At 50.4% G+C, this 114,639-nt stretch carries 112 protein-coding genes, 5 tRNA genes, 1 other RNA gene and 1 pseudogene (1 of these 119 only partly in view); 84 read left to right on the forward strand and 35 right to left on the reverse strand.

The features are described from left to right. Positions 1–105: 105 nt before the first annotated feature. From Q4E64_RS00570 to Q4E64_RS00665, 20 genes are all read left to right on the forward strand, one after another. On the forward strand, positions 106–915 hold the full coding sequence (locus Q4E64_RS00570; protein ID WP_303165715.1) for a CoB--CoM heterodisulfide reductase iron-sulfur subunit B family protein: 810 nt from the start codon (positions 106–108) through the stop codon (positions 913–915). Beyond that, positions 902–1,291: a 4Fe-4S dicluster domain-containing protein gene (locus Q4E64_RS00575; RefSeq protein ID WP_303165716.1), complete on the forward strand. Its 390-nt coding sequence runs from the start codon at positions 902–904 to the stop codon at positions 1,289–1,291. Before Q4E64_RS00570 ends, Q4E64_RS00575 begins: the two co-directional genes overlap by 14 nt. Positions 1,292–1,302: 11 nt before the next feature. Then, the gene (locus Q4E64_RS00580) at positions 1,303–3,291 is read left to right on the forward strand and encodes a CoB--CoM heterodisulfide reductase iron-sulfur subunit A family protein (RefSeq protein WP_303165717.1); all 1,989 of its coding nucleotides are present in this window, start codon (positions 1,303–1,305) and stop codon (positions 3,289–3,291) included. Further along, the gene (locus Q4E64_RS00585) at positions 3,285–3,725 is read left to right on the forward strand and encodes a hydrogenase iron-sulfur subunit (protein WP_303165718.1); all 441 of its coding nucleotides are present in this window, start codon (positions 3,285–3,287) and stop codon (positions 3,723–3,725) included. The genes Q4E64_RS00580 and Q4E64_RS00585 overlap by 7 nt, the downstream gene beginning before the upstream one ends. Then, positions 3,713–4,702: a 4Fe-4S dicluster domain-containing protein gene (locus tag Q4E64_RS00590; protein WP_303165719.1), complete on the forward strand. Its 990-nt coding sequence runs from the start codon at positions 3,713–3,715 to the stop codon at positions 4,700–4,702. Before Q4E64_RS00585 ends, Q4E64_RS00590 begins: the two co-directional genes overlap by 13 nt. Then, positions 4,695–5,732, forward strand: a complete 1,038-nt coding sequence (locus tag Q4E64_RS00595; protein WP_303165720.1) for a 4Fe-4S dicluster domain-containing protein — start codon at positions 4,695–4,697, stop codon at positions 5,730–5,732. The genes Q4E64_RS00590 and Q4E64_RS00595 overlap by 8 nt, the downstream gene beginning before the upstream one ends. After that, positions 5,725–6,558, forward strand: a complete 834-nt coding sequence (locus Q4E64_RS00600; RefSeq protein WP_303165721.1) for an FAD/NAD(P)-binding protein — start codon at positions 5,725–5,727, stop codon at positions 6,556–6,558. Before Q4E64_RS00595 ends, Q4E64_RS00600 begins: the two co-directional genes overlap by 8 nt. A gap of 336 nt (positions 6,559–6,894) precedes the next feature. Next, entirely contained in the window at positions 6,895–7,569 is a 675-nt protein-coding gene (locus Q4E64_RS00605; RefSeq protein WP_303165722.1) for a 4Fe-4S dicluster domain-containing protein, read from the forward strand. Positions 7,570–7,581: 12 nt separating this feature from the next. Further along, on the forward strand, positions 7,582–9,189 hold the full coding sequence (locus Q4E64_RS00610) for an FAD-dependent oxidoreductase (RefSeq protein ID WP_303165723.1): 1,608 nt from the start codon (positions 7,582–7,584) through the stop codon (positions 9,187–9,189). Between the two features lie 193 nt (positions 9,190–9,382). Next, a tRNA-Leu gene (locus tag Q4E64_RS00615) sits at positions 9,383–9,468 on the forward strand. A 160-nt stretch (positions 9,469–9,628) separates the two neighbouring features. Next, complete coding sequence (locus Q4E64_RS00620; RefSeq protein ID WP_303165724.1) at positions 9,629–10,216, forward strand: hypothetical protein; 588 nt, start codon at positions 9,629–9,631, stop codon at positions 10,214–10,216. A gap of 10 nt (positions 10,217–10,226) precedes the next feature. Further along, positions 10,227–10,718, forward strand: coding sequence for a hypothetical protein (locus Q4E64_RS00625; protein WP_303165725.1), 492 nt, complete (start codon positions 10,227–10,229; stop codon positions 10,716–10,718). 206 nt (positions 10,719–10,924) lie between these two features. Then, the gene (locus Q4E64_RS00630) at positions 10,925–12,688 is read left to right on the forward strand and encodes a phosphoethanolamine transferase (RefSeq protein WP_303165726.1); all 1,764 of its coding nucleotides are present in this window, start codon (positions 10,925–10,927) and stop codon (positions 12,686–12,688) included. Then, positions 12,685–13,488 (forward strand): hypothetical protein, encoded by an 804-nt coding sequence (locus Q4E64_RS00635; protein WP_303165727.1) that lies wholly within the window; start codon positions 12,685–12,687, stop codon positions 13,486–13,488. The genes Q4E64_RS00630 and Q4E64_RS00635 overlap by 4 nt, the downstream gene beginning before the upstream one ends. A 207-nt stretch (positions 13,489–13,695) precedes the next feature. Next, on the forward strand, positions 13,696–14,757 hold the full coding sequence (locus Q4E64_RS00640) for a type II secretion system F family protein (protein ID WP_303165728.1): 1,062 nt from the start codon (positions 13,696–13,698) through the stop codon (positions 14,755–14,757). Positions 14,758–14,773: 16 nt separating this feature from the next. Next, a complete protein-coding gene (locus tag Q4E64_RS00645) occupies positions 14,774–15,154 on the forward strand; it encodes a type II secretion system protein (RefSeq protein WP_303165729.1) in 381 nt (126 codons plus the stop codon). Further along, positions 15,138–15,614: a Tfp pilus assembly protein FimT/FimU gene (locus Q4E64_RS00650; RefSeq protein ID WP_303165730.1), complete on the forward strand. Its 477-nt coding sequence runs from the start codon at positions 15,138–15,140 to the stop codon at positions 15,612–15,614. Before Q4E64_RS00645 ends, Q4E64_RS00650 begins: the two co-directional genes overlap by 17 nt. After that, positions 15,601–15,900, forward strand: a complete 300-nt coding sequence (locus tag Q4E64_RS00655; RefSeq protein WP_303165731.1) for a hypothetical protein — start codon at positions 15,601–15,603, stop codon at positions 15,898–15,900. Before Q4E64_RS00650 ends, Q4E64_RS00655 begins: the two co-directional genes overlap by 14 nt. Then, a complete protein-coding gene (locus Q4E64_RS00660) occupies positions 15,848–16,378 on the forward strand; it encodes a type II secretion system protein (protein ID WP_303165732.1) in 531 nt (176 codons plus the stop codon). The genes Q4E64_RS00655 and Q4E64_RS00660 overlap by 53 nt, the downstream gene beginning before the upstream one ends. Next, positions 16,365–17,276, forward strand: a complete 912-nt coding sequence (locus Q4E64_RS00665) for a hypothetical protein (protein WP_303165733.1) — start codon at positions 16,365–16,367, stop codon at positions 17,274–17,276. The genes Q4E64_RS00660 and Q4E64_RS00665 overlap by 14 nt, the downstream gene beginning before the upstream one ends. Before the next feature lie 92 nt (positions 17,277–17,368). Here Q4E64_RS00665 and Q4E64_RS00670 read toward each other — a convergent pair whose 3' ends face one another. Further along, positions 17,369–18,124, reverse strand: a complete 756-nt coding sequence (locus Q4E64_RS00670; RefSeq protein ID WP_303165734.1) for a metallophosphoesterase — start codon at positions 18,122–18,124, stop codon at positions 17,369–17,371. Next, on the reverse strand, positions 18,084–18,752 hold the full coding sequence (locus Q4E64_RS00675; RefSeq protein ID WP_303165735.1) for an HAD hydrolase-like protein: 669 nt from the start codon (positions 18,750–18,752) through the stop codon (positions 18,084–18,086). Before Q4E64_RS00675 ends, Q4E64_RS00670 begins: the two co-directional genes overlap by 41 nt. Before the next feature lie 137 nt (positions 18,753–18,889). On the opposite strand from Q4E64_RS00675, the gene Q4E64_RS00680 reads away from it, so the two are divergent. The 12 genes from Q4E64_RS00680 (at position 18,890) to Q4E64_RS00735 (ending at position 32,786) form a co-directional block, all read left to right on the forward strand. Next, the gene (locus tag Q4E64_RS00680) at positions 18,890–20,095 is read left to right on the forward strand and encodes a DHHA1 domain-containing protein (protein ID WP_303165736.1); all 1,206 of its coding nucleotides are present in this window, start codon (positions 18,890–18,892) and stop codon (positions 20,093–20,095) included. A 123-nt stretch (positions 20,096–20,218) separates the two neighbouring features. Beyond that, on the forward strand, positions 20,219–21,727 hold the full coding sequence (locus tag Q4E64_RS00685; protein WP_303165737.1) for a Na+/H+ antiporter NhaC family protein: 1,509 nt from the start codon (positions 20,219–20,221) through the stop codon (positions 21,725–21,727). Positions 21,728–21,838: 111 nt separating this feature from the next. Continuing rightward, a tRNA-Leu gene (locus Q4E64_RS00690) sits at positions 21,839–21,923 on the forward strand. Positions 21,924–22,296: 373 nt separating this feature from the next. Beyond that, a complete protein-coding gene (gene ilvN / locus Q4E64_RS00695) occupies positions 22,297–22,836 on the forward strand; it encodes an acetolactate synthase small subunit (RefSeq protein WP_303165738.1) in 540 nt (179 codons plus the stop codon). Between the two features lie 39 nt (positions 22,837–22,875). Beyond that, a complete protein-coding gene (gene ilvB, locus Q4E64_RS00700) occupies positions 22,876–24,525 on the forward strand; it encodes a biosynthetic-type acetolactate synthase large subunit (protein WP_368501466.1) in 1,650 nt (549 codons plus the stop codon). Positions 24,526–24,954: 429 nt separating this feature from the next. Further along, complete coding sequence (locus Q4E64_RS00705; protein WP_303165740.1) at positions 24,955–26,403, forward strand: aminotransferase class I/II-fold pyridoxal phosphate-dependent enzyme; 1,449 nt, start codon at positions 24,955–24,957, stop codon at positions 26,401–26,403. 61 nt (positions 26,404–26,464) lie between these two features. Then, positions 26,465–27,319, forward strand: coding sequence for a polyamine aminopropyltransferase (speE, locus tag Q4E64_RS00710; RefSeq protein ID WP_303165741.1), 855 nt, complete (start codon positions 26,465–26,467; stop codon positions 27,317–27,319). Between the two features lie 325 nt (positions 27,320–27,644). Further along, a complete protein-coding gene (locus tag Q4E64_RS00715; protein ID WP_303165742.1) occupies positions 27,645–28,904 on the forward strand; it encodes a saccharopine dehydrogenase family protein in 1,260 nt (419 codons plus the stop codon). A 1-nt stretch (position 28,905) separates the two neighbouring features. Next, on the forward strand, positions 28,906–30,039 hold the full coding sequence (gene nspC, locus Q4E64_RS00720) for a carboxynorspermidine decarboxylase (protein WP_303165743.1): 1,134 nt from the start codon (positions 28,906–28,908) through the stop codon (positions 30,037–30,039). Continuing rightward, the gene (gene aguA / locus Q4E64_RS00725; RefSeq protein ID WP_303165744.1) at positions 30,036–31,166 is read left to right on the forward strand and encodes an agmatine deiminase; all 1,131 of its coding nucleotides are present in this window, start codon (positions 30,036–30,038) and stop codon (positions 31,164–31,166) included. The genes nspC and aguA overlap by 4 nt, the downstream gene beginning before the upstream one ends. Beyond that, positions 31,163–32,038: an N-carbamoylputrescine amidase gene (gene aguB, locus Q4E64_RS00730; RefSeq protein ID WP_303165745.1), complete on the forward strand. Its 876-nt coding sequence runs from the start codon at positions 31,163–31,165 to the stop codon at positions 32,036–32,038. The genes aguA and aguB overlap by 4 nt, the downstream gene beginning before the upstream one ends. 154 nt (positions 32,039–32,192) lie before the next feature. Further along, entirely contained in the window at positions 32,193–32,786 is a 594-nt protein-coding gene (locus Q4E64_RS00735; RefSeq protein WP_303165746.1) for a hypothetical protein, read from the forward strand. A gap of 57 nt (positions 32,787–32,843) precedes the next feature. Here the strand turns inward: Q4E64_RS00735 and Q4E64_RS00740 are convergent, their stop codons facing one another. After that, positions 32,844–33,221 (reverse strand): thioesterase family protein, encoded by a 378-nt coding sequence (locus tag Q4E64_RS00740; protein WP_368501467.1) that lies wholly within the window; start codon positions 33,219–33,221, stop codon positions 32,844–32,846. 283 nt (positions 33,222–33,504) lie between these two features. Between Q4E64_RS00740 and Q4E64_RS00745 the strand changes: the two genes are divergently transcribed. The 11 genes from Q4E64_RS00745 (at position 33,505) to Q4E64_RS00795 (ending at position 40,036) form a co-directional block, all read left to right on the forward strand. Then, positions 33,505–33,954: a DUF190 domain-containing protein gene (locus tag Q4E64_RS00745; protein ID WP_303165748.1), complete on the forward strand. Its 450-nt coding sequence runs from the start codon at positions 33,505–33,507 to the stop codon at positions 33,952–33,954. A gap of 83 nt (positions 33,955–34,037) precedes the next feature. Further along, positions 34,038–34,550 carry a hypothetical protein gene (locus Q4E64_RS00750; protein ID WP_303165749.1) on the forward strand — a complete coding sequence of 171 codons (513 nt, stop codon included), beginning with the start codon at positions 34,038–34,040 and terminating at the stop codon, positions 34,548–34,550. Next, positions 34,540–35,940, forward strand: a complete 1,401-nt coding sequence (locus tag Q4E64_RS00755; protein ID WP_303165750.1) for an NAD(P)/FAD-dependent oxidoreductase — start codon at positions 34,540–34,542, stop codon at positions 35,938–35,940. The genes Q4E64_RS00750 and Q4E64_RS00755 overlap by 11 nt, the downstream gene beginning before the upstream one ends. 41 nt (positions 35,941–35,981) lie before the next feature. Continuing rightward, a complete protein-coding gene (locus Q4E64_RS00760) occupies positions 35,982–36,365 on the forward strand; it encodes a hypothetical protein (RefSeq protein ID WP_303165751.1) in 384 nt (127 codons plus the stop codon). A gap of 107 nt (positions 36,366–36,472) precedes the next feature. Then, positions 36,473–36,910, forward strand: coding sequence for a universal stress protein (locus Q4E64_RS00765; RefSeq protein WP_303165752.1), 438 nt, complete (start codon positions 36,473–36,475; stop codon positions 36,908–36,910). Between the two features lies 1 nt (position 36,911). Then, on the forward strand, positions 36,912–37,328 hold the full coding sequence (locus Q4E64_RS00770) for a universal stress protein (protein WP_303165753.1): 417 nt from the start codon (positions 36,912–36,914) through the stop codon (positions 37,326–37,328). Between the two features lie 124 nt (positions 37,329–37,452). After that, positions 37,453–38,325 carry a DMT family transporter gene (locus Q4E64_RS00775; RefSeq protein WP_303165754.1) on the forward strand — a complete coding sequence of 291 codons (873 nt, stop codon included), beginning with the start codon at positions 37,453–37,455 and terminating at the stop codon, positions 38,323–38,325. 136 nt (positions 38,326–38,461) lie between these two features. Beyond that, a complete protein-coding gene (locus Q4E64_RS00780; RefSeq protein ID WP_303165755.1) occupies positions 38,462–38,671 on the forward strand; it encodes a hypothetical protein in 210 nt (69 codons plus the stop codon). 111 nt (positions 38,672–38,782) lie between these two features. Continuing rightward, positions 38,783–39,205 carry a helix-turn-helix domain-containing protein gene (locus Q4E64_RS00785; RefSeq protein WP_303165756.1) on the forward strand — a complete coding sequence of 141 codons (423 nt, stop codon included), beginning with the start codon at positions 38,783–38,785 and terminating at the stop codon, positions 39,203–39,205. 18 nt (positions 39,206–39,223) lie between these two features. Continuing rightward, positions 39,224–39,299: transfer RNA gene (locus Q4E64_RS00790), tRNA-Thr, on the forward strand. A gap of 125 nt (positions 39,300–39,424) precedes the next feature. Continuing rightward, on the forward strand, positions 39,425–40,036 hold the full coding sequence (locus Q4E64_RS00795) for a hypothetical protein (RefSeq protein ID WP_303165757.1): 612 nt from the start codon (positions 39,425–39,427) through the stop codon (positions 40,034–40,036). Here the strand turns inward: Q4E64_RS00795 and pth are convergent. The 7 genes from pth to ispE form a co-directional block, all read right to left on the reverse strand. Further along, complete coding sequence (pth, locus tag Q4E64_RS00800; protein WP_303165758.1) at positions 39,999–40,631, reverse strand: aminoacyl-tRNA hydrolase; 633 nt, start codon at positions 40,629–40,631, stop codon at positions 39,999–40,001. The two genes, Q4E64_RS00795 and pth, sit on opposite strands and share 38 nt — an antisense overlap. A 245-nt stretch (positions 40,632–40,876) precedes the next feature. Continuing rightward, a complete protein-coding gene (locus tag Q4E64_RS00805; protein ID WP_303165759.1) occupies positions 40,877–41,662 on the reverse strand; it encodes a polysaccharide deacetylase family protein in 786 nt (261 codons plus the stop codon). Positions 41,663–41,725: 63 nt separating this feature from the next. Continuing rightward, the gene (locus Q4E64_RS00810) at positions 41,726–42,685 is read right to left on the reverse strand and encodes a ribose-phosphate pyrophosphokinase (RefSeq protein ID WP_303165760.1); all 960 of its coding nucleotides are present in this window, start codon (positions 42,683–42,685) and stop codon (positions 41,726–41,728) included. A gap of 108 nt (positions 42,686–42,793) precedes the next feature. Next, complete coding sequence (gene glmU, locus Q4E64_RS00815; protein ID WP_303165761.1) at positions 42,794–44,164, reverse strand: bifunctional UDP-N-acetylglucosamine diphosphorylase/glucosamine-1-phosphate N-acetyltransferase GlmU; 1,371 nt, start codon at positions 44,162–44,164, stop codon at positions 42,794–42,796. 27 nt (positions 44,165–44,191) lie between these two features. After that, entirely contained in the window at positions 44,192–44,962 is a 771-nt protein-coding gene (locus Q4E64_RS00820; protein ID WP_303165762.1) for a hypothetical protein, read from the reverse strand. Positions 44,963–44,964: 2 nt separating this feature from the next. Further along, entirely contained in the window at positions 44,965–45,654 is a 690-nt protein-coding gene (locus Q4E64_RS00825; RefSeq protein ID WP_303165763.1) for a GntR family transcriptional regulator, read from the reverse strand. Between the two features lie 2 nt (positions 45,655–45,656). Further along, positions 45,657–46,526 (reverse strand): 4-(cytidine 5'-diphospho)-2-C-methyl-D-erythritol kinase, encoded by an 870-nt coding sequence (gene ispE / locus Q4E64_RS00830; RefSeq protein WP_303165764.1) that lies wholly within the window; start codon positions 46,524–46,526, stop codon positions 45,657–45,659. Positions 46,527–46,752: 226 nt separating this feature from the next. On the opposite strand from ispE, the gene Q4E64_RS00835 reads away from it, so the two are divergent. From Q4E64_RS00835 to Q4E64_RS00880, 10 genes are all read left to right on the forward strand, one after another. Then, positions 46,753–47,670, forward strand: coding sequence for a YitT family protein (locus tag Q4E64_RS00835; RefSeq protein WP_303165765.1), 918 nt, complete (start codon positions 46,753–46,755; stop codon positions 47,668–47,670). Between the two features lie 262 nt (positions 47,671–47,932). Then, positions 47,933–49,342, forward strand: coding sequence for an undecaprenyl-phosphate galactose phosphotransferase WbaP (wbaP, locus tag Q4E64_RS00840; protein WP_303165766.1), 1,410 nt, complete (start codon positions 47,933–47,935; stop codon positions 49,340–49,342). Positions 49,343–49,344: 2 nt separating this feature from the next. Next, positions 49,345–50,160: a glycosyltransferase gene (locus Q4E64_RS00845; RefSeq protein WP_303165767.1), complete on the forward strand. Its 816-nt coding sequence runs from the start codon at positions 49,345–49,347 to the stop codon at positions 50,158–50,160. 7 nt (positions 50,161–50,167) lie between these two features. Further along, on the forward strand, positions 50,168–51,043 hold the full coding sequence (locus Q4E64_RS00850) for a phosphorylcholine transferase LicD (RefSeq protein WP_303165768.1): 876 nt from the start codon (positions 50,168–50,170) through the stop codon (positions 51,041–51,043). Further along, entirely contained in the window at positions 50,991–52,280 is a 1,290-nt protein-coding gene (locus tag Q4E64_RS00855; RefSeq protein ID WP_303165769.1) for a CDP-glycerol glycerophosphotransferase family protein, read from the forward strand. Before Q4E64_RS00850 ends, Q4E64_RS00855 begins: the two co-directional genes overlap by 53 nt. Continuing rightward, entirely contained in the window at positions 52,277–52,996 is a 720-nt protein-coding gene (ispD, locus tag Q4E64_RS00860) for a 2-C-methyl-D-erythritol 4-phosphate cytidylyltransferase (RefSeq protein WP_303165770.1), read from the forward strand. Before Q4E64_RS00855 ends, ispD begins: the two co-directional genes overlap by 4 nt. Positions 52,997–53,001: 5 nt before the next feature. After that, entirely contained in the window at positions 53,002–54,051 is a 1,050-nt protein-coding gene (locus Q4E64_RS00865; protein WP_303165771.1) for an NAD(P)-dependent oxidoreductase, read from the forward strand. Position 54,052: 1 nt separating this feature from the next. Next, entirely contained in the window at positions 54,053–54,946 is an 894-nt protein-coding gene (locus Q4E64_RS00870; RefSeq protein WP_303165772.1) for an acyltransferase, read from the forward strand. Between the two features lie 135 nt (positions 54,947–55,081). Continuing rightward, positions 55,082–56,389: a glycosyltransferase gene (locus tag Q4E64_RS00875; RefSeq protein WP_303165773.1), complete on the forward strand. Its 1,308-nt coding sequence runs from the start codon at positions 55,082–55,084 to the stop codon at positions 56,387–56,389. 22 nt (positions 56,390–56,411) lie between these two features. Further along, positions 56,412–57,188 carry an ABC transporter permease gene (locus Q4E64_RS00880; protein WP_303165774.1) on the forward strand — a complete coding sequence of 259 codons (777 nt, stop codon included), beginning with the start codon at positions 56,412–56,414 and terminating at the stop codon, positions 57,186–57,188. 159 nt (positions 57,189–57,347) lie between these two features. Here Q4E64_RS00880 and Q4E64_RS00885 read toward each other — a convergent pair whose 3' ends face one another. Beyond that, positions 57,348–58,142: a PD-(D/E)XK nuclease family transposase gene (locus Q4E64_RS00885; protein ID WP_303165775.1), complete on the reverse strand. Its 795-nt coding sequence runs from the start codon at positions 58,140–58,142 to the stop codon at positions 57,348–57,350. A gap of 242 nt (positions 58,143–58,384) precedes the next feature. Between Q4E64_RS00885 and Q4E64_RS00890 the strand changes: the two are divergent. Beyond that, positions 58,385–59,122, forward strand: a pseudogene (locus tag Q4E64_RS00890) (ABC transporter ATP-binding protein); the annotation flags it as partial. A 240-nt stretch (positions 59,123–59,362) separates the two neighbouring features. Further along, positions 59,363–60,508 (forward strand): ATP-binding protein, encoded by a 1,146-nt coding sequence (locus Q4E64_RS00895; RefSeq protein WP_303165777.1) that lies wholly within the window; start codon positions 59,363–59,365, stop codon positions 60,506–60,508. Positions 60,509–60,570: 62 nt separating this feature from the next. On the opposite strand, the gene Q4E64_RS00900 is transcribed toward Q4E64_RS00895, so the two are convergent. Then, positions 60,571–61,437 carry a DMT family transporter gene (locus tag Q4E64_RS00900; protein ID WP_303165778.1) on the reverse strand — a complete coding sequence of 289 codons (867 nt, stop codon included), beginning with the start codon at positions 61,435–61,437 and terminating at the stop codon, positions 60,571–60,573. Further along, the gene (locus Q4E64_RS00905; protein ID WP_303165779.1) at positions 61,434–62,243 is read right to left on the reverse strand and encodes a tRNA 2-thiocytidine biosynthesis TtcA family protein; all 810 of its coding nucleotides are present in this window, start codon (positions 62,241–62,243) and stop codon (positions 61,434–61,436) included. The genes Q4E64_RS00900 and Q4E64_RS00905 overlap by 4 nt, the downstream gene beginning before the upstream one ends. Positions 62,244–62,974: 731 nt before the next feature. On the opposite strand from Q4E64_RS00905, the gene pcrA reads away from it, so the two are divergent. From pcrA to Q4E64_RS11410, 14 genes are all read left to right on the forward strand, one after another. Then, positions 62,975–65,197: a DNA helicase PcrA gene (pcrA, locus tag Q4E64_RS00910; RefSeq protein ID WP_303165780.1), complete on the forward strand. Its 2,223-nt coding sequence runs from the start codon at positions 62,975–62,977 to the stop codon at positions 65,195–65,197. Between the two features lie 41 nt (positions 65,198–65,238). Further along, the gene (ligA, locus tag Q4E64_RS00915) at positions 65,239–67,284 is read left to right on the forward strand and encodes an NAD-dependent DNA ligase LigA (protein ID WP_303165781.1); all 2,046 of its coding nucleotides are present in this window, start codon (positions 65,239–65,241) and stop codon (positions 67,282–67,284) included. Positions 67,285–67,354: 70 nt separating this feature from the next. Further along, the gene (locus Q4E64_RS00920; RefSeq protein ID WP_303165782.1) at positions 67,355–68,170 is read left to right on the forward strand and encodes a hypothetical protein; all 816 of its coding nucleotides are present in this window, start codon (positions 67,355–67,357) and stop codon (positions 68,168–68,170) included. 95 nt (positions 68,171–68,265) lie between these two features. Continuing rightward, positions 68,266–69,501 (forward strand): OmpP1/FadL family transporter, encoded by a 1,236-nt coding sequence (locus Q4E64_RS00925; RefSeq protein WP_303165783.1) that lies wholly within the window; start codon positions 68,266–68,268, stop codon positions 69,499–69,501. Positions 69,502–69,683: 182 nt separating this feature from the next. Then, on the forward strand, positions 69,684–70,460 hold the full coding sequence (locus Q4E64_RS00930; RefSeq protein ID WP_303165784.1) for an EFR1 family ferrodoxin: 777 nt from the start codon (positions 69,684–69,686) through the stop codon (positions 70,458–70,460). After that, positions 70,460–71,866 carry an FAD-binding oxidoreductase gene (locus Q4E64_RS00935; RefSeq protein ID WP_303165785.1) on the forward strand — a complete coding sequence of 469 codons (1,407 nt, stop codon included), beginning with the start codon at positions 70,460–70,462 and terminating at the stop codon, positions 71,864–71,866. The genes Q4E64_RS00930 and Q4E64_RS00935 overlap by 1 nt, the downstream gene beginning before the upstream one ends. Positions 71,867–71,924: 58 nt before the next feature. Then, positions 71,925–73,325 carry an FAD-binding oxidoreductase gene (locus tag Q4E64_RS00940; protein ID WP_303165786.1) on the forward strand — a complete coding sequence of 467 codons (1,401 nt, stop codon included), beginning with the start codon at positions 71,925–71,927 and terminating at the stop codon, positions 73,323–73,325. Between the two features lie 85 nt (positions 73,326–73,410). Continuing rightward, positions 73,411–74,808, forward strand: a complete 1,398-nt coding sequence (locus tag Q4E64_RS00945; protein ID WP_303165787.1) for an FAD-binding oxidoreductase — start codon at positions 73,411–73,413, stop codon at positions 74,806–74,808. 271 nt (positions 74,809–75,079) lie between these two features. Then, on the forward strand, positions 75,080–75,385 hold the full coding sequence (locus tag Q4E64_RS00950) for a helix-turn-helix domain-containing protein (protein ID WP_303165788.1): 306 nt from the start codon (positions 75,080–75,082) through the stop codon (positions 75,383–75,385). A gap of 133 nt (positions 75,386–75,518) precedes the next feature. Continuing rightward, positions 75,519–76,364, forward strand: coding sequence for a universal stress protein (locus Q4E64_RS00955; protein WP_303165789.1), 846 nt, complete (start codon positions 75,519–75,521; stop codon positions 76,362–76,364). A gap of 246 nt (positions 76,365–76,610) precedes the next feature. Then, positions 76,611–76,700: transfer RNA gene (locus Q4E64_RS00960), tRNA-Ser, on the forward strand. Positions 76,701–76,752: 52 nt separating this feature from the next. Further along, positions 76,753–76,852, forward strand: an RNA gene (gene ffs / locus Q4E64_RS00965) — signal recognition particle sRNA small type. Between the two features lie 661 nt (positions 76,853–77,513). Then, entirely contained in the window at positions 77,514–78,740 is a 1,227-nt protein-coding gene (locus Q4E64_RS00970; protein ID WP_303165790.1) for an S-layer homology domain-containing protein, read from the forward strand. A gap of 225 nt (positions 78,741–78,965) precedes the next feature. Beyond that, complete coding sequence (locus Q4E64_RS11410) at positions 78,966–79,043, forward strand: putative holin-like toxin (RefSeq protein ID WP_366935991.1); 78 nt, start codon at positions 78,966–78,968, stop codon at positions 79,041–79,043. A gap of 246 nt (positions 79,044–79,289) precedes the next feature. Here the strand turns inward: Q4E64_RS11410 and Q4E64_RS00975 are convergent, their stop codons facing one another. Genes Q4E64_RS00975 through Q4E64_RS00985 form a run of 3 tightly spaced genes read right to left on the reverse strand, consistent with a single transcriptional unit; the run spans position 79,290 to position 81,424 of the window. Continuing rightward, positions 79,290–79,769 carry a DUF523 domain-containing protein gene (locus Q4E64_RS00975; protein ID WP_303165791.1) on the reverse strand — a complete coding sequence of 160 codons (480 nt, stop codon included), beginning with the start codon at positions 79,767–79,769 and terminating at the stop codon, positions 79,290–79,292. Then, entirely contained in the window at positions 79,766–80,515 is a 750-nt protein-coding gene (locus Q4E64_RS00980; RefSeq protein ID WP_303165792.1) for a tRNA threonylcarbamoyladenosine dehydratase, read from the reverse strand. The genes Q4E64_RS00975 and Q4E64_RS00980 overlap by 4 nt, the downstream gene beginning before the upstream one ends. 21 nt (positions 80,516–80,536) lie before the next feature. Beyond that, positions 80,537–81,424 carry an HlyD family secretion protein gene (locus Q4E64_RS00985; RefSeq protein WP_303165793.1) on the reverse strand — a complete coding sequence of 296 codons (888 nt, stop codon included), beginning with the start codon at positions 81,422–81,424 and terminating at the stop codon, positions 80,537–80,539. A gap of 333 nt (positions 81,425–81,757) precedes the next feature. On the opposite strand from Q4E64_RS00985, the gene Q4E64_RS00990 reads away from it, so the two are divergent. The 4 genes from Q4E64_RS00990 (at position 81,758) to Q4E64_RS01005 (ending at position 86,984) form a co-directional block, all read left to right on the forward strand. Next, on the forward strand, positions 81,758–82,657 hold the full coding sequence (locus Q4E64_RS00990; protein WP_303165794.1) for a radical SAM protein: 900 nt from the start codon (positions 81,758–81,760) through the stop codon (positions 82,655–82,657). 23 nt (positions 82,658–82,680) lie between these two features. Next, a complete protein-coding gene (locus Q4E64_RS00995; protein ID WP_303165795.1) occupies positions 82,681–83,394 on the forward strand; it encodes a C40 family peptidase in 714 nt (237 codons plus the stop codon). A gap of 44 nt (positions 83,395–83,438) precedes the next feature. Continuing rightward, positions 83,439–85,319: a sigma-54-dependent Fis family transcriptional regulator gene (locus Q4E64_RS01000; protein ID WP_303165796.1), complete on the forward strand. Its 1,881-nt coding sequence runs from the start codon at positions 83,439–83,441 to the stop codon at positions 85,317–85,319. 240 nt (positions 85,320–85,559) lie between these two features. Beyond that, positions 85,560–86,984 carry a M23 family metallopeptidase gene (locus Q4E64_RS01005; RefSeq protein WP_303165797.1) on the forward strand — a complete coding sequence of 475 codons (1,425 nt, stop codon included), beginning with the start codon at positions 85,560–85,562 and terminating at the stop codon, positions 86,982–86,984. Positions 86,985–87,216: 232 nt separating this feature from the next. On the opposite strand, the gene Q4E64_RS01010 is transcribed toward Q4E64_RS01005, so the two are convergent. From Q4E64_RS01010 to Q4E64_RS01030, 5 genes are all read right to left on the reverse strand, one after another. Further along, complete coding sequence (locus Q4E64_RS01010; RefSeq protein ID WP_303165798.1) at positions 87,217–88,287, reverse strand: ABC transporter ATP-binding protein; 1,071 nt, start codon at positions 88,285–88,287, stop codon at positions 87,217–87,219. Between the two features lie 5 nt (positions 88,288–88,292). Further along, positions 88,293–89,990: an iron ABC transporter permease gene (locus Q4E64_RS01015; RefSeq protein ID WP_303165799.1), complete on the reverse strand. Its 1,698-nt coding sequence runs from the start codon at positions 89,988–89,990 to the stop codon at positions 88,293–88,295. Next, a complete protein-coding gene (locus Q4E64_RS01020) occupies positions 89,990–91,081 on the reverse strand; it encodes an ABC transporter ATP-binding protein (protein ID WP_303165800.1) in 1,092 nt (363 codons plus the stop codon). The genes Q4E64_RS01015 and Q4E64_RS01020 overlap by 1 nt, the downstream gene beginning before the upstream one ends. A gap of 152 nt (positions 91,082–91,233) precedes the next feature. Further along, entirely contained in the window at positions 91,234–92,268 is a 1,035-nt protein-coding gene (locus Q4E64_RS01025; RefSeq protein ID WP_303165801.1) for an ABC transporter substrate-binding protein, read from the reverse strand. 256 nt (positions 92,269–92,524) lie between these two features. Beyond that, on the reverse strand, positions 92,525–92,743 hold the full coding sequence (locus Q4E64_RS01030) for a cold-shock protein (protein ID WP_303165802.1): 219 nt from the start codon (positions 92,741–92,743) through the stop codon (positions 92,525–92,527). Between the two features lie 267 nt (positions 92,744–93,010). Between Q4E64_RS01030 and trmB the strand changes: the two genes are divergently transcribed. From trmB to Q4E64_RS01080, 10 genes are all read left to right on the forward strand, one after another. Then, positions 93,011–93,649: a tRNA (guanosine(46)-N7)-methyltransferase TrmB gene (gene trmB, locus Q4E64_RS01035; RefSeq protein WP_303165803.1), complete on the forward strand. Its 639-nt coding sequence runs from the start codon at positions 93,011–93,013 to the stop codon at positions 93,647–93,649. A 63-nt stretch (positions 93,650–93,712) separates the two neighbouring features. Continuing rightward, complete coding sequence (locus tag Q4E64_RS01040) at positions 93,713–94,864, forward strand: FtsW/RodA/SpoVE family cell cycle protein (RefSeq protein ID WP_303165845.1); 1,152 nt, start codon at positions 93,713–93,715, stop codon at positions 94,862–94,864. Beyond that, positions 94,861–96,891, forward strand: a complete 2,031-nt coding sequence (locus Q4E64_RS01045; RefSeq protein ID WP_303165804.1) for a penicillin-binding transpeptidase domain-containing protein — start codon at positions 94,861–94,863, stop codon at positions 96,889–96,891. The genes Q4E64_RS01040 and Q4E64_RS01045 overlap by 4 nt, the downstream gene beginning before the upstream one ends. Before the next feature lie 156 nt (positions 96,892–97,047). Further along, on the forward strand, positions 97,048–98,718 hold the full coding sequence (locus Q4E64_RS01050) for a formate--tetrahydrofolate ligase (RefSeq protein WP_303165805.1): 1,671 nt from the start codon (positions 97,048–97,050) through the stop codon (positions 98,716–98,718). Positions 98,719–98,742: 24 nt separating this feature from the next. Then, positions 98,743–99,573, forward strand: a complete 831-nt coding sequence (locus Q4E64_RS01055; protein WP_303165806.1) for a bifunctional 5,10-methylenetetrahydrofolate dehydrogenase/5,10-methenyltetrahydrofolate cyclohydrolase — start codon at positions 98,743–98,745, stop codon at positions 99,571–99,573. Between the two features lie 9 nt (positions 99,574–99,582). After that, positions 99,583–100,005 carry a VanZ family protein gene (locus Q4E64_RS01060; RefSeq protein ID WP_303165807.1) on the forward strand — a complete coding sequence of 141 codons (423 nt, stop codon included), beginning with the start codon at positions 99,583–99,585 and terminating at the stop codon, positions 100,003–100,005. Between the two features lie 182 nt (positions 100,006–100,187). After that, positions 100,188–100,472, forward strand: a complete 285-nt coding sequence (locus Q4E64_RS01065) for a hypothetical protein (protein ID WP_303165808.1) — start codon at positions 100,188–100,190, stop codon at positions 100,470–100,472. Further along, positions 100,453–100,725, forward strand: coding sequence for a type II toxin-antitoxin system RelE/ParE family toxin (locus Q4E64_RS01070; RefSeq protein WP_303165809.1), 273 nt, complete (start codon positions 100,453–100,455; stop codon positions 100,723–100,725). The genes Q4E64_RS01065 and Q4E64_RS01070 overlap by 20 nt, the downstream gene beginning before the upstream one ends. 189 nt (positions 100,726–100,914) lie before the next feature. Further along, positions 100,915–102,111 carry an ISL3 family transposase gene (locus Q4E64_RS01075; RefSeq protein WP_303165810.1) on the forward strand — a complete coding sequence of 399 codons (1,197 nt, stop codon included), beginning with the start codon at positions 100,915–100,917 and terminating at the stop codon, positions 102,109–102,111. A 26-nt stretch (positions 102,112–102,137) separates the two neighbouring features. After that, the gene (locus tag Q4E64_RS01080) at positions 102,138–102,272 is read left to right on the forward strand and encodes a hypothetical protein (RefSeq protein WP_303165811.1); all 135 of its coding nucleotides are present in this window, start codon (positions 102,138–102,140) and stop codon (positions 102,270–102,272) included. On the opposite strand, the gene Q4E64_RS01085 is transcribed toward Q4E64_RS01080, so the two are convergent. From Q4E64_RS01085 to Q4E64_RS01110, 6 genes are all read right to left on the reverse strand, one after another. Continuing rightward, entirely contained in the window at positions 102,273–102,512 is a 240-nt protein-coding gene (locus Q4E64_RS01085; protein ID WP_303165812.1) for a DUF2188 domain-containing protein, read from the reverse strand. A gap of 291 nt (positions 102,513–102,803) precedes the next feature. Next, positions 102,804–103,352: a hypothetical protein gene (locus tag Q4E64_RS01090; RefSeq protein WP_303165813.1), complete on the reverse strand. Its 549-nt coding sequence runs from the start codon at positions 103,350–103,352 to the stop codon at positions 102,804–102,806. 87 nt (positions 103,353–103,439) lie between these two features. Then, positions 103,440–104,657: an S-layer homology domain-containing protein gene (locus Q4E64_RS01095; RefSeq protein WP_303165814.1), complete on the reverse strand. Its 1,218-nt coding sequence runs from the start codon at positions 104,655–104,657 to the stop codon at positions 103,440–103,442. Between the two features lie 423 nt (positions 104,658–105,080). Next, positions 105,081–106,016, reverse strand: a complete 936-nt coding sequence (locus Q4E64_RS01100; RefSeq protein WP_303165815.1) for a LysR family transcriptional regulator — start codon at positions 106,014–106,016, stop codon at positions 105,081–105,083. Positions 106,017–106,284: 268 nt separating this feature from the next. Then, a tRNA-Gly gene (locus Q4E64_RS01105) sits at positions 106,285–106,359 on the reverse strand. Between the two features lie 389 nt (positions 106,360–106,748). Continuing rightward, a complete protein-coding gene (locus tag Q4E64_RS01110) occupies positions 106,749–107,438 on the reverse strand; it encodes a DUF554 domain-containing protein (protein WP_368501468.1) in 690 nt (229 codons plus the stop codon). Positions 107,439–107,560: 122 nt separating this feature from the next. Here Q4E64_RS01110 and Q4E64_RS01115 point away from each other — a divergent pair, with 122 nt between their 5' ends. Beyond that, complete coding sequence (locus Q4E64_RS01115) at positions 107,561–108,175, forward strand: DUF4163 domain-containing protein (protein WP_303165817.1); 615 nt, start codon at positions 107,561–107,563, stop codon at positions 108,173–108,175. 172 nt (positions 108,176–108,347) lie between these two features. Here Q4E64_RS01115 and Q4E64_RS01120 read toward each other — a convergent pair whose 3' ends face one another. The 8 genes from Q4E64_RS01120 to prfA form a co-directional block, all read right to left on the reverse strand. Beyond that, a complete protein-coding gene (locus Q4E64_RS01120; RefSeq protein WP_303165818.1) occupies positions 108,348–108,803 on the reverse strand; it encodes a cytidine/deoxycytidylate deaminase family protein in 456 nt (151 codons plus the stop codon). Continuing rightward, complete coding sequence (upp, locus tag Q4E64_RS01125) at positions 108,803–109,423, reverse strand: uracil phosphoribosyltransferase (RefSeq protein ID WP_303165819.1); 621 nt, start codon at positions 109,421–109,423, stop codon at positions 108,803–108,805. The genes Q4E64_RS01120 and upp overlap by 1 nt, the downstream gene beginning before the upstream one ends. A gap of 32 nt (positions 109,424–109,455) precedes the next feature. Continuing rightward, positions 109,456–110,709 carry a serine hydroxymethyltransferase gene (glyA, locus tag Q4E64_RS01130; protein ID WP_303165820.1) on the reverse strand — a complete coding sequence of 418 codons (1,254 nt, stop codon included), beginning with the start codon at positions 110,707–110,709 and terminating at the stop codon, positions 109,456–109,458. Between the two features lie 68 nt (positions 110,710–110,777). Then, positions 110,778–111,344 carry a TIGR01440 family protein gene (locus tag Q4E64_RS01135; protein ID WP_303165821.1) on the reverse strand — a complete coding sequence of 189 codons (567 nt, stop codon included), beginning with the start codon at positions 111,342–111,344 and terminating at the stop codon, positions 110,778–110,780. 79 nt (positions 111,345–111,423) lie between these two features. Beyond that, positions 111,424–111,867 (reverse strand): ribose 5-phosphate isomerase B, encoded by a 444-nt coding sequence (gene rpiB, locus Q4E64_RS01140; protein WP_303165822.1) that lies wholly within the window; start codon positions 111,865–111,867, stop codon positions 111,424–111,426. Between the two features lie 61 nt (positions 111,868–111,928). Next, positions 111,929–113,026, reverse strand: coding sequence for an L-threonylcarbamoyladenylate synthase (locus Q4E64_RS01145; protein WP_303165823.1), 1,098 nt, complete (start codon positions 113,024–113,026; stop codon positions 111,929–111,931). After that, complete coding sequence (prmC, locus tag Q4E64_RS01150) at positions 112,989–113,903, reverse strand: peptide chain release factor N(5)-glutamine methyltransferase (RefSeq protein ID WP_303165824.1); 915 nt, start codon at positions 113,901–113,903, stop codon at positions 112,989–112,991. The genes Q4E64_RS01145 and prmC overlap by 38 nt, the downstream gene beginning before the upstream one ends. A 31-nt stretch (positions 113,904–113,934) precedes the next feature. After that, a protein-coding gene (gene prfA / locus Q4E64_RS01155; protein ID WP_303165825.1) for a peptide chain release factor 1 crosses the window boundary here: on the reverse strand, positions 113,935–114,639 show its 3' portion. Its footprint extends 363 nt past the window's final position; the window shows 705 of its 1,068 coding nt (coding positions 364–1,068); its start codon lies beyond the right edge, outside the window; the stop codon is at positions 113,935–113,937.

The raw sequence follows: 114,639 nt of genomic DNA on the forward strand, positions 1-114,639 counted from the left end.
ATTTTTATGACGCAAGCAGTAAATTTACGGTTTGTGTAGAATAATAATAAAGAAAACAATTTGGTCAAGGTTGTTTCGCTATCCTCAAGCAAGGAGGGAAGAAGAATGATTTATAATTATTATCCCGGCTGTACGCTTTCCACGAAAGCCAAAAAGCTGGACGTTGCGGCACGGCGCTGCGCCGAGGCTTTAGGCTTTCCGCTGGAGGAGCTGCCGGAATGGCAATGCTGCGGCGCGGTCTACCCCATGGCGGCGGACGCTGTGGCCGAGCGGCTGAGTGCAGTGCGAGCTCTGGCTGCGGCACGGGAGCGCGGCGGCGTTTTGGTAACGCTGTGCAGCGCCTGCCATCATGTATTGAAGCGCGTTAATCATGATATGGCGGTTAACGCCGAACTGCGCCAAAAGGTCAACAGCTATTTGCAGCTGGCCGAGCCTTACGGCGGCGAAACGAAGGTGCTGCATTATCTGGAGGTGCTGCGCGACCATGTGGGCTGGGAGACGCTGGCGCAAAAGCTGGTTAAGCCCTTAAAGGGAAGAGCGGCAGGCGCTTATTACGGCTGTATGCTGCTCAGGCCGGGACAGGTTATGGCCATGGACGACCCTGAGCGTCCAACTATTTTGGAGCAATTTCTTAAAGCGCTGGGCGCTGCGCCAGTAACCTACGCTATGCGCAACGAATGCTGCGCCGGATATCTGGCGGTGACCAACGAGGCTTTGTGCCGCCGCATGGTGGACAAAATTAAAGAAAACGCTGCCTCTAAGGGAGCGCAGGAGCTGATTACGGCTTGCCCCCTGTGCGCTTATAATTTAGTGGCTAACGGCAAGCCCGGCAGTTTGCCCGTACTGTATTTTACAGAGCTGTTGGCAGAGGCCCTGGGCTTGGACGAAGGAGGTGCGGCAGATGGAGCTGAATAGCAAGGCCCTGGCTGAATATATTCTGACCTTGTCCGGCACCGATGTGCGGCGCTGTATGCAGTGCGGCCGCTGCAGCGCTGCCTGCCCCGCTGCCGAAGCGATGGATTTGCTGCCTCACCGTATGGTGTGGGAAGCGATTTGCGGTCATGGCGACGAGCTGCTGGCTGCCGCCGCGCCCTGGAGCTGCGTGTCCTGCATGGCCTGCGAACAGCGCTGTCCTCGCGGCGTCAGCCCGGCGGCAGTGATGGAGGCTGCGCGTTTAGCGGCTATTCGCCGACAGGGAGGAAACAGGCTGGCTGCCGAACAGCTGGAGCGTTATCCGGCGGAAATGCCGCAGCAGGCATTGGTGGCGGCCTTCAGAAAATATAACAAGTAGGAGGTATCCTCGTGCAAAAAATAGGTGTCTTTGTATGTTGGTGCGGCAGCAATATCGCCGGCACGGTGGATGTTGCCCAAGTTGTGGAGGCTGTCAGGCAGATTCCTGACGTGGCCTATGCCGTTGATTATAAATATATGTGCTCCGAACAGGGGCAGGAGCTGATTCGTCAGGCAGTGCGGGAATACGGCCTGAACCGGCTGGTGGTTTGCTCCTGTTCGCCGCGGATGCACGAAGCCACCTTCCGCAAATGCGCGGAGGGTATAGGCATTAACCCCTATATGGTGGAGATAGCGAATATCCGCGAGCAGTGCTCCTGGGTTTTAAAGGATAAAGCCGAGGCCACGGCCAAGGCGATAAAGCTGGCCAAGGCGGCGGTGGCGAAGGCGCGCTTTAACGCGCCGCTGCAGGCGGGGAGCAGCAACGTGGTGAAGAGGGCGCTGGTAATCGGCGGCGGTATCGCCGGTATCCAGACGGCGCTGGACATCGCCGAAGCGGGTTATAAGGTGGATATTGTGGAAAAGGAGCCGACTATTGGCGGGCGCATGGCGCAGCTGGATAAAACCTTTCCGACGCTGGATTGCAGCGCCTGCATCCTGACACCCAAAATGGTGGACGCGGCTCAGCACGAAAATATTACCCTGTATACCTATAGCGAGGTGGAAGGCGTGAGCGGCTACGTGGGTAATTTCACTGTGACCATCCGCCGCAAGGCGCGCAGCGTGAAGGAGGATATGTGCAGCGGCTGCGGCGTGTGTACGGAAAAATGCCCGTCCCGCAAAACTCCCAGCGAGTTTGATATGGGCTTGAAAAACCGCGGCGCAATTTATATTCCCTTTGCGCAGGCTATTCCCAAGGTGCCGGTTATCGACCGGGAGGCCTGCATTAAATTCAAAACCGGTAAGTGCGGCATTTGCTCCAGGATTTGTCCCTGCGAGGCTATCGACTATACGCAGCAGGACGAGCTTATTAGCGAAAAGTACGGCGCTATTGTGCTGGCAACGGGCTTTGAGCAGATACCCCTGGATAAATTTGCCGATTTGGGCTGGGGCGAAAGCAAGGACGTTATCACTTCGCTGCAGCTGGAACGGCTGACGAACGCGGCGGGGCCGACGGAAGGGCATTTAGTATGCCCGTCCAGCGGCAAGGAGCCGGAGTCCGTCGTTATCGTTTCCTGCGTGGGCTCGCGCGATACTTCGGAGCGGGGCAAGAGCTACTGCAGCAAGATTTGCTGTATGTATAACGCTAAGCATGCCATGTATATCCGCGAAAAATATCCCAATATAGACGTAACCGTTTTTTATATAGACGTGCGCACTCCCGGCAAGGGCTTTGACGAATTTCAGCGCCGCGCCGTGGAGGAATACGGCGTGCATTATGTACGCGGACAGGTGGGCAAGGTCGTGACCGACGGCGACGGTAGAATTACCTTGCAGGCCAGCGATTTGAACAGCGGCAGGCAGCTGACTCTGCATCCTGATCTGGTGGTGCTGGCGGCGGCGGTGCAGCCTGCTCCCGCAGCGCGTAAGCTGGCGACGATGCTGACGGCCAGCATTGACAACGACGATTTTTATGTGGAGGCTCATCCTAAGCTGCGTCCGGTAGAAAGCCCGACGGCAGGCATCTTTTTATCCGGTATGTGCCAGGGTCCCAAGGATATCCCGGAAACTGTTTCGCAGGCGGGGGCCGCTGCGGCTAAGGTTATTGGTCTTTTAGCCAAGGATCATTTGGCGACCAACCCCTGCATTGCCGAATGCCAGGAAAATATTTGCAGCGGCTGTCAGACTTGCGCCCGCGTATGTCCTTACGGCGCTATCAGCTACGAAGCCAAAACGGTGATCGCCTTGACCGGCGTGCGGGAGGAGCGCATGGTGGCCGTGGTAAACCCGGCGCTGTGCCAAGGCTGCGGCGCCTGCACGGTGGCCTGCCCCAGCGGCTCCATGGATCTCAAGGGCTTCACTAACCGGCAGATTTTAGCGGAGGTGGATGCGTTATGTTAGAAGCTAAGAGCACCTGCGAACCGAAAATAGTAGCCTTTTGCTGCAACTGGTGCAGCTATGCCGGTGCGGACGGAGCAGGTACTGCCCGTAAGAGCTACCCGGCCAATATTAAGATTATCAAGGTGCCCTGCTCCTGCAGAGTCAATCCCTTGTTTATTCTGCGCGCTTTTGCCCGCGGCGCGGACGGCGTGATTTTGTGCGGCTGCCATCCGGGAGATTGTCATTATACGACGGGCAATTATTTTACCCGCCGCCGCATGACGCTGCTTTTAGGCATGCTTAATTATCTGGGCGTAGCCGGGGAGCGTTTCCGCGTGGAATGGGTCAGCGCCGCCGAGGGCGCGCGTTTTGCCCAGGTAATGAACGATTTTGCGCAGCATATTGCCGCGTTGGGAGAAAATGTAAAGTTGAGGGATTTGCGATGCGCGAAATAAATAAGCTGATGCGGGAAAAGGCCGCTAAGCTCTTGGGCGACGGCACGGTGGAGCGCGTGCTGGCCTGGCGCAGCGGCGAATTCTTTTATGATAATGCGCCGGCCTTTTTTGCCGACGCGGAAGCTTGTCAGGATATTGTGTACGATGAATTTTGTCCTGCCAATTTAAGTAAGTATTTGATGCAGACCAGCCGCAGGGGGCTAAGAACGGCAGTCTTTCTCAAGCCCTGCGATACTTATGGGTTAAATCAGCTCTTGAAGGACCACCGCGTCAAGCGGGAGCTGGTTTACGCAGTGGGCACGCCCTGCAGCGGCATGGTCGATATTAAGAAAATTAAAGCTGCCGGAGCTAAGGCTATCGTTAAGGTGGTCTGCGACGGCGACGAGGTGCAGGTGACTACCGCTGCGGGCAATTTAACCCTGTCCAAGCGAGAGGTGCTGCTTGATAAGTGCAGAATGTGCAAGGGCAGCGCTTATAAAATTGCCGACGACGAGCTGGGACAGCCCTTGGAGACTCCTGCGTTTACCGGCGACAAATTTGCCGGAGTGAAGGCTGTGGAGGCTATGAGCGCGGAGGAACGCTTTGCCTTTTGGCAGCAGGAGCTGAGCAAGTGCATCCGTTGCAATGCCTGCCGCGATATTTGTCCGGCGTGCAGTTGCGAGCAGTGCATCTTTGATAAGCCGGATTCTCCGGTAGCAGGCAAGGCTTATGCCGACCCGGTGGAGGAGCAGCTCTTTCATATTATCCGCGCTTATCATGTGGCGGGACGCTGCGTGGGTTGCGGCGAATGCGCCCGCGTTTGTCCGCAGGGAGTTAAGCTGGGGCTTTTGAATATGAAATTTATTAAGGATATTAACAGCTTCTTTGGAGCCTATCAGGCGGGGGAGGACGCCGTCACGCCTGCTCCCTTGACGGATTACAGGCTGAACGACGCTGAAACGGAAATCGCGCTGAAGGGAGGCGAGCGCCATGTATAAGCTGAGTCGGGCGGATTTGCCTGAGCTGTACGCCGCTTTGGCGCAGGAGGGCAGGCTGCTTTTGCCCTGCGCCGATAAAAACGGCAAGGTGGATTTTGCCGCTTACAGCGAGCAGGCGCAGGTAGCTTTGGACGCGCCTTTGACGGCGCGTTCGGCTAAGGATGCGTTCTTCCCGCAGGTAGAGCAGCTGCTGACCTTTACGTCCAGCGGCAAGCGCCTGGCCATCGTGCAGCAGCGCCCCGATGAGGAGCAGGTTATTCTGCTGGGCGTGCGGGCCTGCGACGCGCGTAGCTTTGAGCTGCTGGATATGGTATTTTTGCAGGAACCGGTAGATACCTATTACCAAACGCGCCGGGCTAACACGCTGGTTATTGGTCTGGGCTGCAGCGAGCCGGAGGAAACCTGCTTTTGCCATGCCTTTGGCATCGACGCGGCCAAGCCTGCCGCCGATGTGCAAATCTGGCTGACAGCGGACGCTTTGTATTGGCAGCCGGTAACGGAACGAGGCGTAGCGCTGACGGAAAAATTAGGCGGCCTTTTGACAGAAACGGATGATACCGACGCGGTGAAAGAGCAGCAGGAGCTGACGCATAAAATTTTAAGTTTGCTGCCGCTGCACGATTTTAAGGTGAACGATAAGCTGCCGCAGAACGAATTGAAGGTATTTAACAGCGGCGTGTGGGAGCGTTTGTCGCCGTCCTGCTTGTCCTGCTGTACCTGTACTTATATTTGCCCTACCTGTCATTGCTATGATATACGTGATTATCAGGCTACGGAAAGCAAAACCCAGCGCTTCCGCTGCTGGGACAGCTGCATGGCCAGCGATTTTACTAAAATGGCTCACGGCAATCCGCGCAAGACGCGCTTGGAACGCTTCCGCCAAAGATATATGCACAAGCTGGTTTATTTCCCGGAAAATAACGCGGGCGCATACGCCTGCGTAGGCTGCGGTCGCTGCCTGCAAAAATGTCCGGTGAACTTAAACATTGTGAAGGTAGCCAAGGCTTTGGAGGTGAGCGAGGATGTATAAAAACGATACGCTGATTCCGCAGGTGGGCGTGGTGACGGACGTGTACAGCGATACCGCCGACGTCAAAACCTTTCGCGTGGAAAAGCCGGGCGGCGGCAAGCTGTTTGAGCATTTGCCGGGACAATGCGCTATCCTGTCCGTGCCGGGCAAGGGCGAGGCGATATTTTCCATCACTTCTTCGCCTACTAACGCAAAATATATGGAGTTCAGCATTAAGCGCTGCGGCTGCATAACGGATTTCCTGCATTTTGAGGTAGAGGCAGGACAGGAAATTGCAGTACGCGGGCCTTACGGCAACCATTTTCCCGTGGAAGATAAGCTGAGAGGCAAGGATTTGCTCTTTATCGCCGGCGGCATCGGCCTAGCGCCTCTGCGCAGCGTTATCAATTATATGCTGGATAAGCGCGGCGATTACGGCGCTATCGATATCGTCTACGGCGCGCGCAGTAAAGAAGATTTTGTGCGCTACGAGGAATTGACGCAGGTATGGCCGCAGCGGGAAAATACGCGTGTGCATCTGACCATCGACCGTGCGCAGGAGGGCTGGAACGGCAACGTGGGCTTTGTGCCGGACTTTCTGAAACAGCTGGACTTTACGCCGGATAAAACGGTGCTGCTGTGCGGGCCGCCGATTATGATTAAGCTGTGCCTTAAAGCGTTGACGGAAATGGGCTTTAAGAAAAGCCAGGTTTATACTACGCTGGAGCTGCGCATGAAGTGCGGCGTGGGCAAGTGCGGCCGCTGCAATATTGGTAGGAAGTATGTGTGCAAGGATGGGCCGGTGTTTACTTGCGATGAGTTGGACGTTATGCCTGACGAGTACTAGCGGCACATGCCATAATCGCTTTATGCTTCGTTGTCGGCAATTAGCTGCGCTCGATATACTTTTAGTATTATCTCGCTTGCTACTTGCCTGCCGCCTCGCCTAAAGACGATTCTAACATGTGCCGAGGTTATCAATAGGCTTATATTACGTTGTCGGCAATTTGCCGCCTCGTCTAAAGACGATTCTGACGCTTGTTTAGGTTAGGCGTGAGCTGAAGTGCAAGTGCGATAATCGCTTTATACTGCTGTTTTACTTGTCCTTCCTCTTTGAGGGAGGTGCCTCGCGTAAGCGAGGCGGAGGGAGAAACAACATCCTTAATTTTAGGAGGAAAAATAAATGGAAGATATGGTAACAGTATATCTGCTGGGCAAGAAGTATTCTGTGCCTGCCGCCCTGACCATTATGGACGCCATGGAATACGCCGGGTTTAAGCTGGTGCGGGGCTGCGGCTGCCGCAGCGGCTTTTGCGGGGCCTGCGCTGTTATTTACCGCATTAAGGGCAGCACGGAGCTGAAGGTGGTGCTTTCCTGCCAAACTAAGGTGGAAGAAGGTATGTGCGTGGGCAGGATAGATTACTTCCCCGTCAATAAGCGTACCTTCAATATAGAAGAAATTAAGGCGACGGACAATATTGTGGGGCAGTTGTACCCGGAAATTTACAGCTGCATTGGCTGTAACGCCTGCACTAAGGGCTGTCCGCAGGGACTGAATGTTATGCAGTACATCGCTTACGCCCAGCGCGGCGATTACGCCAAGGCCGCGCACGCTTCGTTCGACTGCGTGGGCTGCAATATCTGCGCGTCCCGCTGCCCGGCGCAAATCAGCCACAGCGCCGTCGGCCTGCTGTGCCGCCGCTTGACAGGCAAATATATTGCGCCCGAATGCAAGCATTTGGCGCAGCGCGTGGCGGAAATCGAAAACGGCGATTATGCGGCGCTGCTGGATAAGCTGAAAAAGATGCCTCTTGACGAGATCAAGGAGCTGTATAATAAACGCGAGATTGAAAAGTAAGGAGGCAGAAAGATGAGCGCATTTACGGAAGAAATGTTGAAATCCATGGCGAAGGTGGAGGCTACCCGCGCTTCCCGCCTGCATGCCTCCATTGAACGCTTCAGCGCCGAGGAAAAGGAAGCGCTGCTGCAGGAATTCCATCCCGATTACAGCGCCAAGGGCTTTAAGGTGCTGGAGGTAGGCCCCAATAAGGGACAGAAGGTGCCGGTGGAGCTGGCGCGTCTTTTAGAGGGCAAGAGCCGCTTAGAGGGCGTGGAGCTGGATTTGGAACGGCTGGATTACGATGTGGACGTTTTGGTTATCGGCGGCGGCGGCGCGGGAGCCAGCGCGGCGCTGGAGGCGGCTAATGGCGGCGCCAGCGTTTTAGTCGTTACCAAGCTGCGCATGGGCGACGCCAACACGATGATGGCCGAGGGCGGTATTCAGGCTGCCGATAAGGCTAACGATTCGCCGGCGGTACATTATTTGGACGCCTTTGGCGGCGGTCATTATAAAAATATCCCGGAGCTGTTGGAAGAGCTGGTGACGAACGGGCCGCTGGCTATCGACTGGCTCAGCAGGTTAGGCGTGATGTTCGATAAGGAGCAGGACGGCAATATGGTGACGACCCATGGCGGCGGCACCAGCCGTAAGCGGATGCACGCTTGCGCCGATTACACCGGCGCGGAAATTATGCGCGTGCTGCGGGACGAGGTACAGAACCGCGGCATTCCCGCGCTGGAGTTCGCTCCGGCCGTCGAGCTTTTGCTGGACGGCGAGGGTAAAGCGGCGGGGGCTGTGCTGTGGGATTACGACAGCTGCGAGTACAAGGTGGTACGCGCCAAGACTGTGGTTATGGCGACGGGCGGCGCAGGCCGCCTGCATTATCAGGGCTTCCCCACCTCCAACCATTACGGGGCTACGGCCGACGGGCTGGTGATGGCTTATCGTGCGGGCGCGCCGCTGATTTACGCCGACGCCATTCAATACCATCCGACGGGCGTGGCTTATCCGGCGCAGATTTACGGCGCTTTGGTGACGGAAAAGGTGCGTTCCATCGGCGCGCAGCTGGTCAACAGCGAGGGCGAGATTTTCATGCACCCGTTGGAAACCCGCGACGTGGCGGCGGCTTCGATTATCCGCGAATGCACTGTGCGCGGCAAGGGCGTGAAGGCGCTGGACGGCGTGGCGCTGTGGCTGGATACGCCGCTGATTGAAATGCTGCACGGCGAGGGCACGATTGCCAAACGCATTCCCGGTATGCTGCGCATGTACGCTAAATTCGGTATCGATTTGCGCAAGGAGCCGATTCTGGTTTATCCCACGCTGCATTATCAGAACGGCGGTATTTTAATCGATAAGGACGCGCAGACGAAAATACCGGGTTTGTTTGTAGCGGGCGAGGCTGTGGGCGGTATTCACGGCACTAACCGCTTGATGGGCAACAGTCTGCTGGATATTATCGTCTTTGGCCGCATTGCCGGCACTAAGGCCGCCGCTGTTGCCAAAACGGTTAAAGTGGGCAGGCTGAGCCTGGAGCATGTGGCCCGCTATGCGGCGGAGGAACGTGAGGCCGGGGTGCAGGGCGAGCTGTCGCCGAAGCTGCTGCCGGTTTATACTCACGGCAGAAACGCCAGATAAGCTGCTGGATAGCAAGTTCAGCTTTTCTTGAACTTTCTATAATTTGTTCACAGCAGGGTTAGGCAGTTTGTAATAAAAAGCAAGCTGCCTGACCTCTTTGCGGCAGTAGTGTTGTCAAAGAAAATAGTTGACAGCCTCGTTTTATTGTGCTATCATATCTATGTTGCTTATGAAAGCAGCATAGAATATAGATGCGGTAGTGGCGGAACGGCAGACGCGCTAGCCTCAGGAGCTAGTGGGGGCAACCCCGTGGAGGTTCAAATCCTCTCTACCGCACCATTTTTGTTTATCGAGACCTAGGAGTTTGCTCTTAGGTCTTTTTTGTATCTTTTATTGCAGCTTAACTCCAGGGGCTTGAATTGTAACGGCAATTATGTAAAAATATACTTGTAAGTATTTAGCTTTAGGCTTCTTATTTTTAACAGAGGAGTGCTGACGTATGAAAAATAGACACGCCTTAAAGGCTCAGGCCTTTGTACTGACGGGCTTTTTTGTCATAGGGCTTGTGACCGGAGCCTGCTACGCCCTGCTGTTCGCGCAGGGAACAAGCGGGGAGAAGTATAATACGGCGCAGCTGACGGAAAATTTGCAGTATGCTGCGGTAGAAGCGGGTCGCCTGCAGTGCGTGGTGCTGCGGGATAAGGCGGAAATGTACAATATACCGTCAGGCCTGAAGGGAACAGTTATCGAGCGTATGTCCAGGGGTGTTAAGGTGGATTACCTTGATTTGGTGTCCAGTCAGGATAAGGACGACAGATATGCGGTAACTACGGTAGAGCTGCAATTTCAGCGCCTGTTCGGGCGCAGGCATATTATTCCTGCCGGAAGCCAGGTTTTGGTGCTGCGGGCTGATAATGGCAGCGGCGAAACCAGAGGACGCGTGTTCGTGGACGGCAAGTATTATGAAAAGAATTTTGACACTGCTTATCTGCGCTTTCCCTATATCGGTCAATGGAAAAAAGTCGAATTTAACGGCAGGCCGGGATACATGCAGTACGACGCTTTGTCCGATAGTGAATTGATGTGAGGTGCCTGTGATGAGTAAAAGAACGGTTTTGCTGCTTTTAGCGTTCCTTTGCGCTGCGGCAGGCTTTATTATGGCTGATAATATTTTAGGTACCCGGCTGCATACGGTTAGCGTCAGCGCGACGGATGAGTTCTATGCTGCGCCTTCGGTGACTGCGGCGCGTTGCAGTGCCTTCAGCACAGGCGAAGAACTGACCGTACTGGAACAGGTAGTTATGGAAGCTCCCACGGCGGTAATTATGCAGGATAATCTGCTGGCGGAGGATGAGTCTAAGACGAAGTATAAGCTGGTTAAGGGCGCGGTTTATAAGCTGGAGGATCCGCAGCTGCAAAAGGCTAACAGTCCTTGTCTTATCAAGGTGCAGACCACTGGAGGGGAACAGGCTGTTTTATCCGTGCCTAAGTCTGCGGCTAAGCCGGTGGACGAGGGTACGTGGCTGCGCGTGCGCTCGCTGCAAAGCGGAGAAGAGGGCTGGCTGCTTTCCAAAACGCAATGGTATTGAAAAAGTAAACTCCAAAAAGTTCCGCAGGCCTGATGAATAGGGCTTGCGGAGCTTTTTTTATGATTGCTGCTGCGGTTGTTAAGTAGCTATGAGCCTGAGAAGAGAGGCATCTGGCACGTAAGTGCCGCAAGGCAAAAGCGCTCGATGCACTTTTGCTTGACTGGGGGGACGAGTCGTTATAATTATCCTAGAAATGCTGGGAGGTTATGATGATGGAAAATGATTGTAGGAAAAAGATTTTGCGTTGTATTTTAGAAAGCGCTTTAGTGTATCTTGGCTTATTAGCGTTTATCAGTATACTATCGCAAAGCATATTGTATAGGCACACAGAGAAGTTATTCGCTTCTGCCGTACTTATCATGTCGGCGAGTTATATGTATAAAAATAGAAAAAGATACCTGGCTATTTGCGGAACTGCGGAATTTTTATTGCTTTCCGTGCTTTTGATTTATTATTTTGTGAATGACGGTAGTCAAACTTCTTTAGTTGTAGATTATATGAGTTTTTCTTTGAACGCTATTTGTTTGGTTACTTTGATAAATTCCCTGCTGAATTATAAATTATCTAAACAAATCCTTGCGGGGTTGTGCTTGTTACCTGTTTTGACGGTAGCGGTCGTTTCTTGGGGATATTATTTGTCAACGGGCGCATGGTTTGCTTCGGATACTTTATTGGCTGTTATGCAGAGTAATTTTAACGAATCTAAGGAATATTTATCAGATTATTTGTCTGCGACGGGACTAGCTGTTGGTATTGTCATTCTTTTAGCCGTTATAAAGTTATGGTGGACTTTATCAAGTTTAAATTTTTTCAGAGAACAACGGTGGCTTAAAATATGGGTGGCATTGACGGTATTAGCGTGCTTGATTGTTGGGTATAAGACAAGAAATAATCTGGTAGTGAATATAGTACGCGACGCTAGAAGTAATTTACAAAAATACGACGCATTCCAGGCAATGCAGGCTAAAAGAAAAGAGCAGGTTAAGATTGCGTTGCAGGACGATAACGCTGCAAACGGTATTTTTGTATTAGTCATTGGCGAGTCGCAGAATAAAGAGCATATGTCGGTTTACGGTTATAACAGAAAAACGACGCCGTGGTTAGAAGAAGTGTTTAGACAGGATAATTTTCTTAAATTTACTAACGCTTATTCCTGCCATACGCATACCGTACCTGTTTTGACGTATGCGCTGACTGCTAAAAACCAGTATAACGAGTTGCAATTGGAACATGCAATATCTCTTTTAGAAGCCGCCGAAGCCGCAGGATATGAAACGGCCTGGCTTAGCAATCAGGTAAAATACAGCGCTTGGGATACGCCCATTACCGTTATTGCCAGAGAAGCTAATCAGCAAAGTTGGTTGAACCATAACATAGGAGAAACGACGGCGACCAATTTTTACGATTTAAAGCTTTTGGATAGCATTAATAATTTAAAAATAACTGATAAGATGTTGGTGGTTATTCATTTGATGGGCAATCACAGTACTTATGAAGAAAGATATCCTCAAGCTTTTGAGAAATTTTCCGGGAATAATAAAGGCGTTGATAAATATGATAATAGCATTTTATACAATGATTATGTTGTAAGCCAAATTTATGAGCAGGTACAAAAACTGCAAGGGTTTAAGTGCTTAATTTATTTTGCGGATCATGCCGAGGCGGTTGAAGAAAAATTAGGACACGATTCTGGCAGATTCGTTTGGTCGATGACGCATATCCCCATGTATATAGGTTTTAGCGAAGCCTTTAGGCAAAAAGATGCGGCTATGGTAAATACTTTGCGTAATTCTCAAGATAAAGAGTTTACCAATGATTTGATTTTTAATATGATGTTAGGCTTGATGAATATCAAAATACAAGACATATATGAACAAGAAAACGATATTACGAGAGCGTATTATAATGACGATATACGGCGCTTTAAGACATTGTACGGTAAGAAACTCGTACGGGAGGATTTGCAATGATGGAAAAGCTTTGGCAAAAAACAAAATTTATAATTTTAGCGCTTTGTGTAGCGTTAGCTATTTTTAATTATGACAGGATAGCCGTAAGGTTGTTAAGGTTCGCTCCAGCCAGCGTAGAAAACTATTGGGCAGAACGATATATGCCTGATAAATTTTGGCTGCATAGAGTGGACTCGGTTGGTAAGCAGCAAGAATTTGCAGGTAAGTATGCTGGACTGGAGTTTGATATTATATATTACGAAGATAGCAGGGCCTTTGAAAATTCACACGACAAAGATAATTTGGAAGACTATAATTTAGAAAAGCAATTTCAGGAATATGCGTCGTTGGCGATTAAGAATGCATTATGGCTAGATTTCAAGAATTTAAGTTTAGATAATAAAGAAAATGCGTTGTCTGATTTAAATTCGCTTATAGATAGGTATGGCGTTGATAAAAGCAAAGTTTGGGTTGAAAGTAAATGTTGGCAGGCTTTGGATGTGTTTAAACGAGCTGGCTTCAAAACAAGCTATTATTTCCCGTATTATAAATTTAAGAAGATGAGCAAAACAGAAATTAACGATGTAAAAGTAAAAACGCAAGCTATTGCGGCTTCCGGCAACGTCGACGCAGTATCGTTTCAAGGGGACTATTATGAATTTGTGAGCAGCTTGCAATTACCCCCCCGTATTGCGCTTTTGTGTTGGCTGGACGGACAAAAGTGGTATGAGGTCTTGCTTCGTCGAAAATATGCCGCTATCCGCGACGACGATAGGGTAAAGGTTATTTTGGTAAAAGAACATGGCAGATACCATAGATAAAACGAAAATGCTAATTTTGTAGGGAAAAAGAAATTTTACGCTTTTGGCTTGTAAAAACCAACAATTTCACAAAAGCTCCGCAGGCCTGATGAATTGGGCTTGCGGAGCTTTTTGCTGCGCGGCAGTTCACAATTTTGCCATGCAGGTTTTACCAATTCTTTTCATGTGTGAATAAAACTTTTTCAGCAGGCGGGCATAAAGCATATTATGCTTACAGTCAAGGAGGCGTGCAAAATTTTCTTCGGCAAAAGCTTTACAGCTCAACAACGAATAGTTTTCTTCCGACAGCTGGCGGTTATCCTGCAAAGCGGCTTGCCGCTGCTGCGAGCCATAGGGCTGCTGCGCAGCAGATTGGACAGCGAACTGGCGCTGGTGTGTTACCGCTTACAGCAGCTGCTTGCCAGAGGCAGCACTTTAGCCGGTGCCATGGCGCAGGAAGCGGCGTTCTTCCCGCCGTTAGCTGTTAAACTGGTAGCGGCGGGAGAGGTCAGCGGGCAGCTGGGCGCGGTATTGGAGCAGCTTGCGGCATACTATGAGGAACAGGACCAGCTGCGGCGCTTTGTCGCTAAGGCTGCGGCGTATCCCTTGCTGCTGCTGGCGGCTGCCGCTTGTGTGCTGCTGTTCTTTTTGCTCTATGTTTTGCCGGTGCTGGCTGATGTTTACAGGGGAATGCGTGTGGAGCCCAAAGGTATGCTGGCCCTGCTTTTGCAGCTGCATATGCGGCTGGCGCAGTATCCCTTGCTGTCGCTGGCGTTGGCGGCGGGCTGCGGCCTGCTGGCGGCGCTGGGCGGCAAACGGGGACTGCGCTGGCTGTGGGGACGCAGCTGGAGCGGAAATTTTTACCGCCTTATCTATGAAGTTCGCTTTTGTAAGCTGCTGGCGCTTTTATTGGACAGCGGGCTGAACATTACCCAGGCTGTGGCGGCTGTGGCCGATACTGTGTCTGACCGCAGTTACCGCAGCCAGCTGCTTTTGCTGAACGGCAGGCTGCAGCGCGGTCTGGATTTAAGCACGGCGCTTACGGGAGCAGAAGGACTGTTTTCGCCGCTTACGCAGGCTTTGCTGGATGTTGGCGCGGCGACAGGTTATCTTCCGCGGATGCTGCGGGAAGCGGCACGAATAGGCGAGGAAGATTTGCGAATTAAATTAGCCAAAATTAAGGAAGTGTTGGCGCCAATGCTGCTGTTAGTGGCGGCCTTGGTTATTGCGGCGGTGGTATGTGCAGTTGTGAGCCCGTTGCTGGAAATGCTGTCGGCTTTGCCGGCGTAAATTAAGGAGGATGATTATGTTAAGCAAGTTGCGTAAGCAAAGCGGTTTTACTTTAATCGAAGTAGTAGCGGCTGCCGCGCTCATCGGCGTGTTGACGACCATGCTGGCTCCGTCCCTTTCGGGCGCTAACGATAAAGTAAAAAACGCTAAATTGACTAACGATTTGGCGACTATCGACCAGGCTATCCAGATTTACCGTATGGATAACGGTTCCCTGCCCGATTCTTTGAGCGCTTTGGATAGCGAATATTTAGGCGGCAAACTGGAATTTAAGGATGCGACGGGCACGGCCCTGGTTTATTCGCCCAATGATAACGGAACTTATACCTTGACTGGTAAAAATGCTAAAGGCGCGGATGTAAGTTCGCCGGCCAGCTCCGGTGGCGCGGCTAACTAGACAACGCGGGTTTATCCTGTGGGAGCTGCTTTTGGCTTGCGCCGTTCTGCTGTCGGCGGCAGGCTTTTTATTCGTGCAGGGCGAGGCTGTTACGAGCCAATATTATAAGCGGCAGGTGCGGGTGGCGGCGCAAGTATTAGCGTCCGATCTGCGCGCTTTGCAGCAGCGGGCGTTGTATAAGGGGAGTAATGTGACGCGCAAATTGCAGCCGTTAAACGCTGACAAGAGCGTGTACACGCTTGTGGATGGGATGAATAGGTTCGCCACAATAGCTTTTAGCGATTTTGGCTGCGGTGAAGTTTATTTTCAGCGAAGTATTGCTTCGGTAAGCTTCGGAACTTTGGGCGCGCCGACCGCTAACGGCGAATATGTGCTGCGTCACCGGCGGCTGGGAGATTTTTCCTGCCGTGTAGCGCTGCAGCCGGTTACGGGAAGAGTGTTGGTTTATGAAGGCGAGTAAGGGATTTTTCCTGGTGGGCGAAATAATCTGCTTGTGCTTGAGCTGTATTTTATTATTAGCTGCGGGCAGCGCTTATCAGAGCAGCTTGCGTTTGCAGGAACGTACTTTGCAGTTGGAGGACGGCTGGCAGGCGGCGCAGCTGGCGGCGATTGGCGAGGAACTGCCGGAGCGATGGCGTGCGGCGCGTACTATAAGCGAGCGGCAGGGCATACGGCTGATGGAGGTGCAGGTATATGAAGGAGTTAAGGAACAGCCTTTGTGTACGCTATTGCAGGCTGCGCCGTGAAAGTAAAGGCTTTATACTGCTGGAGCTGACGGCCGGGCTTGCTGTAAGCGCTGTTTTAGCGGCCATGGTTTGCGTTGGCGCACAAGGCTTTACCAAAAACTGGCAGGCTTTGCAAGCGCAGATAGAGCTGCAGCAAGCGGGAGCTTATATGCAGGGCATTTTAGAAAAAAGCCTTGCATATAACGCGCTGGAAATTACCATCGCTGCGGATAATAAGGTGAGCTACCAAAGCTTGTTGGGCAGCAAAAGTTACGCCATATATCCGGCAAATTCGGGATTGTACCTGCGCATCAGCACTGCCGCAGGCGACGGCGTAAACCCTTTGTTTATCGAAGGCGTAGACGTCAGCGGCTGGCAGGCGCGTCGCGTGGACAAGCGGAATTTATTGCTGCGGTTTACGCTGCACGGTAAGCGCGGCAGCAGGAATTTCAGCCAGTTAATAACGTGTTATAACGGCGAGGTGCATGATGAGCGGTAAAAGCAAGGGCAGTATCAGCGTGCTGCTGCTTTTGACCTGCCTGCTGCTGGCGGCTATAGCTCATTTAGGCTTATTGTGGAGCAGTCGCCAATTTGCTAAAACACAGGAGGCTTTGGCTGCCAGACAAATGCGCCGCCTTAACAGTTCGTTCATGCAGAAGTATTTTTACGAGCGCCCGCAGGCTGGAAAATGGGTCGCTTTGGACAGCGTATTGCAGCCCGGCGGCGTTGATGTGCAAATCCAGGGAACTAGTTCTTACAGCAGCGACAATTTAATACATCTTTTGCAATTTAAAGCTACGTCCGGCAAGTACGCGGACGTAGCGCAGCAGATTTCACGTTTGCAGCTTACGTTTTCCGACGCGCAGAGGAATTTAGCGGCTAATTACGCTTTAGCCAGCGTCAAGACCAAAGGCTTGGAATATTTGCCGCAGCAGTCGTTATATATACAAGCAAGCAGAGAAGAAGTACGATTGCCGCAAATGTATTTCCTGTACAATAAGGCTTTGAATAGCTTAACTATTGATAATACTGATATGGACGGCTTGCACGCACGTTTTTATTATCTCAACAGTAGCGACGCTATTACTTTTAAAGCCAATACTTTGATGCTGGGTTCTTCCGTAGTAGGAAAATCCGGGGCGATAATTATTGGTGAAAGCTGTCATTTCCCTCATCGCGTGGCGCTGATAAGTGAAAACGGCAGCGTCACCATTAAGAAAAATACGCGGCTTGATAAAGCGCTGATTATGGCGTACAGCCGTGTGATTATCGAGCCCGGCTGCAAAATCAACGGCTTTATTGCCGCCAATGAAATACAATTTTTGGGAGCTTCAGAATTTACCGCCGACGCGGACGTGGTAGCGCCGTTTACGTCGGCAGCCTTTGTCGAAAGTTGATATTGCATAACAAAAAACCATGCTTAGAGCATCAACTCTGAGCATGGTTTTACTTGTATGTAGATGAATTTGTTTAGGGGAGGCGCTTGCGGTTAAATAATTTGCGTAAGGGCGAAGCCCTGCGTGTCGCAGGATACCAGTTTATAATACACGCCTCTGCGTTCTCCTTCAAAGGGCTGCACATGGTTTTCTCCGTGGATATGGGCGTAAACGCAATGCTGCACGCCGTACTTTTCCAGCAGGCCGGTAAAAAGCGTGTGTTCCTCCGGCGCAAAAAGGGGCGGGTAATGAAAGGCTGCGACGATGCGCTCCGGTTTCTGCGCCGCCGCCTGCTGTAGCGCCAGTTCCAAACGGATAGCCTCCCGTTTGTAGATTTTTTCGTCCTCAGCCGTAAAGCTTTCCGACGAGGGCAAAATCCAGCCGCGCGTGCCGCAGATAGCGGTATTATCCGCCAGCAGGCAGTTGTTCTGCAAAAATTCAAAATCGCTGCCGTATTGCTGCCGCATTTTAGCCAGACTGGCCCACCAGTAATCGTGGTTGCCGCGCAGCAGCAACTTGCGTCCCGGCAGCTGCGCCAGCCATGCTAAATCGGGAGCGGCGTTTTGCAGACCCATGGCCCAGGATATATCGCCGCAGACGATGACCGTATCCTGCGGCTGTACGCTGGCCAGCCAGTTCTTTTTGATTTTTTCCTTGTGATCCTGCCAATGAGCGCCGAAAATTTCCATAGGCTTTTGGGGCGGTTCGCCTGACAGGTGCAGGTCGCCGATGGCGTAAATATGCATATTGCTTACCTCGTCGGAATTTTTAACTGCACTGGTCAGGCAAAAGCAGCCGACGCAGCTCATCCATGGTGGCGGCGTAATGGTCTGCTCCGGCCTCCTGCAGCTCGCCGGGAGCGGCAAAGCCAAAGCCGACGCCGATACAGGCGATGCCGTTGGCATGAGCGGCCAGTACGTCCTCGCGCCGGTCGCCAATCAAGGCTGCCGCAGCCTTTTGTTCCGGCGTGCGCAGCTGCCATTTTTCCAAGGCGGCGGCTACGACTAAAGCCTTGTTATCCGTTTTGCCGTCTAAAGTACAGCCGGTTACGTCCTCTAAATATTCGTTAAAGCCAAAGCGTTCGGCAATGCGCAGAGCGAAAACCTCCGGCTTGGCGGTGGCCATGCCCAGACGGCGGCCGTCCTGCTTGAGCGCAGCCAGCAGCTCCATCATACCGGGATAAACCTTGTTTTCCCAGATGCCGGTAGTAGTGTAGCGCTCGCGGTAGTGGGCTATGCCTTCCTCCGCCTGCGACGGCGTCAGGCCAAAGTATTTGATATAGCTGGCGCGCAGGGGCGGGCCAATGAAAACCTCCAGCTTATGCAGGTCAGGCTCGTCAATGCCCATTTTAGCCAAGGCATATTGTACGCATTTAGTGATGCCTTCGGCAGAATCGGTCAGGGTGCCGTCTAAATCAAAAAGTAAATTTTGGTACATTTATAACTCCTTATCGCTTCACATTGCTGTGTAAAAATTAAAATACGCTATAATTATATCATATTTGTACACGATGGTGGTAAAATATCATTAGCAGGATGTGAGGAGCCTGTGGATTTACTTTGGGGGGATCATAAATGACTGTAAAGCTTTTTGAAAATAATTCGCTGCTACGCTCCTGCGAGGCCGTGGTGACGGCCTGCGCGGAAAAGAACGGCTTGTATCTGGTGGAGTTGGACCAAACGGTTTTCTTCCCGGAAGGCGGCGGGCAGCTGAGCGACCGCGGCAAGCTGGGCGGCGTCGATGTCGTCCACGTTTCGGAAAAGGACGGACATATTTACCATGAATGTACGGAGCCGTTGTCGGTAGGGGCGAAAGTACAGGCTGTGCTGGACTGGCCTGTGCGCCTGGACCGTATGCAGCAGCATCTGGGCGAGCATATTTTATCCTATGCCTGCTGGAAGCTGTTCGAAGCTAATAATATCGGCTTTCATATGAATGAGGACATGGTGACTATCGATTTGGATAAGGAGCTGACGGAGGAGGAGCTGCTCAAGGCGGAGCTGTATACGAACGAGATAATTTGGGATAACCGTCCCGTATCCGTAGATTATATGGACAGCAGCGAAGCGGTGAAGCTGAAGGATAAGATGCGCAAGTTCAACAGTAAGCTGACGGGGATTTTGCGTATTGTCAGCGTGCAGGACGCGGATATTTGCACCTGCTGCGGTACCCATCCGCCATTTACTGGTATGTTGGGCAGCGTGAAGGTGATTCGCCATGAAAAGCATAAAGGCGGCTGCCGCGTGGAATTTTTATGCGGAAAGCGCGCATTGCTGGACGCGGATAAAAAGAACAGCGTTCTGCTGCAGGTTGCGGCTGGCTTATCCACTAAGCCGGAACTGGTGCCGGAGCATTTGGCTAAGCTGAAGGCCGATTGGCAGGCCGAGCTTGACGCGGCCAAGAGCAAGCTGCTGGCCGCAGCGGAAAAAGAGCTGCACAACGCTTATGAGGCCGCGCCTCAGCGGGCTGACGGGTTAAAGGTCGTGGCTATGCCGCTGGAGGGGTGCGACGCTAAGGATATTAAATATTTATTGCCTAAGGCAGCCGCGCTGGTCGACTCCGTTACTATTTTGGCGGCGGCTAAGCCGGAGCGCATCAGCTATGCCGTAGTGCTGGGCAATGCGGCCCAAGGGGATTGCCGCGGAGTTATTAAACTGCTGAACGACGCTTTTGGCGGCCGCGGCGGCGGCAAGAGCGACTGCGCTCAGGGCGGCAGCGACTATTGCGAGGATTGGCTGGAGAAGCTGCATACTGTCGCGCGGCAGGCCGCTGCTGTGTAAGAAATTTTGCATAAATTAAATAAAACTTGCATATTCATGAGCTGCACTATATAATATACAAGTTGGCGGCGCGTGCAGCCTTCATGCTGCTGCAAGTAAATCTTATTCGGAGAGGTGTTATGGATGGATTTTGGGATATTGAGCGTTTTGCCGTCCTTGCTAGCTATCGGCTTGGCTATTAAGACGAAGAATGTTATCTTTTCGTTGTTCTGCGGCTGTTTTACAGGCGTTATGCTGCTGTGCAGCGGCAATCCCTTTCTTGCCTCCAAGGCTTTGATCGGCGATTACTTTTTTAAACAGGTTATGGACAGCTACAATGCCGGTAATATCGTGCTTATCTTATTTATCAGCGGCTTTATTAAGCTGCTGGAAAACGGCGGCGGCGCGCAGTCCTTCGCTAAATATGTGCATAAATTTGTGGATACGCCTTTGAAGGCGCAGCTGGGCGCCTGGCTGGGCGGCGTAGTAATTTTCTTTACCGATTTGGGTACGGCGCTGCTGGTAGGCCCTGTGTTCCGTCCGTTATTCGATAAGCTGAAGCTTTCCCGTGAAAAGCTGGCCTGGGTGCTGGACTCCACTTCTTCGCCGGTGGCCGTGCTGATTCCCTTTATCGGCTGGGGCGTTTATATTATGGGCCTTATCGAAGCGCAGTTTAAAAATTTGCAGGTAAATGTTTCCGATTATGAAACCTTTATTCAGGCCATACCCTTTCAAATTTATACGATTTTGGCCGTGCTGATGATTCCTTTAATAGCCGTCACTAAAAAAGATTTTGCAGCGATGAAGGAAGCGGAGGATGCGGTAAAGGATAAGCCTGTTCCCGAAGAAATGGAGGATCATTACGTTGCTCCCGTAGATGAGGACGGCTATTCTTTAGGTAATTCCAATCCCTTCATGCTGATTCTGCCGATTCTGATGGTGTTCGCTACTTTGATTATCGATTTGAGCCCTATGGGCTTTCCCTTCGCTAAAATTCCTGGCAACGCTTTTCGTATCGCGCTGACTACCGGCTATTTTCTGGCAGGCGTGCTGCTGATGTTTATGATCTGCGGTTTCAAAGTAAAGAAGCCCAAGGATACATTTAGCCTGTATGTTAAGGGCATGATGGGGATGACGGACGTAGCCATTATTTTGCTGTTAGCTTGGTCCCTGAGCGCCATGCTCGGCAAACTGGGAACGGCTAAATACATCATTGGTATTCTGCAGGGCATTAACTTTACGCCCGTGCTGATTCCCGCGTGCATTTTCCTGTTTGGTACGGTGATATCCTTTTCTACCGGCAGCTCCTGGGGTACCTTTGCCATTTTAATGCCCCTGGCTATTCCGATGGGGCACGCTTTTGGTATTTCTTACGCTATCTGCGTCGGCGCAGTTTTGTCCGGCGGCTTGTTCGGCGATCATTGCTCGCCTCTTTCCGATACGACGATTTTATCGTCCATGGGCGCTGAATGCAATCTGGCGGATCATGTCAGAACCCAGCTGCCCTATGCCGCTATTAACGGCGTCATTGCTTTCGTGGGCTTTATTATCGCCGGTCTGACCGCTTCTACTATCAGTACAGTAATTGCGGTAGCTCTGTTATTGGTAGTAATCTTTGGCTGGAATTATTACGATAGGAAGCATGCGGCTTAATAAGCTGTACTGCGGCAGATAAGCAGTAGACATTGAATAGCGCTTTGTGCTATAATACTCATGTACAGCTAGTTGCCGACCTGAGGCAGTACTAGCTGACGCTGTTTAAATGCGAGTGTGGCGGAACTGGCAGACGCACTAGACTTAGGATCTAGCGCCTTTCGGCGTGCAGGTTCGATTCCTGTCACTCGCACCAATTTTAAAATAGTAAAGTCCCTGCAAGGCTTTGAGTAATCTTGCGGGGACTTTTGATTTTTATTAAAATTTTTAAATAAAAATCAAAGAAACTCCGCCAAATCGCCGAAAGAAATTCCGCCAAATCGCCGAAAAATAATTGATAAGCATTGCTTGCTTTGATGATCAATATACAATCTAAGTGCAACAAGCCTAGCTGGTGGACGAAATAATTTGTAATAAACTTAACAGTATCATGGAGAAGTAAAGATAAATATATCTTCCTGTTACAAATTTGCTTGACAAAAAAATGGACGCTTGTCATAATTGTTTTAAACAGGCTTGCCCCTGTCTGCCTATGCAGATGGGGGCGTTATTTTTAGGAGGGACGCAGTATGGAACAGATATTGTCGATAGTTGTACGCAATCAGCCCGGCGTTTTGATGCGCGTTGCCGGTATGTTTTCCCGCAGAGGCTTTAATATTGACAGTCTGGCTGTGGGCACGACACAAAATCCGGAATTTTCCCGTATGACGGTTACGATGGAGGCTGACGAGCCTACGATAACCCAGGTGTGCAAGCAGCTGGCCAAGCTAGTGGAGGTGGAGCGTGTTAAGGTACTGCCGCCCAAGTCCAGCGCTACCCGCAGCATGGTTTTGGTAAAGGTGCATGCGGGCGCTAAGCGTATGGAGCTGCTGCAGCTGGCGGAGGTCTTTCGCGCGCACGCCGTGGACGTTACCGGCGAGTCGCTGATTTTTGTAGCGACGGGCGACGAGGGTAAGCTGAAGGCTTTTGTGGATATTATGCGTCCCTACGGCGTTACCGAAATGGTGCAGACCGGTCTGGTAGCTTTGGAGCGCGGCGATGCTTCCCTGTCGGTGGAACAGTCCCGTTATCAGTGGCCTGCTATGGACGACCAGCATACGGCGATATAATTTTAGCGGTGATTCAGGAGAGGATGTGTGCTTATGCAGATGACCGGCGCAGAAATTATGGTCAAAATTTTGGCCGAAGAGGGTGTAAGTACCGTTTTTGGCTATCCGGGAGGAGCGATTCTCCCATTTTACGACGCTTTACGCGAATCTTCGATACAGCATATTTTAACGGCGCACGAGCAGGGAGCTGCGCATGCGGCCGACGGCTTTGCCCGCGCTTCCGGCAAGGTGGGCGTGTGCATCGCTACCTCCGGGCCGGGCGCTACTAATCTCGTGACGGGGCTGGCGACGGCTTTTCTCGATTCTACGCCCGTGGTGGCGATTACCGGTCAGGTGCAACGCGCGTTAATCGGGCACGACGCGTTTCAGGAAGTGGATATCACGGGCATTACCATGCCTATCACCAAGCATAATTTTTTAGTGAAGAATCCGGAAAGCCTGGCGCAGACTTTGCGGCTGGCTTTTCAGCTGGCTAAGGAGGGGCGGCCCGGCCCGGTGCTGGTGGACGTGCCGCGCGACGTGCAGACCGCCGTTTTGGATTATACGCCGGATAAGCTGCGCGAGCTGCCGCCGCTGCTGCCCGACCAGGAGCGGGTGGACGCCGCTGTGGCGGCCATCAATAAAGCGCAGCGCCCCGTAATGCTGGTGGGCGGCGGCGTAATCAACGCCGATGCGGAATACGACGCCATGCATTTGTGCGAAAAGCTGCGCATTCCCGTAGTCAGCACCTTGATGGGCTTGGGCGCTATCAGCGCTTACCGCAGCTTGTTTTTGGGCATGACTGGGCTGCACGGACATGAACGCGCTAATAACGCCGTCAAAGAGGCGGATTTGATTTTGGCGGTGGGCAGCCGCTTCAACGACCGCGTAACGGGAGAACGCAGCAGTTATAGCGCCAATAAAACTATTATTCATTTAGATATCGACCCGGCGGAGCTGGATAAGAATATTGATTCCAGCATCGGCATTACGGGTAATATGAATATGACGCTCAATCTTTTGGAAAAGGGCGGCGTTCCCCACGACCTGTCGGCCTGGTGGGAGCGTATCGCTTCCTGGCCGGGTATGGACGACGACGCGGGGCAGGAGGAAGCGCCGGAATTTTTCAAAGCCCTGAATCCTGTCATCAAGGACAAGGATTATATTATTACTACGGACGTAGGCCAGCACCAGATGTGGGCGGCGCAGCATTTGAAAATCCAATTCGCGCGTCAGTGGATTACCAGCGGCGGACTGGGGACGATGGGCTTCGGCCTGCCTGCCGCTATGGGCGCGCAGCTGGCGCGGCCCAAAAGCCGCGTAATTTGCCTGAGCGGCGACGGCGGCTTTAAGATGACGGGCTCGGAGCTGTTTACTATTGCCAGCAATAAGCTGCCGGTTATCGCCATTGTTTTTAACAACAGCGGGTTGGGCATGATTCGCCAGTTACAGACGGTGCAGTTTGACAAACGCTTTACAGCTTGCGAAATGCCGGGCTACGTAGATTTTGTCAAATACGCGCAGGCCTTTGGCGTCGAGGGAGAACATGTTGCCGCGCCGGAGGAGCTGGCTGCCGCCTTGGAGCGCGCTATGCAGACGGACGCTCCTTATTTAATCGAGGTTACGCTTGACCCGGCCAATATGGTGCAGCCCATGGTGGCTCCCGGTCTGGGCATTAATGATTTTGTTAAATTTGAGAAAAACAATTAAATTATGCAGCGTGTTTACTTGCCTTGGGGCGTCGCCTTGCGCGGCGTCCTTTTATTTTATGAAAGCCCTTGCCCAAACAAGTTAAAAATGTTACAATAAAATTACATGAATGCAGCTTGCTTTCATGCAAATATTAGTCCACTATTCTTGGAATAGTTAAGCCCATACGGACAGGCGGGACTGCTGCCGGCGCGGCTTTGGCCGCATTATTGATTGAGTTAAAGCTCAAATTTTATAAGGTGATTGCTAGCAATCAATTTAAGTATCACTTGTGAAACGGTCAATAAGAGTAGTAGAAGTAATATTTGCTGTACAAACTCTGAAAGTAAGTTGCGTCGATAAATGGGCACATTAGGTGTGCCGTGCTGAAAGACGCGCAAGGCAGGTGGTTAAAATCGCCTGCCTTTATTTTTATTTGGGGAGAGAATTATGGAGAAGCTATCACAATTATCGGCGCCGGTGTACGAAGCGCTGGAGGCCTTCCGCAAAAAGCGCGTAGTGCCCTTCGACGTGCCGGGACATAAACGCGGGCGCGGCAATCCGGAGTTGCGGGAGCTGTTGGGAGAAAAATGCGTTAGTTTGGACGTTAATTCCATGAAGCCTTTGGATAATCTGTGCCATCCGGTGTCCGTGATTCGCGATGCGGAACAGCTGGCAGCCGAAGCCTTCGGCGCGGCGCACGCTTTCTTTATGGTGGGGGGCACTACCTCGTCCGTGCAGAGCATGGTGCTTTCGTCGACTAAGGCGGGGGATAAGATTATCCTGCCGCGCAACGTGCATAAAAGCGTCATCAACGCGCTTGTTTTAAACGGCGCTATACCCGTATACATCAACCCGCAGGTAGAAGGCAAGCTGGGCATTTCGCTGGGGATGGAAATCGGCGAGGTGGAAAAGGCTATTAAGGCCAACCCGGACGCGAAGGCCGTCCTGGTGAACAATCCCACCTATTATGGCATTTGCTCCGACCTGCGCGCCATTGTCAAGCTGGCGCACGCTAATAATATGCTGTGCCTGGTGGACGAGGCTCATGGTACGCATTTTTATTTCGGGCCTAATATGCCGGTCAACGCTATGGCGGCGGGGGCGGATATGGCTTCGGTATCCATGCACAAATCGGGCGGCAGCCTGACCCAAAGCTCGCTGCTGTTGACGGGACCTGCTGTAAACTGGGAGTATGTCAGCCAGATTATTAACCTGACGCAGACTACCAGCGCGTCCTACCTTTTGCTGTCCAGCCTGGATATTTCCCGGCGTAATTTATATATGCGCGGCGAAAGCTCTTTTGAGAAAGTCGCCGAAATGGCGGAATACGCTCGCGAAGAAATCAATTCCATCGGCGGCTTTTATGCTTATGGGCGCGAGCTGAAAAACGGCGGCAGTATTTACGACTTCGACGTAACAAAGCTGTCCGTTTACACGCGCGATATCGGCCTGGCCGGCATCGAGGTTTACGATTTGCTGCGGGACGAATACGATATTCAGATAGAATTTGGCGATATCGCCAACATTTTGGCGTATATTTCCATTGGCGACCGCATTCAGGACATCGAGCGGCTGGTGGGGGCTTTAGCGGATATCAAGCGCCTGTATTCCCGCGACCCGTCCTTGATGCTGAATACGGAATATATTGCGCCGCAGGTAGTCGTGTCGCCGCAGGCAGCCTTTTACGCCAAGGACGAGTCGCTGCCGCTGCGCCAGACGGCGGGCCGCATTTGCAGCGAGTTCGTTATGTGCTATCCGCCGGGCATCCCTATTCTGGCGCCGGGCGAGGTAATTACCAAGGAGATTATCGAATACATTATTTACGCCAAAGAAAAGGGCTGCTCCATGCAGGGACCTGAGGACCCGGACGTAAATAATATCAACGTGCTTGTTTAGAAGCGCGGACTTTGGCGCTTCTTTATGCGTTCAACAAAGCTTGATTAAAGGTTGTGATGAAATGGAACTGTGGTTTTCCGATTTCCATACGGATGACGTGAAGCTCGACATAAAAATAGAAAAGCAGCTTTTTGGCGAAGATACGGATTTCCAGCGCATCGACGTGTTTGAATCCAAGGAGTTTGGCCGCTTCATCAGCTGCGACGGCAGTATCGTTTTTTCGGAAAAGGACGAGTTTGTGTACGACGAAATGATTGTGCATGTGCCCATGGCCGTGCATCCCGGCGTGCGCAAGGTGCTGGTTATCGGCGGCGGCGACGGCGGCGTAGCCCGCGAGCTGTCCCACTATCCTGAAATCGAGGCGATAGACGTGGTGGAAACGGACCATGTTTTTATCGACGTGTGCCGCGATTTTTTCCCGGATAACGCTATCGGTCTGGACGATAGCCGGGTAACGGTGTTCAACGCCAACGGCCTGCGCTTTTTGCGCTCCAAGGTCGACGAATACGATTTAATAATTAACGACGCTATCGACCCTCTGGGGCATGCGGCGGGGCTGTTTACCAAGGAGTTTTACGGTAACTGCTACCGCGCCTTAAAAGAGGACGGTATTATGGTGTACCAGCACGGCAGCCCGTTTTACGACGAGGATGAAGAAACCTGCCGCGCTATGCACCGCAAGGCCAGCCACAGCTTTCCCATCAGCCGCGTCTACCAGGCGGCCATTCCTACCTGCCCTTCGGGATATTGGCTTTTTGGTTTCGCGTCGAAAAAATATCATCCGCTTAAGGATTTCGATCCGGTGAAGTGGAAGGCGCGGGGCATTAAGACCTGGTATTATTCGGCTAATCTGCACAAGGGAGCGTTTATGCTGCCTAAGTATGTTGAGGATATGCTCGAAGAAGAAGAAAAATAACGCGCATTAGAAGCGCCGTCTTCCTGCGTCACAGCTTGTGGATTTGCTCGACGTACATTTTAGTACGCCTTCGCTGCATCCACCGCGCTGTTCCTTGTTATCCGGCACTTCTAATGTGCGTTGAGGAAAGAGATTTTTAATTTATCCCCCAGTCACCTTCGGTGACAGCCCCCTCTAAGAGGGGGCAATTAAAAAGTAGCACTTCAATTATATTTTTGCTCCCTCTTTGAGGGAGCTGGCATTTTGCGTAGCAAAATGACTGAGGGAGTTATTGTTTTACAAAAATATACACATAGATTTAAATTAACACGAGGAGATGAAGATTATGAGTAAATTATTGGTTATCGGTTGCGGCGGCGTCGCCGGCGTGGCTATCGCAAAATGCTGTCAGAACAGCAGCGTATTCACGGAGCTGTGCATTGCCAGCCGCACTAAGGCAAAATGCGATGCGGTTAAGGAAAAATTGCAGCCCACTACCTCCACCGTCATTACTACGGCGCAGGTGAACGCTGATAATAAGGACGAGCTGGTGGCTTTGATTAAGGCTTACCGGCCGGACGCAGTGCTGAACGTGGCTCTGCCCTATCAGGATTTGACCATTATGGACGCTTGCCTGGAGTGCAAGGTGGACTATATCGATACCGCTAACTACGAGCCGGAAGATATCGACGACCCCGCATGGCGCGCAGTTTATGACAAGCGCTGCGAGGAGGAAGGCTTCTCCGCTTATTTTGACTATTCCTGGCAATGGGCTTACAAGCAAAAATTTGCCGACGCTGGCATCATGGCGTTGTTGGGAACCGGCTTCGACCCCGGCGTAACCAGCGTTTTTTCCGCTTACGCTTTGAAGCATTACTTCGATGAAATTGAAACCATTGATATTTTAGACTGCAACGGCGGCGATCACGGTTATCCCTTCGCAACTAATTTTAACCCTGAAATCAATCTGCGCGAGGTTTCCGCTCCCGGCTCCTATTGGGAAAACGGCAAATGGGTGGAAATCCCCGCTATGTCCATTAAGCGAGAGTACGATTTTCCGCAGGTGGGCATGAAGGATATGTATTTGCTGCACCATGAGGAAATTGAGTCTTTGGCAAAAAATATCCCCGGCGTGAAGCGCATTCGCTTCTTTATGACCTTTGGCCAAAGCTATCTGACCCACATGAAATGCCTGGAGAACGTGGGTATGCTGTCCACCAAGCCTATCAATTATGAAGGGCATGAGATTGTGCCTATCCAGTTTCTGAAAGCCTTGCTGCCCGACCCGGCGTCTTTGGGCCCCCGCACTGTGGGCAAGACCAATATCGGCTGCATTTTTACCGGCACTAAGGACGGCAAGCAAAAGACGATTTATATTTACAACGTCTGCGACCATCAGGAATGCTATAAAGAGGTCGGCTCCCAAGCCATCAGCTACACTACCGGCGTACCGGCTATGATTGGCACGGCTTTGGTGGTTACTAAGCAATGGCAGGGCAAGGGCGTATTTAATGTAGAAGAATTCGATCCCGATCCGTATATGGAGATGCTCAATCAATACGGCCTGCCGTGGGTAGTCGATGAAAACCCGGCGACGGTGGAATAAGATGAAGAATTTTGACGGCTTGCGCACGCCCTGCTATGTGGTGGACGAGGCTAAGCTGATAAAAAATTTAGAGCTGCTGCAATATGTGCAGCAGGAAACAGGCTGCCGCATTTTGCTGGCGCAGAAATGCTTTTCCATGTTCCGTTTGTACCCGCTGCTGGGCAAGTATCTGGCCGGGACTACGGCCAGCGGCATTTACGAAGCGCGTTTGGGCCATGAGGAAATGGGCAGGGAAAACCATGTTTTCGCGCCGGCCTTTAAGGACGAGGATATGCGGGAGCTGGCGCAGATTTGCGACCATGTGATTTTTAATTCGCTGGCGCAGTTTGAAAGACACAAGGATGTTTGCGCTGCGCACGGAGTCAGCATGGGCCTGCGCGTTAATCCCGAATGCTCGACGCAGGGCGGCGAGCACGCTATTTACGACCCCTGCGCTTACGGCTCGCGGCTGGGCGTAACGCTGGCTAATTTCCCTGAGGAGCTGCCGGAGGGCGTAGACGGGCTGCACTTCCATACCTTGTGCGAGCAGAATTCCGACGATTTGGTAACTACCTTTAAAGCTTTTGAAAAAAGCTTCGGCAAATTCCTGCCGCGGCTGAAGTGGCTGAATCTGGGCGGCGGGCACCATATTACCCGCGCTGATTACGATTTGCAGGCTTTACTGGAGCTGCTTAAATATATTAAAGCAACCTATGAGGTAGAGGTTTATCTGGAGCCGGGCGAGGCAGTGGCGCTGAACGCCGGTTATCTGGTGACGGAGGTGCTGGATATTGTGCATAACGGTTTGGATATCCTGATTTTAGACGCTTCCGCCGCCTGCCATATGCCGGACGTGTTGGAGATGCCGTACCGGCCGCCGCTCTTGGGCGGCTTTGCCGCAGGCGAAAAGCCCTATACCTATCGCTTGTCGTCCATGACCTGTCTGGCAGGCGACGTGATTGGCGATTACAGCTTTGAAAAGCCTGTGCAGATTGGCGACAGGCTGATTTTTGCCGATATGGCGATTTATACTATGGTGAAGAATAACACCTTTAACGGCTTGCCGCTGCCGGATATTGCGCTGCTGCGCGCCGACGGCAGCATTGAGGTGGTGCGCCGTTTTGGGTATGAGGATTTTAAAGGACGTTTGTCATGATCGATAAAAGATTTACGCCCCAAGGCGACGGCTTTCATATGCCGGGCGAGTTTGAACGCCATGCGGGCTGCGTTATCGTCTGGCCCCAGCGACCAGGCTCCTGGAGCTTTGGCGCGGACGCGGCCTGCGCTGCCTTTGCGACGGTGATTAAGGCTATCGCTGCCAGCGAACGCGTTTATGTGGCCTGCGGGCGCGAGCATTGGGCGCGGGCGGAGTCCATGCTCAGCGGTGTGGATAATGTAACGCTGCTGCCCATAGAAACGGACGACAGCTGGGCGCGCGATATCGGACCCACTTTTGTGGTGCGCGATAGTGCGGGCGGCAGGCAGGTGCGCGGCGTCAACTGGAGCTTTAACGCCTGGGGCGGCGCGGTGGACGGCCTTTATCAGGACTGGCGGCAGGACGACGCCTTTGCCGCAGCCTTTGCGGAAAAGGCCGGTTATGAGCTGTACGACGCGGCGCCTTTTGTGCTGGAGGGCGGTTCTATTCACTGCGACGGCGAAGGCACCGTTATGGCGACGGAAGCCTGCCTGTTGAGCGCCGGGCGCAATCCTGAGCTGACTAAAGAAGAAATAGAAGAAAAGCTAAAGCTTTATTTGGGCGCGGAAAAGGTGTTGTGGCTGCCGCGCGGTATTTATAATGATGAAACCAACGAGCATGTGGATAATGTCTGCGCTTTTATTCGTCCGGGCGAGGTAGTGCTGGCGTGGACGGATAACGAGGACGATCCCCAATATCCCTTGAGCGAAGCCTGTCTGCGCTATTTGGAGTTGGCGACGGACGCTAAAGGGCGCAGGCTGACTGTGCATAAGCTTCCTGTTCCCGACGTGCCGGTGTGCATCGAAGCCGACGAGGTGGCGGGCTTTGACTTTGCCGAGGGCGAGGATATGCGCGAGGCGGGAGAACGCCTAGCGGCGTCCTATGTAAATTTTTATTTCAGCAACGACAGCGTGGTGCTGCCTGCCTTTGGCGGTGCAAACGCTGCCAGCGACGCGCGGGCGGCGGCCATATTGGCGCGGCTGTGCCCGGAGCGTAAAATTGTGCAGCTACCGGCGCGGGCGATTTTGACCGGCGGCGGCAACATCCATTGTATTACGCAGCAAATTCCGAAAGGAGCAGGCTTATGAGAAAAATTAAGGCGGCGGCGGTGCAAATGCGCTGCGACGTCAGCCGCGAGGTTAATTTGCGCCGCGCGGAGGAAATGGTACGCGCAGCGGCGGCGCAGGGTGCGCAGCTCGTTTTGCTGCCGGAGCTGTGGGAGCGGCCCTATTTTTGCCAGGAGCGGCGCTATGAATATTACCAATACGCGCAGCCGTTGGCAGAAAACCCAGCGGTGCAGATGGGGCGGCGTTTGGCGAAGGAGCTGCAGATTGTTCTGCCCATCAGCTTTTTTGAGCGGGACGTAAATCAGTTGTATAATTCCATCGCCTGCATCGACGCAGGCGGCGAGGTGCTGGGTGTGTACCGCAAAACGCACATCCCGGACGATCATTTTTATCAGGAAAAATTTTACTTTAAGCCGGGCGATACGGGCTTTAAGGTTTTTGCGACCCGCTACGGCCAAATTGGCATCGGCATCTGCTGGGACCAATGGTTCAGCGAAACGGCGCGTTGTTTAGCGTTAAACGGCGCGGAGCTGCTGCTGTATCCTACGGCTATTGGCTCGGAGCCTATTTTGGGAACGGACAGTATGCCGCATTGGCGGCGGGTGATGCAGGGCCACAGCGCGGCGAATTTGGTGCCGGTGATTGCGGCTAACCGTATTGGCCTGGAGCGGGTGGAGCCCTGCGAGGCTAACGGCGGCCAGCGTTCGGCTTTGGAATTTTACGGCTCGTCCTTTATGACGGACGGCACGGGCGCGTTGGTGCAGGACGCAGGACGCGACAGCGAAGAAATTTTATTAGCGGAATACGATTTGGACGCTTTGGCGGAGGACCGTTTGAGCTGGGGCTTGTTCCGCGACCGACGGCCGGAATGCTACCAAGCTATTGTAAAGTAAATAAGTGACGTGTTAAAAAGCCTGCGGGTAGCGGCGCGAGAGCGGCCTTTATCCGCAGGCTTTTTGTTGTCACAAAGAATTTTGTGGGCAAAAGAAATGTTCTGTGCTATAATATACCCATGTTGACTGACTAGTCAGTAGAGGGTGGATGAGAATGTTTCGTAAGGATAAGTGGTTTAAAGCAGGTTGGTTTTATTTTATCGTCATGTTCGTATTGGAGGCGATATTACCGGAATGGGTTGGCGATGAGAACGGCGTTATTGAAAATTTGCAGATGCTGTGGCTTTTTGGCGGCCTTTATTATTGCTATAAGATGAGGATCTGTCCGCAGCAAAATTGGGGAGGTAAAGCTTCCTTCTTGTGGAATGCGGGCATGATTTATTATTTCTTGTTGATTATGCGCGAGATCAACTGGGGACGGGCGCTTTTAACAAATCCCGATGGCAGTTCGTTTCAATATAGCCAGATGGGATTGTATGGTAAGTTAGTGCATCCCATGGTCGCGGTATTGATTCTTATTTTACTGGTTGCGCTGTATAAGGCGAAGGTGTGGCGGGCGCTGACTTTGGTGCGCTTGCCCACTAAATCGTTCTTTTTGCTGCTGCTCTTTATTTTTATGTCCTGGGTTGGCGAAAAGGCGAATTTTACCGGCTTTCATGGGCAGGTGGGCGAGGAGCTGGCGGAATTTGGCGCGTATATGATGATGTATTATATCGTGCGCGACATGGGCGGGCGCTTGCGAAAATAAGCAAAAAATCCCGCGCCGCGCGGGCGCAGGATTTTGGCGTCATGGCAGGCTGCCGGCTTATTTGGCGACCTTTGCCATAAATTTTTCGTTATTGACGATAAAACGCTGGTGCGAGCCTTGGCCGATGACGCCTTTGCTGTCTTTAGCTTCGACGCTAAAGGTCAGCTTACGGCCTTCTACCGCAGTAAGCGTTGCTGTTGCCGTTACCGTATCTCCCAAGGCGGTAGCCCGGTCGTGCGTAATATTCAGGCTGACGCCTACGGTGCCGCTGCCTTCCGCCAAATGGCTGTTAACGGCGGCGCAGGCTGCCTCCTCCATCAAAGCGCACATGGACGGCGTGGCAAAGACCGGCAGGCTGCCGCTTTTCATGGCTTCGGCAGTATTGGCGTCGGTAACGGTGGTTACGGCGGCGCCGGTGTGGCCGACGGTTAAAATATCTGGCATAAGAAAAACCTTCTTTCATTATTATTCTTTGATTTGGTAAATAAGCCGCTAAGCTTACTATTTTATATCATAAAATAAGTCGGCGAGTAAGACAAGAAAATTTTGTAGTTTCTCTTACATTTTTATTGACTCAAGCGTCCTCCCGTAAATTGTGCTTACATGCCTGCGGGGAACGTGTTATAATGTATATGCAAGCAGCTTGCCGGGAAAACAAGAACCGGCGAGTTGTGCTGAAGTTGGATTGAACTATAATAATTACCCTGGAGGTGACATAATGGAATTTGAATTTAATAAAACGACGTTTTTAAAAGTTTATACCGGCGAGGATGTGCTTTATAACGACGTGCCTTTGTATAAGGCTATTCTGCGCGAAGCGCACAGGTTGGGCCTGGCAGGAGGCACTGTCATTAAGGGCGTTGAAGGCTTCGCTACTAAAATGCGCGGCGTAGGACGCGCTGTCAACACCTTGATCAGCGGTAACGCTAATTTGCCAGTTATGGTAGAAATTGTGGACAGCCGCGAAAATATCGATAAGATTTTACCATTCTTGGAAAAGAACGCAACTAACGCTTTGGTGACGATTCAGGAAAGCACCTTTATGGTGACGGATTATATGCGTAAGCGCGGTTATGCCGACCGGATGGTTGGCGCTCCTCCGAAAACGCAAAAAGAAATAAAGCTGGCGCAGCAAAATTTGCAGGAGCAGCAGCAACAACAGCAGTGAAGTAAGAATAAGACGCAAAAATAAAAACCGCAGTCCAGCTTTTGAACTGCGGTTTTTCGTGATGTTCAGAAAGGAGCGCAAGCATGGAGCAGGAAAAACAGCAGAACGCAGCGGAGGAGGCAAAGACTGTGGAGGTTATCGACGACCGGATGCGCGAGGAAGAAGCGGAATCGCTGTGCCGTTGGGCGGCAGCCCGCGCCGGGGTAATTGTGGTAGCGCCTTTGCTGGGCACTATGAGCTTGATTGCCAACGAAATATATCTGATTATAAAATTGGGCAAGGTTTACGGCGAAGAAATCAGCGAGCAGGCGGCTGTCAGCGTGCTGGGCAGCTTGGGCGCGTATTTTGTCGGCAGTACGCTGACCACCTTGATTCCCTTTGCGCCGCTGCAGATTCCGGTGGCCGTAGGTACTACCTACGCTTTGGGTCGCGTCGTTACCGAATGGCTCAAGGCCGGGAAGCCCAAGGACATGAGCGCATTTAAAACTGTGTACGAAGACGCTTTGGCCAGCGCCAAGAAAAATATCAATCTGTTCAAGAATAATCCGAAGAAGGACGAGCCCTTGGGCGACGAGAAAAAACATTATGACATTTAGGAGAATGAGCATGTACGACGTAGCTATTATCGGCGGCGGGCCTGCCGCAATTTTCGCAGCCTATGAATTTGTGATGAAGTATCCGGAGCTGAAGGTGGCGCTGCTGGAGGCGGGCAACGATATTGACAAACGCTTTTGCCCCTTGGCGGCTAAAAAAGTTGACCACTGCATTAACTGCAAGCCGTGCAGCATTATGCGCGGCTTTGGCGGCGCCGGCGCTTTTTCCGACGGCAAGTATAATTTCACGACGGAATTTGGCGGCTGGCTTAACGAATATCTGCCGGAGGAAGAAGTAATTAAGCTGATCGATTATGTGGACAAGCTGAACTGCCGTCACGGCGCTCCCGGCGAATATTTTACCACGAAGAACAGCGATATCGGCCGCAAGGCGCTGCGCTACGATTTGCATTTGCTCAACGCCAAGGTGCGCCATTTGGGAACGGAAAATAATCTGGTGATTATGGAAAATATTTATAAGTTCCTGCGCGATAAGATTACCATTCGCTGCAATACGGCGGTGGAGGAAATCGTGCGGCTGGAGGACGGTACCTTCGAGCTGCTTGCGGCTAAGGGCGAAAATGTGCGCTGCAAATATCTCATTGCCGCGCCGGGACGCGCAGGCGCGGAATGGTATACGGAGCAGTGCCGCAAAATGGGCCTGAGCTTTATCAATAATCAGGTGGATATCGGCGTGCGCGTCGAGGTTCCCGCCGATGTGTTCAAGCATATTACGGATGAAGTGTACGAGGCGAAAATTTTGTACCGCACCCAGGTTTATAACGATATGGTGCGCACCTTCTGCATGAATCCTTACGGCTATGTGGTAGCGGAAAATACCGACGGCATTATTACTGTCAACGGTCACAGCTACCGCGACCCCAAGCTGCACAGCAAGAATACTAATTTTGCTTTGCTGGTCAGCAGCAAATTTACCGAGCCCTTCCACGAGCCGCTGCAATACGGCAAGCGCATCGCTTCCTTTTCTAATATGCTGGGCGGCGGCGTTTTGGTGCAGCGCTTCGGCGATTTGGTAAAGGGACGCAGAACTAATGAAAAGCGGCTGCTCAAGAGCTTTACCAAGCCGACGCTGAGCGCAACGCCGGGAGATTTAAGCTTAGTCTTGCCTAAACGCCAGCTAGATGATATTATTGAAATGATTTATGCGTTGGATAAGATTGCGCCCGGTATGGCCAATGCCGACACGCTGCTGTACGGCGTGGAGGTGAAATTCTACAGCGCGCGTCTGGAGCTGGACGGCAATTTGGAAACGAAGATTCCCAATATGTTCGCTGTGGGCGACGGCGCAGGCATTACCCGCGGCCTTAGCCAGGCCAGCGCCAGCGGCGTGTGGGCGGCAAGAGTTATTGGCCGCCGCGCTGCCGAGAGCTGAAAATTTTATCCGCAGGCAATATTAAGGAAGGTGTTTAAAGAGTGAATTTTGAATTCTTTGCGTTCTTGGTGTTTATGTCCTTCGTGTCCTTTAGCGTGGCCTTTTTAGCCTATGGCATGGTAGTGCGCTTTATGGGCAAGGAGAGCTTTGCTTCGCGGCTGGGTCAGATTATCTTAGTGCCCGCCTGCATCGTTATCTATGATTTTATTACGATGGCCGCGCCCAGCGGCTATCGGTATCTGGTCGGCGGTTTGCCCTTGCTGGCCTGCGCCGGCATCGCGCTGTACTTCCGTTTCGTTAAGGGCGAAAACTTTGCCGAAGCTAAATCTCCCAGCGAGCTGGCGCAGCTGACAGCGGAGCCGAAAAAATTCAGCAAAAAATCCGCGCGCATTCACGCCGCAAGAAAAAAACGCGGCGGCAAATAAAAAAGCAGGAAAAATGCTGCTGCAAACAGAATAATATAGTATAAGGATGTTTGAACTGCATCTTTCGTTTGGTAAATAGCTAATTCAACACTATGGAGGTGCTTTATATGTTTACAAAAATTCTTGTTCCTGTTGATGGCAGCGAGGGTTCTTGGAGAGCCTTGTCCACAGCTGTGCAGCTGGGTGAAAAATTTGCCAGCGAGCTGCTGGTGGTAAACGTAATTCAGCCGTATAACAACGCCGCTTTGCTGGCAGTTCCTTTAGACCACGCTACGATTACCCAGGGCAATAACGAGCTGGAAAAGGTTGGCGATAAGGTTTTGGAGATGGCCGAAGAAAGATTGGCTAATTATCCTCATAAAATTGAATTTACTTTGGAGGTAGGGCATCCGTCCGAGCGCATTATCGCTTTGGCTAAAAAGGCTAATGCCGACGCTATCGTTATCGGCAGCCGCGGTCTGTCCGGCATTGCCGAATTTTTCCTGGGCAGCGTAAGCTCCAAGGTATCCCAGTATGCCAGCGTTCCCGTGCTCATTGTGAAATAAAATGCTGCGCCGCATTTTAGTACCAATCGACGGTACGGATTATTCGTGGAGAGCGTTGGAATACGCCTGCGCTTTAGTTTCGCTGAGCGGAGGCAGCCTGGTGGTTATGACGGTTGCTTCGGGACATCATGCGCAGCCTGTCGTTGCAGCCGACGGCGATTGCCTGTACGCCCAGATAGGAGACGAGGTGCTGGATTCGGCTCACGCTATGATGCTGGCGAAAAATATCGACTGTACCTATTTACTGGAAAACGGCGGCAATATTGCCGAAAATATTCTGCATACGGTGCAGGAGGAAAAATGCGACGGCATCGTTTTGGGCAGCCGCGGCATGGGTGTGCTGGAGGGGTTGTTCCGCAGCAGCGTCAGTCAGGTAGTGCTGGAGGGCGCGACAGTACCCGTAACAATTGTAAAGTAAAAAGACAAAGCACAAGGAGAAGCGAAATGCTTTCCCTTGTGCTTTTTTGCGTCCTGGCTTACATAGACAAGCAGCGTTAAAAGTGCTATATTAAGATTGCATTAAGAGTAAGGAGCTTGATAGTATGCTAAAGGGCGTTATCTTGATTGTCTGCGCCGCTACCTGTTGGGGCATGGGAGGCGTGTCAGGACAATATTTATTTGAATATCATCAAGTTGATTCCGTGTGGCTGGTTATGGTGCGCCAGATTATCGGCGGCCTGCTGTTTTTGGGTTATGCCGCGCTGGTGCAAAAGCAAAACGTAGTGCGGGCTTTGTTGGACAATAGCAAAGATTTAGTGGAGTTTTCGTTTTTAGGCATCTTAGGCGCGCAGCTTGGCTTTTATTACAGCATCACTTTGTGTAACGCCGCGACGGCGACGGTGCTGCAATACATGGCGCCTATTTACGTTATGCTGTGGATGAGTTATAAGAATCGCCGCTGGCCGGAAGGACGCGAGCTTGTCGGCATTATCGGCGCGGTGACGGGCGTTTTTCTAATCGCTACGCACGGCAGCCTGGACAGCCTGGCGCTGTCGCCCGCCGCCCTGGTTATCGGCCTCGTATCGGCAATGTCCTACGCTTATTACAGCATTAAACCGGTGGAGATGCTGAAAAAATATTATGCGACTATTATTATCGGCTGGGGACAGCTGCTGTCGGGTTTGTTTTTGATTTTGTGGCGCAACCCTTTCGCTCCTGTCGGCGACTGGGATTGGCGAGCCCTGCTGGCGGTGGGCTATTTGATTTTGGGCGCGACTATCGCCAGCTACGCTTTGTATTTGCAGGGGTTGAAGATAGTAGGGCCTACGAAGGCCAGCCTGATATCCTGCGCCGAACCGCTGGCGTCGATTATTTCCGTAGTTTTGCTGTTGGATACTAAACTGCTGCCGCCGGATTTAATCGGCATGGGCTGCATTATTTTTACGGTGCTGATGCTGTCGCTGCCGAAGAAGTAAAGATGAAATAGCTGATAAAGCTTGGATTCAGAATCATAAAGTTAGGCTTATACCTGTGATTGATGAATAGACGCAGTGGTGACAGAGCGGCAGTAAACATGGTAAAATATTATTAAAAATAAACGGAGGCGGTACGATGACGCAGGCAACCTATAAGTACAAATACGGTCATGGCTACAAAGCTTTTACCTTGGAGAAGGAGCAAAAGCTTGCTAAGGATTTGCTGTTTGAAGCTGTGGACGATGTGGACGAGGCGATCGCTTTGGCTGAAAAATATGTGGGCGAAGATTACAAAATTATTTTGATGCCGCAGGGCAGTTTAACCGTACCAGTTTTGAAAAAATAGGGACGCTTTCGTAAAATTTTTTCACGTATAAAGCTTGCCTTTTACTTTGTTTTCGGATATAATTATAGCGTTGTTACACGAAGTTTAGTTAAACAGAAGGAGAGAGCTTTTGTGAAGTTAGACATTGATTATAAGGCTATCGGCCTGCGGATTAAGGCTGCGCGTGCGCGTAAGGGTTTAACCCAAGGGAATATAGCTGGCTTAACCGGTTTGTCGACTCCGCATATCAGCAATATAGAAACTGGTAATACTAAGTTGGGCCTGCCTACGATTATTCATCTGGCCAATGTGCTGGATGTGTCGGTAGATGAGCTGTTGTGTGATAATATTCATCGTAGCGAGCAAATTTATTGCAACGAGCTGTCCGAGCTGCTTAAAGGCTGTTCTGTGGATGAGCTGCATATTATTTCCGAGCTGGCTAAGGTCATCAAAAAATCCGGCATCAACAGCGCGAAGAAGGCAAGAAAGCGCCGCACTAAGGCAGAGATGGCCGCGGCTAAGGCTGCCGAAGGCGAAGTGCCCCAGAAATCTTAATAACCGTATACTTTCCATGCTACTGTAGCTCAGTTGGTAGAGCAGCTGATTCGTAATCAGCAGGTCGCAGGTTCGAGTCCCGTCAGTAGCTCCAATGCAAAACCGCCCCTAGACTGCGTCTAGGGGCTTTTCTAATAAACGGACAACGCTGAAAAAGCGCTTTAGTGTCTTAATTTGTGTCTTGCTGTATAAACTATATCAAAAGGAAGACGATTTTTGATGAAAAAAATTTTAGTTACGGGGTTCGACCCCTTCGCTCACTATCATATAAACCCTTCATGGGAAGCAGTACGCCGACTACCGGACAAGATTGGCGATTTTTTGGTTAGCAAGCTGTTATTACCAAATATTTACGATCTTGCCGGGCGCATGGTGCTGGAACAGGCGGAGATGCTTCAGCCGGACGTTATTCTGCTTACCGGCATGGACAGCGGCAGCAGTAAGCTGCATATTGATACGGTGGCGGTAAATTTACGCGACGCTTTGTTGGAAGATAATTTGGGGCATAAGCCGTGGAATGAGCCTGTTGTACCCGGCGGCCCTGCCGCCTATTTTGCTACTATTCCGGCTCACGATTTAGTGCGACGCTTGCAGGCCGAAAATGTGCATGTGCATCTTGGCTATACTGTAGGCGGCTATGTGTGCAACGATGTGTTTTATCTTGCAGCGCACCGCTTTGCCGGGACGAATGTGAAGGTTGGCTTCGCGCATGTGCCTATATTGCCGCAGATGGTTTTGGATGATAGTTTGGCCATGCCGTTAGAAAAAACTATAGAAGATTTGGAACGCATTATCAGCTGTTTATCTGCGTTGTTAGCGGAACGCTCTTAGCATTTTGCTCATCCTGTTCTTTGGAATGCTTTTTCTTATTATAGGCTTGCATAACTTGCTCGATATCGCCCGTTTTCGCCCACTCCTGCAAAGCGTCGGCCATTTCCTGCACGGCCTGTTCGATAGTTTTTTTATCCTCGCCCTGAAATTGGTGCAGCACGTGGCTGATAACGGCCTGGTTATTGCGGGCGGGATGCCCGATGCCAATTTTAAAACGGGCAAAGTCGCTGGTTCCTAAATGCTCGATGATGGATTTCAAGCCGTTGTGGCCGCCTGCGCTGCCTTTGCGGCGAATGCGCAGCTGTCCTACGGGCATATCCATATCGTCCTGAATAACGGCGATATCATCCGGCGCGATATGATAGAAATTGGCGTAAGCGCCGACGGCGACGCCGCTAAGGTTCATATAGGTGGTGGGTTTGATAATTAAAATTTTTTCGGGGGCGCGGTATTCGGCGCAGTAAGCGTTGCGCTCCTCCTTGCCGAAGGCTACGCCGTAGCGCCTGGCCAGCTCGTCCGCTACCATAAAGCCGATGTTGTGGCGGGTATTGGCATATTCGCGCCCGATATTGCCCAAACCGACGATGAGTTTCATTATTTTTTTCTCCTTTATAGCTGATTTAATATTGAGTAAATGATGGTGTGGAAACTTTGTAGTAGCATTTATGATTGTTTTAGAGGGAATTAGAGGTTTTAGCTCATAAGTGCTTAGAACCATAGAAGCAAGGGTGCAGTTGCCTGCGCTTATGCTGACAAATTTTACCGCAAGCTTCGTTATGGTTCTGCACGCAATGAGCGTTAAAAAACCGGAGTTGACCGAGGAAATATCATAAATGCTTTTTAGTGTACTAATTCTTCTATTGTGACAAATTCATAACCCTCGGCTTGTAAGCGGTCGATGATTTGCGCTGTGGCGGCGACGGTTTGCTCGCGGGGAGCCGCTTGCTTAGGGCTGTCGCCGTCGTGCAGCAGGACGATAGCGCCGGGCTCCGCGCTGCTGCAAACGCGGTTGACGATTTGCGCTACGCCGGGGTTAGTCCAATCGCGGGGGATGACGCTCCAGTTGACGGCCTGCAGCCCGGCTTCTTGCATAGTTTGCAAAACGAGCCAGTCCTTAAAACCGTGGGGAGGGCGCATATAGTGCACGGGTTGTCCGGTCAATTGCTCCAGCGTGCGCTTGCCGTAGGCGATATTTTCTTTTAGCTGCGCCGGTGCAAGCTTGAGCAAGTCTTGGTGATAGCCTGCGTGCAGGGCGATTTGGTGCCCCTGGCTTTGCACTAAGCGTACCACTTCGGGGTGACGGGCGGCATTTTCGCCGACCATAAAGAAGGTGGCGCGTACTTTTTTGGCCGCTAATACCTGCAGTAAATTTTGCGTGTAGGGCGGGTAGGGGCCGTCGTCGAAGGTGAGCGCGATTTGCTTGCGTTCGCTGTTGCCGTGCGTTAAGACGTTGCCGTAAAAGCTGTTGCCGGGCAGCACGGCCAAAAGCAGCAGTACGCCGCTGAGCAGCATACAGGCGGCAGTAAGCAGGGCGGCAGTGCGCCGCTGCAGTTTGCCTAAGCGCCCCAGCCACAGCAGCGCTGTGCTCAGCAAAGCGCCAGTGATAATAATATAGATAATTCTCATAGCGTTTTAAAAGAAAAGGCTTGCCTGAGGCAAGCCTTTAATAGACTATTGGATTGTGCGCTGTTATTTTTTAATATCGAATAATTGGCTTACGGACCAATCATTGTAAATGCGCAGGATGGTTTCAGCCAAAATCGGCGCAATGGACAATACTTTAATTTTAGGATGCTTCTTTGCGGGAGGCAGCGGAATGGTATTGGTCACAACCAGCTCGTTGATATCGGATTGAGCGATGCGAGTCAGCGCCGGGTCAGTCAGAATGGGGTGGGTGCAGCAAGCGTAAATTTCGTTAGCGCCAAATTTCTTCAGTGCGCGTGCGCCTTCGGTTAAGGAGCCTGCGGTGTCCACCATATCGTCAACCAGAATGCAGTTTTTGCCCTTAACGTCGCCAATAAGATTCATAACCTCGGCTACGCCGGGTTCGGGACGGCGCTTGTCGATGATGGCCATGGGGGCGTTAAGAATTTCGGCAAAGCCGCGGGCACGGCTTACGCCGCCCAGATCGGGGGAAATGACAACCATGTTGTCCAGATTTTTGCTCTTGATGTATTCTGCCAGCAGCGGGCCGCCGGGCATATGGTCAAAGGGGATGTTGAAGAAGCCTTGGATTTGTGCTGCATGCAGGTCGATAGTCACTACGCGGGTGATGCCTGCGGTTTCCAGCAGGTCGGCCATCAGCTTGGCGGTAATGGGCTCGCGTCCGCGGGCCTTGCGGTCCTGACGGGCATAGCCATAGTAAGGAATAACTGCGGTGATGTGGTTGGCGCTGGCGCGTTTGAAGGCGTCGGCCATAATCAAAAGCTCCATAACATTGTCGTTGACAATGGGGCCGCAGGTGGGCTGTACGATAAAGATATCCTTGCCGCGCACGCTTTCGTTGATCATTACCTGAATTTCACCGTTGTTAAAGCGGTTAACTACGGAATCGCCCACGGTGGTTCCCAGGTAAGCTGCAATTTCGCGCGCTAAATCAGGGTTTGCATTACCAGTAAAAATTCTTAACTTATTTTCATCAGACAACATTTCCAATCCCTCCAAAATCGCCTTGCTGTTCTTTGTAGTACGAAAGGCTTTGTCTAGCTTTCATTATACACTAAAAGCCTGCTGTTTAACAAGTTTTTTGTAAAGCTTTTAACTATTTCTGTATTTTTCGGCCCAGCCTTCGATGTTTTTCTGCTTAGCGCGGGCTATGCCTAAGGCGTTTTCGGGTACTTCTTTCGTAATGGTGCTGCCTGCGCCGATGTAGGTGTTAGCGGCTACAGTGACAGGAGCGACTAAATTGGTGTTGCAGCCGACGAAGGCGTTGTCGCCGACTATGGTGCGGTGCTTTTTCTTGCCGTCATAGTTGACGGTGATGCAGCCGCAGCCCATATTGACGCCGCTGCCGATATCGCTGTCGCCGATATAAGTAAGGTGGGGCAACTTAGTACCTTCACCGACGTTGGAATTTTTAACTTCCACGTAATTGCCGATTTTTACATGGTCGCTGATAACCGTATCGGGGCGCAGGTGTACATAAGGCCCTGCGGTAACGTGGCTCTTAACCTCGCAGTCGTGGGCGTAGATAAATTGCAGATGGTTATCGTCGCCCACCTTAACATTGCTCAGACGGGAGCTGGGGCCGATTTCGCAGTCCTCGCCGATTTCCGTGCTGCCCTCCAGCCAGGTGTAGGGATAGATAACGGTGTCGCGGCCAATTTTTACGCTGGCTTCGATGAAAGTGCTGGCCGGGTCCATAATGGTTACGCCTGCGTCCATCAGCTTATCTAAAATCCGTTGGCGCATTACGCCTTCGGCGGTGGCCAGCTGCTTGCGGGAATTGATGCCCATGACCATGTCGCTGTCGGCGGTGCTGACGCCGCCCACCTTTTGACCTGCCTGATTAAGCTTAGCCAGTACGTCGGTCAGGTAGTATTCGCCCTGCGCGTTGTCGTTGGTCAAGGTCGACAGCACGTCGAACATCAGCGGACATTCCATGCAGTAAATACCGGTGTTGATTTCTTTAATAGCCTTCTGCGCTTCCGTTGCGTCCTTTTGCTCTACGATGCCCTGCACATTACCATGCTCGTCGCGGATAATGCGGCCGTAGCCAAAGGGGTCGTCCATAACGGCGGTGAGCACGGTAGCCGCCGCGCCGGATTCTTTATGCGCCTGGCAGAAGCGCTTCAGCTCTTCGCCTTCCAGAAGCGGCGTATCGCCGCACAAAATAAGCGCCGTACCGGTAAAGCCCTTGAGGGCTTCTGCTGTCTGCATAACGGCGTGCCCGGTGCCCAGCTGTTGAGCCTGCAAAGCGATTTTTCCCTGCGCGCCTACCATTTCTTCTACTAATTCGGCCTCATGGCCCACGATAACAACCTTTTCCGTGCAGCCTGCGGCGGTGGCCGCGTCGATAACGTGCTGCAGCATAGGCTTGCCGCCTACCTTATGCAGCACCTTGGGATATTTGCTGCGCATGCGTGTTCCCTTGCCTGCGGCAAGAATAACGGCAACTAAATCAGACATATCTATTCTCCTCTCCGTATACGGAATTTATTTTGCTAAATATTGTTCTGCCAGACGTAAATCGGTAGGCTTGTCTATATCCATACCGATACCGGCGTGGCTGGTAACGACGGCCTTACTGGTCATGCCCATAATTTTGTTGAAGCGCTGCTCCGCTTCTTCAATAGTCAGTCGGTGCAGCAGCGCTTTGAAAATAAAGCTCCAGCCCAGCCAGTTGGCTAAGCGCAGGGGCGATTTACGTAAGGCAAAAATTTCATCGGCTTTGGCCTGGGCCAAGGGAATGACTGTTTTATCGATGAGCATCATATTGCCGCCGGTAAAAGCGCCGTCCCGCAGTTTGCCGTAAGTGCGCTGAGCGTGGGGGAATTGCTCCAGACAGGCGGATCGGGGAATAATGGGGTAATACACCTGGCCGTTGGGACAGGCTTCGCATTGGCTTAAAAAATCCTGCGTTCCTGCCGCCGTTAGCAAAGGAATATCGTCGCAGACGCCTAAAATTTTAGGACTGCAGCCGTCGCCAAAATATTGCACTGCGTCGCAGGCCGTACCCGATAACGTAGGCGCTGCGGGACACAGGCTGACGCTGGCCGGCAGCGTGTCTTCCAGCTGAGCCAGAGCCTCCGGTGCGGCGGCGACTACAATACGGCGTATACGACCGCTGCCAAGCAGGGCCTCGGTAATATAATCGATAAGACGGCGGCCGCCGACGACCGCCAGGCAGCGGTACGGCGTGCCGCAGATATCCTGCAGCCAGGGACTGATTCCTCCGGCTGCAATAAAGGCGTCGTATTGCTGCATGCTTACGCCTTCTTATTGCCGTGTTCAGTCAGCGAACGCATCAGCGTATGCTCGGCGTTTTCAATATGAATACGGGCGGCGTGCTGAGCGCGTTCTACGTCGCGGGCGGCGATGGCGTCCACTAAATAGCGGTGTTCGTCCATGGTCTCCACTAAACGTCCCGGATAGCTCATAGAACGGCCGCGGATACCGGTCAGCTGCTCGCGTAAATTATTGATGATGCTGCGCAGACGCTCGTTGCGGCTGGCAGTGTACAAAACGTCGTGAAAAGCAGTGTCGACTTCGACAATTTTATCGATATCCATATTGGCGACATGCTGCCCTATTTCGTGCAGGTAAACATTGAGCGTTTCCAACTCCTCGTCGGTGATGCGTTCGGCAGCCAGGCCTGCGGCCAGAACGTCCAGGCAGGTGCGTACCTCGTAAATTTCGGTAATATCCTTAATGGAAATATCCGCCACATAGGTGCCGCGGCGGGGAATCATTACCACAAAGCCCTCCAGCTCCAGCTTGCGGATAGCTTCGCGCACGGGAGTACGGCTGACGCCCATTTCGTCGGCCAGCTGAATTTCCATCAATCGTTCGCCGGGACTAAAGGTGCCGTCGATGATTGCTTGACGGATATTTTCACATACCAGCTCGCGCAAGGGCTTGTAGCTGTCAAGTCGTATTGGCTGTAAATGTCCAGACATAATTATTTTATCCTCCCTACGATAGTAGTAATGGCTGTTTCTACGGAAAAGTCGGCTAAAGCCGCCGTAATATTGGCCGCCGCTTCCTGGTCGGGGGCCAGGGCGAAAACTGTGGGGCCGCTGCCGCTCATCAGCGCGTAATAAGCGCCCGCGCCGAGCATAGCGGCTTTAATGGAAGCGATGACCGGGTGCGCCGGAATAGTTACCGTTTCCAGTACGTTGCCCATATAGGGAACTAAGGCGCGGGCTCCGTCCTGCAAATGGGCTTGCAGCTGCCAGATGCAGGGCGCGTGTACTACGCGGCCCTTGTTATAATGCTGGTAGACCCAGGCGGTAGAAACCTCCAAACCTTTAGGCTTGGCCAGCACTACTGCGGCCGGGGACAGATCGTCCAGCTGCGTCAGAATTTCGCCGCGGCCTGTAGCCAGCGCCGTGCCGCCTTCTATGCAGAAGGGAATATCGCTGCCTAACTGGGCTGCCAGCCGCCTTAATTCGTCTGCGTTCAAGTTTAGCCGCCAGTATTTGTTAAGACCGCGCAGGACAGCCGCCGCGTCGCTGCTGCCGCCTGCCAGTCCTGCGGCCAAAAAGATTTTTTTCTTCAGGGCAATGTGAACATGGGGGTTGATACCGGCATACCGGGCCAAAAGTTCTGCCGCTTTGTAAGCCAGATTATCGGAGCCGCAGCTGAGGCCTGCCATATCTGTGGCAATGGTAATGCCTTCCTTGCCTTGGCCTGCGCTGATGACGATCTCGTCGCTCAAGCCTACGCTCTGCATAATCATGCTTACCTCGTGGTAGCCGTCGGAGCGCTTGCCGATGATGTCCAAGCCGAGATTTATTTTAGCATAAGCTGTTTCAGTTATAGTTTTCATCTAAGCTCACCTGCCCATAAGTGTATACAGTATTATTTTATACTGCTTTAGCCTTCGCCGCAAGTTTTTTTAGATATTATTAGTAAGAAATGCTCAGGCTGTTGCAGCTGTAATGTTTTGAGCGGCGCGGCTATGTAAAATAATGAAAAAATTCCTTATCTGCCAGTTGCTTTTTTGGCAAAAAATGTTTACTATACTAGGAAGTAAAGAATTTAAGGAGAAGCTTATGTCGACAAATATGAAAAAGATACTTTATCATTATTTTATGGTTACGCTGGCCTGCGTTATTATGGGCGTGGCGCTGAACGTATTTTATATGCCTAATAAAATGCTCAGCGGCGGTATCGGTGGCGTAGCGGTCCTGGCCTATTATATTGGCGGGTTGCCCATGGGCGCCACCAGCCTGATCTGCAATGTGCCTTTGTTTTTCTTGGCTTATAAATTTATGGACCGCCAGTATACCATCAGCGCGTTGTTTGGTATCGTAATGTTTTCCGCTTCGCTGGACTTTTTCCATTTTCTGTCCTCGTATACGGTGGTGCATGATAAGCTGCTGGCCTGCATTGCCGGCGGCGTGCTTTACGGTATCGGCGCGGCCTGCATGTACCGTGTAGGCGGCAGCAGCGGCGGTACGGATATTATCGGCGCGATCATTCAGAAGAATTATTCTATCAGCATCAGTACGACGGGCTTTTTATTTAATTTATGCCTGCTGGTAGCCAGCGTGTCCTTCTTTGGTATCGAGCCCGTGCTGTACACGCTATTGACCTTCTTTATTATGAGCAAAACCTGCAACGCCTTTACTACGGGCTTTGATTATAAAAAGAATGTTATCATTATCAGCAACCGTCATTATGAAATAGCTGAAGAAATTATTAAGGTGGTGGGGCGCGGCGTTACCTATTTGCACGGCGAGGGCGCTTTTACCCATCAGCACCGGGAAATTTTATTTGTAGTAATTAAGCTTACCCAGCTGGCGAAGATTCGCTCTATCTGCCGGGAGATAGACCCGGACGCCTTTATGATTATTAACGACGTCAACGATGTTTTTGGCCGCGGCTTTACATTGAAGCCTTCGGGACCCAACTGCCCGCGTCCCCAATTTGACGGGGAAGGATGCGCGCAGGAGAAAAAGGCGCAGTAAAAAATTAAAGGAGAATAAAAGGACTGTTGCAAAAGCGTTTTGGCGCTGTGCGGCAGTCCTTTTTATTTGCGAAGCCGGCGGAAGCAAGCAGACCAAAGGGTCGCAAGAAGCAGAAACAAAAGCTAAACGCCGGCCAAAAGGTCTTGCGAGGGGGGGCAGATGTGCTAAAATATTCGTGAGTATGATTTTAGATTTGTCTGCGTTCAGCAATGTTGCCTTGAGCAAAGAGCTGGCGCAGCTTTAGGGATGGGGAGAAGAGCTCGTGAAACGCTATTACACGTCAATATTATTTTTGCTGTTTATAGCGTTGGACTATGTGGCGATACTTGGCGCTGAGCAGAGCGCTTTCTGCTTACGTAACTGGTTTTTACATTCGCGTAACCTGCACATTTCCTGGCTCAACTTTTGGATAGTATTTCCCAGCCTGTTCCTGCTCTTTATTCATCTGGGACAGCTGTACAGCCGCCGTATGCCCTTCTACAAGGAGGTAGAAAAGCTGTTCCACGCCTGCTGTTACGGTACGCTGGCCGTAATTTTTGTGCTTTATGTGGCGCGCATCGCCGCCACTACCAGCAGGATGTTCGTGGGTCTTTTCGGCATACTGGCTTTTATTTTGCTGGCAGTCTGCCGCTATGCAATCAAACGCTTTTTGCTGCATAAACAGTTACTACAAGGACCAATTGTAATTATTGGCGCGGGCAAAACGGCGGAGCTGCTGGTTAAGGGCATCGTCGGCGACGCTGGCTTAGGCTACAAAATCGTGGGTCTGTTGGAGGATAACCGCGTACAGCCGGGCATTTTGGAAAAATACCCTGTGCTGGGGCGCTTTGCCGACGCGGAAAGAGTTATCAAAGAAACAGGCGTGAAGCGCGTCTTTATCGCCGCTCCGGGGCTGGCAGAACGCAAATTGGGAATGCTGATTTACCGTATTCAACCGCTGGTAAAAAACATCGGCGTTATTCCTAACTTAGTAGGCGTGCCTACAGGAGCGGTGGAAGTAGAGAGCATGTTCAACGAGCGCCTGGTGCTGCTGCGTTTGAAGAATAATCTGGCGCGGCCGCTGAACCGCTGGCTGAAAACAATTTTCGATTACACGCTGACGATTGTTGGCACGATTTTGATTTCTCCGGTTTTACTGTTTATCGCCGCCTGGATTTATAAGGATTCGCCGGGGCCGGTGATTTTTAAACACACGCGCGTCGGGAAGAACGGCAAGCCGTTCCCCTGCTATAAATTCCGCAGTATGTGCGTGGACGCCAAGGAAAAGCTGGCGGAACTGCTGGCTAACGACCCGGCGGCGCGGGCAGAGTGGGAAAAAGACTTTAAGCTGAAAAACGACCCGCGCATTACCAAAAGCGGCGCGTTCTTGCGCAAGACCAGCCTGGACGAGCTGCCGCAGATTTTTAACGTGCTGCGCGGCGAGATGAGCTTAGTAGGACCCAGACCGATAATAGCGGAAGAACTGGTGCGTTACGGCGAGTATGTGGGAGATTACCTGATGGTGAAGCCGGGCATAACCGGCATGTGGCAGGTAAGCGGCCGCAGTGACACCACCTATAACGAGCGCGTGCAGCTGGACAGCTGGTATGTGCGCAACTGGAGCGTATGGCTGGATGTGATGCTGCTGTGGCGGACTGGGAAGAGCGTGTGCAAGTGTAAGGGAGCGTATTGAGAATGTTGAAATTTTCCGTACTGCTTTCTGTATATAAAAATGAAAAGCCGGAATATCTGCGTTTGGCGTTGCAGAGTATTACCGCACAAACCTTGCAGCCAAACGAGATAGTTATCGTCAAGGACGGCGGCTTAACGCAGGCTTTAGATTCCGTGATAGACGATTTTGCCACAAAGCAGCAAAACGTAAAAATCCTGCCCTTTGCGCAGAACAGAGGTTTAGGCTTGGCGCTGCGGGACGGTGTGGAGGCTTGCAGTTATGCATACATTGCCCGTATGGATACCGACGATATAGCGCTGCCTGAACGCTTTGCCAGGCAGATGACTTATCTGGAAAAGCATCAAAATATCGCATTGTTGGGTTGCTGGATAACGGAATTTTCCCGTGATACGAATAAGCCGGACACTATAACAAGACTACCTTATGAGCATGAAGCTATTATTGCCTACGCCAAGAAGCGCAATCCTTTCCGGCATATGACGGTGGTTTTTAAGAAAAGCGCCGTTATAGCCAGCGGTAATTATCGGGATTTTTTGTGGTTTGAGGATTACGATTTGTGGGTGAGGATGCTGCAGCAGGGCTATAAGGCGGCCAATCTGCCGGAGGTGCTTGTAAACGTTCGGGCTGGGGAAGAAATGTTTGCCCGGCGCGGCGGGTGGAGGTATCTAAAGCAGGAAGTAAGGTTTCAGAGAGCGCTGTATGAGCGGGGATTTATTGGCTTATTGATACTCATACAGAATATTTTATGTAGAAGCATAATGAGAACATTACCAGTGAAGATGAGAAAGTGGATATATACGCATTTTTTGCGTGCATGAAAAACTAATGAGAGAATTATCAATTTCTGAAATAAAAAGATTACAGTTAGATATGTTAATTGAGTTCGCAAAATTTTGTGATAAAAATTCTTTAACTTATTATTTGGGCGGCGGTACATTATTAGGAGCCGTCAGGCATAAGGGGTTCATTCCATGGGATGATGATATAGATATTATGATGCCCAGGAAAGACTTTAATAAAGCGATATTATTATACAAGAATGAAATTTATAGATTGAATTACATTACTAATACTAAAGCTTGGTGTGAGCAAATAGCAAAGTTGTGTGATATTAGGACTTATGTATATGATGACTCTTTTAAAAATACAGAAATTGACGAGATAAATTGCCTTGGTATAGATATTTGCCCTATTGACGGTTTGCCTGATGAAATTTGGAAACAGAAGGTCTTGTTTTTAGTAAGCCGAATGATTATTGCTATTCATTCAGCCAGTGTTTTATCGTTTAAAACGACTAAGCGTTTTGCTGATAAACCAGCAGGGATATTTCATTGGAAAAAATCGTTAAGAAATATAGTTAAATATGTGATGATATTTTTATTTGGAAGAACTGATCCGCAGTATTGGGTAAAGTTGCTTAATAGATTGGTAACAAAAGAAGATTTTTATAACCATGAATATGTCGCTGCCTTAGTATCCTGTGTACATGGCAGTAAGGAGAAAATGCCTAGCAGAATATATGAGCCTAAGATTAAGCTGGAATTTGAGGAATATAAATTTTGGGCTCCTGCTGATTATGATTATTATTTGAAAAGATTATATGGAAAATATATGGAATTGCCAGCTCCTGAACATAGGGTGGCACATCATGGATACAAAGTATACATTAAAAATAATATCTGGAGGAAAACAAATGCTTAGTTTAAAAGAAAAAATTATTAGAGCTTTAGTTGAAGGAAATTTTTGTAAAAAAGTGCTTGGAAAAATTGATAAAGAATTAGGGAGTTTTACTAGAATGTTAGTTTCTAAAAACATTAAAATTCAACATAATAAAATATTATTTATAAATTATCAGGGGGATTATGCTTGTAATCAAAAATATATTTGTGAAGAAATATTGAAACAGAATTTACCTTGGGATATCGTTTTTGCTGTAAAAGATATAAATAAAGTTAAATACAACTTTCCCAAAGGAATTCGCCTAGTGAAAAGGCATTCTTATGAGTTTTATAAGGAAGCGTTGTCTGCCCATGTGTGGATTGATAATGCTCATAATTTGCTACATGAAAATGTCCCAAAAAGAAAAGAGCAATATTTATTTAATACTTGGCATGGTTCAATGGGCCTTAAACGAATAGGTCGGTGTAGTGAGAAAGATGTGGAATGGGTAAAACGTGCTCGAAAATATCATGATAATACAAATTATTGTGTATCTAATAGTGAATTCGAGACCAATGTATACAGAGAAACATATTGGAACAATAAAATGACGGAAATATTATTATATGGACATCCTAGAAATGATATTTTGTTTATTGATGATGATAAAAAATTAAAAATAAAAAGTAAGGTATGTAAAAAATTAAATGTTAATGTTAATGTTAATGCTAAATTAGCATTATATGCTCCAACATTTAGAGAATTATATAAGTCAGATTGTTTTTCTGTAAATTATGGATGTTTATATGATGCATTAAGGAAGCGATTTGGTGGAGAGTGGATCATTTTAGCTAGACATCATTTTCATCTTAAGAGTAGCAGCTTAGCATATGATACTATTAAGAATTCAGAACATGTTGTGAGGGCAACTGATTATGATGATATGCAGGAATTGATGGTTGCGGCTGATATTGGCATTACTGACTATTCTTCGTGGATTTGTGACTTTGTTTTAACAAAAAAGCCCGGATTTATTTTTGCTACGGACTTAAAAGAATATAATAATGGCCGTGGTCTCTATTATCCATTGGAAACAGCACCGTGGCCAATAGCTGAAAGCAATGATGCTCTTATTGAAAATATTTTGAGTTTTGATAATGAGAAATATCAAAAAGATGCAGAGCAGTTTTTATATGATAGAGGCTGCTGCGAAGATGGGCAGGCCAGTCGTAGAGTTGTAGAAAAAATCAAGGAGATAATGGAGAATACTGCATCATGAATATAGCAATTATATTCGCTGGCGGAACTGGCCAGCGTATGAATACAGCGTCCAAGCCCAAGCAATTTTTAGAATTGCATGGAAAGCCGATTTTGATATATACGCTGGAGCATTTTCAAAAGCATGAGCAAATTGACGGAATTATTCTAGTCTGCTTAGAAAATTATATAGCTTATTGTAAAAATTTATTGGTTAAGTGGCAAATCAGCAAGGTCGCTGAAATTGTTTCAGGCGGCACCAGCGGTCAGGAATCAATTTTTCATGGATTACAAGCTGCTCATAAGCTTTATGCGGATAGTGATATTGTGCTTATTCATGATGGTGTACGTCCGTTAATAAATGAACAGGTTATTACAGATGCTATTATCTGTACAAAGCAGTATGACAATGCTATTACTGTTTCGCCAGCTATTGAAACCGTAGTTATTAAGCAGGAAAGCGGGCATATAGGGGATATTTTAAATCGTTCTGTTTGTGAGTTGGCAAAAGCTCCGCAATGCTTTTATTTAAAAGATATTTATGAAGCTCATCTAAAAGCCAATGAAGAAGGCAGACATGATTTTATTGATTCTGCAAGTATTATGCAATATTACGGATATACATTGAATACGGTTATTGGTCCGACAGAAAATATTAAGATTACTACTCCGTCAGACTTTTATACGTTTAGAGCGATTATTGACGCTAGAGAAAATATGCAGATTTTAGGATTGTGATAGCTATGTGGATAAATAATGAAATTTTTAAAGAGGATTTGCAACAAATAGTTAATATAAAGTATATTCCTTGGGAAAATTTTAAGTCTAAGACCATCTTGATAACGGGCGGTACTGGGTTGATTGGCTCAACCTTGATCAGCGCTTTGCTTTATGCTGATCGAGTAAAAGAATTAAATCTAAAAATTATTGCTTTGGTAAGAGATTTAACAAAAGCAGAGCAGCAATTTGCAGAGCAGCAGAATTTTTCTGATGCCTTAAGCTTTGTTGTGGGAACAGTAGAAAAAATGCCTGCAATAGATATGCCTGTTGACTATATTGTGCATGGAGCAGGACCTACAGCTAGTAATTTTTTGGTTGAACATCCGGTAGAAACTATAAGGATAGCTGTTCTGGGAACGGCTAATATGCTGGAAATAGCGAAAGCAAAGAAAGTAAAAGGCTTTGTGTATCTTTCTAGTATGGAGGTTTATGGTGCGCCGCATACTGATACTGTAATTGAAGAAACTCAAGGAACAACAGTGGATACTATGTCGGTACGCAGTTGCTATCCAGAAGCTAAGCGTTTATGTGAAAGTCTTTGCGCAAGCTATTTCAGCGAATATGGTGTTCCGGCTATGGTAATAAGATTAGCTCAAACCTTTGGACCTGGAGTAGCGGCAAAAGACCAAAGGGTTTTTGCGGAATTTGCCCGTTGTGCAATGAATAGAAAAGATATTGTATTACAAACTGCTGGTACAAGTAAGCGTTGTTATCTTTATACTGCTGATGCTGTTACGGCAATTTTGACGTTATTGTTGACTGGTAATTCAGGAGAAGCATATAACGCTGCTAATAATACAACGTATTGCAGTATTGTAGAAATGGCGCAGATGGTTGCAGAAAAATTAGGTGATAATAAGATAAAAGTTATTGTGGCAGTAGATGGAAAACACGAACAAAAATTTCCTCCTACTCATAAGTTAAATTTAGGGATTGGTAAATTGCAAGGTTTAGGGTGGAACGCTTCGAGAAACCTGCTGGAGATGTATGCAAGAATGATGGGGACAATGTGACATGGACTTAAAGTGGAGTATTTTAAGTAAATATAGAAATGAAATATATGGATTTAGTGCTCTTTGGATTATAGTATTTCATCTTGTAATTATAAAAAGAGCTAGTTTTAGCAAAGAAATAGCTTTTTTGTCGGATTATTTTCTTCACGGTAATTGTGGTGTAGAAATATTTTTCTTCCTTTCAGGAATAAGCCTATTTTATGCAATTAAAAAGAGCAAGTCACTTTGTGATTTCTATGTTAGAAGATTTAAGAGAATACTAATACCTCTTTTCATAATTGATGGAGTTTACTGGCTGTGCTTATGCTTGGTTGGGGATATAAGTGTATTACAGTTTTTGAAGAATATAACTTTTTATTCTTTTTGGCTTGAAGGAAATAGCCTAGTGTGGTTTGTTGCCTGTTTAATAGTGTTATATATTTTTTATCCGTTGATATATAAATATATTTTAAATAACCAATCATTGACTATTCAAGGAAAATTGATGTGCATAATAATGATGTGCGTGTGTAGTTATATATTTTGCTGGCTGTTTAAATCATTTGATGCAGTATGGTATAGAAATATAGAAAAAGCGCTTACTCGCATACCGGTATTCTTATTGGGATGCTATTGTGGCATTTTATGCTATGAAGAAAAGTCTTTGAGTACATTAGTAAAGTTTGGTTCTTTAATTATTACATTGATAGGAATAGCTTACTTTTTCGAGCATCCCGTGTCTTTATATAAAAGTTATAGAATACCTTATTTGTTAGTAGGGCCTAGTATTGCTATTTGGCTTGCAATTTGTTTAGATACAATACAGAGCAAACTTTTGAATAGAATGATGTGTTTGTGGGGGGGGACTTTCACTGGAGCTGTATTTGTCCCATGTGATTCTCATAATTTTGTTTAAAGAAAGCGTTTTGTATGGGCATTCTTCGGTTGCAAATTTTTACAAAGCTTTTTTCTTTGTCGTACCTTTGTCGTTTGTTATCAGTAAATTAACTAGCGTTTTGTACAATAAGATTACAATAAATAGGAGAGCTGTATGAAAAAATTAAATCATTGCGTAGCTTTTGGAATAACTTCCAATTTAACTTTTGCTGTTGCTAATGTCATTATAGGGATAGAAAAATATTCTCCCGGATTAGTAGATAAATATATAATTTTTTTTGATGAGAAAGATCCTATAGCAGAGGAAGAAATGCAGGTGATTTTAAAAATATCTTCCAAAGCTGAGTTTAGAGAATTAAATATGGAAAATGTCCATATCCCAGAAGATGGATTAAAACGTTTTTCTGCATTGAATTATGCAAAAAATCAAGTCTTTAGACTTTTAAATGAATTTCATAAGGTATTATGGCTGGATGCAGATATTGTGATTCAGGATGATATATCTGAAATATTCAAGTATACTCCGATGGCTTGGAGAAAAACAGTAGTTCCTTTTAATAAAAAGATTTCGTGTTGGGAGGGGAATCTAATAGGAGAAGAATATACTGCTCCTAATGGTGGTGTAATTTTTGTTAGCGATGAATTAGAGGATTATGATAGTCTTTATGACAAATCTTGTGATGTAATGGAAAAGTTGTTCAGAACAGTTAGTATGGTGGCACTCGATGAGCTTACTTTTGGAGTTTTAAATTTTCAATATAACTTAGGCGCTAAAGAGTTACCAGCTAAATATAATAGCGGTTGTGGGTGGAAGGACTCGCAGCATGCGTGTTTAGTACATAGTATTGGTACAGATAAATTTTGGAATGATGCTTTAAGGCATATTATGTTTCCTCAATGGGAACAGTTTAACAGTATATATTTAGCTGCTGGCGGAACGAATAGTCCGCAGAAAAAGCTTAAGCGGGAAGGCTATTTAGGGAAGTCTGCACGTTCTGTGTTTGCCGCTTTTAAAAATTATGATTATTGGTGTGCATTGACAGAGAAAGCAAGCTTTTCCGAAGCGATAATTCCGGGGCATAATTATTTCAAAAAATATATTCAATACTTTCTAAAGAAAACCAACAAAAACATCCACTACGAGTTAATAAAATGCTCTGATAAACAAGTGAAAGTAGCCCTTCTTTTTGAAAAACAATATACAAATGTGTTAGCGGGGGGGACGAGTGCTTGTGAGGATTTGATAAGCTTTCAAAATTCTCTTTCGTTTAATTTGGAACAAAATGAGAAAGTTGTTTCTTTATATAAAATTGTAGATGAGAGTAAGGCAATAGCTACTTTAAAACGATTGATGGCAGCAACTGTTAATTGGATAATGCTGACTTATGCCAGTAAATTAACACGCAAAGAGAAAGCGAAGCTTTATTTGAAATTTTATTATCGTAAAATTAAAGATTTTTAAAATAATTTTTCAGGGGATATTCATGGATTTAGTATGGCAGAAAGTGCGAAAAAATCAATTCATGTTTGAAGAACTCGTCAAGCGTGACTTTAAACAAAAATATAAACGTACAGTTTTAGGTATGGGCTGGAGTATTCTTTCTCCTTTGCTGACTTTATTGGTATTGAAATTAGTATTTGGTCATTATTTTGGCCGGGGTATGGAACACTACACTATTTATTTGTTTTGCGGCAACCTGCTTTTTCATTACTACCGTGAATCCACCAGCGGCGGCATGAACTCTTTAATGAGCAATGCAAAAATTTTTACCAAAATCAATGTGCCGAAATATTTATTTTTACTTTCTAAAAATGTATCAGCCTTTATCAATTTCTTGCTGACGCTGTGCGTATTCTTTATTTTTGCTTTCCTTGATGATATCAGCTTTGGTCTGCATTTTTTTGCTTTATTGTATCCCTTGGCCTGCCTGGTTGTTTTTAATATCGGCATTGGCTTGATTTTATCCGCTTTATTTGTCTTTTATCGTGATATCAGCTATTTGTATGACGTATTCACGATGCTGGTAATGTATTGTTCGGCAATTTTTTATAATGTGGATGTTCTGCCCGCCGCTTACCAAAAGCTGTTTTTGCTCAATCCGGTATACACATATATTAAGTATTTTCGCACCGTAGTGCTGGAGGGGCGGCTGCCGTCTGCTGAATACCATCTGCTGTGCGCGTTTTATGCATTTTTGGCTTTGGGCATAGGCGCGTGGATTTATAAAAAGTATAATCATAAATTTTTGTATTATGTGTAGGCAGAAAATATTACTATTATTGCAAACATAAAGCATTTGCCTATAGTATTTGATGGCGCTTTTAAAAATGTCGTGCTTAGAATAAGGCGTGATAATAAAAAGGACGGCCTGCGCGCCGTCCTCTAGTGTTGCAATATAAAGTTGTAGCGTGGGCTATGGCTATACGCGGATAGCTTTAACCTGTTCCAAGGTGAGGTTAGTAGCCAGTACGATAGCGTCATCGCTGAATTCACCTGATTTTTTCATGTTTTTGGCGATGTCTAATGTAGCTTTTTCTTCGCCTCTGGCAAATGCGACATCGGATAAATCGTTGATAATTTTGCACATAGTTTGCACTCCTTCCTCAGTTTCCTTTAAGTATTTTACGCGTTCTTGTAATTGTTTATAATGCATATCGCAGGCATTGGTGCAGAAGAAGTCGTGCATCAGCCTGCTTAAAGCGGTTTGGTCGTAGCGACAGTTGCCGTTGACATAAATAATATGCGAGCCGTCTTTAAAGCGGGCTCCGCTTTCTTCAATCTTACGCTCGATGTGGTAAATAGGGCGGCCTTCGCCTAAGATGTCGTCCTGCGCAATAAAGATTACATAGGTATCAAAGAGCTTCTGGTAATCGGTACTTTTGGGAAAGTGGGCAGTATCGACAACGCCGCTATAGTAACGGGCACGCTGTGGTGAAGCTCCTTCGCTGGCGCTTTGCACTTCTACATTGAAGTATTTTCCGGCTGCGTCTTTAGCGAGCAGGTCCAGCTGTACGGAATGGCCGTAAAGATTGCTGACAACGTACTGGCTTAGAGCTTTTATCACTTTAATTTTATCATCTTGCAGGATGATGCGCAAGAGAAGCTCGGCGGCGGGAATATTGTTTTCGAAGGCTTTGCGCATAAAGAAATCGTCGATAAGGCGCAGGCGCGCAATAGCGTCGAGATATTCCGGCTTAACAAATTCATTGGGCATACTTTCAACTCCTTTGGTTTAATATGTTGGGATTGAAAATACACAAGCAGAGTGCGGCGCAAAATAAAAAAGCAGTACCGGCGCTCTGTAAAAACAGAACGCAGATACTGCTGAATAGATACCGAGAGGTACCGCACTACTTATGCGATTTTCACACAAATTATATCATGTAATGGATACCAAGGCAAGCATTACAATAACTTACACAATATAGATTTTGGCATTACGTTCAGGAGGCAGAAATGGCCATTATTAAGGCAGAGGGCGTTTCCATACGTTATCTGACAGGAGATTTTAAAAATATCGGGCTTAAGGAGTATGTGGTACGCAGGCTTAAGGGTAATTATCGCGTTACAGAATTTTGGGCGGATAAAAATATTACCTTTGCTTTGGGAAAAGGCGATATGCTGGGCATTATCGGCACTAACGGTGCAGGCAAGTCCACGCTGCTCAAAGCTGTATCCGGCATTATGGTGCCAACTGAAGGTCACATGGAAATCAACGGCACAGTCGCGGCGCTGCTGGAGCTGGCCAGCGGCTTTGACGGCGATTTGACGGTACGGGAAAATACTTATCTGCGCGGGGCGTTATTAGGCTATACCCGCAAATTTATGGAGGAGCAATACGATGCCATCATCGCTTTTGCCGAGCTGCAGGATTTTCAGGACCGGCTGTTTAAGCAGCTTTCCAGCGGTATGAAGAGCAGGCTGGCTTTCGCTATCGCCTGCTTAGTAAAACCGGATATTTTGATTCTGGACGAGGTTTTGTCGGTAGGCGACGGAGCGTTCCGCAAAAAGAGCGGGGATAAGATGAAGGAGATTTTGGCCGGAGGTGTAACTGGCATTTTGGTGTCCCATTCGCTGGGGCAGGTGCGGGAGCTGTGTAATAAGATTTTGTGGCTGGATCATGGAAAGCAAATTGCTTTTACTAACGAGGTAACACTGTACTGCGATGCCTACGAAGAGTTCCTGGCAACAAAAAAGCTGCCGAAAAGCGAGGCTGAAATAAAACAGTTGGCCGAGGGCTGGCGTAAGCGTCAGCAAAGGAAGCGTGAGGAAGCGGCGCGGACGGAAGCGCAGAAGCTGCAGGCGGTACTGGAAAAGGGCGAAAGCAAAGCGGCTTTAGAGGCGGCGCTGGCGATAGTCAAAAAACAAAGGCCGGAATTATTAAAGGAATATGCCGCAAGGCAATAAAAAGGACGGCGTGTAAGAAGGAAGAATATGACCAATTTACAAGAAACTATTCGCAGCCTACAACTGAATAATAAACTTGTCATTTTGCGTACCTGCGGCGCTGGGCAGCAGCAAGATTTGCTGCTTTCTTTGACTGAAGGATATTCTCCGCTGGATTTGTCCTTGCCCAATCTGCGTTTGCAGGCCCAGCAGAATCCGCAGCTGTTTGTCGGCAGTCTGCGGCTGCCTGTTTATCTGGCGAATTTGCAGTATGTGCCGTCCCTGCTGCCTGCGCTGCTGGACAGCGGTTTGCCTTTAGCTAAGTTTTTGGTAAGCTGTTCGCAGGGCTATTATTTAGAGGAACTGGCAGCGCAGGCGGACGCAGGCAGTGTAGCTTTTGTGGAGCTACCTTTGCAGGATGTAACGCTAGACCGCAAGCCCTTTGTGCCGCAGGAAAGCTATTTGCAAAACTTGCACGAAGCGGAGAAACGGCAGCTAGTGGCGGCTATGTTGGGAGAAAGAGAGGTTTACTCTTCCTGGGTGCGGCGCGTGTTGCAGCAGGATATTATGGAGCGTACTACGGTGAGCGACGAGGTAAAATTTTACCGCTTTTTGTGCGCTGTGGCCAGTATGGCGGGCTGCGTGGTGAATTATACTATTTTGGCTAATAATGTGGGCATAACCGCGCCTACGGCCAAGCAATGGCTGCAGTTTTTGGCGGGTACGGGGCTGGTATATCTTTTGCCGCCGGTGGAGCATGTGGCAGGTAAGCGTTTGGTAAAGGCTCCGAAGGTATATTTCCGGCAAGCGGGCGCGGCGGCATATTTACTGCAGCTGCATGACGGCGCATCTCTTTTGCAGAGCGTATATTTTAAAAATCTGTACGAAAATTATGTGGTCAGCGCGCTGCGGGAAAGCTATCTGCGTTGGGGTGAGAGACCGGATTTTCGTTTTTACCGCGATTCCAATAATAAGGAGATAAGCCTGCTTTTGCGAGCGCAGGGAGCCGTTTATCCCATTATGATTTGTCAGGAGAGCTTTAGCGTCGCTAGGATTGGAAAATCCTTTGAGCTGCTGCACGGTTATGCGGCGGATAGTGGCGCGACGCTGGGAAGCGGCTGTATTATAGGTATGGGCGGAGATATAAAGCTCCTGGAAGAAAATTTGGCTTACGTGCCGGCAGAATATATATAAAAGACGCTCTGTGCAGCAACGGTTGCACAGAGCGTTTAGCATCTTCAGGCGATGTGATGAGCTTATTTTTGCGGCAGATTTAAAATGACGATGGAGCAGAAAATCAGCAGCATGCCGGTGGCCTTGCTGAAGGTTAAGGGTTCGGCGAAGAACAGCATACCTACGGCGGCAGCCACGAAGGGCTCCACGGTGGCGAGAATGGAGGCCTGCCCCGGCTCTACCTGCTCCAGCCCTTTAGTATAAAGAATATAGGGAATGACGGCGCAGACTAATCCTAAGCCCAGGCTGCACAGTACGCTGGTCAGGTCGAGGCAGGTAAGGGCTTCCCTGTTAAAGTCGGCCAACGGCACGGACGCCAACGCGAAGTAAAAGGTATAAGCTGTAATGGTAGGCGAGGAGTATTTCTGCACGGCGTATTTGCCGAAGATGCTGTAGAGTGCATAGCCTACGCCGCTGCCCAAGCCGTACAGCAGTCCGGACAGCGTCAGCGTCAGGCCGCTGCTGAAAGCGCCGGTGACGAAGGCGCAGCCGATGAAGGTGCAGGCCAGCGAAATACCCTTGCGCAGATTAAAGCTTTCGCCGAAGAGCAGCAGCGACAGCAGCATGACGAAGATGGGCGCGGTGTAAAGCAGCAGCGCCGCTACGGCCAGACTGCTTTGCTGCATGCAGTTAAAGTAGCAATAATTGAAAAATACTAAGCTGCAGATGCCAGTGCCTGCGAAGAGCCAGGCGTCGCGCAGGCGGATGCGCAGATGGCGCAGTCCCAGCTTGCAAAGTACAAGAGTTATGCAAAATGCGGAGGCTAGGGCGCGCAGCGCTACAATCTGCATGGAGGTAAAGCCCTGTCCCGCAAGTATTTTTACAAAAACACCGATAAGACCCCACAGCGCCGCCGCGCTGATGATGTAAAGGTAGGAGCGTGCTTTCATTTTGGCGCCTCCGTTGCTTGCTTGCGCTGCCAGAAGGCGCGGAATTTACCAACCAGCTCTTTGGCGTCGGGCTTGCCGGGCCACAGCTCCTGCTGCTGGGAACAGCGCATGGCGGCGGCCAGATGCTCGTAAATTTCCGGATAACGGTCGTTGAGCTGGGCGATATGTTCTTTGATATCCTGCCGCATGGTGTGGCCGTCGTAGGGACAGGGATTTTTGATAGGCTCAAGGTTCAGCCTGGCTACCAGCTGGCGTATTTCGCTTTCCCTGTAATACAGCAGCGGTCGCAGCACGGTAATGCCGGAACGGGAAAGGGGCGTTACCGGTAAAAAGGTACGCAGCTGGCCCGAGGTTACTAAGTTCATAAAGAAGGTTTCGACGGCGTCGTCATTATGGTGGGCCAACGCTACCTTGTTGAAGCCCAGCTCCTGGGCGCGGCGATTGGTGGCCGCCCGGCGGAAATAGGCGCAGGTGAAGCAGGGGCTGCCGCCCTTGCGGGCGTGGGCTGCCATGACGTCCACATCATCGCTGTAATGCTCCAGTCCGTATCGGGCGCAGAATTCCTGCAGGCGCTGCCTGGGAAAGTCAGGCGCAAACATGGCGTTGACGGTGTAACAGGCCAGCTCGAAGGGGATGGGAGAATACTTTTTGATTTCCGCCAGCATAGCGGTCAGCAGCATGCTGTCCTTACCGCCGCTGAGGCCGACGAGAATGCGGTCGCCGGGCTGCAGCATATCAAATTCTATGATGGCCCGCCACAGCTTGCTGAGGTCCTCGGCGGGGACGAAGGGTTTATTTTTACTCATAACAGACTCCTTTAAGCGTCAGGCTCAAGATAAATTTATTCTAGCACATTAGGGCGCAGGGCTCAATATATACGGCGCAGGTATATTTTATGCGCGGCGCATTAACGGCAGTAATGCAGACGCTCATAGAAAGTTGACTTTCTGTAATTCAAAGTATATAATAAAAACAGAGATAGCTGATTGGGCAAGTCGGCTCTCCCCGAGAAATTAAAAATTTGACGGAAGGCCGCTTAACCGCATGTTAGGCGGCTTTTCTTATATCATAAGTTTTAGTTAAGGAAAGCTCCCTCAGACATTTTGCTATGCAAAATGCCAGCTCCCTCGAAGAGGGAGCAAAAGTAAATGTACTTACTTAAACTATATTGCCCCCTCGTTGAGGGGGCTGTCACCGAAGGTGACTGGGGGAGTAATTACGTATTATGCCTTTTCTCATATCATAGGTTTTAGTTAAGGAAAAGTCTTGGTCATATTCTTTCCGACTGCGCTTAAAGCAGGAATTTAACGTCGGTAAGCAAAGTTGTGAGCAAGGCTTTATATTTATTTGGAGTGCGAGTTTTTGTTCTTTGATTGAGTTTGGCAGAGCCGCGGTAGGCATGGTATAATGTGAATGCTTAGCGATTGCGGAGCCGAAGGCGAACGCAGAGCTTAGCAGAACATATGCCCTTGTGGTATAATAAAAAAATATAGGCTGCTGCAGCGGCCGGATATTTGACGGAGGTTCTTGGGAGATTATGACGGATACATTGCAGGGTTTAAATAAAGAGCAGGCGGACGCCGTACAAACGATTAACGGTCCCATGCTGATTTTGGCGGGCGCGGGCAGCGGCAAAACTAAGGTGCTGACCTGTCGCGTGGCGCATTTATTGCAGCAGGGCGTGCGTCCCTACCGCATTTTGGCGATTACCTTTACTAATAAAGCCGCCGCGGAGATGCGCGAGCGCGTGGATAAGATGGCGGGGCTGGCGGCCAAGGATGTGTGGCTGTTTACATTCCACGCTTTCTGCGCCCGTGTGCTGCGCCGGGATATCGATAAGCTGGAGGGTTATAGCAATAATTTCGCTATTTACGACACTACGGATACAAAGAACCTGATTAAGCAGATTTTGAAAGAGCTGGATTTGGACGAAAAGCGCTTTCAGCCTGCGGGGATTATCGGCCGTATCAGCAATGCGAAGAACCAGCTGCAGTCGGCGGCAGATTTTGCTAAGGAGGCCGGAGATTTTTACGAGCAGAAGGTAGCGCAGATTTACGAAGCCTACGAGGCGAAGCTGCGCGCCAACAACGCCGTGGACTTCGACGATTTGCTGCTGCTGACCTTGCAGCTTTTGCAGCAGAACGAGGAGGTTCGCACTAAATATCAGGAGAAATTTGATTACCTGATGGTGGACGAATACCAAGATACTAACCACGCTCAGTATTTATTGACGAAGCTGTTGGCGGCCAAGCATCGCAATATTTGCGTGGTGGGCGACGCCGACCAGAGCATTTACGGCTGGCGCGGCGCGGATATCCAAAACATTTTGGACTTTGAAAAGGATTATCCAGACGCCAAGCTGGTGAAGCTGGAACAGAATTACCGCAGCACGCAGGTGATTTTGGATGCGGCCAACGCGGTTATCGAAAATAATACGGGACGCAAGCCGAAAAATTTGTGGACGGATAACGGCACGGGCACGGAAATTACCTATTATCAGGCGGTGGACGAGCGGGACGAGGCTCGTTTCGTTATCGAGCGCATGCAGGAGCTGCAGCGGCAGGAGGGCGAGCGCTTAGGCGATATGGCGGTACTGTACCGCACTAATACCCAATCCCGCGTGTTTGAAGAAATGCTTATCAAGAGCGGTATCGCCTATACGATGGTGGGCGGCACTAAATTTTATGAGCGCAAGGAAATCAAGGATATTATCGCTTATCTGCGGCTGATTTTTAACCCCCACGACAGCTTGAGCCTGCTGCGCATTATCAACGTGCCGCGCCGGGGCGTCGGCGACGCGACGCTGGCCCGCTTGCAGGCCTACGCGGCGGAAACGGAGCAAAGCCTGTTCGACGTGATTTCCAATGCGTCGGCAGTGCCGGGGCTGAGCAGCCGCTTTGTGAAAACCCTGGACGAGCTGGCCGGGCTGCTGTTTGAGTTTATGGGCGAGGCTGAGGAGCAATCTGTCAAGCAGCTGATTACGGACGTAATGCAGCGCACCGGCTATCAGGAGGAGCTGGAGCTGAGCCGCAGCGCTCAGGACCAGAGCCGCTTGGAGAATTTGCAGGAGCTGCTGAGCGTGGCCGAGGATTTTGCCGAGAAGGCGGCGCGCAACGGCGAAGAGGCTTCGTTGGAAAACTTTTTGTCCGACGTGGCCTTGGTGTCTGACATCGACGACGCCGAGCTGGAGGACGACGCGGTAACGCTGATGACGCTGCATTCGGCCAAGGGATTGGAGTTCCCCACGGTATTTTTGGTAGGCATGGAGGAGGGCATTTTTCCCCATGCCCGCACGCTGCTGGACGAAAACGAAATCGAGGAGGAGCGGCGCTTGTGCTACGTGGGCATTACCCGTGCGGAAAAGCGGCTGTATTTAAGCAACGCCCGCGCGCGTATGATTTACGGACATACGATTTCCTATCCGCCCTCCCGCTTTTTGCAGGAGGTGCCGCGCAATTTGATTCACGTTTATAAGCGGCCCGTGCTGCAGCGGCCTGCTTTGCGCCCAGCGGAGCAGAGGCAGGAGACCCGTTCTAAGACTGCCAACTGGTTCTTGCAGCCCAAGGGCAGCTTTGTGCCCAGGGAAAGCGGCGTCGCTAAAAGCTTCCGCGCCGGGGATAAGGTGCGCCATAAAAAATGGGGCGTGGGCACCGTGGTTGCCGTCAAGGACAGCGAGGACGGGCAGGAGGTCAACGTAGCCTTCGCAGGCGGCGGTATCCGCAGCCTGCTGACCAAATACGCGCCGCTGGAAAAGCTGTAGGCTGATGCTGCGGAGCAGGGTTATATACAGGAGAGAAAATTATGGCAGAAACAGATTTATTTGCGGACGAAAAAACGCAGGACCTGGCCGAGGCCGAGCAGCTGCGTCAGGAGATTCGCCATCATGAATATTTATATTATGTGCTGGACGCGCCGGAGATAACGGACAGCGAATACGACAGGCTGCTGGTGCGCCTGCGGGAAATTGAAGCGGCGTACCCCGATAATGTGCCTGCGGATTCGCCGACACAGCGCGTGGGCGGACGCGCCAGCTCCCAGTTTGCCGAGGTGCGCCATCTGGAGCCTTTGCTGAGCTTGTCCAACGCTTTTTCCGAAGGCGAGCTGCGGGCCTTTGACGAACGGGTCAAAAACGGCCTGCCCATTGGCAGCAGGGTAGAATATGTTATGGAGCCCAAGATCGACGGTCTGGCGTGCAGCCTGATTTACGAAAACGGCCGCCTGGTGCGCGCGGCTACCCGCGGCGACGGCGTGGTGGGCGAAAATGTGACGGCTAATGTGCGCACTATTCGCAGTATTCCGTTGGTGTTGCAAGCGCCGCCGGGAGAGCAGCTGCCGGAGCTGCTGGATGTGCGCGGCGAGGTGTATATGCCGCGGCACGCTTTTATGCAGCTCAACGAGCAGCGTTCGGAGCGGGGCGAAAGCGAATTTGCCAATCCGCGTAATGCGGCGGCAGGCAGCCTGCGCCAGCTGGACCCGCAGGTTACGGCCAGTCGTTCGCTAAGCTTTTTCGCCTATTATATCGTGGGCGAGGGCGCGCGCGCCAGGCACAGCGATTCGCTGGCGGCGCTGACTGCCTACGGCTTCAAGGTCAGCGAAAATTACCGGGTTGTGCCGGACATCGACGGCGCTTTGGCTTATATCAGGGATTTTGACCAGCGGCGCGCAGGCCTGGCCTACGATACGGACGGCGCGGTTATTAAGGTCAACGAGGTACGCCAGCAGCAGCTTTTGGGCGCTACGGGCAAGGACCCGCGCTGGGCTATCGCCTTTAAATATCCGCCGGAGCAGGCTGAAACCACGCTGGAGGATATCGACTGGCGCGTAGGGCGCACGGGCGTACTGACGCCGACGGCGGTGCTGACGCCGGTGAAGCTCAGCGGCAGTGTAGTCAGCCGGGCAACGCTGCATAACGAGGATTTTATTAAGGCTAGGGATATCCGCTTGGGCGACAGGGTTATTATCAATAAGGCGGGCGAAATTATCCCCGAGGTTCTGCGCGTGGCGGCAGAAAAACGCACGGGCGCGGAAAAGCCTGTGGAGATACCGGCGGTGTGCCCGGAGTGCGGCTGGCGCGTGGAGCGGCAGGGCGCGGAGGCGGCTATCCGCTGCACCAATCCGCACTGTCCCGCTTTGGGGCGCGAGGGCTTGATTCATTTTGTCAGCCGCGACGCGATGAATATCGACGGCTGCGGTCCTTCGGTCATCAACCAGCTTATCGACGCCGGGCTGGTGCGCGACGCCGCCGATTTGTACAGCCTGCGGCGGGAGGATTTGCTCAAGCTGGAGCGTATGGGCGAAAAATCAGCCGATAATTTATTGCAGGCATTGGCGGCCAGCAAGGAAAACGAGCTGGACAGGCTGCTCTTTGCCTTGGGCATCCGGCATGTGGGCGCGAAGGTGGCGCGGATTTTAGCGGCGCAGTTTGGCAGCGCGGATAAGCTGCTGGAGGCGCAGCCGGAGCAGCTGGCGCAGATTCGCGATATCGGCGCTAAAATTGCCGAAAGCGTCGTTACCTGGTTCAGCGTGCCGACCAATCGCGATTTGCTGGAGCGTCTGGCGGCGGCTGGACTAAAAATGACCTTTACCGCGCCGGAAACGCAGGAAGATAATCCCTTCTTCGGCAAAACGCTGGTCTTTACGGGCACTATGCCTACGCTGGGAAGGGCCGAGGCCAAAACCATGGCGCAGGACGTGGGGGCGAAGGTCAGCGGCAGCGTGAGCAAAAAGACGGATTACGTCGTGGCCGGAGAAGAAGCCGGCAGTAAGCTGGATAAGGCGCGGCAGCTGGGCGTAACGGTTATCGACGAAGCGGAATTTTTGCGCATGCTGCAGGGCGGCGCGCAATGAGCGCGGCGTAACCGACTGCATGGAATTCTTTTTGACGAGCTTTGAATAAATCGCGTTTACGGAGGTTTTTATGGATCAATTGGAATGGCAGGGATATGTGCATCGGGTCGCTACCTATGATTGCCCCATCCCGCTTAGCTTTATTAACGATTATAATGATTGGAAATGCCGCAGCACCGTGGGGCGTATGCTGCTGATTTTAAAGGACGTGGAGGGCGCGATGGCCGTTCTTGCGACAGTTAAGGACGTGCAGCCCGATATGGAGGATGCGCCTGATTTTGGCTTGAGCGAGGCCGAGCATAAGGTGCTGTGCCTGCGCGACATTGCGCAAATCGTCTGGGATTTGACCGGCACGGCGGACGCGCCGCTGGTATATCTGCGCGAGGCTTATAAATTGTGCCGCGACTACAAGCACGTTTTCCGCAGCGCTGACCGCGGCAAGATCTGGGTGCGGCGGCTGGAGCTTTTGCGTAGCTGCGGCCGGGAGGAAAAGGCTTTGGCCGAGGCGGCTGCTATGCTGGAGCAGGAAAAGGATAACGCGGGCGTTAATCCGTATCGCTTCCGCGCTTTGGTGTTTATGGCCGAAAGCCTGGCGGCGCAGGGAGCGTATGAAGACGCTTGCGCAAAAATTGCGGAAGCTTACCAATCCTTCCCGCTGACGGAAGCGGCGGAGCGGGATTTGGCTGCCGCCGCCGCGCAGGCTACGCCCGAAGAGCGTTACGCCGCTTACCTTCACTGCACGACCATCCAATACCAGCCGTGGGAGCGAGACAACGTGCCGACGCTGGCGGAGGTACGCAAGCTGCAGGAGGATAATTTCCGCAGGCGGCAGGCGTCCGAGCAGGGCGGGCTCAACGCGGCTGATTTAATCGGACAATTAAAATGAGTAATTAAAGGTTTTCCGACAAGGCTTTAGCAAATCTGTTAAAATATCTTATAGCTATTTTAGAAAAATTTGGTGAAGGGATGTATGGAAAACCGATGAAAAAATATCTTTTAGCTTTGAGCGCGGCGGCCGCTTTGCTTGTGCCGCAGTTAGCGGGAGCAGAAGGCTTCGCCGTCTACGAATGGTCCGCAGAAGGTATGGCTATGGGCGGAGCGCGCATGTTCGCTGAGAACGACGCCGCCAATATGGCCTATAACCCCGCTTCCATTACGAAAATTAAAGGCAAGGCTGCGAAAATCAGCGCTACCTATTTAAGCCCGCACGGACGTTATGACGTTACTCCCAAAGGAACTGGCGATATTGTTACAGGCGAAAACAGGGTGCATCCGGCGTGGGTGCCCGGCTTGTACTATGTGCAGCAAATTAACGATAAAGAATGGTTCGGTATGGGAACCTACAGCCGTTTCGGTTTGATTTCGCAATTCGAGCGCAATTCTTTGCCCGGAAGCAACGCTTTCAGCTCTAAGCTTTACGGCGTAAGCCTTGGCGCGAACTACGCCCGCAAGTTTGATAAGAAGTGGAGCGCGTCGTTGGGTGCGGAGGTCAATTACGTCGGCTTGCAGCTGGATAAAAATCTTGGCAATTCTATGCCGATGCATATTGAAGGCGAAAGTTACGCGTTGGGCTGGAACGCCGCGGCTAATTATGAATTTGATAAGAAGAACGAGATGGGCGTAGTTTACCGTAGCAAGGTAAATCATTCCATGGAAGCCGATTTGGATGCTCATTTAAGTGCTTATGGAATGAGTTCTTATGGCGACGCTTATGGTAAGGTGACGTTGCCTGAAAGCGTATCCATTGGTTACAATCATAAGTTTAACGATAAGACCCGTATTGAATTGAACGGTATTTGGACGCGCTGGGACCGTTACCAAAATTTAGATATGACCTTTAGTAATTTGGGCGGGACTATCGGAAGCCAACTTAACGGAGTACATCCTAATCCGAAAAACTGGTCTAACGGCTGGCGCTACGCTTTAGGTTTGGAGCATAAGCTGAGCGATAAATATACCGCTTTGGCAGGCATCGCGTATGACGACCACTCTATTCCTTATTCCGGCGGCGATTTTATGATCCCGACTGGCAGACGCTTAACGTATTCTATCGGCACGCAGTACCACGACGATAAGCAAACCCTGGCTGTAGCTTTAGGCTGGATGAAGGTGGGCGGCCTGGATTTCGCCGGCGGCACTACGGATACTTTTGACACTGCGCACACACGCGACAGCTTTACGAAAATGTTCAGCGTCTCCTACCAACGCAATTTCTAATTACAAATTTTAAGGCTTATAAGGTCTTTCTCTGCGGAGGAAGGCCTTTTGCTTTTTTTCTCGCTGAAGGCAAGACAAAAAAGCTTTTTTGTAATATAATAAAAAATTAGAATGGAACAGGCGGCGCTGCCGTAAGGACCGCTGCTTGTGTCATATTTTTAGCTAAATTGCAGGTGACGTTTATGTCAGTGATTTTTTATTTCAGCGGTACGGGAAACAGCTTGGACGCCGCCAGGCAGGCTGCCGCTGTGCTGCCGCAGTGCCGCTTGGAGCAGATGGCCGCGTATCTGGCGCATCCCTATGAGGTTAGGGATGATATTGTGGGCGTTGTCTGCCCCGTGTACTGCTTCGGCCTGCCGCCGTTAGTGCAAAATTTCTTGCGGGCGCTGCGGGCGAAGCCGCAATACTGCTTCGGCCTGGTGACGATGGGCGGCAACTCCGGACGCGCGTTGAAAAATTTGCAGGAGCTTTTGGCGCAAAAAAATATCGAGCTGGCTTACGCTAACTCCGTAGCGATGCCCGATAATTTCTTTATGGCGCGCAGGGCGCAGTATAACGAGATGCTGATTGCCGCAGATAAAGCGTTGACGGACATCGTGACGGATATCCACAAGCGCCGGCGCGATACGGCTAAGTGCCGGGAAAACTATGTGGGGAAGTATTTAACCACGCCAGTGGGCTGGTGGTTTATGCGCAGCGTTTTGCACGTCGGCCAGCCGCGCCTGCGCCCCAACCGCTGCGTAGGCTGCGGCCTGTGCGCTAGGTTGTGCCCTGTGGGCAATATAAAAATGGAAAAGCAGCGGCCTGTCTTTGCCGACAAGTGCGCGTATTGCTTTGCCTGCCGCCATTGGTGCCCCAAGCATGCTATCCAGATGGGCGGCTTAAAAGCTAAGGCGGATATTAGCTACACTAATCCTAATATTAAAGCGGAAGATTTATTACGGCAGGAGGAAAAATAATGCAAGCATATAATAAAGTAAGCGAAGCGATGCTTGAAGAGCTACGCGCCGCAGTGGGCGCAGAAAATGTTATCACCGATTTAGAAAAGCTGGACCAATACAAAACGGACGAGGAATACGATCCGCGCCGTTTCCGCGTGCCGGAAGCCGTAGTGCGCCCTGCTAATCCGCAGGAGGTGGCTGCGGTAGTGAAGCTGTGCAACAAGTACATGACGCCCGTGACCGTGCGCAGCGGCGGCACCAGTCTGGCCGACGGCGCTATCGCCGTGTGCGGCGGTATTGTGCTGCTCATGGAGCGCATGAATAAGATTATCGAAATGAATACCGAGGGCATGTACATGGTGGTGGAAGCCGGTGTGCGCACAGTCGATATTCAAAAGCTGGCCAACGAGGCCGGGTATTTATACGCAGGCGACCCCTGCAGCGCCGAAAGCTGCCTGATCGGCGGCAATCTGGCGACGAACGCGGGCGGCAACAAGGCCGTGCGCTACGGCGTGACCCGCAACCAGGTTTACGGGCTGGAAATGGTAACGCCGACAGGCGAAATCGTCGAGGTGGGCGCGCGTTTGAAAAAATGCAGCACCGGCTATTGCATGGAGCAGCTCGTGATGGGCAGCGAGGGTACGCTGGGCATTATTACCAAGGCTACCTTAAAATTACAGCCCCTGCCGCCGTACCGTTTCGACCTTTTGGCCGTTTTCGACGACCCCATGAAGGCGCTGGACGTAGTGCCCAGAATTATGCAGGCCGGGTTGAACCCCACCAGCATGGAATACATGGATAATTCCTATGTGCGAGCTACCGCTGATTTTATTGAGTTTAAGGGAGCGCCCCATTACGAGGACGGCATTTACGTTATCATCACCGTGGAAACCTTTACGGAGGACGAGCTGGACAGCAAGATGGAGCAGCTTAACGATTTGTGCGAGGAAGCCGGCGCTGTGGACGTGCTGGAGGCCGACGACCGCATCTGGGCGATGCGCCGCAACTGTCAGGAATCCATCAGCCTGGTAAGCAAGGTTTCCCTGACGGACGACGTGGTAGTGCCGGTGGATAAGATTGCCACAACGATAAAAGAGATTATGCATATTGGCTCCAAGTATCCCTTCCCCATCCCCGTAAAGATTAACGCGCATATTGGCGACGGCAATCTGCATATCGTACTGTGCAAATGCGATATGAGCGACGAGGAATGGGAAAGCACGGTACACGCCTTCCACGAGGAGGTTTACGCCTATGCCTACGCGCAGGGCGGCCGCCTGGCAGGCGAGCATGGCATTGGCGCTAAGAAGCTGAATTATATGGAGGAATTTACTCCCGCAGGCGAGCTGGAGCTGATGCGCAAGATTAAACGCGCCTGGGACCCCAACAATATTCTTAATCCCGGCAAGGTATTTAACGCTTAAAGTCAGAGGGCGTAAGCTGCTGAGCATTGAAGCAGGCTGAAATCGAGGGGAATTTTTTATGGCTAAATATAATACTGTTTCCGAAGAATTTTTAGAGGAGCTGCGAGCCGCCATAGGCGCTGAGCATGTGCGTACCGACGCGGCTACGCTGGATACCTATAAAACAGACGAGGAAAAGGACGAGCGCTGCTTTCACCTGCCGGACGTGGTAATTGCTCCCGCCGACGCGCAGGAAATCGCCGCTGTGGTGAAGCTGTGCAATAAATATCTGGTGCCGTTGACAGTACGCGGCGGCGGTACGGGCATTACCGATGGCGCTATCGCGGTGTGCGGCGGCGCGGTGCTGCTCATGGAACGGCTCAATAAAATTATCGAGCTTAATAAAGAAGGCATGTACCTGGTGGCGCAGGCCGGCGTGCGCACGATAGATATCCAGAAGGCCGCCAACGAGCAGGGCTTTTTGTACGCAGGCGACCCCTGCAGCGCCGAAAGCTGTCAGATTGGCGGCAATCTGGCTACTAACGCCGGAGGCAATAAGGCCGTGCGCTACGGCGTGACGCGCAACCAGGTTTACGCGGTGCAGATCGTGACGCCGACGGGTGAAATCGTGGATTTGGGGGCGCCGCTGAAAAAGTGCAGCACGGGCTACTGCATGGAGCAGCTGGTCATCGGCAGCGAGGGCACGCTGGGCATTATCACGCAGGTGACGCTGAAGCTGCAGCCACTGCCGCCCTACCGCCTGGATTTGTTGGCCGTGTTTACCGATCCGGTGCAGGCCATGAGCGTGGTGCCGAAAATTATTAAGGCGGGTATTAACCCCACCAGCATCGAGTATATGGATAACGCCAACGTGCGCACTACGTCCCGCTTTCTGGAGTTTTCCGGCGCGCCTCACGCCGACGAGGGCATTTACGTTATCGTAACGGTGGAAACCTTTAACGAGGACGAGCTGGATATGAAGATGGAACAGCTGGACGCAATCTGCGAGGAATGCGGCGCGATAGACGTGCTGGAGGCCGACGACCGCATTTGGGCTATGCGCCGCAACTGCCTGGAGTCGGTAAGTCTGATCAGCAAGGTCTGCACTACGGACGACGTGGTCGTGCCCGTGGACGAGATGAGCGATATGGTAAAATTCATTATTGCAACGGTGAGGAAATATCCTTTCCCGCTGCGCATCAACGCGCATATCGGCGACGGCAATCTGCATATCGTGCTGTGCAAGATGGATTTAAGCGACGAGGAGTGGGAAAGCAATCTGCGCCGCTTTACGCAGGAGGTTTATACCTACGCTTACGCTCACGGCGGGCGTTTGGCGGGCGAGCATGGCATCGGCGCGAAGAAACGCGAATTTCTTGAGGAATTTACTCCCGCAGGCGAGCTGGAGCTGATGCGTAAAATCAAGCGCGCCTGGGACCCCAATCTGATTTTAAATCCGGGCAAGGTGTTCAACGCCTGAAGGAAGGTTTATGTGCGGCGCGGAATTGCGGGCCGTGGTAATATAAGTAGTACAGTAGTATAGAAGCAAAGGAGAAGTTAAATTTATGACCAAGTATAATCCCGTAACAGAAGAAGTCCTAGAGGCCTTGCGCGCCGCTGTGGGCGCAGAATACGTTAAGACCGATGCGGAAACGCTGGAGCGCTATAAAACCGACGAGGAGCCGGACCCGCATTACCATCATCTGCCGGAGGTTGTAGTACTGCCGGGCAGCACGGAAGAGGTTGCCGCCGTGATGAAAATCGCCAATAAATATCTGGTGCCCGTAACGCCGCGCAGCGCGGGCACCAGCGTATCCTGCGGCGCTATCGCCGTGTGCGGCGGTATTGTGCTGCTGATGGAGCGCATGGATAAGATTATCGAAATGAACGCCGACGCTATGTACATGGTAGTGGAGGCAGGCGCGCGTACCGTGGAGATTCAGCAAACGGCTAACGAAGCCGGCCTGTTGTATGCCGGCGACCCCTGCAGCGCCGACAGCTGCTTAATCGGCGGCAATATTGCGACCAACGCCGGCGGCAATAAGGCCGTGCGCTACGGCACTACGCGCCATCAGGTGTATTCCGTGGAGGTAGTTACGCCGACGGGCGAGATTGTGGAGCTGGGCAGCCGTTTGAAAAAATGCAGCACGGGCTACTGCCTGGAGCAGCTCATCATGGGCAGCGAGGGTACGCTGGGCGTCATTACCAAGGCTACGCTGAAGTTGCTGCCGCTGTGCCCCTACCGTTTGGATATTCTGGCCGTGTTTACCGACGTGGCCAAGGCTGTGGATTTAGTGCCTAATCTGATTAAGGCCGGTTTGAACCCCACCAGCGTGGAATTTATGGACAACGGCTTCGTGCGCGCGGCCAGCGATTACGCCGAACTGCGCCTGCCCCATTATGAGGACGGCAGCTATGTTATCGTAACGGTAGAAACCTTTAACGAGGACGAGCTGGATATGAAGATGGAGCAGCTGGACGAAATCTGTACTGCCTGCGGCGCTACCGACGTGGTGGAAGCCGACGAGCGCGTGTGGAAGGTACGCCGCAGCTGTCTGGAAGGCTCCAAGGCCTTGAGCAAGGTTTCCACCTCCGACGATCTGGTAGTGCCGGTGGATAAAATTGCCGACTGCCTGAATCATTTGATGGAGGTGTCCAGGCAATATTCCTTCAAATGTATGTGCCTGGCGCATGCAGGCGACGGCAATCTGCATTTCAATATCCTGAAAATGGATTTAAGCGACGAGGAATGGGAAAAGCAGGTTAGCGAATTCCACAGCATTTGCTACGCTTACGTTTACAGCCTGGGCGGTCGTTTATCCGGCGAGCATGGCATCGGCGCTAAAAAGATTGCGGCCATGGAAAAATACTGCAACCCTGTGGAAATGTCCATCATGAAAACTATTAAAAAGGCTATGGACCCCAATAATATACTGAATCCCGGCAAGCTGCTGAACGCTTAAAGCGGCAGGCTTGTTATGACGGCGCGTTTTGGCAGCAAAGCGCGCCGTTTTTATGCCTGCATAAAGTATAAAGACTTTCTGGCAATTATTTTTGCAGGGGCATACTATATTTTCCTCTGCTTGCGTTTCAATAGGATATCTTTAAAAAAATTATCACATTAGGCAGATACAAGGCTTGTTTATGACAGAAAGAAGTGTTATAATGCTAACAGGTATTTACATAACGTCAGAAAATATTATTATATATAAATTAAGGAAAGGGTGTATGTGAATGACGGAGGATTATAACAAGCTCATAGGTACTCGCGTAAAAATGCTGCGCGTCACCAAAAACATTTCTCAAACGGAGCTTGCCAAGAAAATTGGCGTTACCCAAACCCATTTAAGCAATATTGAAAACGGTCGCGCCGGTCTGACGATTCCCAATCTGATTAAGCTGCATGAAGCGCTGGAATGCACTATCAGCAGCTTTTTTGTGGACATTGAGGGAACGGTTGAGGAGCCCAAAAAGGAAGAAGTTACTCTGGCCGATTTAACCGAGCTGTTGCTGTTGCTGAAAAAGAATAAAGGTAACTGATAAGTTGCTCTTTCTGCAGGGACCCATGCGGCCCCTGCTTTTTTTGCAGCAAATTATAATTCTCCGCGGCAGGAATTTTACATTTTATGGCGAAATTTACCTATTATATATTTCTATTTAAAGGAGCAGATAAATGAGTACATTCACCAAGGTTCTGCTGGCCACGGATCTGTCCCCGCAGGCCGATAAGCTGACTGAGTGTCTGTTTAGCTTGTGCCCCGATACGGAAACGGAAGTGGTTTTGGCGCACGTCTTTGAAGATGACGACGACGCCGACCCCGACGGTAGCAGCTATAAAAAAGCGCGCAGCCGTCTGGAAGGGTATAAAAACGATATAGAGCAAGCAGGCTATGAAGATATTTCCATCGTTACGCCGTCCGGTGAAACAGCTCCGGCTTTGGCTGCCTTAGCCGAAGAATGCGAAGCCGATTTGCTGTTGGTAGCCTCGCACCGCAAGGGCTTTCTTAAACGCGCCCTGATGGGCAGCACGACCTATGAGCTGGCCAGAGCGGCAAATCTTCCTTTGCTGATAAATAAGGACGAGGAGGACGAGACGACAGGCAATTTGCTGGAGACCGTGCTGTTGCCTACGGATTTTTCGCGTAAATCACTGGAGGGCCTGAATATTATCCGCAGCCTGCGCGAATTTGTGGGCAGGGTGATTTTTGTCCACGTTATAGAGCATAGTCGCAGTAAGCGGGATTATAAAGAAAAATACGGCAGCGCTATGCTGTTTTTGCAGGAGCTGGTGGACGAAATGAAAATTTTCGGCATCGACGCCGATTACCGCATCGCCCATGGCGTGGCTTCTAAAAAAATAGCGGCCATTTGTGAGCGCGATAATGTCAGCTTGATTATGCTGGCGAAAACCGGAGCCGATATGACCAGCGGCGACGATTTAGGCAGCACGTCGGAAAACGTGGTGCTTAATTCGGATTGCGCGGTCATGCTCTTACCTGCCGAGGACAACGACGATTGACAGGGCGCGGTGAAATTGTCAGTTTGAAGTTATATATAGCTCGTTAAAAAGCGGCGTCCGTAAGGGCGGCCGCTTTTGCTTGCTTTACTGCCGCTGCCTGCGCTGAATATTCGGCGGTAAAATATAAAATTTTTTACAGAAAGTTATTGACTTTAACGCTTAAAATCAGTATAATAATATACGCAGTTGTGCTACTGCGCGCGCCGTTAAAGGCGCAAATTGAAAATGGTTTAAGTTTTCAACCTTGGAGAGATGACCGAGTGGTTGAAGGTGCACGCCTGGAAAGCGTGTGTACGGGATACCGTACCGAGGGTTCGAATCCCTCTCTCTCCGCCACTAAATCGGCCGCCAATAGCGGTTTTTTTATTGCTTCTCTGTGGGACCGTAAATTTGGGTCCTGCGCAATGGGAGCCTGTGAACCAGGTCAGGTCCGGAAGGAAGCAGCCTTAAGCGGATACTTTCATGTGCCGCGGGGGCGCCCGGATTTGCGGCCCTACAGGGAAGTAAGCAGCGTCGAGCGAAAGCTCGGCGCTTTTTGCGTTTAGGAGAAGATTTCCCTGCATTGAGGAGCGTTACCTGCTTGCCTACAGCCTGGCTTGCGCAGCTTTGGGCATGACTTCGCTTTTGCTTGTTGCAGGGTTAGGTAACTGCGTAAAAATTTGCCGTCCTTTTTGTATGGAAGGACTGCTAAAGCCGGGTAGAACCGAGGGCAAGAGCGGGCGCGGGAGCGCCCGGATTAAGACGGGCGTGGGTTTAGAACGAACCTTACATAAATTTTGCTAATTTTTGCGATAAGTCTAACTAATTTACTCTTGCCGGGGGGGACAAGTGTGGTATAATGTATCCAAAGCAAGGTGCGGACGTGAGAGATTGCTCTGTCAGGGGTGGCAGAGAGTTAAAAAAGTCCGCTGCGAGTTATACTCTTTCCTTGCTGTTAAATTTGGCAGGATTGGAAGCCTACCAATCCTGCTAGATTGATTATAAAGCGCCATCTGCTTCCACCCCAACCTCACCCCGTTTATAAATTGTCTGCAAGGCAGAACTCAACCCGTAAAGCATGAGGAAACAAGGCAACTCATATCGAGCGGCGAGACGAAGCTTTAAGGACATTTTATAAAAATAAAATAATCCTTAGAGGAGGAAAACAAAATGAAAAAATCCTTAGTACTCGCAATGGCTATGGCATTGGGCGTAACCGCATCCGCTTACGCAGCCAATCCGTTCTCCGACGTTCCGGCCGGCCACTGGGCATATGACAGCGTAAACAAGCTGGCTGCAGCAGGCGTAATCGACGGCTACGGCGACGCTACCTTCGGCGGCGACAAGCTGATGACCCGTTATGAAATGGCGCAAATCGTAGCCAAAGCTATGGCTAAAGGCGCTAACGTAGATAAGCTGGCCGCTGAATTTGCTGACGAGCTGGATACTCTGGGCGTTCGCGTTGCTAACCTGGAAAAGAAAGCTGACAACGTAAAGATTGCTGGTCAGGTTCGTTTGAGCTATCGTGATTCTGATCAAGGCAAGCACAACGGTCGTCTGCGTACCCGTTTGTTTGTAAAAGGCGCTGTCAACGATGACTGGACTTATACCGCTCGTATTGAGAACAACCAATACTTTGACGAGTCCGATGAAACCAAACATAGCAAAGGCAACAATCCGAATGCTGGCGACGAAGATACGAAGCTCAACTGGGCTTTCGTTTCCGGTCGTGTAGGTGGCATTATGGTTGACGCTGGCCGTCAGGATATTAAAATGCATACTGGTACTGTAGTCGATGAAACTTTCGATGCTGCTAAGATTTCCTACGGCAAAGACGTTAAATTGACTGGCGTTGTTGCTAAAGCGGCTGGCAGTGGTTCTTGGGATAATGGCACTATGGAAGAAGGCGACAGAATGTATGTTGCCGACGTAACCGCTAAATTGGGCGTTGTTGACGGCTATGTAACCTATTACAAGGCTGATACTGCTAACGACGATGAAATTATAGTAGTTGGCGCTTCCGCTAAGATTGCTAAAGATTTGAAATTAACCGCAGAATATTTGAACGGCGACGCTCAAAGCGGTAAGGACGACAATGGCTATATGGTAGGCTTGGCTTATGGCGGCGCTAAAGCTGCAAAAGCTGGTAGCTGGGGCTTGTATGCTAACTACTATGACCAACCGATTGCAACCATGCTGGAGCATACTGTAGACGGCTATGCTTATATGCCTACTGGTTTCATGACAACTGGCGACGGTTTCCAAGGTTATGAAATTGGCGCTAACTACACCGCTGCAAAGAACATTGTATTGGGCGTAAAATACTATGATTTGGAAGCACGCGAAGGCAGCGCTGACGACCAAACCATCTGGACTGAAGTAGTATTCAGCTTCTAATCCAAGAGCAAATTAATACTTCTCAAAAATTTAGGGACGGCTGCGGCCGTCCCTTTTTATATGCTGTAAACGCGAACTGCCGCATTATAAAGGCACGGCAGTTTTTTATATAAAAATGTTTTTGCGAAATACTTTACGGTTTTGCGTACGTATGTTATAATATGGTGTAAGAGATGGCTTGGTATGTTGGTTTTATCCTACTCCCTAAGGACAGGGGGTGATACTATGACGGTTTCAGAAGCATTATCTTTAATGATAAGTTTTGCGACCTTAGTGGTACTCATTCTATCGTTCCGTAAGTAGTATGAAAAAAACCGCTTAACGGTAAGCGGCTCTTTTCCAATAGTTATTAAAATTGAGGAGAAGCCGACTTTCCGATACCAGCTATCTCTTTTATTATTATAAGCTCAAAAATAAAAATAGTCAACACATCGAAATTTGTTTTGTGCTTGCTGCGACAGCTGCTTATAGCTCATAAGCGACCTAAAAACCGGGGATACGGCCTCGGTTTTTATTTTTGTGTGCTGCTGCCGCTAAAGTTTCGCAATTTTAGCCGTTAGCTAACAGCTTTTGCAGCAGTTCTGCCGTTACGTCTTCTTCAGAATAAATCTTTACGCCCTTCTGCGCCAGCAGGGCTGCCGTAACGCCCATGCCGGTGATGCGGCGGCCCTGGAAGCTGCCGTCGTAAACGGCGCTGCTGCCGCAGGAGGGACTGCGCTGCTTTAAAATGGCGGCGGTAATATTATAGCGCCGGCAAACTTTGGCGCAGAGCTGCGCTCCCCGCTGAAAGGCGTCGGTTACGTCCTCGCCCTGGTCGTTGACGACGCGGGCACAGCCGCACCAGACGTCGCGCCCCGTACCGCCGCTGATTTCAGCAGGAGGGCGGGGCGTGGGCAGTCCGCCTGCCGCTTCGGGGCAGAAGGGCAGCAGCTGGCCGCTGGCGGCGTAGGGCAAAAGCAGGCTGCATAAATTGCCGTCGCCCTTATAGCGGACGGGCAGGTTTAAAAGACAGGCGCTGACTAAAATCATGCATGTGCTCCTTGGCTGCCGCAGGGCCAGCCGATTAAATCCTTGACTACCTCGGAGGCGATAATCAGCCCTGCTGCCGAGGGGGTGAAGGCCGTGCTGCCGGGCAGGGCGCGCCGCCTAGGGGCTTCTGCGACGCATGCGCCGTCCGAGTCGACTGGCTGCAGGGGCTGCTCGGTGGAATATACAACCTTGAGGTCTTTTACGCCGCGTTTTTTCATGGCCTGACGCATGACGCGGGCCAGCGGGTCTACCGATGTTTTATAGATATCGGCTACCTGAAAAAGAGCGGGATTCATTTTATTACCTGCGCCCATACTGCTGATAACGGGCACATTGGCCGCTTTGGCCGCCATGACGATGGCAATTTTGGCGGCGACGGTGTCCACGGCGTCCACTACATAATCGTATTGGGAAAAATCAAACTGCTCCTGATTTTCAGGCAGAAAGAAGCATTGACAGGGGTGGACGTCAATGCGGGGGTTGATGCTGCGCAGGCGTTCGGCCATCGCCGTTACCTTGGGCTGGCCGATGGTGGCGTAGGTAGCGATAATCTGCCGGTTGAGATTGGTCAGCGCGACCGTATCGTTATCCACTAAGGTGAAGCGGCCGACGCCGCTGCGGGCCAGGGCTTCGACTGCGTAGCCGCCGACGCCGCCGACGCCGAAAACGGCTACGTGGGCTGCGTGCAGCCTTTGCAGGGCCTGGCTGCCGATAAGTAGCTCTGTGCGCGAAAATTGGTTAAGCATAATATCTCCTCATTTTCTGTTTCAGTTGGCTAAATAAATATCCGTCGCTGTTCCGGCCGGCAAGTCTGCCGGTTTATTATCCGATATTACGGTTACGTTGCTGCCGTTGATTGCGCTGATGCTGCCGCCGAAGGAGGCGCCGGCTGCTTTCAGCGTAACCTTTTGACCAACGGTCAGCGCTTTAGCTTCGGCAGCGCTGACATCAAAGCTGATTTGGCAGCTTTCGACAGCCGTTAGCTCTAAAATAGCTTCGCCTTGGCGAACAGAGTCGTTATTGGCGGCTTGCAATTGAGTGACTATGCCCGTACAGGGACTGCTTGCTTCGTTGGCCTGCTGCCTGGCTGTGGCCTGAGCCTGCTGCCGCTTGAGCTGCTCCAGCAGCTTTTGCTGCGCGGCGATGGCTTGGGGCGAAGCCGGTTGGCTGCTTACTGCCGCCTGGCTGGCGGCTTGAAAGCTGGCGCTGGCCTGCTGCAGCTCGGCTTGGGCGGCCTGCGCCTGCTGCCGCGATACGGCTCCCTGCGCCAGCAAGCTGTTCATTTTAGCGGCTTTTTGCTGCGCTTCGGCCAGTTTAGCCTGCGCTGAGGCCAGATTGCCCGGAGGAGCAGCGTTGACTGAGCTTTGCTCCAAACGGTTTAATTCGGCGGCGGCTTTGGCGGTTTGCTCCGCCAGCTGCTTAACCTGAGCGTCCAGCTGTGGGTCGCTGATGGCGAACAGGGGCTGGCCTTTACTGATGCGTTCGCCCTTTTCGGTAATCAGGCCGATAATCTGGCCGGAGGCGGGTGATTTGACCTCATAGGAGGGGATGGACAGCGGGGCGCTGCCGATTTTTTTGCTTTGTCCGCTGTTGCTGCAGCCGCTTAGCAATAAGGCTGTAAGCAGTAGCGTCAGGAAAAGTTTGCAGTAACGCATGGGGATTTATCTTCGCTTTCATATAATATTTCTACATTATCCATTATATCCTAAAAATTTATCTTGTGTGTGAATTTTTACTGTGCGTCTGAAAGCGTGGCGTACATTTTACATTCTTGCCGTGCTTCACAAAATCTTTGTATAAAAAGTAACAAAAAGTTTTCAGTTGGGCATTACAAATTGGCGAAAATCGGGTATAATATAATTAAAAGTGTACTATACTTAACATTATATACAGGCGCTGCGACGCTACGCTTTCATTCGTCGCGGCCTGTGCGATCTAATTACTGGCGCCGTATAGGTCGTGAAAATTTTTATTCAAGCGAGGTAAATATGTTTTTCGATTCTTATGATACACCAGTATTCAGACCTCCCAGCGAGGCAAGTAGTTTTATTTTGCGCGTTACCAGGGGCTGCGCCCACAATAAATGCACCTATTGCAATATGTACCGCGGCGTGCCCTTTCAAATATTAAAGGATGAGGAAATATCACGGCAGATAGCCTTGGCCGCTTATTATGGCAAGGACAAGGTGCGCCGCGTCTTTTTGGCGGACGGCGACGCTTTGGTGCTGCCTACGGCTAAGCTGCTGAAAATTTTGCAGGTTCTGCGGGAGCGGTTCCCTAAATTGCAGCGCGTGGCCAGCTATGCCGCGCCTAAGGATATTCTGCGCAAGAGCGAGGAGGAGCTGCGCCAGCTCAAGGAAGCGGGCCTGCAGCTTTTGTACTACGGCATGGAAACGGGCGACGACGTAACGCTGAAGGCTGTGAATAAGGGCGTAAATGCCGAGGAGGCCATCGAGGCGGGTCGCCGCGTTACTGCCAGCGGCATGAAGCTGTCGCTGATGGTAATCCTGGGCCTGGCAGGCGTGGAGGGCAGCGCCCGTCACGCTTTGGCAACGGCTGAGGCCATCAATATTATTCAGCCCACGCATTTAAGCGCTTTGTGCCTGATGTTGTACCGCGGCAGCGAGCTGTTGGAGCAGTTCGAGGCGGGGCAGTTCAATCCCTTGTCCCCGGCAGGCCTGATGCAGGAGCTGCATTTAATGCTGGAGCATATCGACCTGCCTGCTGATAAGCACTGCCTGTTCCGCAGCAACCACGTTTCTAATTACGTGCAGCTGGCGGGTACGCTGCCCAGAGATAAGCAGCGCCTGCTGCGGCAGGTAGAGGTAAGCGTGGAGCATTTAAGCAAGCTGAAAAGCTGGGACGTTTACAATAATACGGAATACTAAGCAAGCTGAAAAAGGTGATGAGGATGGGCAAAAGGCTGACTGCCCTGCTGACGCTGCTGGCGCTGATTTGCTGGCTGCCGTTGTCGGCGGAGGCCAAAAAGAAAACTGCCAAACAGACGCCTGCGGTTAAGAGCAGTGCGCAGCAAAGCGACTGGCGCGTGAAGGTAGCGCAGCAAAAGCTGCAGGCCCTGGGGCTGTCTGAGGAAAAGCCTTCGGGACGCATGACCGACGCTACCAAGACGGCGCTGAAAAAATTTCAGCAGCAGCACAAGCTGAAGGCCAGCGGCGCGTTGGACGATAAAACTTATCGCAAGCTGACCTGGGAGGCCTTTGCCAAGGAAGGGATAACTAACGTCAAGGGCTCGGAAATAGTCAAGCAGGCTGCGAAATATAAGGGCGTGCCTTATAAATTCGGCGGCGTGACTGCTAAAGGCTTCGATTGTTCCGGCTATGTGCAGTATGTATTTAAAAACTGCCGCGCCGGCCTGCCGCGAGCGGCGGACGAGCAGGTGCTGCAGGGCGTTTTTGTGACGCAGAAGCAGCTGCGGCCGGGAGATCTGGTGTTCTTCACAACCTACGCGGCGGGAGCGTCCCATGTGGGCATTTACGCCGGGAAGAACCAGTTCTGGAGCGCCACCTCGTCCAAGGGAGTAATGCTTTGCTCTTTGCAGGATAGCTATTGGAAGACGCGTTATTATGGAGCACGCCGGGTTTTGGTAAGCAACGGCGAAGTATAAGGGTAAAAAATTGACTGCTGTAAGCAGATGGGGGAGGATTTTTTATGATTCGCGAAAGACGTAATAAGGAAAAGCTCGCTTCGTACTATAAGAAGTTTATGGACGAGGGGATTGTCGATCCCAACGTGCATCCCTGGGTTGCAGAAAGCTGGCAGCGCTGCCGCGCTATGCGCCTGCCTCACGAGACGATGCCCAAGATCAACAAGCTGAGCCGCGAGGAAATTGCCGAGCATCAAAAGACGCACGAGTTTATTGTGAAATATGTGGACGGCCTGTACGAGCAGAGCAAGCAGCATTTCAATATTCATAATCTGAGTATGCTGCTGATCGACGAAAACGGCTACGTTATTAAAAATTACGCTATGCCCTTCTTCCAGCGCATTATCGAAGACATTCAGGGGATGCGCGTCCTGGAGGAGGATGTGGGCACCTCTAGCATCAGTGTGGCCCGCGAGCATAACGTGCCCTTTCTGATGTTCGGGCCGGAAATGTGGATTAAGGACAGCCATTCCGGCGACGCCTGCAGCGCACCTATCTGCGTTAACGGTAAGATACGCTACATCATTTCCTTCTTTTCGCTGGATCAGAACGATCTGCCCTACGATTTGCTTTTGAGCCTGCTGCTGACCATGAAATATTCCATCGAGCAGCATCTGGCGATGCTGGAATCCTGGACCATCAACCAGATTATGATGGAGCAGCTGCCGGTAACGGTGTATTGGCTGGGCAAGGACGGCAGCGTTAAATATTGCAATAAAAACGGTCAGAAGCGCTTGGACGGGCATGAGCATTTGGAAGACGTTTTCCTGAATTACGAGCATATCCCCATTAAAAAGGCGCTGAAAGGCGTGGCTACCCAGCGCCGGGAAATTACCTGGATTACGCAGGACAGAACTTACGAGGACATCACCACGGTTATGCCTATTAAGGTGGGCAGCGAGGTGGAAAGCGCGCTGGTGCTGTCCATGTCCATCGAGGATTTGAAGACCACTATCGCTCACGCTACGGGCTACAGCAGCCGCTACAGTTTGTACAGCATGGTGGGCGAGACTGCGGAATTTTTGGCCTTGCAGCATAAGGCCAGCCGCGTGGCCCGCACCGACCACAATATTTTATTGCAGGGCGAGCCGGGCACGGGCAAGCAGCGTCTGGCTCACGGCATTCATCAGGCCAGCCCCCGCGCCGCTGCGCCGTTGATCGCTGTGAAATGCCATAACGCGCCGCTGGAAGAGCTGGAAGTGGAATTTTTCGGCAGCAGCGACGGTGACCAGCAGTCGGCAGGCAAGCTGGAGCTGGCCATGGGCGGCACGCTGTTCCTGGACGAGGTAGAGAAGCTGCCCCTGGAAATGGGCGATAAGCTGGCGGAGGCGCTGACCCACGGTTTGCCGCCTAAGAAAAAGGGGGAGAAGCCCCGCGTCTTTGACGTGCGCGTGATTGCCGCCTGCGATTCCAATCTCAAGCGTTTGGCTGATAAGGGCTTGTTCTCCCGCAAGCTGTACGAGCTGGTGCTGGATACTACCATGCGCGTGCCGCCGCTGCGCGAGCGCGGCAAGGATATCGAGGTTATCGCCGGTCATATTCTGGTGGAAATGTCGGCGCAGCATAATCTGCCGCAGAAGCGTTTGTCGCCGGAGGCCGTTTCTTTGCTGCTGAGCTGCAGCTGGCCCGGCAATATCAAGCAGCTGCAGGGCGTCATCGAGCAGGCTTTCTTCCATACTCCCGGCAGTATTATCGAAGCGGAAAACATTAAGCTGCCCGGCGATAAGACCATGGAGCGCTCTTGGAAATATGATAAAGAAGCTTTTATCGCCGCCTGGAAATCTGCCGGCGGCAATATCAGCAAGCTGGCTAATATGCTGGACGTCAGCCGCGTCACCTTGTACCGGTATCTGAAAAAATACGGCTTAGGCCCGAAAACAAAATAAAGCGTCGAAATAAAAAGCCGCAGGGATTTTTGCCCTGCGGTTTTTGCTTGCAAGCGTTCGATATAATGTTTGTAAATTTTTTTAAAAAATATAATAAGCTGTTTTGTTGCCGTCGCCGCATAAAATTTTTGACTAATAAGTCGAAACGTATTATAATAATAACGTTATTGCTGGTATTAAACGCTGGACGTGACTTAGAGCAAAGTAAAATATAATTATTAAGATACGAGGAGTGCGGAAATGTTAGAGCAGCTGGAACGATGGGTTATTTCAACTACGAATATGTTTAACGATAAGTTAAAGCAGTACGCGGGCATCGTCGCCGCTAAAGCAGAGTTTTGTTGGCAAGCGGTTTTAGAAAAGCTGAGCCTTATGCTGGCTGACGGCAAAAAGCGCGCGGTGCAAGCCGGCGTTGCAGCGCGCTGTACAACGCGGGAATGCGTTAAAGAGACGGAAGGTAAAGCTGTTGCCAGCGCTGAAAAAATTGCGGCGCTTGTTAAGACGCGCGCCCATAGGGCGAAAGCGCAAGCCAAGATGCAGGCTTGTATAGCGGCGTTTAAAATAAAAAGTCGCGCCGAAGTTTTACTAAGCGAAGTAAAAGCGTATGCGCAAAGTAAAGCCGCAGTTGCTAAAGCCTACGCGCAAAAGTGCGCGGCTATGGCTAAAGCCTGCGCCCAAAGCGCGGCTGCCGTTGCGAAAGGTTATGCCGTAAGCGTAATCGAGCGCGTCCAGAATAAATACAGAATGTGGAAAAGAATGTGGCGCTGCAATCAGCACTTTACCTTTTGGCTGATTCCGGCGGACGGACAGCATATCGCGAAAACTCACGTTAAAAAAAGCCATTTGAAATATGCTGTGACCGGCATAGCCGCTTTCTTGGTAACGGTTTCCGTGACTATCGGCGTGTTGGCGCATTTTGCTATTCAAAACGAAGCGCAGAAGCAGGAACTGGCGGAATATAAGGCAACTAAACAGGCTCAGGAAAAAACTATTCAGGAGCTGCAGAAGATGGCGGAAAATAATCAAAAGCAGCTGGCATATTTGTCAAAGCTGGAAGATAAAGTGCGCCAGGAAATGGAAAAGAACGGCGCGCAGCTGCCGCCTAAGAGCGATATTTCCGCTTATGCCGGTAAGGGCGGCCCTACGCTGGGCGACAGCAGCCCCATGGGCTACATGCTGGAGCAGGAAAAGAATATTCATAACGAAGCCAACGCTAAAAAGGCCGATTTAGAGAATCTTATCAGCGCTTTGGAAAACGAAAATTATCGCCGGGAAATGACGCCCAGCGTGTGGCCTACCAGCGGCGGTTATATTTCCTCGGCCTTCGGCGGCCGCGCTAATCCTTTCGACGGTTATAGCAGGGACTGGCATCCCGGTATTGATATCGCTATCGACTACGGCGCGCCGGTTTATGCCAGCGCAGCCGGTTATGTGCAGCAGGCAGGCTGGTACGGCGGTTATGGCCGCTACGTGCGCTTGAGCCATGATTTTGGTTATGTGACCGCCTATGGACACATGAGCAGCATCGAGGTCAGCGCGGGGCAGTATGTGCAGAAGGGCGAGATTATCGGCTATGTGGGCAGCAGCGGCTACAGCACCGGCCCGCATCTGCATTTTGAAGTAATTCGCTATGGCGAACAAATCAATCCTTCAAGACTGATGTAGTTTTATAGAGAAGCAAATAAGCTGTCAGAGCTTTATCCACAGGATAGAGTTCCGACAGCTTTTTGTTTAGGCGCGTTAGCGAGGTTTACTTGCTTTAACGCTTTATTATTGTTGCGCTTGGTACCCGAAACTAAAACAGGGGCAAGCTAGAGAGAGTGAAAATTTTTGCACAGTAAAAGCTTGCTGGGGGTCACACCACTTAGCGTTCAGGGCTTTTGCTTATTTAAGAGGCTTATTCGTTGACCTTGTACCAGAAGGGACGCAGGAAGTGCAGGTAGCAGACCTCGTCTACTTCGGGGCCGGGGTCGCGGCGGCCGATTTGCACGCGAACCTCCTGATCGCCGATCTTGATGAGATAGTCGACAATTTCGCCCAGAAAGGCCTTGCGCATTACCTGACCACGCACGCCGTTGGGGTCGCTTGCGTTGGTAAAGCGGATTTCCGTCGGACGGCTGGCAAGGTTGAAGGTTTCCTCGCCCTTCATGCGGTCGGGCACGATGAGGCCGGAGGGCAGCGCATGGTCAGAGCCTTGAATGAAGGCTTTGCCGTCCTGCCAGTGTACGTCGGTGAAGCTGGATACGCCGATAAAGCTGAAAACAAATTTATTGGTCGGATTATTGTAGACGTTCAGCGGCGTATCGATTTGCTGCATTACGCCCAGCTTCATAACCAGAATACGGTCGGACAGCGCCATAGCTTCGGACTGGTCATGGGTTACGTAAATAATGGAGAAGCCGTATTTGCGCTGTAAGTCCTTGATTTCAAAGCGCATTTCCTCGCGCAAGTGCGGGTCTAGGGAGGACAGGGGTTCGTCCAGCAGCATTACGTCCGGGTTAATAGCCAGCGCACGGGCCAGAGCTACGCGCTGCTTGCCGCCGCCGGAAAGGTCTGCGGGGCTGTCGTTGGCCGATTTGAGCAGGTTGGTGGCTGTCAGCGCGTCCTTGGTGCGCTGCTCGATTTCTGCGTTGGGCAGCTTGCGCAGGCGCAGGGGGAAGGCCACGTTTTCATAAACGCTCATGTGGGGCCATACGGCGAAGGCCTGGAACACCATGCCGAAGTTGCGGTTTTCAGGCGGCGTATAGTGACGCTTTTTGGGGGAGGAAAGCAGGCGGTCGCCTACCCATACCTCGCCGTCGGACAAATCCTCAAAGCCTGCTACCATGCGCAGCGTGGTGGTTTTGCCGCAGCCGGAGGGACCCAGCATGGAAAAGCATTCACCCTTACCGATTTCGATATTCAGATTATCGACAGCGGTAACGTCGCCAAATTTTTTCGTAACATTGATTAAACGGATATATGACATGACGATTACTCACTCGCTTTCTTGGTAAGATGATTGATGAGCATTTGACCCAAAACAATGAGAATCAGGGCGATACCTGCAAGCGCGGTGGACATTACTGTCTCGCCGTCTTCATTCAGGGTGTAGATAGCTACGCCGATAGTTCTGGTAGTAGGAGCGTACAGCATGATGGATACTGTCAGCTCGCGCAGAGCCGGCAGGAAGATCAGGAAGAAGGCGCTGATCATGCCGGGACGTACCAATGGGATAACGATATCCTTCAGGGATTGCCACATGCTGGCGCCGCAGGAACGGGATGCTTCCATCAGGGAGTCATGCACCTGTTCCAGCGCGGCGGAGTTAGCCTTTAAGGAGAAGGCCATGTAGCGGGCGATGTAAGATACCAGAATAATCCAGACGGTGTTGTATAAATTGATGCCGAATTGGCCGCTCCAGGCAAGAATTACGCCCAGTGCGATAACGGAACCCGGTACGGAGAACGGCAGCATGCCCAGAAATTCCAGAATGCCTTTGCCGCGTACCTTCATTTTTACGATAACATAGGAGATCATAACGCCGGCGAACATGGTAATGAAAGCGGCGGCCAGACCTAAAGTAACGCTGTTGAAGATAGCGTCGCGGGTAACGTCATATTCAAAGAGAATGTATTTGTAGTTGTCCAGGGACAGGTTTTCCCAGGTCAAGGGCAGACCGTAGGTTTCTACGCCGCCGACCATAAAGATGATGACCGTGGGCAGCAGAATGGTAAAGGCGATGTACGCCAGGCAGAAGAACAGCAGCGGGTAACGCAGGCCGCGCAGCTTGAGCTCCATAGGACGGAAGCTTTTGCCGCCGATGATCTGATAGTGGCCCTTGCTGAGAATCTTTTGCTGCGCCCAGATGATGGCGGCAGCGGATACGATAAGTACGGTGGCCAGTACGGTACCGGTACGGATGGATTCAAAGCTGCCTGCGCTTTGGTGAATTTTTTCGTAAATCAGCGTCGGGATATTATAAATACCCTGCTCGATACCCAATACGGCTACAGTGCCGAAATGAGCCATGGAGTACAGCATAATCAGCAGCGCGCCGGACATAATGGAAGGCATAACCAAAGGAATGGTTATCTTGCGGGTGATGGTGAAAAGGCCGGCGCCGGAAATACGCGCGGATTCTTCCAGCGTGGGGTCCATACGCTCCAAAGCGCCGCATACCTGAATGAATACGAAGGGGAACAGGTACATAACCTCTACGCAGCTGATGCCATGATAGGTGTAAATATCAAAAAGCGGCTCGGCGGTGTTGAAGGTAGCCATAAACCATTTGTTGATATAGCCGGAATGAGGCGACAGCAGCATTTTCCAGGCTAATGCGCCGATGAAGGAGGGCAGCATAAAAGGTACCAGGAAAAGGCTCTTCATAAAGGTTTTATACGGCAGGTCGGTACGAGTTACCAGCCAGGCAAAGAAGGTGCCGACAATAGTACTGCCGATGGTGGTCATGCTGGCGATAATCAGAGAGTTGATCAGCGCCTGGAAGGTTTCGGGTTCGGTCAGGACATTGTAGAAGTCCAGACTGTTGAATTTGCCGTCGATGAAGAAGGCGTTGAATAAAATCAAGAGTACGGGCCAGGCTACGAAGATGACCAGTATTGCGATGGAAATGAACAGAATCAGCTGGGCAATACCAAAGCCGCTGTCCTTTTTGATGGTATTTTTAGCCATTATTCCTCCACCTCCTTGAGCTGTTCGGCGTCGAACCAATGCAGTGCCTTAAAGGTAATGTAGCATTCTTCGCCTTCTTTAAACATTAAATTATTATTGATAGCGGTGTGGGTTTCCAGTTCCGTGCGCAGGGTTTCGCCGTCGATTTCGATCATGTAGTCCATGGTAGCGCCAAGGAAGTTGGCGCGACGGATGATGCCCTTCAAGCCGGGGCCTTCGCGGTGAATATCTACGTCGGAGGGACGGAAGCCTGCTACCCAGCTGGCAGCGCCGCCCTGCGGTTTCTCCCAGGGGATGGGCTGACTGCCGCTGCCTACGAGATAATCGCCGCCCTTTTGGGTAACGTGCAGGAAGTTGGCGATGCCCATAAATTTAAAGACGAAGAGGTCGACAGGCTGCTCGAAAATTTCGTAGGGCGTGCCAATCTGACGGATATTGCCTTTGGTATCCATAATCGCCATGCGGTCGGAAATTGCCAGAGCTACCTCTTGGTCGTGAGTTACGAACATAACGGTGATGCCGAAGCGTTTTTGCAGCGCCTTGATTTCAAAACGCATTTCTTCGCGCAGGTTGGCGTCCAGGTTGGAAAGAGGCTCGTCCAGCAGCATTACGGACGGGTCTGCTACTAACGCGCGGGCCAGGGCCACGCGTTGCTGCTGGCCGCCGCTCAGCTCGGAGGGCAGGCGCTTGTCCAGACCCTTCATGCCCACGATGTCGATCATTTTCATAACCAGCTCGTTAATTTCGTCTTTGGGGCGCTTTTCCATTTTTAAGGGATAAGCGATATTTTCAAAAACAGTCATGTGGGGCCAAACGGCATAGTCCTGAAAAACGATGCCCAGGCCGCGGCGTTCCGGCGGAATATATTCGCCGGTAGCATTGTCGCTGACAACGGTGTTGTCGATGCAGATCCTGCCCTCGTCGGGAACATCGTGCCCTGCGATCATGCGGATGAGTACGGTTTTGCCGCAGCCGGACGGCCCCAGCAGGGTAAAGCACTCGCCCCGCTTGACTTCGAGGTTAAGGTTGTTGTGTACCTGGTGTGCAGCGTAGCTTTTGCATACGCCTTCAACCGTAATAATGTTTTCCATAAGTCAAATAACCTCCCGAAAATTTTGCGCAATGCAGAAGTTTACGGTGCCAATAATAAATTACAAAAACGGCAGAACGGGAAAGCCCGTTCTGCCATTGAGTTAAAGCTTAGATAAATGATCGCTGTTAAAGCAATAATTACAATAACAGATTATTTTTTAACTTGCATCAGTTCGGTGAAGTCTTTAACGATCTTTTCTTTGCTGTCGATGATCTCATGGTAATTTACTTTAATACCTTTTTCCAGAGCGGCTTTAGGAGAAGGCAGCTGGTATTTAGGATCGATTTTTACATCTTCACGAACGGGGATGGTGCCTTGGTTAGCAACCAGCTGTTGAGCTTCCTGACCCAGCAGGTAATCAACAAATTTTTGCGCTGCTTCCATCTTGGTGGAATCCTTGAAAATAGCAACCGGAGAAGGAACTACCAGAAGTTCAGGCGGATAGCACATTTGGATATGCGCGCCTTTAGCGATCTTAGCGTTGGTAATGTAGTCTACTGCCAAAGATGCAGCCAATTCGCCGGAAGCGGTATCGTCGATAACCTGACCGGAGCCTTTGCCTACGCGAGCGCCGTTAGCCTTCAGATCCTTAAAGAAGTCGGGACCGAATTGCTTTTGCAGCAGAGCGATGGACATGTAAGCGGTACCGGAAAGAGCGGGGTTAGCAACTGCGAAGCCGTTCTTGTATTCAGGCTTTTTCAAGTCGGCCCATTGGGTCGGAGCAGTTTTGATTTTATCGGTGTTGATAATGATACCCAGGGTGCCCAGACGAGCAGCGTGGAAGGAGCCGTCGTAATCGTCGAAGGGGTTAACGATTTCTTTGAAAACGGGGCTCTTGTAGGTAGCCAGAATGCCTTCCTGCTTCATTTTGTAGAAGTCGGGAACCTCGCTGGTCCAGATAACGTCAGCCAGAATCTTGCCGCTTTGACGTTCTGCGGCGATTTTAGCCATCAGCTTGCCTGCGCCTGCGGATTGATAGTCAACGTCGATGTTGGGGTTTTTCTTTTTGAAGCCTTCAACGATACCTTTAATGAGGGATTCCTTCATCGAGGTGTAGATGATAAGCTTTTGCGTGCCCTCAGGAGCAGCCGCTTTCTTTTCGCCGCCGCCACCGCCGCAGCCAGCCATCAGCATGGTTACGAGTACTACGAGCAGCATTGCCCAGATACTGGTCTTTTTTAACATGAATAAAACCTCCTTGAGTGTACCGGCTGTGGGTGGTGCCGGCCGTCTTGCAATACTGTAAAATAAACTGCTTTAAGAGGACAGTTTATTTTGCAGGTTTCTCTTACTTAAATTTAACATAAATTTTACAAACTTGCAAGACAATACGGCGATTTTGTGTAGTTTTTTTAATTAAAGCTGCGGAAAGCAGTGTACTCTGCTTGAGCAAGCTGTCTTATAATTTAAAATATTGTACTACTCATTACGGCAAGACGTATCAAAGGCGGATAAAGCTTAACGGCGTTACGTTAATTGCCATTAACCCGTGCTTGCCGCGGGTTATTTGATAGCAGACATGCTGACCGTCATGCAGCGAACGATATCCTTGCTTTTGAATGGCCGAAAAATGCACAAATACGTCGGGTCCTTTACCGCGTTCAATAAATCCGAACCCTTTGCGGGGATCAAACCATTTTACTTTGCCAATAATAACCATATGATTCACTCCTGTACAAATAATGATAGGACTTGCAGCTGCGATAAGTCGCTGAGATGATTATAACCGAAGGCAGAATAAATTGCAAGCAAAATTCTGAAAATTATAATTATTAAAATAATTTCGCCGAAACTGCGTGACGAAGTTTTGCGAATATCTGAAGAAGAGGAATACAAGATTGGGAAAATGTTGTATAATATAAAAGGCTGCCGTACAATTGCCGGAGCAGCTTTTACAATCTTATTACTTTAATGTGAGGTAGACTGAATGCGTTTGAGAAAGAAACCCTGGATTGAAGAAGCAATGAAGGATGTGCAGGGCGAGTATGTCTTTATGCACGATATCGATAAGTTTAAAGGGCATTGGCAGGAAATTTTTCCCGGCAAGCGTTTGTGTTTGGAAATTGGCTGCGGCAAGGGCCGTTTTACCATTGGCATGGCGCAGCTGTATCCTGATAAAGCTTTTATCGGCATTGAAACGCAGCATGATATCGCTTATTACCCGGCTAAGGCTGCTAAGGATAATAAGCTGGATAATGTGCGCATTATCTGTGCCAACGCCGAAAATTTGCTGGATTGGTTTGAGTCAGGCGAAATTAAGGAGCTGTATCTGAATTTCAGCGACCCTTGGCCTAAGGCGCGCCACGCTAAACGCCGCCTGACTCATCGCAGCTTTTTAGCGAAGTACCGGCAGCTTTTGGGCAAGGGCGGGCATCTGCGTTTTAAAACGGATAACCGCGGGCTGTTTGACTTTTCCGTAGAGGAATTTAAGGAATTTGGCTTGGAAATCGTAGCGCTGAGCTACGACCTGCATCATTCGGAATATGATAATCCGGTGCAGACAGAATATGAGCAGAAGTTCAGCGCGTTGGGAACGCCCATCAATTTCTGTGAGGTAGTTTTTTAAATAGGTTTCGCTATGAAGACAAGCTTTTTAAGGTTTTGGAAAAATCCCGTGCAGCTTATTTATATGGTGATGGCAATTTTATTGGTCATTGGCGGCATCAATGTGTTCAGCGCCAGCTATGTTATGGCGCAGGACATGTTTGGCAGCGGTTGGTACTATTTATTGCGTTACTTTATTTTTGCCGGCTTGGGGTTGCTGGCTATGAATATTGTCCGGCGGGTGGGCTATAAAATCTGGCTGCATAAATACCTGCTGTGGGGCGCTTTCCTGGTGGTTTTCGTGATGCTGCTGGTGGTCGATTTGCTGGACGTATCTACTAAGGGCGCGTCCCGCTGGTTGTATTTGGGACCGTTTTCCGTGCAGCCGTCGGAATTTGCCAAGCTGATAATTATTATGCTGGCGGCTAAATATCTGGGCAGAATGCTGCGCCGAGGCGAGCGGGTCAGCTTTTTGGCTCCCGGAGATCATCGTTTGGTGCTGGCTGCCACTGTTACTTATGCGGCTTTGGTTTACAAGCAGCCGGATTTGGGTACGGCGGCTATTATCTGCGGTTTGATGTTTGGCGTGTATATGATTGCCGGAATACCGGGCTGGCAGGTGCTGCTGGTGCTGGGCGGCGGTTCGTTGGGCGCGGTGATAGCGACGCTGGCTTCGCCTTACCGTCTGGAGCGCGTTAAGGTGTGGTTCGACCCCTGGCTGGATCAGGCGGGCGCAGGCTATCAGATGGTGCAGTCGCTTCTGGCTATCGGCAGCGGTAATTTGATAGGCACGCATTGGGGGCACGGCGCCGGTAAGTTCTTTTATCTGCCGGAGGCTCATACGGATTTTGCTTTCGCTATTTTTTGCCAGGAAAACGGCTTTTTTGGCGCTATGCTTTTAATGCTGCTGTTCGGCCTTTTAGGTTACGCCTTTTGTACGATTACCTGCAGTACGCGGGATAAGCAGGGCTTTTTACTGGCCGGAGGCGTTACCTTTTTGATTGTGGGCCAGGCGGTGGCTAATATGGCGATGGTTTGCGGTATTTTACCTGTTATCGGCGTGCCGTTGATTTTCATCAGCTATGGCGGCAGCTCCATGATGCTGTCCATGGCGGCCATTGGCCTGCTGCTTTCCGTTTATGACGAAGAGGTCAGGCGGGCCGAGACGGACGCTTTGCCGCCGGAGGAACGACGCGACGGCTTGCGCGTGGTGCGGAATGAGAGGTGGCGGACGTGAGCAGGTTTACCTTATACGATGGGCGTAAGCGCTTCAGTATTGTGTGCTTGCTGCTGACGGTCGTTTTTGTCGGCGTAGCGCTGCGGTTGGCCTGGCTGCAAATCGTGCGTGCCAGAGATTTAAGCCAGATGTCCCAATTGCAGTTGACTGCGGATTTGGTGCAGAAGCACCCCCGCGGACGTATTGTGGACAGGGACGGCGAGGAGCTGGCGGTCAGCATTATGACGGGTTCCTTGTATGCGGACCCTGAGGGCATGGTGGACAGCCCTGAAAGCGCCAAGCAGAAGCCGCAGCGGGACGTGCGGCGCATCAGCGCCGATTTGCTGGCGCCGGTGCTGCATATGGATGCTGACGGCTTGTATAAAACATTTGCTGGCGGCGGTCGTTTCGTATGGCTGAAGCGCACTATGGAGCCTAAAGAAGTGGAGCAGGTGCGCAAGCTGATTAAGGATAATAAGCTGCCGGGGCTGCACTTTTTGGAGGAAAGCAAGCGCTATTACACTAAAAAGCGGACGGCAGCGCAGATTTTGGGCTTTATTGGTACGGACGACGTTGGCTTGAGCGGTATCGAATACCAGCTGAACGACGTATTGAAGGGAAAGGATACCAAATATTCCCTGATGGTGGACGCGGCGGGGCAGCAGATTTTGGGCAGCTTGCTCAATGATGATGCGCAGACTGTGAAAAAGCCAAAGGAGCAGCTGCCGACAGTGTATTTGACATTGGACAGCAAGATGCAGTACGTGCTGGAGGACGCCATGGACGACGCCATCAGCCGGACTAAGGCCAGAGGAGCCGCCGCTATCATTATGGACCCCTATACCGGCGAAATATTGGGCATGGCCAGCAGGCCAACCTTTGACCCTAATAATTTTGGCAAATATAATCCCGATACCTGGAATAATAAGGCCATTTCCATGATTTACGAGCCGGGCTCGGTCTTTAAGCCCATCGTAGGCTGCATGGGCCTGACGGAAGGCATTATTACGCCGGATACTATTTTTCAGGACGACGGCAGCATCCGTATTGCCGACCGCGTAATTCACAACTGGGACGGCGAAGGTATGGGGCCGGTGCCGTTTGCTACTATTATCAAATTTTCCATCAATACCGGTATGGTGCAGCTGGGCATGCAGCTGGGGGCCGACCGTTTGATAAGCTATGCGAAAAAGTTTGGCTTCGGCTCGCCTACGGGCATCGATTTGCCGGGCGAGGAATACGGTATTTTGTATGACCCGAAAATGATGTACGAGCCGGACGTGGCGACGATGGCTATCGGTCAGGGCGTGGCCGTAACGCCGATACAGGTGTTGCGGGCGATTTGCGCTATTGCCAACGGCGGCGAGCTGCTACAGCCATATATTGTGAAAAAAATCGTCGCTCCCGACGGAACCGTTATCAGCGAGGGTCAGAAGCATGTGGTGCGTAACGTCATTACGCCGCAGGTAGCCCGGCAGATGCGCGATATGATGGAAAAAGTAGTCAGCGAGGGCGGCGGCAAACCGGCGGCTATTAAGGGCTACCGCATTGCCGGCAAAACCGGTACGGCCGAAAAGCTGGCCGAGGGCGGCGGCTATGCCGCGGGCCAGTACATAGCTTCCTTTGTGGGTTTTGTGCCGGCGGATAAGCCTATGTACGCTATGCTGGTTATGTTGGATACGCCGCAGGGCGCTTTTTATGGCTCCCAGGTCAGCGCGCCTATTTTCCGCGATACTTTGCAGCAGATTTTGGTCGCCAAGGGTATTCAGCCGGCCAGCAGCGAGGGCCTGCCGTCTTTTGAAGAAATGAACGCCGTAGGCGCTAAGGAGACTGCTAAGCAGCGTCCTGCGCCGCAGATACAGCTTTTGCCTGACGGCAAGATTAAGCTGCCGGACTTCAGCGGCATCGATATGCGTTTAGCCGCCGAGCTTTTACAGCAGGGCCGTTTGCGCATGAAGCCCTATGGCAGCGGGCACGCATATCAGCAGCGGCCTGAGCCGGGTACGGAGGTCGGCGAGGGCGCTACTGTAGAGATTTGGTTCAGGTAGGCATTGGGCGGCTGGTGTAATACAAAGATAGCGCAGCTATGATTAAAAAATATTTTCTCCCTGCAGCGCCTTTTCTAGCAGGAAAATGCGCTTTGTGGGGAGAATTTTACAAGATAACCCGTTTTCCCAGACTATTTGCTTTGGAGGAGGTAAATTATGTTATCAGATATTGAAATTGCTCAACAAGCGAAAATGCAAAAAATAACTGATGTGGCTGCCAAGCTGGGCATTAGCGAGGACGATATTGAATTATACGGCCGTTATAAGGCCAAGCTGTCCATGGACCTTATCCGCCGCGTAGAGGATAGGCCTGCCGGTAAGCTGATTTTAGTTACCGCTATTACGCCGACGCCTGCGGGCGAGGGCAAGTCCACTACTACCGTAGGCTTGGCCCAGGGCCTGCACAAGATTGGCAAAAAGGTTATCGTTGCGCTGCGCGAGCCTTCTTTAGGCCCCTGCATGGGCGTTAAGGGCGGCGCTGCCGGCGGCGGCTATTCTCAGGTAGTGCCTATGGAGGATATTAACCTGCACTTTACCGGCGATTTTCACGCCATTACCTCCGCGCATATGCTGCTGGCCGCTATGCTGGATAATCACATTCAGCAGGGCAACGCGCTGAATATCGACCCGCGCCGCATTGTGTGGAAGCGCGTTGTGGATATGAACGACCGCGAGCTGCGCAATATTGTTGTGGGCTTGGGCGGCAAGGCTCACGGCGTGCCGCGCCAGGATGGCTTTGATATTACCGTGGCCTCCGAGGTCATGGCTATTTTGTGCCTGGCCAGCAGCCTGCACGATTTGAAAGAGCGCTTGAGCAAAATTATCGTGGCCTATGATTACAGCGGCAACCCCGTTACCGCAGGGCAGATTAAGGCCCACGGCGCTATGGCGGCGCTGCTCAAGGACGCAGTTAAGCCTAATTTGGTACAGACGCTGGAGAACGTGCCGGCGATTATTCACGGCGGCCCCTTCGCCAATATCGCTCATGGCTGCAATAGCGTTATGGCAACCAAAACCTGTATGAAGCTGGCCGATTACACTATTACGGAAGCGGGCTTCGGCGCTGATTTGGGCGCGGAAAAATTCTTTGATATTAAGTGCCGTTACGCCGGGCTCAAGCCGGACGCCGCAGTAATCGTGGCTACGGTGCGCGCTTTGAAGATGCACGGCGGCGTGCCCAAAACCGAACTCAAGACTCCTAATGTAGAGGCTGTCAAAAAGGGCTTGTGCAACCTGGAAAAGCATATCGAAAACGTCAAGAAATTTGGCGTGCCAGCAGTTGTAGCTATCAATATTTTTGCCCAGGATACGCCGGAAGAACTGGAAGCAGTACGCGAGCATTGCGCCAAGCATGGCGTTAATGTAGCGCTGTCCGACGTTTTCGCCCGTGGCGGCGAAGGCGGCGTAGAGCTGGCCCGTGAGGTAGTCACTCTGGCTGAAAGCGGTAAGGCGGACTTCAAGCCTATCTACGAGCTGGATATTTCTTTGAAGGCTAAAATTGAAACTATCGCTAAGGATATTTACGGTGCTGACGGCGTTAACTACAGCAAGGAAGCGGACAAGGCTTTGCAGGAATTTGAAAGCCTGGGCTATGGCAAACTGCCAGTCTGCATGGCTAAGACCCAGTATTCCTTCTCCGACGACCCGTCGCTGCTCGGACGTCCCAGCGGCTTTACCATTACCATTAAAAACTGCCGTATTGCCGCAGGCGCAGGCTTTGTCGTAGTTTTGACCGGCGATATTATGACCATGCCAGGCCTGCCCAAGGTTCCTGCCGCCGAAAAGATCGACGTCAGCGACGAGGGCGTTATCAGCGGCCTGTTTTAAGCTATAATTTGAGGTGAAAAACGCATGGAAACTATTATTATGAGGGGTAAGCCTGTGGCGGACGCTTACAGGCAGGGCGTTGCCGCAAAGATTGCCGCCGCTAAGCAGCGCGGACTGCTGGTGACCATTGCCATTATTGTAGTGGGTGACGATCCTGCGTCCCACGTTTATAAGGACAGGCTGGTAAAGCTTATTGAAAGCCTGGGCGGCGCGGCTAAGGTTATTCGTCTGCCGCAGGATTCTACAGAAGAATACGTGATCGGCGTTATTAAAAAGCTGAACCGCAATCGTTATGTGACCGGCATTTTGCCCATGATGCCCATGCCTGAGCATATCAACAGCGAAAATGTGGGCGCGGCCGTATCGCCGAATAAAGATGTGGACTGCCTGAACCCGCAGAACGTAGGCAATGTTTTTATGGGGCGCAGCCCTTGGGCGGCTTGCACTCCTCGCGCCTGCATGGCGACGCTGGAGCATTACGGTATTGAGCTGGAGGGTAAAAGCGTTATCGTGATTGGCCGCAGCAATGTAGTAGGCAAGCCTGTGGCTATGCTGCTGTTGAAAAAGAACGCTACCGTCACTATTTGCCATTCACGCACGCGCAATCTGCCGGAGCTGCTGCAGCAGGCGGACGTTATTGTGGCCGCTGTGGGCAAGCCCTGCTTTGTAAAGCCGGAAATGGTTAAGGAGGGCGTGGTCATTGTGGATGTGGGCATTAACGCTGTGGACGGCAAGCTGGTAGGCGACGTCGACCCTGCCGTAGCCAATAAGGCCGCCGCATTTACGCCCGTGCCCGGAGGGATTGGCGTAGTCAGCAATATGATGGTTATGGATTGCCTGACCCGCAATGTTTAAAGGCAAATTATGAAATATTTTTGGTTGTTATTGGCTTTGGCTATGACCTGCTTGATCTTCTTTAATTCGGCCCAACCCATGATGATTTCTGGTAAGCTGAGCGGCTGGGCGGCGCAGGTAGTTTATTCTGCAAGCGACGTACTGCAGCTGCATTTATCTGGTAATGTGGAGCACACCATACGCAAGCTGGCGCATTTTTGCGAATTTGCCATATTGGCGTGGTTATGGTGTCAAACTTTTGCGTATTTTCATGTTGGCAATCGTACGGCTAACGGTTATGTGTTGCTGCTTTGCCTGCTGACGGCTGTAATCGACGAATATGTTCAACTGTCCAGCATGGGCCGCAGCAGTCAGGTCAGCGATGTGTTGCTGGATTTCAGCGGCTCCTTCTGCATGTGGCTGGGATATAGAATATGGCAGTGGAGTAAATAAGTATAAGGATAAAACGCTAAGCCCTCGAGGATTTTTCTTGAGGGCTTTTGTCAGTTGCGGGAGTTTGTTTTGTGTTGAAGCGAAAATGACAGTGTGCTGGCTAAACAATTGACAAGTTAAATTTTGAAGTATATACTATACATACAATATATACTATATGCACTATGGAAAGGATTGATATTATGACAGCTATTGCATTACGTAAAAGTATCACTATTCCTGAGGAAGAAAATCGTATTATTATGGATTATTCTAAAAAAGTTGGCAAGAGCTTTTCCGAAGTACTACGGATTGCAGCTATAGAGTACATCCGCAAAGAGGAAGAGCAGGGGCTGAAGGCTTTTTTAGATGCGCATTGTGATTATGTAGATGAAGAGGAACAGAAAGAACTGGAACAATTGATAGCTGATACTGATATCAATGATGAGGGCAAGGAGATAGCTATAAATGAATTGCTACGTGGTTAAATATAAATCTCCTGCTGAAAAATTTATCAGAAAAAATAAAGCCGTAGGCATACGTTTTTTGAAAGCTTTTGACGATTTATCCAAAGATTATATAGCAAGTTTTAGTACTTACGATATAAAAAAGATGAAAAGTTCCATGAATAATTTGTATCGTTTGCGTATCGGTAAGTACAGAGCAATTTTTCAGATTAAAAATAATGAACTTATTATATTAGTGTTCGATATAGATAGCAGAGGCGATATTTATAAATAAGCCTTTTAAGAAAATAGTATTTATGTGCCAAGCAAAAACGGTTCTCTAACAAATCTTGGGGTTTAGGTCCAAAACCTAGATTCCAGGATTTGTTCTTTTTTGTAAAAAAATAAAGCATAAAAGCGCAAAATCCTGTAAAATATAAGGTGACTAAACTAATATAATACGGAAGGAGTCTGCGCTCATATTATGCTTCAAGACAATTATAACCAAAATAATCCTCTTTTTAAAGGGGTTATTCTAAAAAGTTTTCAAGAAATTCAAGACGAAAACAACAAAAGCCATTTCGAGGCTTGTATTGATATGCCCGTAAAGGCTCATCGTTGCCCTCACTGTGGCTGTATTACGAACAAAATTAAAGATTACAGGACTCAAATATTTAAGGATGCCGACATATTTGGGAATACGGTCTTTATCCATCTAAAAAAGCGCCGTTATTTTTGTAGCCATTGTCATAAAAGCTTTACGGAAGAAAACCCTTTAATTCAAAGGTATAGGCATTTCAGCAGCCGGTTTTATACGCTTGTATATAAAGAATTTCAAAGCGTCCAGTCCTTTACGGCTATAGCTGCAAGATTTAAAGTGTCAGCTACCAGTATAGCAAGATGGTTTGCGCATATTGCTTATCCTCATCCAAAGCTACCGGAATACTTCAGCATAGACGAGTTTAAAGGGAATGCTGGAGGTGAAAAATTTCAGTGTAATATTTCAGATCCCGTTAAACGAAAAGTTATAGATATCCTGCCATCACGGGACACAACTGACCTTTCAGAGCATTTCTTACAGTATACGAAAGAAGACCGAAATAATGTTAAGGGAATTGTTATGGATTTGAGTAAGATATTCAGGTCTATAGCGCATACTTTGTTCCCTAATGCTATAATAATAGCAGACAAGTTCCACGTTATGAGGATAGTAACCAATAGCCTGGAAAAGGTCAGACGGCGCATACAGAAAGAGTTTCGCGCTGTTAAGCGTAAATGGTTCAAGAAGAGTAAGAAAATACTGCTCAAGAAAGAAGCCAAGCTTAATGAAGAAGAAAGAGCTACCCTGAACCGTATGCTTAACTCCTCGAAAGAGCTGGAACATGCGTACATTTTAAAGGAGAATTTTTACAAAGTAATAGAATCCAAGACAAAAGAAGAAGCCATGCAAGCTTTGGCTACATGGCTGAGTTATGTCGACTACCTGAAAGTACCGGAATTTGAGCATTGTATTCAGACTTTTACCGACTGGCGACAAGAAATCGCTAATATGGCTGGTAGCAACCTTTCCAATGGCTTTATCGAAGGTACCAACAATAAGATAAAGGTCTTGAAACGCATTAGCTACGGAGTCCAGAATTTCGAAAGGTTCAGGAATCGAATTCTTTACTTATGTTCATAAAAAAACGCAACATGGACAAACCAAAAGTGTTAGACTTAGATCCTTTCTATGAAATCTTAATTGTAAAAAATAGAAAAAATAAAAAGGATAAAGTTATTGCTCGCATAACTAATGATGAAAAAGAAGTCATTAAAGGTTATACTATAAAATTTATATGGTAATTATCCTTTAATATTTCTAGGATCATTTTCTTTTCCATAACTATGTTTTAATCTTATTTTGCCATTTCTTGCTTGTAAGGAAATTTCTCCACCATCTGGATTTTCTTTTGCTTTTTTTCTGGCTTGTTCAAAAGCTTCCTTTTGTAGTTTATATGTTCCTATAATTTTTTTACTATTACAATCAGTAATTTTCCAAATTTTTTCTTCGGTCACAGGACCAACAACAAATTCTTTTTTCACTTTTAATCTCCTATCTATAAGTTATTTTTAACTTAGATTATAAAACGCACTTTTTATTTTTGTAAAGAGAAAAGTCAATAACTTTGTCAGAGATAAGAAAATAAGGGGGGCTGCTAACTTCTTATATATAAAAAAGTTAACAACCCCAACATTTGTTGGAGAACCGCAAAAACTCCCGCCGCGCGGGTAGCGCAAGGCGGGAGTTTTTGCTTAAAAGGATGTTGGGTGATGAAAAAGAAGAGTGAAAATTTAGCGTCTGGAGAACGCTTATCGAAATAAAAGATAATTTGCTTATTTAGCACGCAGGCAGCGGTCTGCTTCTACGCGCACGGCTTTGCCCCATTCTTCGTGTACCAAATCCCAACGGCTGGAAAACACTTCGGGGATGAGGTCGGCGTTATAAATCCGGTGTTTATAGTAAGCGCCGTTAATGCGGTTATACGCTACGGCGTAGCCTTGAATATCCATTTTCAATTTATCTTCTTCGCTGGTGCGCACCGCTTCGTAATCTAAAGCGTCCAGCTGCATGGCGATGACGATATCCACGTCGCCGTCCCTGGCGATTTTGGCTAAGGCCGCTTCGTTGGGAACGTTCTTGCTAATGCTTGCGGCTTCGATAGCGGCGTTCAGCTTATCGTTGTCCTCCAGCACGAAGCCTTTTTTGGAATTTATCACGTTTAGCGCTTCTTTAAAATAAATTTGCCCGGCTAAGTCGTCGCCCTGCACGTTATTGATGAGCGGGAGTAAAGCGACGCTCGCCGCTTCGGTGGCGCTAAAGGCGGGCACGGATAACAGGATTGCCATTACTGCGAGCAGCAGGCAGCGGATAATTTTTTTCATAACTAACCTCCGTTGCTTTCAGCTATTTTATAAAAAACAGGACAGCATAAGCCGTCCTGTTTTTTTATTAACTTATGCAAGTCAATCTTAGAAAGTGAAGTTCAGTTGGCCGTAAATGGTTTGGTTATCCTTGCTGCCTTCTTTACCTTCCAGATCGTACCATTTAACTGCAGCAACGATGTTCTTAGCTACGGTGTAATCAACGCCGATGCCATAGCCTTCGAAACCTTCGGAATCCAGACCGAAATCATAATCAGCTTCGAAAGTAGGAGCTACATAAGTGCCGACTGCCATATCGTAGTACTTAGCCCATACGCCCCAGCTGTTGACTTGAGAAGCTTTAGCGCCCCGATATTTTAAGCCGACCATAAAACCGTCGTCGTCGCAATCGTTCTTGTCGTAATCGGACATCAGATAGGTGCCGTCCAATTTCAAATCCTTGACAACCGGTACGACAAAGCCTACGCCCCACAGTTCGTTATCATCTTCTAAGCTACCTTGGTCTTCAAATTTGTAGTAGCCGACCTTAGCGTCCCATACGCCGATCTTAGCGCCTAATTGCGCGTAGTACATATCTTCGCAGTTATTTTCCCATTTATCGGTTTTACTGGTATCGGAGCCTTTGCCGTAGCCGACGGTCAGGTTGATATCCTTGCCGTAGGACAGTTGTACGCCGTCCATACGGTCATCGTAAATCATAGCGTCGTAGAAGTCGGAGAAATGGTAACGACCTGCCTGCACCTTAACGCCGCCGATTCTACCGTTTACGTAAGCGCGTTGGAATTTAGTATCTTCGTCGCCGTTGTCGTTGTGAAGATCTTGGATATTTTCGATCATACCAGTGTAGGTCCAGTTGTCGTTTACTTGGCCGTTAATCCAGATACGGGAACGCAGTTTGGTTGCATCTTTATCCATACTTTTACCGGTGTCTACTTCGTTATCGTAGCCCCAATAACGCAGACGGAACTCACCGGTAATTTTTACGTTGTCGGCTTTCTTTTCCAAATTAGCTACGCGTACGCCCAAGGTGTCCAGCTCGTCGGCAAATTCTGCAGCCAGCTTGTCTACGTTGGCGCCTTTGGCCATTGCCTTAGCAACGATTTGCGCCATTTCATAACGGGTCATCAGCTTGTCGCCGCCGAAAGCGCCGTCGGCATAGCCGTCGATAACGCCTGCTGCAGCCAGCTTGTTAACGCTGTCGTAAGCCCAGTGGCCGGCCGGAACGTCGGAGAACGGATTTGCAGCGTAAGCGGATGCGGTTACGCCCAATGCCATTGCCATAGCCAGTACTAAAGATTTTTTCATTTTGTTTTCCTCCCTTAGGAAATATATTTTATAAGCGCCTTAGGGAAGCTGGGCTTGCCGAAAGCTTGTCTGAGTTGCCTTGTTTCCTCATCCTGTTTCGCCAAACTTTCGCCGCCGCGCGGGCGTTTATAACGCTACACGGCGAAGGGTTTGTTAGGACGTTCAAACCCTTCGATAATAAAAAGGCTACTCGCCGCTAAAGTTTATAAACCCCACCCCTGAGGTAAATCCTTCGCTTTACCGCCTCTTTACTATGTCTCCATTATAATTTATTGCTAAGTTTTTAACAATTCCGGTTGCTTATGCTGAAATTAGCGCAACTAATGGATAAGCGTAATATGAATTATAAAAGCGAAATCCCGGAATAATTTAAGCGGCGGGCTGCAGCTTGAATTTTTCCGGGATTAGCGGCGCGATATGGATTTATGGTTGCTCGGCGTCGGGCTTGCCTGTCAGTACGTCGCGATAAGCGTCGCCAAACTTTTGCATGATCGGCTTTAATAATTTCATATCGGCATTTTTATTCCAAAAGGCGTAATATTCAAAGCGAATTGGCGCGCCGTTATTGTAAAGCTGCGTCAAACGCGTAAATTTGCCGAGAAAGTTGCAAATACCGCCGTTGCTGGTGATGGGCATAAAGCCTTCGTTATTGATAATCATGGCTAAGGCCGAAGGGATGTCCTTGGCTATTAAAAAGCTGCCGTTAAAATTAAGAATCCGGCGGTAAAATAATTTTTCCTGCTCTAACGAATCTCTATCGGCGATTAAGATGCAGGGCATATTTTTGATAGAAGTTACTTCAATAAAGTTAGTACAAGAGGGGGGGACGAGAGTATTTTGTAAAGAGATGGCGACAAGACAGTTTACCGATTCAATGTGATGGCAGCAAAATTTTTTTAGCTCGTCTTCGCTGCGTAGATCGTTAATAGCTATGTCCAGCTCTCCTGCCAGCAATTTGTTCATCAGCGCGTCGTGTTCTCCGTAAGTGATATTGATGGCAATATCCTGATTTTCTGGCAGTAAGGTTTTTAAAACGTGGGACATAATCGCTACATTGTAATTACTGCGGCAGCCAATCCTTAGCCTTGACTCTTGCCGGCGCTCCAGCTGATATAAATTGTTTTTAAGGTTTTCTGTTTCTTGGACGATGGCTTTAGCCTTCTGATAAAAAAATTCTCCAGCTGGCGTAAGGGCGAAACGGCGGTTGCTGCGCAAAATGAGCTCCGTGCCCAGTTCGTCCTCCAAGGCTTTGACCTGCTGGGAAATTGCGGATTGCGAAATAAAACATTGCTCCGCAGCTTCGCTAAAGCTTTTACAGTCGGCCACAGCTAAAAAGTATTTCATTTGGCGTAATAACATAATTTAGTACCACCTTATACAAAAAATATAACACCTTCCATTCATCTTTTCCTCTCTTATCTTAATATTTTATACAAAAAATTCGCGGCGGGCAAATTAGAATGAATAATAGTATATATTAGCGCAAGTGATAGAAAAATTTGAAATTGGCTTATGCACTAGCCAAGAGCAGTTTTGTCGTTTGCTTCTTGTTGTGCCCATCAAATAATAGCTTTTTGTGGCAGGGAAAAAGAAACACCCGGCAAATGCTTGCCGGGCTGGATTTCTTTGGAGCGGGTAACGAGACTCGAACTCGCGACACATAGCTTGGGAAGCTATTGTTCTACCACTGAACTATACCCGCGTATAAAGTTGAGTACAAAACAAATCAGCTTATTTTGTACTTTTCTATTATATACTAAAATGGTATGGCTGGCAAGCATTTTGCTGTGGCGCGGCTACTATTTTAAATATGCCGGAGCAAAAAAATTTATGAAAAAAATTTCCGCATACTGTATACAAAATACAAAACTGTGGTATAATATGGATAGATAAAAAAGCAGATAGCTTGAAAGGGCTGCTGCAAATAAAGAAAATGCATTATGCGTGGAGGTGAAGTACTATGTTCAGCGCAATAGGTGTTAGCTTAGTATTTTTGTTTGCTTTGACTGTAATGTGCATTTTTGAATAATATGAGGGTAACTAAACACCTCTGGCCTTACGACCAGAGGTGTTTTTCGTTGCAATAAAGTCCTAGACGCCGAACAGTAAATGCATCAGCCCATAAAAAACCGGCGGCACCAGAAGCGAGGGCAGCATATTCAGCGTTTTGCAGTCGCGAATCTGCAAAATCCCCAGGCCGGAGCTCATAAGGAAAATGCCGCCCAAAACGGAAATTTCTCCCATCAGAGCCGGAGTCATATAGGGCGCGATAAAACCGGCGAAAAGATAGATACTGCCCTGCCAGCAGAATAGTACCAGCGCCGCTATCGCGATGCCGATGCCATAAGCGGAGGAAAGAATGATAGAGGATACGAAGTCCAGCGTCGCGTTGGTGAAAAGATAGGTGTTATTGCCGTTCAGGCGGCTTTCGATGGGCCCTAAAATGGACAGCGTGCCGATGCAGAACAGCAGAATAGCGGTGGACAGGCCTTCGGCCAGGCGCGAGCCGCCTTTAGCCTTTTCCAGCAGCTTATGGAAATAGCCGTCAATATCCAAATAAGTGCCGATGATGGTGCCGATGGCAATGCTGGCGATAAAAAGCACAGGGTACGTTACCTTAGGTATATTGCCGACGAAAGCGTTGACGCCTAGGCCGACGGTGGCCAGACCCAGACCGTCGAAAAGCGCCGTTTTGTAATTTTCTTTTATGCCGCGGCTGACAAAGCTGCCGACGATGGAACCGGTCAGGATGCAGCCGACGTTGACGATAGTACCTAACATTTGTTTTTCATCTCGCTTCACAAAAAATTCTCTAAAGACACGTAAAAGTTGCTTTACTTATACTATATTATTTTATACTATGATTATAGAAATTTCAAACCCAGATGAGGAGGCGATTAATTGTGTTGAAAAAATTTTTGCTGCCCTTGGCGCTTTGTCTGACCGTTACGGCTACGGGGTTTGCCGCAGTGCAGGAAAAAACGCTGACGGGCGACCGTTATCAGCTGACCTATCCTGTTTTTACTTTTGAAAACGGTAGGGCGGCGAAGAAGGTTAATAAGGAAATTAAACAGATGGTGAAGGATACCCGCAGTCTGTTGAAGGACCCGGTATATCAATCTGTGGCTACAATTTACAAGGTGGTACAGGAAACTGACCAGTATGTAGTACTGACCTTTACCAGCTACAATTATACCGGCGGCGCCCACGGTATGTATTATACCAAGGGCTTGGTTTACGATAAGGCTACGGGCGAGGCGCTGCCCTACACGCATTTTGCCAAGGCGGTGGACGCGGCGCAGCTGAAGCGGGGGATTGCCGACGGCAGCTATAAGGTTTTCTGTTCAGATTTGCTGACTACCAGCACCGCTCCGTTTTTAAATGACATTGAGAATTTTCAAGTCAGCGAGAATTACGTCATCGGTGAGGACGGGCATGTATATTTAATGTACCAACCCTATGAGCTGGATTGTTATGCAGCGGGCGTGACCTATGTGCAGCTGCCTTTAAATAAATAGTTGTGAGGAAAACGTCGCTGGAAAGCGGCGTTTTCGCTTTAGGCCGAAAGCTTAAATTTGGGCAGATAAAAACGCATCGTTCCTTGAAAACAGTAGGTGTTCAAGCCGCTGTCAGAAAGGGGAACGATGCGTTTTTGGCAAATTACGCTAACATTTTTATTTTTCGGATCTTCTATTTATGCCAGCATTCGATTTCGATGCCGGAAGCCTGCATCATATCCTCCGCCAGCTTATCGGGATAAGGATTGGCGTAGACGATACGTTTGATGCCGGCGTTGATGAGTATTTTGGTGCAGACTACGCAGGGCTGATGGGTGCAGTACAGCGTGCCGCCGTTGACGGATACGCCGTGATAGGCGGCCTGCACAACTGCGTTCTGCTCGGCGTGAATACCGCGGCACAGCTCGTGCATTTGTCCTGAGGGCACGTTGAGCTTTTCCCGCAGGCAGCCGACGACGGCGCAATGAGGCAGGCTTTTGGGCGTACCGTTATAGCCGGTGGCGACGATTTGCTTGTTTTTAACGATAACCGCGCCCACGCTGCGGCGCAGGCAGGTAGATCTTTTGCTGACTACCTGCGCTATTTCCATGAAATACTCATCCCAGTCGGGCCTTTTTTGCTGTTCCATTATACGGTACCAAAGATGCGGTCGCCTGCGTCGCCCAAACCGGGAACGATGTAGCCGTGTTCGTTGAGATGATCGTCCAGCGCGGCGGCGTAGATTTTCACGTCGGGATGAGCGGCGTTCAAGCGCTCCACGCCTTCGGGGGCGGCGACTAAGCACATAAAGCAGATATTTTTCAGACCGCGCTTTTTTAGCTGGTCCACAGCAGCTACAGCGCTGCCGCCCGTTGCCAGCATCGGATCGACCACGATGGTGTAAGCGTCTAAATCCTTGGGCAGCTTGCAGTAATATTCCATAGGCTGCAAGGTGGTTTCGTTGCGGCTCATGCCGATATGCCCCACGTTGGCCTCCGGCAGCACGGTGAGCACACCCTCCATAAAGCCCAGCCCGGCGCGCAGAATGGGAATCAGGTTGACGGTGCCGTGGATTTTTTTGCCGCTGGTTTCGCACAGGGGCGTGGTTACGCGGCAGTCGTCCATGGGAATATTATGAGCGGCTTCAAAGGTCAGCAGCATCGCTACCTCGCCGATGGTGCGGCGAAAGGTGGCGCAATCGGTGTTGATATCGCGCAGGACGGTCATTTTAGCCTGCAAAAGCGGGTGGTTTACAACTGTGATCTGCATAAAATAATACCTCTCTTACAATAAATTACCGGTTATTTGATATTGGGATACATGGGATATTTAGCGCACAGGGCGGCTACGCGGCGCGCAGCTTCCGCCTGCTTTGCTGCGTTCTGTGGGTCGTTGAGCACCAGACCCATGATGGCGGCCACTTCCTTGAAATCTTCTTCTTTAAAGCCGCGGGTCGTGGCTGCGGGCGTGCCCAAACGAATGCCACTGGTGACAAAGGGGCTGGCCGGGTCAAAGGGAATGGTGTTCTTGTTGCAGGTAATGCCGATGGCGTCCAGCAGATGCTCTGCCTCCTTGCCGGTGAGGTTTTTATTGCGCACGTCCACCAGAATCAAATGGTTGTCGGTGCCGCCGGAAACCAGACGGAAGCCTTCGGCTTTTAAGCCCTCGGCGAAAGCCTTGGCGTTTTTAATAATATTTTCCTGGTATTCCTTAAATTCAGGCTTCAGCGCTTCGCCAAAGGCTACGGCTTTGGCGGCGATAATGTGCATCAGCGGGCCGCCCTGCAAGCCGGGGAAAACTGCCTTATTGATTTTTTTCGCATACTCTTCATTATTGGTCAGGATAATGCCGCCGCGAGGTCCGCGCAGAGTTTTGTGGGTGGTGGTGGTAACGAAGTCTGCGTAGGGAACCGGGGACGGATGCAGTCCTGCGGCTACCAGGCCGGCGATATGCGCCATATCTACCAGCAGCAAAGCGCCGTTGGCGTGAGCGATATCAGCAATGCGCTTGAAGTCGATGATGCGCGGGTAAGCGCTGGCGCCGGCAACGATAAGCTTGGGATGATGCTCCTTAGCCAATTTATCGATGTTGTCGTAATCGATAAGCTCGCTTTCCGGGTCTACGCCGTAATGAACTACATTATAATAGCTGCCGGAAATATTTACCGGGGAGCCATGGGATAAATGGCCGCCCTGGGACAGGTCCATACCCATCATGGTGTCGCCTGGTTTGAGGAAGGCGAAGTAAATGGTCATATTGGTGCTGGCGCCGCAATGGGGCTGCACGTTGGCGAATTTTGCGCCAAAAAGCTTTTTCGCACGTTCAATGGCCAGGGTTTCTACCTTATCTACATATTCGCAGCCGCCGTAATAGCGGTGACCGGGGTAGCCCTCGGCATATTTGTTGGTCAGAATGGTGCCCATAGCCTCCATTACTGCGGGAGTAACGAAGTTTTCCGAGGCGATGAGTTCAATTTTGTTGCGCTGGCGGTTCAGCTCCTCATGGATAATACCGTCCAGCTCCGGGTCGACTACGGCAAGCTTTTCGAGATTCATAATGTTTAAGTCCCTCCTAAAAATAAAACAGATGAGCCTTTTTGCTGCTTATGCCTGCAGCCGCACAATCAGCGGCGGTTGTCAGGATAGCAGGCTCTGGGGCCGCCTACTAAGGGCGGTCTTGTTTTGGCGGCAGTCAGTACCGCTTCGCCAATTTTTTTATATTGCAAACGTACCGGTACGGCCACCCGTTTCAGGTGCATACCGATAAGCGTCTGACCAATATCCAATCCCAAATGGGCGGCGACGGCTTCAACCATCACCGGATCGGCAAAATTTTCATAAGCTGCCGTACCCATAGCTCCGCCGGCGTGCGGCATGGGACGTACTGTAACCTCGCTGAGGTTATAGCGTTCTGCCGTGGGGCGGTCGACTACCAGGGAACGGTTCAAATGCTCGCAGCACTGTACGGCTAAGCGCAAGCCGTGGGCGTCGCACACGGCCTTGAGGGCTTTAAACATGGCTACGGCAATTTGGCTGCTGCCGCCGGTGCCAATTTTTTGTCCCAACACTTCGCTGGTGCTGCAGCCCAGTACAAAAATTTGACCGGGGCGCGTTTGGGCGGCGGCAATAAGCTCCTCTGCCGCGGCAGTGAGCTCTTGTACGATATTCTGCGTTAATGCGTCAATTTCCATAACCATTTATCTCCTAAGCAGCGTTTTGGTAAAGCAGTATAGCATATCGCTTTCAGGTATGCGCTGCGCTTTGCTGATTTTATTTTTCTAAGGCCATGATTTTGTCCACGCGGCGCTGGTGACGGCCGCCGGCAAATTCCGTGGTCAGCCAGGTGTCGGTAATCATTTCGGCCAGACCCACGCCTGTGGTGCGTTCGCCCATGCACAGCACGTTGGCGTTATTATGCTCGCGGCTCATTTTAGCGGAAAAAACGTCGGCGCATAAAGCTGCGCGGATGCCGTGGCATTTATTGGCGGCGATGGAAATACCGATGCCGGTGCCGCAGATTAAAATACCGCGTTCGGCTCCGCTGGCGCCGCTGGTAATGTCCTGGCACAGCTTAGCGGCGAAGTCAGGATAATCTACGGACTCTTCGCCGTAGGTGCCGTGGTCTACAACCTCGATGCCCTTGTCCTGCAAATATTTTTTGATATGCTCCTTGAGATGAAAGCCGCCGTGGTCGCAGGCGATTGCAATTTTCATAACGCATCCCTCCGTAATACGCTCCACGCCGCACGTAGCGGCGGGTAGCTATTTCTTGATTTTATTGTATCATAAATTCCGGCAAATGTTTATCGTTTTTTAGATGCAGCGCGCCATTTTCCAGCGTCACAATTTGATAACCGGCCGCTTTGCGCAAACGGTTCATAATCGCCAGGCCCAAGCCTTCCTCGCTGACTCCGGCTGCTAAAATCACGTCGGGGCGGGTGCGGTCGAAGTCGCGCAGCAGGTAGAATAAGTCGCCTGCCAGCCGTTCTAGGCTGTCGCCCCAGCTGGATAAAAGCAGCTTGTCGTGGGCGGGGATTTTTTGCGCCAGCTCCGCGCCGCATAGCACGCCTACCTTGAGCCCGGCGGCCAGCGCCCGGGCCGTCAGCTGGGGAAGCAGGCCGACGGCTTCGCCTTCCAGCAAATAGACCGGTTCTTTCGGCGCGTAGTGACGGTATTTCATGCCGGGGGCTTTGGGCTTAAAGTTTTTATCGCCCTGCAAAGCCGGATCAATTTCTACTGCGCCTAAGGCTTCCGTCAGCATTTCGTAGGTTACGCCGCCCGGCCGGCAGATGGTGGGGACGGGCGAGGTAGTATCCACTACGGTGGATTCCAAGCCGATGCCGCAGCTGCCGCCGTCCAGCACAGCCGCAACCTTGCCCTGCATATCCTCCAGCACATCCTGGGCGTTGGTGGGGCTGGGCCTGCCGCTGATATTGGCCGAAGGAGCGGCGATGGGGCAGCCGCAGGCTTTAATAAAATCCTGCGCTAATTTATTGGAAGGAAAGCGCACTGCTACCGTGGGCAGCCCGGCGCTGACGGCGTCGGGCACGACAGCGGCTTTTTCTACGATTAAGGTCAACGGGCCGGGCCAGAATTTTTCCATGAGCTTGCGGGCGTTGGCGTTGAGCCCCGTGGTCAGCGGCAAAATATCCTCCTGACGGGCGATGTGCAGAATCAAGGGATTGTCGTTGGGGCGTCCCTTAGCGGCGAAAATTTTTGCCACTGCCGTTGGGTTCAGTCCGTCCGCGCCCAGACCGTAGACTGTTTCCGTGGGAAAGGCTACGACTTCGCCCTGTTTAATCAGCCGTGCGGCGCGGGTATTTATTTCCTGATTATCAGAGCTCTTTTGTAATTTCCAGTAAAAGGTCTGCATATTTTTTTTCGTCTCCTTCCTGGGGCTGCGCTTTGGCTTTGACGGCAAAAACCATGCGCTCGATTCCGGCGTAATCGCGGCGGACGGCGGTTTGGGCAAAGCCTGCGTCCAGACAAAGCTTCTGTACCGCCTGCGCCTGATTGATGCCGACCTCGAAGGCCAGCAGTCCTTCGTCCGCTAAATGAGCGGGGGCTTCCCGAACAATGCGCCGGTAAAAATCCAAACCGTCGGCGCCGCCGTCCAGCGCGCTGCGAGGCTCCTGCTGCACGTCCTTGTCCAGCCTGGCAATGTCGGCTGCAGGAATGTAGGGCGGGTTGGACACGATAATGTCGAATTTTTTTTCTAAGGGCAGTTTGCTGAAAACGTCGCTGCGCACAAAGCCGATGCGGTCGCTGACGCCGATGCGGCCGGCGTTTTCCCTGGCTACGATGAGCGCGTCCACGCTGATATCCACGCCCACGCCCTTGGCCCGGGGCAGATAGTCCAGCAGCGATACGATGATCGCGCCGCTGCCAGTGCCGATATCCAAAAGCTTGGCGTCGCCGTCGGGACGCAGGATATTGGCGGCTTTGACGACGCTTTCCACCAGCAGCTCGGTTTCCGGGCGCGGAACGAGGGTGGCGGGCGTAACCTTAAAGCTGTTGCGCATAAAGTTTTTTTCGCCCAGAATGTAGGCCAGCGGTTCAAAATTGCCCCGCCGCTGCACATATTGTCGGTAGGTGGATAGCTCGTCCTCGTTCAAAGGACGCTCAAAATCCACATAGAGGGTGATGCGCTGGCACTTTAAGACAGCACAAAGCAGTACCTCGGCATCCAGACGTGGGTTTTCCACGCCTTTAGCTTCGAAGTACTGCTTCGTCCAGTTTATAATTTTCATGATCGTCCAAACAGTTTCAGACTTGCTCATTTTATTTCACCTGTCGTAATTGCTCGCTCTGCTTGGCTGTGATGAGCGCGTCCAGCAGTTCGTCTAAATCGCCGTTGACGATGGCGTCCAATTTGTGTAGCGTTAGGCCGATGCGATGGTCGGTGACGCGCCCCTGGGGATAATTGTAAGTGCGGATGCGCTCCGAACGGTCGCCTGTGCCAACCTGGCTTTTGCGGTCCTCGGCGGTGGCGGCGCGCTGTTCCTCCTGAGCCTTTTCCAAAATGCGGGCGCGCAGAACCCGCAGGCATTTCTCACGGTTTTTCAGCTGGGATTTTTCATCCTGACATTGAGCCACGATACCGGTAGGAATGTGAGTCATACGCACGGCGGATTCCGTTTTGTTTACGTATTGGCCGCCTGCGCCGCCTGCGCGATAAGTATCAATGCGCAGGTCTGCGGGGTTAATTTCCACGTCCACTTCCTCGGCTTCGGGCAGCACGGCTACCGTAACGGTGGAGGTGTGTACGCGGCCCTGGGATTCGGTTTCGGGAACGCGCTGTACGCGGTGTACGCCGCTTTCAAATTTCATACGGCTGTAAACGCTGTCGCCGTTGATTTGGAAAACGACTTCCTTAAAGCCGCCCAGCTCCGTAGGGCTGGAATCCATAACCTCAACGTGCCAGCCGCGGGTTTCGGCATAGCGCAGGTACATACGGAACAAGACGCCTGCGAACAACGCCGCTTC

The organism is Phascolarctobacterium sp., from assembly GCF_030531065.1.
Taxonomy (GTDB): Bacteria; Bacillota; Negativicutes; order Acidaminococcales; family Acidaminococcaceae; genus Phascolarctobacterium_A.

Coding starts and splice junctions, on each gene's coding strand:
- Q4E64_RS00980 (WP_303165792.1), bottom strand. CDS start 80,515: ATGCTTAACCAATTTTCGCGCACAGAGCTACTTATCGGCAGCCAGGCC.
- Q4E64_RS00820 (WP_303165762.1), bottom strand. CDS start 44,962: ATGCAGCAATACGACGCCTTTATTGCAGCCGGAGGAATCAGTCCCTGG.
- Q4E64_RS00570 (WP_303165715.1), top strand. CDS start 106: ATGATTTATAATTATTATCCCGGCTGTACGCTTTCCACGAAAGCCAAA.
- Q4E64_RS00735 (WP_303165746.1), top strand. CDS start 32,193: ATGTTTCGTAAGGATAAGTGGTTTAAAGCAGGTTGGTTTTATTTTATC.
- Q4E64_RS00645 (WP_303165729.1), top strand. CDS start 14,774: ATGTTAAGCAAGTTGCGTAAGCAAAGCGGTTTTACTTTAATCGAAGTA.
- Q4E64_RS01010 (WP_303165798.1), bottom strand. CDS start 88,287: ATGTCATATATCCGTTTAATCAATGTTACGAAAAAATTTGGCGACGTT.
- nspC (WP_303165743.1), top strand. CDS start 28,906: ATGAAGAATTTTGACGGCTTGCGCACGCCCTGCTATGTGGTGGACGAG.
- upp (WP_303165819.1), bottom strand. CDS start 109,423: ATGCAGATCACAGTTGTAAACCACCCGCTTTTGCAGGCTAAAATGACC.
- Q4E64_RS00640 (WP_303165728.1), top strand. CDS start 13,696: ATGCTTACAGTCAAGGAGGCGTGCAAAATTTTCTTCGGCAAAAGCTTT.
- Q4E64_RS00895 (WP_303165777.1), top strand. CDS start 59,363: ATGACCAATTTACAAGAAACTATTCGCAGCCTACAACTGAATAATAAA.
- Q4E64_RS00855 (WP_303165769.1), top strand. CDS start 50,991: ATGGATACAAAGTATACATTAAAAATAATATCTGGAGGAAAACAAATG.
- Q4E64_RS01060 (WP_303165807.1), top strand. CDS start 99,583: ATGAAATATTTTTGGTTGTTATTGGCTTTGGCTATGACCTGCTTGATC.
- prmC (WP_303165824.1), bottom strand. CDS start 113,903: ATGAAAATTATAAACTGGACGAAGCAGTACTTCGAAGCTAAAGGCGTG.
- Q4E64_RS00875 (WP_303165773.1), top strand. CDS start 55,082: ATGAAAAAATTAAATCATTGCGTAGCTTTTGGAATAACTTCCAATTTA.
- Q4E64_RS01100 (WP_303165815.1), bottom strand. CDS start 106,016: ATGTTATTACGCCAAATGAAATACTTTTTAGCTGTGGCCGACTGTAAA.
- Q4E64_RS00605 (WP_303165722.1), top strand. CDS start 6,895: ATGGAAGATATGGTAACAGTATATCTGCTGGGCAAGAAGTATTCTGTG.
- Q4E64_RS00945 (WP_303165787.1), top strand. CDS start 73,411: ATGACCAAGTATAATCCCGTAACAGAAGAAGTCCTAGAGGCCTTGCGC.
- Q4E64_RS00905 (WP_303165779.1), bottom strand. CDS start 62,243: ATGAGTAAAAATAAACCCTTCGTCCCCGCCGAGGACCTCAGCAAGCTG.
- Q4E64_RS01040 (WP_303165845.1), top strand. CDS start 93,713: ATGGTGATGGCAATTTTATTGGTCATTGGCGGCATCAATGTGTTCAGC.
- Q4E64_RS00630 (WP_303165726.1), top strand. CDS start 10,925: ATGATGATGGAAAATGATTGTAGGAAAAAGATTTTGCGTTGTATTTTA.
- ilvN (WP_303165738.1), top strand. CDS start 22,297: ATGGAACAGATATTGTCGATAGTTGTACGCAATCAGCCCGGCGTTTTG.
- Q4E64_RS00995 (WP_303165795.1), top strand. CDS start 82,681: ATGGGCAAAAGGCTGACTGCCCTGCTGACGCTGCTGGCGCTGATTTGC.
- speE (WP_303165741.1), top strand. CDS start 26,465: ATGGAACTGTGGTTTTCCGATTTCCATACGGATGACGTGAAGCTCGAC.
- Q4E64_RS00755 (WP_303165750.1), top strand. CDS start 34,540: ATGACATTTAGGAGAATGAGCATGTACGACGTAGCTATTATCGGCGGC.
- ispE (WP_303165764.1), bottom strand. CDS start 46,526: ATGAAAACTATAACTGAAACAGCTTATGCTAAAATAAATCTCGGCTTG.
- Q4E64_RS00625 (WP_303165725.1), top strand. CDS start 10,227: ATGAGTAAAAGAACGGTTTTGCTGCTTTTAGCGTTCCTTTGCGCTGCG.
- Q4E64_RS01005 (WP_303165797.1), top strand. CDS start 85,560: ATGTTAGAGCAGCTGGAACGATGGGTTATTTCAACTACGAATATGTTT.
- Q4E64_RS00810 (WP_303165760.1), bottom strand. CDS start 42,685: ATGTTGTCTGATGAAAATAAGTTAAGAATTTTTACTGGTAATGCAAAC.
- pth (WP_303165758.1), bottom strand. CDS start 40,631: ATGAAACTCATCGTCGGTTTGGGCAATATCGGGCGCGAATATGCCAAT.
- Q4E64_RS00675 (WP_303165735.1), bottom strand. CDS start 18,752: ATGTACCAAAATTTACTTTTTGATTTAGACGGCACCCTGACCGATTCT.
- pcrA (WP_303165780.1), top strand. CDS start 62,975: ATGACGGATACATTGCAGGGTTTAAATAAAGAGCAGGCGGACGCCGTA.
- Q4E64_RS00715 (WP_303165742.1), top strand. CDS start 27,645: ATGAGTAAATTATTGGTTATCGGTTGCGGCGGCGTCGCCGGCGTGGCT.
- Q4E64_RS01025 (WP_303165801.1), bottom strand. CDS start 92,268: ATGTTAAAAAAGACCAGTATCTGGGCAATGCTGCTCGTAGTACTCGTA.
- Q4E64_RS00670 (WP_303165734.1), bottom strand. CDS start 18,124: ATGAGCTGCGTCGGCTGCTTTTGCCTGACCAGTGCAGTTAAAAATTCC.
- Q4E64_RS00955 (WP_303165789.1), top strand. CDS start 75,519: ATGAGTACATTCACCAAGGTTCTGCTGGCCACGGATCTGTCCCCGCAG.
- Q4E64_RS00920 (WP_303165782.1), top strand. CDS start 67,355: ATGGATCAATTGGAATGGCAGGGATATGTGCATCGGGTCGCTACCTAT.
- Q4E64_RS00865 (WP_303165771.1), top strand. CDS start 53,002: ATGTGGATAAATAATGAAATTTTTAAAGAGGATTTGCAACAAATAGTT.
- Q4E64_RS01110 (WP_368501468.1), bottom strand. CDS start 107,438: ATGTTAGGTACTATCGTCAACGTCGGCTGCATCCTGACCGGTTCCATC.
- Q4E64_RS00885 (WP_303165775.1), bottom strand. CDS start 58,142: ATGCCCAATGAATTTGTTAAGCCGGAATATCTCGACGCTATTGCGCGC.
- Q4E64_RS00685 (WP_303165737.1), top strand. CDS start 20,219: ATGGATTTTGGGATATTGAGCGTTTTGCCGTCCTTGCTAGCTATCGGC.
- ispD (WP_303165770.1), top strand. CDS start 52,277: ATGAATATAGCAATTATATTCGCTGGCGGAACTGGCCAGCGTATGAAT.
- Q4E64_RS00850 (WP_303165768.1), top strand. CDS start 50,168: ATGAGAGAATTATCAATTTCTGAAATAAAAAGATTACAGTTAGATATG.
- Q4E64_RS00975 (WP_303165791.1), bottom strand. CDS start 79,769: ATGATTTTAGTCAGCGCCTGTCTTTTAAACCTGCCCGTCCGCTATAAG.
- Q4E64_RS00835 (WP_303165765.1), top strand. CDS start 46,753: ATGTCGACAAATATGAAAAAGATACTTTATCATTATTTTATGGTTACG.
- Q4E64_RS00590 (WP_303165719.1), top strand. CDS start 3,713: ATGCGCGAAATAAATAAGCTGATGCGGGAAAAGGCCGCTAAGCTCTTG.
- Q4E64_RS00935 (WP_303165785.1), top strand. CDS start 70,460: ATGCAAGCATATAATAAAGTAAGCGAAGCGATGCTTGAAGAGCTACGC.
- Q4E64_RS00930 (WP_303165784.1), top strand. CDS start 69,684: ATGTCAGTGATTTTTTATTTCAGCGGTACGGGAAACAGCTTGGACGCC.
- Q4E64_RS00655 (WP_303165731.1), top strand. CDS start 15,601: ATGAAGGCGAGTAAGGGATTTTTCCTGGTGGGCGAAATAATCTGCTTG.
- Q4E64_RS00795 (WP_303165757.1), top strand. CDS start 39,425: ATGAAAAAAATTTTAGTTACGGGGTTCGACCCCTTCGCTCACTATCAT.
- Q4E64_RS00745 (WP_303165748.1), top strand. CDS start 33,505: ATGGAATTTGAATTTAATAAAACGACGTTTTTAAAAGTTTATACCGGC.
- Q4E64_RS00775 (WP_303165754.1), top strand. CDS start 37,453: ATGCTAAAGGGCGTTATCTTGATTGTCTGCGCCGCTACCTGTTGGGGC.
- Q4E64_RS00925 (WP_303165783.1), top strand. CDS start 68,266: ATGAAAAAATATCTTTTAGCTTTGAGCGCGGCGGCCGCTTTGCTTGTG.
- Q4E64_RS00705 (WP_303165740.1), top strand. CDS start 24,955: ATGGAGAAGCTATCACAATTATCGGCGCCGGTGTACGAAGCGCTGGAG.
- Q4E64_RS01050 (WP_303165805.1), top strand. CDS start 97,048: ATGTTATCAGATATTGAAATTGCTCAACAAGCGAAAATGCAAAAAATA.
- Q4E64_RS00845 (WP_303165767.1), top strand. CDS start 49,345: ATGTTGAAATTTTCCGTACTGCTTTCTGTATATAAAAATGAAAAGCCG.
- Q4E64_RS00825 (WP_303165763.1), bottom strand. CDS start 45,654: ATGTCTGGACATTTACAGCCAATACGACTTGACAGCTACAAGCCCTTG.
- Q4E64_RS01015 (WP_303165799.1), bottom strand. CDS start 89,990: ATGGCTAAAAATACCATCAAAAAGGACAGCGGCTTTGGTATTGCCCAG.
- trmB (WP_303165803.1), top strand. CDS start 93,011: ATGCGTTTGAGAAAGAAACCCTGGATTGAAGAAGCAATGAAGGATGTG.
- rpiB (WP_303165822.1), bottom strand. CDS start 111,867: ATGAAAATTGCAATCGCCTGCGACCACGGCGGCTTTCATCTCAAGGAG.
- Q4E64_RS00575 (WP_303165716.1), top strand. CDS start 902: ATGGAGCTGAATAGCAAGGCCCTGGCTGAATATATTCTGACCTTGTCC.
- ilvB (WP_368501466.1), top strand. CDS start 22,876: ATGACCGGCGCAGAAATTATGGTCAAAATTTTGGCCGAAGAGGGTGTA.
- Q4E64_RS00970 (WP_303165790.1), top strand. CDS start 77,514: ATGAAAAAATCCTTAGTACTCGCAATGGCTATGGCATTGGGCGTAACC.
- ligA (WP_303165781.1), top strand. CDS start 65,239: ATGGCAGAAACAGATTTATTTGCGGACGAAAAAACGCAGGACCTGGCC.
- Q4E64_RS01145 (WP_303165823.1), bottom strand. CDS start 113,026: ATGCAGACCTTTTACTGGAAATTACAAAAGAGCTCTGATAATCAGGAA.
- Q4E64_RS01075 (WP_303165810.1), top strand. CDS start 100,915: ATGCTTCAAGACAATTATAACCAAAATAATCCTCTTTTTAAAGGGGTT.
- Q4E64_RS00880 (WP_303165774.1), top strand. CDS start 56,412: ATGGATTTAGTATGGCAGAAAGTGCGAAAAAATCAATTCATGTTTGAA.
- Q4E64_RS00600 (WP_303165721.1), top strand. CDS start 5,725: ATGTATAAAAACGATACGCTGATTCCGCAGGTGGGCGTGGTGACGGAC.
- Q4E64_RS00985 (WP_303165793.1), bottom strand. CDS start 81,424: ATGCGTTACTGCAAACTTTTCCTGACGCTACTGCTTACAGCCTTATTG.
- glmU (WP_303165761.1), bottom strand. CDS start 44,164: ATGTCTGATTTAGTTGCCGTTATTCTTGCCGCAGGCAAGGGAACACGC.
- Q4E64_RS00680 (WP_303165736.1), top strand. CDS start 18,890: ATGACTGTAAAGCTTTTTGAAAATAATTCGCTGCTACGCTCCTGCGAG.
- Q4E64_RS01055 (WP_303165806.1), top strand. CDS start 98,743: ATGGAAACTATTATTATGAGGGGTAAGCCTGTGGCGGACGCTTACAGG.
- Q4E64_RS00595 (WP_303165720.1), top strand. CDS start 4,695: ATGTATAAGCTGAGTCGGGCGGATTTGCCTGAGCTGTACGCCGCTTTG.
- Q4E64_RS01065 (WP_303165808.1), top strand. CDS start 100,188: ATGACAGCTATTGCATTACGTAAAAGTATCACTATTCCTGAGGAAGAA.
- Q4E64_RS00660 (WP_303165732.1), top strand. CDS start 15,848: ATGAAGGAGTTAAGGAACAGCCTTTGTGTACGCTATTGCAGGCTGCGC.
- Q4E64_RS00870 (WP_303165772.1), top strand. CDS start 54,053: ATGGACTTAAAGTGGAGTATTTTAAGTAAATATAGAAATGAAATATAT.
- Q4E64_RS00635 (WP_303165727.1), top strand. CDS start 12,685: ATGATGGAAAAGCTTTGGCAAAAAACAAAATTTATAATTTTAGCGCTT.
- Q4E64_RS01070 (WP_303165809.1), top strand. CDS start 100,453: ATGAATTGCTACGTGGTTAAATATAAATCTCCTGCTGAAAAATTTATC.
- glyA (WP_303165820.1), bottom strand. CDS start 110,709: ATGAATCTCGAAAAGCTTGCCGTAGTCGACCCGGAGCTGGACGGTATT.
- Q4E64_RS11410 (WP_366935991.1), top strand. CDS start 78,966: ATGACGGTTTCAGAAGCATTATCTTTAATGATAAGTTTTGCGACCTTA.
- Q4E64_RS01090 (WP_303165813.1), bottom strand. CDS start 103,352: ATGAAAAAAATTATCCGCTGCCTGCTGCTCGCAGTAATGGCAATCCTG.
- aguA (WP_303165744.1), top strand. CDS start 30,036: ATGATCGATAAAAGATTTACGCCCCAAGGCGACGGCTTTCATATGCCG.
- Q4E64_RS01000 (WP_303165796.1), top strand. CDS start 83,439: ATGATTCGCGAAAGACGTAATAAGGAAAAGCTCGCTTCGTACTATAAG.
- Q4E64_RS00940 (WP_303165786.1), top strand. CDS start 71,925: ATGGCTAAATATAATACTGTTTCCGAAGAATTTTTAGAGGAGCTGCGA.
- Q4E64_RS01030 (WP_303165802.1), bottom strand. CDS start 92,743: ATGGTTATTATTGGCAAAGTAAAATGGTTTGATCCCCGCAAAGGGTTC.
- Q4E64_RS00900 (WP_303165778.1), bottom strand. CDS start 61,437: ATGAAAGCACGCTCCTACCTTTACATCATCAGCGCGGCGGCGCTGTGG.
- Q4E64_RS01135 (WP_303165821.1), bottom strand. CDS start 111,344: ATGGAAATTGACGCATTAACGCAGAATATCGTACAAGAGCTCACTGCC.
- Q4E64_RS01095 (WP_303165814.1), bottom strand. CDS start 104,657: ATGAAAAAATCTTTAGTACTGGCTATGGCAATGGCATTGGGCGTAACC.
- Q4E64_RS01120 (WP_303165818.1), bottom strand. CDS start 108,803: ATGGAACAGCAAAAAAGGCCCGACTGGGATGAGTATTTCATGGAAATA.
- Q4E64_RS00750 (WP_303165749.1), top strand. CDS start 34,038: ATGGAGCAGGAAAAACAGCAGAACGCAGCGGAGGAGGCAAAGACTGTG.
- Q4E64_RS00780 (WP_303165755.1), top strand. CDS start 38,462: ATGACGCAGGCAACCTATAAGTACAAATACGGTCATGGCTACAAAGCT.
- Q4E64_RS00765 (WP_303165752.1), top strand. CDS start 36,473: ATGTTTACAAAAATTCTTGTTCCTGTTGATGGCAGCGAGGGTTCTTGG.
- Q4E64_RS00665 (WP_303165733.1), top strand. CDS start 16,365: ATGATGAGCGGTAAAAGCAAGGGCAGTATCAGCGTGCTGCTGCTTTTG.
- Q4E64_RS00805 (WP_303165759.1), bottom strand. CDS start 41,662: ATGAGAATTATCTATATTATTATCACTGGCGCTTTGCTGAGCACAGCG.
- aguB (WP_303165745.1), top strand. CDS start 31,163: ATGAGAAAAATTAAGGCGGCGGCGGTGCAAATGCGCTGCGACGTCAGC.
- Q4E64_RS00990 (WP_303165794.1), top strand. CDS start 81,758: ATGTTTTTCGATTCTTATGATACACCAGTATTCAGACCTCCCAGCGAG.
- Q4E64_RS00770 (WP_303165753.1), top strand. CDS start 36,912: ATGCTGCGCCGCATTTTAGTACCAATCGACGGTACGGATTATTCGTGG.
- Q4E64_RS00585 (WP_303165718.1), top strand. CDS start 3,285: ATGTTAGAAGCTAAGAGCACCTGCGAACCGAAAATAGTAGCCTTTTGC.
- Q4E64_RS00610 (WP_303165723.1), top strand. CDS start 7,582: ATGAGCGCATTTACGGAAGAAATGTTGAAATCCATGGCGAAGGTGGAG.
- Q4E64_RS00950 (WP_303165788.1), top strand. CDS start 75,080: ATGACGGAGGATTATAACAAGCTCATAGGTACTCGCGTAAAAATGCTG.
- Q4E64_RS01020 (WP_303165800.1), bottom strand. CDS start 91,081: ATGGAAAACATTATTACGGTTGAAGGCGTATGCAAAAGCTACGCTGCA.
- Q4E64_RS00620 (WP_303165724.1), top strand. CDS start 9,629: ATGAAAAATAGACACGCCTTAAAGGCTCAGGCCTTTGTACTGACGGGC.